Genomic DNA, 115,343 nt, shown 5'->3' with positions numbered 1-115,343 from the left:
GTACAGTTGCAACAGCAGTTGGAGTAGCGACATTTGCTGCGTTCGTTTCAGCGGTTGGAGCACTCGGTGTGTTAATTTGGTACTGGCTAAAACGTAAAAAATATTTGGATCAATATTTAATTGAACAAACTGTACCAGAATCAACAGTAAGCACCGTTCAATTGTTTAAAGAGTTATTTGCATATGCGATTCCTTACGTTGTAATTGGGTTAACAATTCCTTTATATCAACAAATTGATACATTGACATTTAACTCAATTATGCAGGCGATTGGTCAAGGTGATATCGCAGAGCGAGCTCTCGGTATTTTCACAATGTGGACGCATAAGTTAATTATGATTCCTGTATCACTTGCAACAGCGTTTAGTTTAACGCTTGTACCAGCAATTACAAAATCATTTACTGAAAAACAATACCGCTATTTGAAATTACAAATTACACAAACATTCCAGGCAAATATGTTTTTAACATTGCCAGCAGTTGTCGGTATTTCTTCACTTGCATATCCAATTTATACTGCGTTTTACGATTCAGATCCACTAGGTGGACAAGTATTAATGTGGTATGCACCAGTTGCGTTGTTATTCGCTTTATTTACAGTAACAGCGGCAATCCTGCAAGGTATTAACCAGCAGAAGCATGCGATTATTGCGCTTATAATGGGCGTTATTTTGAAATTTGTATGTAACGTAATCTTTATTCGTTATTTCGGTACAGTAGGAGCAATTCTAGCGACAGCAGTTGGTTTCTTAGCTTCTGTTTGGTACACAAATCAACAAATTAAAAAATACGCACACTATTCATTCGGTGTTGTATATAAAAGAACATTCCAAATTGCAGTACTGACACTTATAATGGTCGTTGCTGTAAAACTATCACAATGGATTCTATCCTTCATGATTTCGCCTGATGGCCGTATTGGTGCTCTTATAACAGTTGCGATTTGTGCAGGTATTGGCGGTCTTGTTTACGGATTGTTAGCAATTCGCACAGGAGTACTTGAAAGAGTATTTGGTGGAGAAGCATTAGATAAAATTCAACGTAAACTTGGTAGTAGATTTAAAATAAAGTTGAAATCAAGAGGGGCGTAATTACGTCCCCTTTTCTATGATAAATAAAGAAGGTGAAAAACGTGAGATTAGATAAATTATTAGCAAATATGGGATATGGAAGTAGAAAAGAAGTAAAGAAATTATTGAAAGATGGCGTTGTGAAAATTGATGGAACGCCAGTAAAAGATGCGAAAGTTCATGTAAATGTAGAAGAGCAAGAAGTTATGATTCACGGTGAAGTTGTGGAATACAAAGAATTTGTTTACTTAATGATGCATAAACCACAAGGTGTTATTTCAGCGACGGAAGATGATAATCATGAAACAGTAATAGATTTATTAGAATTAGAAGATGCAATCTTTGATCCGTTCCCAGTTGGACGACTTGATATCGATACGGAAGGCTTCTTATTGATAACAAATGATGGGAAGTTATCACATCAATTATTATCTCCGAAAAAGCATGTGCCGAAAAAATATTATGCACACGTTGCAGGAGTAGTAACAGAAGAGGATGTAAAAGAATTTGCTAAAGGTGTTATTTTAGACGATGGCTATGAAACAAAGCCAGGTGCACTTACAATATTGAAAAGCGATGATATTTCTGAAATTGAGCTTGTGATTACGGAAGGGAAATTCCATCAAGTGAAGCGTATGTTTGAAGCGGTAGGAAAAAAAGTAGTCTACCTAAAGAGAACAGAGATGGGTCCGTTAGTATTAGATGAAGAACTAGAACTTGGACAATACCGAGAGCTAACAGATGAAGAAGTAGAAATGTTAAAAACATATCAAGTAGATACTGAAAAGTAGTACCTTTATAGGCGCAGAAAAGACCCCTTTCTAATTATTAGAAAGGGGTATGTATTTATTTACCATACAATTATTTTTCGTTATGAGGTCATTCTCACTTTCTTTCCTGTTGTTGTCCACTTACCGCGGCAAGGGCTATACACGAGTTCATTAAACTGCAACACATTTAGATCACGTTGTATCGTTCGCGGTGTGATCCCGAACTCATCTACAAGGTCTTTCGTCGTTACCGTTCCGTTTTCATTGATGTACATATAAATTGATTTAATGCGTGTTAGCATACGAGTAGTTGTAGGTTTCAAGAGAAAACCACTCCTCTACTAGTTTTTTTGACCCCATTCAGGAAAGAAGGTCGTTACTACCATTGTACTCTACATGATAAAATTCATGCTTTAATCTACTTAAATTTTACAGAAATTTAACAAATATTCATATAGAAAAATATTGGTAGTTGACATTGTATATATGGTCAGTCAACTAACACATAAAATTCTACGTAAAACGCCAAATTCCTGCAAATTTTTTTGAAAAAACAAAAGAAAAACTAATAAGAAATATCTGAAATATTACAATTGTTCGGTATTTAGTTTTCGTGTATGGCATAAGAGATTTCGGTTTGTTATGATGAAAGAAACAATATAGTGAAGGATGGATGCGTGATGTCAGCAATTAATTGGACAGAAGAAGTTGCGAAACGAAAAGATGATTTAATTCGTGATACACAACAATTTTTACAAATTAAAAGTGTATGGGAAGAAGAATCTGCGAAAGAGGGCGCACCATTCGGTGAAGGTGTAGAAAAAGCTTTATCTTTCATGTTACATAAAGGAGAAACTGAAGGTTTTACTTCTAAAAATTTAGAAGGATATGCAGGTCATCTTGAAATGGGGCAAGGAGAAGAATTAGTAGGTATTCTCTGTCACGTTGACGTTGTACCAGAAGGAGATGGCTGGACGACTCCTGCATATAGTGCAGATATTCGCGACGGAAAGATTTTTGCACGTGGTGCAATTGACGATAAAGGCCCAACGATGGCAGCATATTATGCGATGAAAATTGTGAAAGAATTAGGCTTACCTCTTTCCAAACGTGTTCGTATGATTATAGGAACAGATGAGGAAAGCAATTGGAAATGTGTAGATCACTACTTTAAAAACGAAGAAATGCCAACAATAGGTTTTGCGCCAGACGCGGATTTTCCAATTATTAATGCAGAAAAAGGAATTTCTGATATACAAGTTGTGCAAAATGGTAGTGAAGAGAAAAAAGGTACATATGAACTTGTTTCATTTGATTCAGGGCGCCGTTTAAATATGGTTCCTGATTTTGCAGAAGCGGTTATTACAGGAGAAGATGTAAATGCACTTACAGTAGCATATGAAGAGTATTTACAAACTGCTAAAAAAATAGGGAAATCGACTATAGAAGGAAATACAGTGACGTTGCAAATAGAAGGAATTTCAGCGCATGGATCTACTCCTGAAAAAGGAGAAAATGCAGGTTTATTATTAGCAAACTTCTTAACTACAGTTTCACTTGATGGAAAAGCAACTGCATTTGCGACATTTGCAACAGAAACATTTACTGGTGATATTTTTGGTGAAAAAGCTACTATTGCTTATAAAGATGAAATTAGCGGTCCGTTAACAGTGAATGTCGGTCGCATTTCTTATACGAAAGAAAACGGTGGTAACTTAGGGCTAAACGTACGTTACCCAGTTACAACTAACTTTGAAGAAACAATTGTGAAGTTGAAAGCATATGTTGGTACGCATGGTTTTGAAGTGGCTGACTATTCTAATTCTCGCCCGCATCACGTCGATAAAGATCACGTATTAATCCGTACGTTACAACGTGTGTATGAAGAACAAACAGGTGAAAAAGCAGAACTATTAGCAATCGGCGGCGGTACTTATGCTCGTTCATTAAAAGCTGGTGTGGCATTTGGCCCGCTATTCCCTGGAAAAGAAGAACTTGCGCATCAAAAAGATGAGTATATCGAAATTGAAGACTTATTAAAAGCAACAGCAATTTACGCGCAAGCAATTCATGAATTAGCGAAGTAATGGATATATAAATAATGTCCGCTCTCTATTTTGGAGAGCGGCTTCTTTTTACCTGAATGAGATAAGAAAGAAAAGCAACAATAGAAAGAAGGAGAAGATGTACATGGAACTGCATTATTTTGTCGCAATTACGTTACCGAATCATATAAAAGAAATGCTGTCTAACTATAAAGAGGACATGCAAGAGGAATTACAATTTCGTTCATGGGTACATAAAGAAGACTATCATATTACCCTTTCATTTTTAGGGAGTGCAACGGAGGAACAGCTAGAGGGAATAAAGAATGGATTACAAACAATTGCAGAAACAAAAGAACTATCGTTCACATTACAAGGTTTTTCAACGTTTGGTAGGGAAGATCAGCCTCGTATTTTTTGGGCGAAGGTAAGTGAGAATCACGATTTGTTTCAGTTGCAAAAGCAAATACATGCCATTTGTGAAGAAAATGGATTTTCTCTAGAAACACGCCCATATCACCCGCATATTACCGTTGCTCGTAAATGGATAGGAGAAGAAAAGTTTCGTTTAGAAAGTATAAAAGAAGTGCCTGAAATATCATTTCAAGCAGATACAATTACTTTATACGAATCCCACGTGAAAGAAACCCCGAAGTATAAATCGATTGCTGAAATAAAATTACAAAAATAGAATGTTGAAAACGTTTTTTATGCAGGTGAATATACTATAGAGAAGAATGGAGTTACTGTATAGAGTCTTGTTGATAAGAAAAGCCTTATCATTTGCAGCTCATTTTATCTCGCCTAATTGGTGAAGGCTAATAATAAGTGAGGATGGAGAAATTTTCTCGCTCATTAAAGTTTCACTTTATTTTAACTTTGAGAATGATGGTGATTTTTTTATGTTGAAAGTAAAACGTCCATTTGATGCCTATTTAGATGAAATGAATAAAATTACAATTTTGCTCCCACATGCGTATGGAACAAGTCGGACATTTCGTTTGCAAGAAGGAAGTAATGTGAAAGATTTACCGATTGCTCATACGATTGCGCTTCCAGATGCAACGAAGTATGAGTGCTTTATAGAAGAGCCGCTAGATGTGGGGAAGTATTATACAGTACGAGATGAACGGAATGAAGAAACTGATTTACAAATAGGTGCTGTTATTCGAACAAAAATTTTCGATGAAAAGTATTATTACGAAGGTACAGATTTAGGTGCTGTTTATCAAAAAGAAGAAACGACATTTAAAGTATGGGCCCCAACTGCAAGGCTTGCGAAAGTAAGAATTTATAAGAGCGATAAAGAATATGCCGATCATGAAATGTACAGGGGAGAAAACGGAGTTTGGATTCAAACATTACAAGGTGATTTAGACGGAGCACGCTATACATTTCTTGTTTGTATTAATTTAATATGGAACGAAGCTGTGGATCCTTATGCAAAGTCGGTGACGGTAAATGGAAAACATGGTGTTGTTATCAATTTAGAAAAAACGAATGTAACAAGACGAGAGGGATTACCAACATTACAATCAATGACAGATGCCATATTGTATGAACTGCATATTCGTGATGCGACTATACATCCAAATAGTGGAGTAATTCAAAAGGGAACATATAAAGGATTGATGGAAGAGGGAACAACAGGACGGAATGGGACATTAACAGGGTTGTCTCATATAAAAGATTTAGGTGTTACACATGTTGAACTATTACCTTTATATTGTTTCGGTGGTGTAGATGAGGCGAATCCTTCGTCCGCCTATAATTGGGGATATAATCCATTATATTACAATGCACCAACAGGATATTATGCTACAAACCCCTCTGATCCGTATAACAGGATAGTTGAGTGCAAACAACTAATTGAAACATTTCATAAACAAGGTATTAGGGTGATTATAGATGTTGTATATAATCATGTTTATGAAAGAGAGCTATCATCATTTGAAAAGCTTGTTCCAGGATATTATTTTCGTCATGGTGAAGATGGTATGCCTTCTAATGGGACGGGAGTCGGAAATGATATAGCGTCTGAACGGAAAATGATGAGGAAATTCATTGTAGAGTCTATTTTATATTGGCTTACTGAATACAATGTCGATGGATTCCGATTCGACTTAATGGGAATTTTAGATGTTGATACAATGAATATGATAGAAAAAGAAGTGCGAAACATAAAAAGAGATGCTTTGTTATTAGGAGAAGGATGGGATTTACAAACACCGCTTCCTCGTGAGGAAAAAGCAACGTTAAATAATGCGAAGAAAATGCCACATATCGCGCAGTTTAATGATCAATTTCGTGATGGGATAAAAGGGAGTACATTTCATATAAATAAGCGTGGTTTTGCATTTGGTGGGCATGTAGACTGTAATCATTTGCAGTATATTGCAGCAGGAAGTCTTTTAAGTATGAAAGAAACAGGGCTGTTTCTAGAGCCAGCGCAAAGCATTAACTATGTAGAATGTCATGATAATATGACGATGTGGGATAAACTAGTGCGCAGTAATGAAGAATCAGAAACGATTTTGAAAAAACGTCACCTGTTAGCGAGCGCAATGGTTATTCTTTCACAAGGCATTCCTTTCTTACACGCAGGGCAAGAGTTTTATCGTACGAAGAAAGGAAATGAAAATAGTTATAATGCAAATGATGAGATCAATCAATTAGATTGGGATCAAAAAGAGAAAGAGATAGAGACCGTTAACTATATAAAAGGTTTAATTGCGATTCGTAAAGAGCATGGGGCATTCCGATTACAAAGCGCAGACCTTATAAAAAAACATATGACTTTTTTACAAACATCTACAGAAGTACTTGCATATCACCTAGAGCATGTAGAAACGTTTGGGCCGTGGAAAGAGATTATCGTCTTATTTAATAGCGGTTTAGAAGCTAAAACTGTGCAACTTCCGAAAGAAGCAACGTGGCATGTGTTAGTAAACGAAAACGAAGCGAAAATAGAGCCAATTTCTTCATTTAGAGGAAAGGAACTTAAGCTCGCTCCAATTAGCACGTATATATTGACGATAATGTGACAAATCGCTACTTGACGATGAGAATGTAATAAATGTAGAATTGACAAAGGTGACGATTTTGATAAGTTGTCATTCTATGGCAGGTTTTGTAAAATAAAATAGAGGATTTTTGGCTTAGGCTAATTTTTCTTTTCATTTACAGTAAAATATATGAATCCACAACATGTGTAGAAATGTTGCGGTTTTTCTTTTCATAACTATAAAAGATAAGGATTTGTTAACGGGTAATGAATATGGAATGGTTGGAACAATTATTAGGAAAAGAGTGGAGTCTTGTACCGGCTGGTGGAGTAACGGGCGATGCATATATTGCGCAAAACGGACAACAGAAGTTATTTTTAAAGCGGAATACATCGCCCTTTTTAGCGGTATTGTCAGCAGAAGGAATTGTTCCAAAATTACTTTGGACAAGAAGGGTAACGAATGGTGATGTAATTTCTGCTCAAAAATGGCTTCCGGGACAGAAGCTAGAGCCAGAGGATATGAAACTAGAACGTGTTGCGAAACTTTTGAAGAAAATACACTCCTCTAAAGCGCTTGTACAGATGATTCAAAGACTTGGGAAGCAGCCGCTTCACGCACAAGAGTTATTACAACAACTGCAACTCGTTTTAAGAGGAGATATAAGGGATGATGAAACAATTCAGCAAGGCCTTCAATATTTAATGGATTCATTAAAAGCTATTGAATACAATGAATTCGTTGTATGCCATTGTGATGTAAACCATAACAACTGGCTATTGTCGGATGAAGATGAATTGTTTTTAATTGATTGGGATGGAGCTGTAATTGCTGACCCAGCTCTAGACCTCGGTATGTTATTATATTGGTACATTCCGCGCCAGGAATGGAGTGAGTGGCTCGGTTACTATGATATTGAAATGGATGAATCGCTGCTTAGGCGTATGAGATGGTATGTGATAGCACAAACGATTTTGTCTATTCAATGGCATACAACAAAAAAACAGCAAGCAGAAGCTGAATATTGGCATCAATATTTACAGCAACTACTTGCTTCAGAATGATACTTAAGAAAAATTGTCCATTCCAGCAATCCACTGAGTAAGTTGTTCTTGATTATTGGAAATATGGTTGTCCAAATTAGAGGAAGATTTACCCGATTGACTATAAGAATATACATCGTTTAGCATTGTTTTAGCGTCACTACTTATATTATCGTTTGCGAGTAACGATTGAATGAGGCGCTCTAATTGCTCGCATTCTGAAACTGTCCCGCAGCAATCACTTTGGTGGTTGACTAAAATATCTTTCAGCACTTCTAATTGATGTTGTTGATTAATTGGCATGAACGGATCATCCTTTCGATTGTTTTTCTCTTCAAATGTAAGAGAAAAAGCTGTTTCGTCATGGAATGTTTAATGCTGTATGTAGTTTTTATCAAAATGGTACATCTTATACTTGAAAGAAACGGACCGAGTGCTCGTACGTACTTGGTTTTTTGTTTGGTAGATTGATTAAAAAAGAAAGAAGGAATTATTCCTTTAAAATAGCTATGTAAAGAGAGGGAAACATCTATGCGTTTAAGACATAAACCGTATGCAATGGATCGAATTAATGAATATTCACATATCGTAATCGGAAACCCAGAGGAGCGCGCTGGTAGCTGGAAAGAAGTATTTGGAAACGAACAACCAATTCACATTGAAGTAGGTACAGGTCGTGGCCGCTTCATGTATGATATGGCGAAAGCGAATCCACATATTAATTATATTGGAATTGAAAAATTCACAAGTGTTGTTGTAGATGCACTTGATAAATTAATTGAAGAAGAATTACCAAACTTAAAGTTAATTAATAAAGATGCTGAAGATTTAACAGTTTTCTTTGCGAAAGGTGAAATTGATCGCGTTTATTTAAACTTCTCAGATCCATGGCCAAAGAAACGTCATACGAAGCGTCGTTTAACGTATAAAACATTTTTACGTAATTACGAAGAAGTGTTAGTAGAAGGCGGAGAAATTCATTTCAAAACAGATAACCAAGGTTTATTTGAATATTCTCTTATGAGTATGGCTGAGTACGGTATGTTACTAACGTACTTAAGCTTAGATCTTCATAACAGCGACTTTGAAGGTAACATCATGACTGAATACGAAGAGAAATTCTCTAGTAAAGGTCATCGTATTTACCGAGTTGAAGCAAAATATCGTACAGAGCCTATGCAGTAATGCGTAGGTTTTTTTACATCTAAAATAATCAGAATTTTATGTTAAGATTAATTGAAAAGGGGGATGTGTAATGGAACAGTTACAAATTGGAGATATAAAAGTAACGTGGTTAAAAGGCGGGAATACACATTTAGATGGAGGAGCAATGTTTGGAGTCGTGCCGAAAGTACTTTGGTCACGTAAATATAAACATAATGATACAAATCATATTTATTTACGAACAGATCCGTTACTTTTGCAAACAAAAGATGGAAATATGCTCATTGATTCCGGGATAGGAAACGGTAAGTTGAATGAGAAGATGAAACGAAATCAAGGTGTAACAGAAGAATCATCGGTTTATGAATCATTAGAAAAATTAGGATTAAAGCCTGAAGATATCGACTACGTCTTGATGACACATCTTCATTTTGATCATGCATCTGGTCTAACAAAATGGGAAGATGATCACCTTGTACCGTCATTTCCAAATGCGAAAGTTTACGTAAGTGAAACAGAATGGAATGAAATGAGGAATCCAAACATTAGATCACGTAATACATATTGGAAGGAAAATTGGGAGCCAATTGTAGATCAAGTTGTTACGTTCCAGCAAGAAATAGAAATTACAGATGAAATCAAGATGGCGCGTACGGGTGGTCATAGTGATGGACATGCAGTTATCGCTTTGGAGAGTCAAGGGGAAACGATGCTACACTTAGCGGATCTCTTACCGACGCATGCGCATCAAAATGTATTATGGGTAATGGCATACGATGATTATCCGATGACCTCGATTGAAAATAAGCAAAAGTGGATGAAGTATGGTGCTGAAAACGAGGCATGGTTTACGTTTTACCATGATGCATATTATCGCGCTGTGAAGTGGAATGAGGAAGGGCATATCGTAGAAAAAATAGAACGGAAAACGAGTATAGAAGCATAAAAATAGGAGGTTGTTCCATCATATTTATTGGAGCAGCCTCTTTTTTATTGTCGGGTTTTGTTGATAAATCGATATAATTGGGAAATCGCTGATATAATTTTAATCAATACCCACAATTAAAAAATAAGAGGTTCACCTAATGGGAACCCTCCTTTTTATGCTGCTATAACCTCTAAAACAGTACCTGTTTTAGCATCAACTAAAAATTCAAATCGTTCTTGTATATCATTTAACATTGTTGTAAGACCGCCGCGATAAACTTCATATGCGACATCATATTTTTCAAATGTCTCTGGAACCATATGTACCCAAGAGCCAGTAATTTCACCTTTATGACTTAATGCTTGTTTCACCATTTTCAATGCTTTTTCTGAAGAAATATGGGATTGTTCTTGTACTTTGTTTGCAACGAGATAACCAGCTGCGAACCCAACGCCAAGACCTGCTACTAAACCTTTCCAGCTCATATATTCACCTCAATTCTATAAAATAAAAATAGTGTACCGATAATAATTATAAAGCAAATACAGCCAAAAAAGAAGAAACTAGAAACATTTCGAAAATTTCGTTACAATAAAAGAGGTATTCTACTAAGGTTTGAAAGAAGGGGACTTCGTGAATAAAGAGACATTACAATTATTTCGTACGTTAACAGAATTACAAGGTGCATCAGGTTTTGAACATGATGTACGCCGTTTTATGAAACAAGAATTAAGCAAATATGCGGATGAAATTGTACAAGACGGTTTAGGTAGCGTATTTGGTCTGAAAAAAGGGGACGAAACTGGCCCACGTGTTCTTGTAGCAGGTCATATGGATGAAGTAGGTTTCATGGTTACGCAAATTACGAAAAACGGAATGCTTCGTTTTCAAACGTTAGGCGGCTGGTGGAGCCAAGTTTTATTAGCACAGCGTGTACAAGTTATGACGAAGAATGGTCCTGTTATTGGGGTTGTTGGTTCTATTCCTCCTCATTTATTAAGTGACGCGCAACGTGCAAAACCGATGGATATAAAAAATATGTTAATTGATATAGGTGCAGATAGCTATGAAGATGCGATTGAGATTGGTGTAAAACCAGGACAACAAATCGTGCCAATCTGCCCGTTTACACCGATGGCAAATGAGAAGAAAATTATGGCGAAAGCTTGGGACAACCGTTACGGATGTGGTCTTGCAATCGAATTATTAAAAGAATTAAAAGATGAAACATTACCAAATACATTATATTCTGGTGCTACTGTACAAGAAGAAGTAGGGCTCCGCGGAGCGCAAACAGCTGCAAATATGATTCAACCAGATATTTTCTATGCGCTTGATGCAAGTCCAGCAAACGATGCATCTGGTGACAAAACACAGTTCGGTCAATTAGGAAAAGGTGCTCTTCTTCGTATTTACGATCGCACGATGGTAACACATAGAGGAATACGCGAATTCATTTTAGATACAGCAGAAACAAACAACATTCCGTACCAATACTTTATTTCACAAGGTGGTACAGATGCGGGCCGTGTACATACAAGTAACTCTGGTATCCCATCAGCAGTAATTGGTGTTTGTGCGCGCTACGTTCATACACATGCTTCAATTTTACATGTTGATGATTATGCAGCGGCGAAAGAATTAATTACGAAGCTTGTAAGAACAACAGATAAAACGACGTTAGAGACAATTAAGAATAACGCGTAGAGAGGAAGAAGGGCTGAAGAGCCTTTCTTTTTTTAGCTTGAATAGATGACCCATCCATGAGTGGGAATGGTCAGTGCCTAATTGGTGCTCGAATGGTGTATTAAGACCCTGGATAGGAAAAGAGAGGAAGGCTGTTTTTGTTTTTGAAGACGGTAATGTTGTTAGAAAAAACCTTCTTTTTTAGATTGAATAGATGACCCAGCGATGAGTGGGAGCGGTCAGTGCTTAATTGGTGTTCGAATGATGTATGAAGACTCCAAGTAGGAAGTGAGAGGAAGGCTGTTTTTGTTTTTGAAGACGGTAATGTTGTTAGAAAAAACCTTCTTTTTTTAGATTGAATAGATGACCCATCCATGAGTGGGAGTGGTCAGTGCTTAATTGGTGTTCGAATGATGTATGAAGACCCCAAGTAGGAAGTGAGAGGAAGGCTGTTTTTGTTTTTGAAGACGGTAATGTTGCTAGAAAAAACCTTCTTTTTTAGGCTGAATAGATGACTTGGTGATATGTGGTAGTGGTTGATGCTTAATTCGTATCTGATAGGGATATTAGAATAGAACGATGAATTTTTATAGAGGTGAACGAAATGAAAGTAGTAGTAGGATCAAAGAATAAAACGAAGGTTGGCGCTGTGGAGAAGGTTTGGAAAGATGCTGAAATTACATCTCTTTCTGTTCCGTCAGGAGTATCAGCTCAGCCTTTCTCAGATGAAGAGACGATGCAAGGAGCGATTAATAGAGCGAAGCGAGCGCTAGAGGAAGGAGAAGCTCCAATTGGTATTGGGCTAGAAGGCGGCGTAATGAAAACGGAGCACGGTTTATTTATGTGTAACTGGGGCGCGCTAGCAACAATGGATGGGAAAGTATTTGTGGCCGGAGGAGCGCGTATTACGTTACCAGACGATTTTTTAGCACCTCTTGAAGATGGTAAGGAATTAAGCGAAGTGATGGAAGAGTTTGTGCAGCGAAAAGATATTCGTAGTCACGAAGGTGCTATCGGTATTTTTACAGATGATTATGTCGACCGCACGGAATTATTTGTACACGTTGTTAAGTTGTTAGTTGGGCAATATAAGTATGACAAAAAGCAAGCATAAACCTTGCACCGTGCGCGATGTATGGTAGTATAAAAGAAAGATTATAACATGAAAAATGCACCCGTTAGAGGAGGAAATATAGATGAAGTCATTAGAAAGCATGGAGCAATTCCAACAGTTAAAAAATGAAGAGAATGTAGTCTTTATGTTCTCAGCAGAATGGTGCCCAGACTGCCGCTTTGTAGACCCATTTATGCCAGAAGTAGAAGAGAAATATAGTGATTTCTCATTTTACTATGTAGATCGCGATGAGTTTATTGATCTATGCGTAAAATTAGACGTATTTGGCATTCCGAGCTTTGTAGCGTACAATAAAGGTGAAGAAACTGGTCGCTATGTAAACAAAGATCGTAAAACACAAGAACAAATCGAAGAGTTCATTGAAGGTTTAAAATAAGGCAATTTGCCAATTGAATTGTAAAACAACCTCTACCTTCGCGGGGGAGGTTATTTTTTTGGAAGGGAGGAAAAAGAGATGAAGATGACAAGTAAAAAGATGAAAGATGAGTTAATAAAGAAATTATCTCGCCCAGAATGGGACTTTCAGTATGATAGTGAGAAAGAAGTTTTACGTATTGAACAAAAAGACTCCAAAAAAGGTATTAACGTATCGCTTCCAGGAGTTGTGGCAAAATGGGAAGTGAACAAAGAAAAGGCAATTGAAGAAGTTGCTTATTACGTACAAGAAGCGCTAATTGCGATGCATAAAGAAGAAAATAGCGGAGCGAAAATTTTACCTGTTATTCGCTCTACTTCTTTCCCGAAACAAGCAGAAGAAGGAAATCCGTTTATTATGACGGATCATACGGCGGAAACACGTATTTACTATGCGTTAGATTCGAATAAAACGTATCGACTAATTGACGAGCGTCTATTACAAAAATTAGAACTTACAGAACAGCAAGTGCGTGAAATGGCATTATTCAACGCACGCTCATTAGGTTATGAATTTAAACAAGACACAGTAGCGGGTAATACATTCTACTTTTTAAACACAAATGATGGGTATGACGCGACTCGTATTTTAAACGAATCGTTACTACAATCGATGCGTGAAAAGATTTCTGGTGACATGGTTGTTGCTGTTCCTCACCAAGATGTATTAATTATTGCTGATATCGTCAACGAAATCGGTTATGATATTATTGCACAAATGACAATGAAATTTTTTGCCGAAGGGCATGTTCCGATTACATCACTTTCATTCGTATATGAAGATGGAGAATTTGAACCAATCTTTATTTTAGCGAAAAATCGGAAGAAGACAGATGGAAAAGAGAAAGGATGAACGAAGTGAACGTTTTTTACAACCTTGAAGGAATTGGTGACACTTTAATTGTTGCCTTACAAGATATTACTTTAGAGAACCGTACTTTTGATCGCAAAGGAGATGTTGCACGCGTATACGATCGTGAAAGCAACGAGACAGCAGGATTCAACATCTTTAATGCATCTTCTTACTTAGAAGTAAAAGAAACAGGCAACCTTACATTAACGAAAGAGCTTGTAGAGAAAATCAACGAAATTTTAGCGAAGAACGGCTTTGAAGAAACAGTAGAAGCAGATCTTTCTCCGAAATTTGTTGTAGGCTATGTAGCTGAAAAAGAAAAACATCCAAATGCTGATAAGCTAAACATTTGTAAAGTAGAAATCGGTACAGAAACATTACAAATCGTATGTGGTGCACCAAACGTTGATGCAGGACAAAAAGTTGTCGTTGCAAAAATCGGCGCTGTAATGCCAAGCGGTATGTTAATCAAGCCAGCTGAGCTTCGCGGTGTTCCTTCTTCTGGAATGATCTGCTCTGCACGTGAATTAGAGCTTCCAGATGCTCCACAAGAAAAAGGTATTCTTGTATTAGAAGATAGCTTTGAAGTTGGACAAGAGTTTAAATTTTAATTGATATAAGAAAAGAGAGGTTGTCCTTTTGGACAGCCTCTCTTTTTTTTGCATTCATTGTTGGTAATTCGATATTCCGTGTCGAATCGTTGATATATGTAGAGTTACGATAGATATATTTGAAAAATCGTTGATATATGTAGAGTTACGATAGATATATTTGAAAAATCGTTGATATATGTAGAGTTACGATAGATATATTTGAAAAATCGTTGATATATGTAGAGTTACGATAGATATATTTGAAAAATCGTTGATATATGTAGAGTTGTGATAGATATATTTAAAAAATCGTTAATATGATAAGGATGTCACCTTTTTTCTTAAAATCTATATTGTATTTTATAAACAAACTAGTTAAAATTTAGAAAAATAGAAGGGGATAGACGTATGAAAAAACAAATAAAAATCGCAGAACTTCTAAAACGAATTGAAACTTCAAAACAGCAAGATATTGAGCTAGGTACTTATGAAATATATGTGTTTAGTGAAAGTGAATTAGAAAAAGGACAAATCGGTTACCGATACGATAAACATAAAAATTCATTAATAAGTGAAGAAAACGGAAAGTGGCAAGAAGGATGGATTACAATTGGATATGAAACGGATATGGGCGATCCAGTTTTCGTAAATATAGATGATGACGCTTATCCGGTTTATACTGCAGAACGTGGTACAGAAAAATGGCAGCCAGTTTATATTGGAAATATGGATGAGATTATAGGGCAATTATAAGAAAAACTTTGAATCTGGTGCAAAGTGATGGGAGAGAAGTATGAAGTATATAAAAATAATGAGCATGATTGCATTCATTGGAATATATATGGCCGGTTGTTCACAAGAGCAGCCGAAAAAAGAAACTACATCTTCTATACAAGAGAAAAACAAAGATACCAAAGAAGACGCACCGGTAGAAAAACAGCAAGAACAAGAAAAAAACGAAGAATTGCAAGCAATTCAAACGAATGAGCAAGTAGAACATAAGCAAGAGGAAGTATCATCTGAGGAAAAGAAAGAAGAAACTACGCCAGTGCAGCCAATTGAGCAACCAGTGCAAAATAATGAACAAAAAGTAGAGAGTAATGAAAAACAAGAGAAGTTTCTCGTCGTTATTGATCCAGGGCATCAACAAAAAGCGAATTTAAATTTAGAGCCAATTGGACCAGGGGCAACAACGCAAAAATATAAAGTGACAGACGGTACAACAGGTGTTGTGACGAAAAAGAGAGAGGCTGTACTTGTATTAGAAATGGCTTTTTTATTAAAAGAAAAGCTTGAAGCAAAAGGGATACAAGTATTAATGACGAGAACATCACAAGACGTTGATATAAGTAATAAAGAACGGGCGACATTCGCAAATAATCATAAGGCGAATTTATTTTTACGTCTTCATGCAGATGGTTCTGAAAATCCAAACGAAAGTGGATTTGCTGTATTGACGCCGGCAGAAGGAAGTCCGTATACGAAAGAGATTTATGCGGAAAGTCTTCAAATCTCTCAAATGATTGTAAATAAAATGAGGGAGAATCAACAAGTAAAAGTAAATGGAATTAAATTTCGGGATGATCTTTCTGGATTTAATTGGGCAAAGGTTCCTGGTGTGTTATTAGAACTTGGGTTTATGTCAAACCATGAAGAAGATAAAAAATTATCTGACCCGCAATATGTAAATTCTTTATTGCAAAGTGTAACGGATAGTATAGATGCATATCAGAAGAGTAAAGCTTAAGCGCAGTCTTATATAAAAGGCTGCGTTTTTTCATATGAAACACTCGTAAATTAGAATATTGTGGATAAATATGACATGCTTAATTTTACCTGCACTTTTTGCCGAATGCTGATACAATAAAGGATGTTACTATTTAGTAGAAAGAGTGGTAAGCATGTTAGATTGGATGAAAAAGCTGTTTAACAAAGAGGAAGAACAAACAGCGATGAATAAAGAAGTACCAAAGCAAATTGAAAGTCAGCCGAAAATTCCTCGTGTAAACCACTACACTGAAGCAAGAGAAGCACAAATGGCAAGTAGGAATGCAGGTAAATGCCGTTTTCCTTTAGTACCGGATAATGGGTTCGATGAAGAGGATGAAAGCGAAGTAAATCGCTTCGAAGAACAACCTGTTCAAGGAGTAACATATGAAGAACCTACTGCCCAAAGAGGAATAAAGGTGGAAAGAAGCAGACGATCGTATGTGGAAAAGGTAGTTTCTACATATGAAGAGCCGGAAGTGCAATATGAACCGGTGCGGGAGTCTGTCGTTAAAAAGGCATCTGCACCTTCGCAAGAGAGTAACCGTAGACCATTTCGTCCAACAGAAATGATTTCGCCAATTTATGGATATAATCGTCCTTCAGTAGAGAAAAAGGAAGAAAAGCAGGAGGAAGTAAAGGAAAGAGAAGACCTTGAAATATCTGTAGAGGGTAAATCAGTCGTTGATGCATGGTTAGAGAAAAAAGGATATAAATTATCTGATTTCTCAGAAGGACAAGCACCAACTTCTTCTAGTCATAGAGCTGCTAACCAGCAAGGAGAGCAACAATATGAAGAGAATAAAAAGGAAGAAAAGTCAGTAGTTGATCAATGGCTAGAGAAAAACGGTTATGAAATCGAACGCCAAGTGCCTTTAGTAGAAGAAAAAGAAGTGATTCAAGAAATGAGTACACCGCAGGAAGTTTCAGCGGATGAATTACTTCATAAAACAGTAGCTGAGCAGATGGAAAGTGCTAAGCTAGAAAAAGATGTAGTGGTGTTAAACGAAAACAATCTACAAGAAGAATTAGTAGCTTCTAAAGTAGAGCACGAGGATACAATATTATCAGAAGAAATTAAACGTAACACAGAAATAAAACAACCTACTATTGAAGTAGAAAAGCAAGCTCCAGAAGAATCAGTGATTGTCAAAGCAGAAGAAAAACTTGAAGAAACAATCATTGTGGAAATACCAGAAGAAGTGTCAAAAGTAGAAGTAATTGCAGAAACGGAAGAGCTTGAAGAAGTAGTTATGGAAACAGAGGCACCTGAAGAAGTGGAAGCAGAAGGGTCAGAAGAAGTGGAAGTAATTGCGGAAACGGAAGAAGTAGAAGTAATTGCAGAAACGGAAGAGCTTGAAGAAGTAGTTATGGAAACAGAGGCACCTGAAGAAGTGGAAGCAGAAGGGTCAGAAGAAGTGGAAGTAATTGCGGAAGCAGAAGAGTTAGAAGAAGTGGAAGTAATTGCGGAAGCAGAAGAGTCAGAAGAAGTGGAAGTAATTGCGGAAGCAAAAGAGCTAGAAGAAGTGGAAGTAATTGCAGAAACGGAAGAGTCAGAAGAAGTGGAAGTAATTGCAGAAACGGAAGAGTCAGAAGAAGTGGAAGTAATTGCGGAAGCAGAAGAAGTAGAAGTGATTGTAGAAACAGAAGAGTCAGAAGAAGTGGAAGTAATTGCGGAAGCGAAAGAGTCAGAAGAAGTGGAAGTAATTGCAGAAACAGAAGTGATTGCAGAAACAGAAGTGATTGCAGAAACAAAAGCGCCTGTAGTAGAGACATTTGTAGCACTTGAGGAAATTCAGCAAGAAGATGAAGCAATTGAACAAAAGAGTGAATTCATACATGTTGCTGAGGCTGATGAACAAACGAAGAAAGATGTTCAAAGCTTTGCGAATGTTTTAATTGCAGAAACAGAGGAAAATAGACGAGTTGTAGAAGAAGCACAGGTCGCAGAAGAGCAACGAGTTGTAGAAGAAACACCAGTCGTAGAAGAGCAACGAGTTATAGAAGAAACACCAATCGCAGAAGAGCAACCAGTTGTACAAAAAGAAGAACCAAAACGTGAGAAAAAGCGCCATGTACCATTTAATGTTGTTATGTTGAAACAAGATAGAACACGATTAATGGAAAGACATGCAGCTAGAGCAAATGCAATGCAGCCTTCTGCTAATGTACGAGTAGAGAATAAGCCAGTACAACAAGAGGTAGCAGAACCACAAGTGGAAGAACGCCCAGTGCAGCAAGTAGTAGCAGAACCACAAGTGGAAGAACGCCCAGTGCAGCAAGTAGTAGCAGAACCACAAGTGGAAGAAAACCCAATGCAGCAGGTGGTAGTAGAACCACAAGTGGAAGAACGCCCAGTGCAGCAGGTGGTAGTAGAACCACAAGTGGAAGAGCGCCCAGTGCAGCAAGTACAAAAGCCAATTTCAAGTACGGAAGTACAAGAGAAAGCATATGTTGTAAATCAAAGAGAGAACGATATGCGAAATGTATTGCATACACCACCGACATATACTGTTCCACCATTAGCGCTGTTGTCGATTCCACAGCAATCAGCGTTAGATAATACAGAATGGTTAGAGGAGCAGAAAGAATTATTAGATACAACGTTTAATAATTTTCATGTTGGCGCACATGTTATTAATGTATCACAAGGTCCAGCAGTAACTCGTTTTGAAGTACAGCCAGACCCAGGTGTGAAAGTAAATAAAATTACAAATTTAAGTGATGATATTAAGTTAAGTTTAGCTGCGAAAGATATTCGTATTGAAGCGCCGATTCCAGGGAAGAGTGCAATTGGAATTGAAGTTCCAAATAAAGAAAGTAAGCCAGTATTTCTTCGCGAAATTTTGAGAAGTCCTGTATTCACAAAGAGTGAATCACCGCTTACTGTTGCGCTTGGACTTGATATTTCAGGGGATCCAATTGTAACGGATATTCGAAAAATGCCGCACGGACTTATTGCGGGTGCAACAGGTTCAGGTAAAAGTGTGTGTATTAACGCGATTTTAACGAGTATTTTATATAAAGCGAAACCACATGAAGTGAAGTTAATGTTAATCGATCCGAAGATGGTTGAGCTTGCACCATACAATTCTGTTCCACATCTTGTAGCACCTGTTATTACGGATGTAAAAGCAGCAACAGCTGCATTAAAATGGGCAGTTGAGGAAATGGAACGCCGTTATGAATTGTTTGCGCATGCTGGTGCTCGTGATTTAACTCGCTACAATACGATTGTAAGTGAGCGAGAAATTCCAGGAGAGACATTACCTTATATCGTTATTGTCATTGACGAGTTAGCCGATTTAATGATGGTAGCACCTGGTGATGTTGAGGAAGCGATTTGTCGTATTGCGCAAAAAGCACGTGCTTGTGGTATTCATTTATTAGTAGCGACGCAGCGTCCATCTGTAGATGTTATTACAGGTTTAATTAAGTCAAACATTCCAACGCGTATTGCGTTTACTGTATCATCTCAAGTTGATTCGCGTACGATTATTGATATTGGGGGCGCGGAGAAATTACTTGGCCGTGGTGATATGTTATTCTTAGGGAACGGTACATCTAAACCAGTTCGTGTACAAGGTGTATATGTATCGGATGATGAGATTGAAAAAACAGTTGATCATGTGAAAAAGCAAATGAAGCCGAATTACTTATTTAAGCAAGAGGATTTATTAGCGAAAACAGAACAAGCTGAGTCGGAAGACGAATTGTTCCTTGATGCATGTCAATTTGTTGTAGAACAAGGGGGAGCGTCCACATCTTCTGTACAGCGAAAATTCCGCATCGGTTATAATCGCGCGGCACGTCTCATTGAAGAGATGGAATCGCAAGGAATTATTTCTGAAGGTAGAGGAACGAAACCGAGAGATGTCCTTATTTCTGAGGATGAATTTGCCGCTATGCAGGAAACAAATGTATAGTAAACGGTTTTGCTGTATACTAAGAGAAAATGTTGGATAGTAAAGTAGGGAGTAAAGCGACATGAAAGAAATTGAATTAAAATTAAAAGGTGAAATAAATAGACTAACAAATAAAACATTTAAATTTGACGAACGTGTTGGAGAAGGTTGGTTCTCTGCCGTTTACTTTTTAAAGACTAGAGAAATCATCGAAGAATTTCGCCCGAAAAGTGTTGTAACGATGCAATTTTTCCAAAAGGAAAATGCAGTTCTTTGCGGAACGGATGAAGTAATTGCATTGCTACAAACATTCGCTAAAAATCCTGAGGAACTTGAGATTAACTCTTTAAAAGATGGCGATAAAATTAGTCCATTTGAAACAGTGTTAACAATTCATGGTCCTTATGAAAATTTCGGATTTTTAGAAGGTGTCATTGATGGGATTTTAGCTCGTCGTACATCGGTTGCGACAAACGTATATAACGTTGTCCAAGCTGCGCGTAGCGTAGATAAAGAAAAACCAGTTATTTTCATGGGAGACCGTGATGATCATTATACACAACAAGCTGGTGACGGTTATGCAGCATACATCGGAGGTATGAGCGCACAAGCGACGCATGCGATGAATGAATGGTGGGGCAAAAGTGGTATGGGGACGATGCCTCACGCATTAATTCAAATGTTTAATGGTGATGTTGTGGAAGCGGCAAAAGCATATCATAAGAAATTCCCAGAAGATGAATTAGTTGTATTAATTGATTACAACAATGATGTCATTACAGATGCACTTCGCGTAGCGCGTGAATTTGGATCAACATTAAAGGGTGTACGTGTAGATACGTCCCGCACGATGATTGATCAATACTTTATTCGCCACCCAGAAGTACTTGGAACATTCGATCCACGTGGTGTAAACCCATCGCTTGTATTCGCACTTCGTAAAGCACTTGATGAAGAAGGATTCCAGCATGTAGACATCGTTGTAACTGGTGGATTTGATGAGAAGCGTATTCGTGAATTTGAAGCTCAAAACGTACCTGTTGACATATACGGGGTAGGAAGTAGCTTATTAAAAATGAATATTGGCTTTACTGGTGATAATGTAGAACTAAATGGGAAACCAGAAGCAAAAGCTGGTCGTAAATATCGTCCAAACCCACGTTTAGAGCGTGTTCAATTAGAAAAAAGAGAAGAGATGTAAAAGAGAGAAAAACTGATAGGTGATTGACCCTATCAGTTTTTCTGTTATCATAGTATAGCGGCTTCTTTTTTGCTATAATGGACTTATTATGGACATATAAAGAAGTACGTACGAGTTTATCCTGATAAGTGAAGGGAAAGAATAACTTCACTACATCAAAAATGTATGATGATTACCAAAATAAGAAAAGATTCATATACTGTCTTATAGATAGGCCGTTGTATTAGTTCGAAATGTTGGAGGTTCTTTAAGATGACAGTTTACCATTTTGTAGGAATTAAAGGAACAGGAATGAGTTCATTAGCGCAAATTCTTCATGATATGAAGCATACTGTTCAAGGGTCTGATTATGAAAAGCGTTTCTTTACACAAACAGCGTTGGAAAAGCGTAGTATCTCGATCCTTCCTTTTGATAAGAATAATGTAGAAGAAGGACAAGTGATTATTGCAGGAAATGCATTTCCTGATACGCATGAAGAAATCGTAGCAGCAAAAGAATTAAACATCCCAGTCCATCGTTACCATCATTTCTTAGGTGACCTGATGAGCCAATACACAAGTGTTGCTGTAACTGGTGCACACGGAAAAACATCAACAACAGGTTTGTTAGCCCATGTAATGCAAGGTGCACACCCAACATCTTACCTTATTGGAGATGGAACAGGGCATGGGGTAGAAAATAGTAAGTATTTTGTATTTGAAGCTTGTGAGTATCGTCGTCATTTCTTGTCTTATAATCCAGACTATGCAATTATGACGAATATTGATTTTGATCATCCAGATTATTTTGCAGACATCAATGATGTATTCAGTGCATTCCAAGAGATGGCATTGCAAGTGAAAAAAGGCATTATTGCATGTGGAGATGATGAAGAACTTCAAAAAATTCAAGCGAAAGTACCTGTTATTTTCTATGGATTTGGAGAAGATAATGATTTCCAAGCACGCAACATTCAAAAGAGAACAGATGGTACAATATTTGATGTATTCGTTCGTAACACGTACTATGATACGTTCAAAATTACAGGATACGGCAATCACAGCGTATTAAATGCGTTAGCAGTAATCGCGCTTTGCCATTATGAAAATGTTGATGTAGAAGCAGTAAAACATCAATTAACAACTTTTGAAGGCGTAAAACGTCGCTTTAATGAAAAGCCGATGGGAGAGCAAGTAATCATCGATGACTACGCACACCATCCGACAGAGATTAATGCAACGATTGAAGCTGCTCGTCAAAAACATCCAGAGCGTGAAATTGTCGCTGTATTCCAGCCACATACATTCTCACGTACAGAAAAGTTCTTAGATGAGTTCGCAGAAAGCCTAAGCAAGGCTGACCAAGTATACTTATGTGATATTTTCGGATCAGCACGTGAAAACAAAGGTGAATTAACAATCGAAGATCTGCAAAAGCGTATTGACGGTGCAGAATTAATTACAGATACAACAACGGATGTATTAAAGAAACATAAAAACGGCGTTCTAATTTTCATGGGCGCAGGTGACATCCAAAAATTCGAAGCGGCTTACGTAAAAGAAGTTCAAGTTGCAGAGAAATAATAGAAAAGACGCATAGCTTGGCTGTGCGTCTTTTTTATGTTGTCGTGGTTGTGCATTAATGTTGAAACGTCGATATATATGGAGTTGTGTTCGATATATTTCAAAAATCGTTGATATATTGGTACGCGTTTTGAAATATAAATGTTAGAATAATAAGAAAACTAAAAAGGGGACTAAAAAACATGTTCACACTCCGAGTAGATGACGAAATCGAACTACAATTACTAGAAAAACATCATAAAGAGGAATTATATCAATTATTAGATCAAAACCGTAATCATTTACGAAAATGGCTCCCTTGGGTAGATGGGACAAAATCTGCTGATGCTTATGATGAAATTTTTCCGATGTGGTTAAAGAAGTTTGCAGAGGGAGACGGTTTTGAAAGTGGTATACGTTACAAAGGAAAGCTCGTTGGGATGGTAGGCATTCATCCAGTGAGTTGGGGGAAGAAAGCGACGAGTCTTGGGTATTATCTTGCAGAAGATGCTGGCGGGAAAGGTATTATGACGCGTAGCGTAAAGGCTGTACTTCACTATGCATTTGAAAACTTAAAGCTGAATAAAATTGAAATTCGGTGCGGTGTTGGAAATGCGAAAAGCCGAGCAATTCCAGAACGTTTAGGATTTAAGTTAGATGGTATTTTACGAGATGAAGAATGGCTATATGATCATTTTCATGATATCGCTGTATATAGTTTACTAGCTTCAGAATGGAAAGAGATTCGATGAACGAGAAGATTCGTATTGTTCCATATGAAGGTACGTTTCAAGAGGAAGTAGTAGATCTTATCGTTCATATTCAGCAAAAAGAGTATAATGTTTCAATTACGAAAGAAGAGCAACCTGATTTACTTGAAATAGAAACATTCTATCAAAAGGGTCACGGAAACTTTTGGGTAGCAATTTATGATGGTAAAGTAGTTGGAACAGTAGCTTTATTAGATATTGAGAATCATCAAGTAGCGCTAAGAAAAATGTTCGTACAAAAAGAGTTTCGCGGAAAAGAATGGGGCGCATCACATATGTTGCTTCAAACAGCAATTTCATGGGCTGAGGATAAAAAATTGAAAGATATTTACTTAGGAACAACAGTAAAATTTTTAGCGGCACATCGTTTTTATGAAAAGAATGGTTTTCAAAGTGTGAGTATAGACGAGTTGCCGAAAAACTTTCCGGTGCTACAGGTAGATAAAAAATTTTATAGGTACATTGTGTAAAAGGTCATTTAGAAATGGCCTTTTTCTATGAACCAAAATAGAAATAGTGGTATAATTTGGATTAGGGGTGTAGGTATGAACTTTCCAATTCAAAGAAGTAAGTCAGTAGTCATTTTCGTTTGCCTTACGTTAGTTTTTATGTTTATATATCCAATTGTCATGCTTTTCACTAATAAAGCGCATTGGATGTCAGCGTTGATTGGGATGGGTTTATGCTTCATTGTAAATGTACCAATCGTTTGGGAAGTATTTATTAAAAAACATAAAGTAGAAAATGGCGTATTAAAGTACGGTATTTTAAATGATGATATTGTATTAAAAGATGTGAGAATTATACGTCAGGTCGGAAAGTCTCTTGAAATTACGACGAATGCATATAAAGTACATATGGTTGCGATGCCGCAAAATATGGATGAATTCTTGGCGCTTATAGAGAAAGAAAATCCACATGCGAAAATAGAAATGGCAGGTAAGAAATGAAATATATAAAACCTTTTTTGCTTGGAAATTATGCTGGTGTTTGCTATCTGCACTAGGGTAAATATGAAATGGAACCTGCCTTTATATGTACCCATATTAATAGGTACTATCGCAGTGGCACTTTTATATTATTTTCATTTTCAGCAAACAAAAAGTAAGAACAGTAGCTCGATATAGAGTGAGGATAATAAAAAAACGCTCGGCGAAAATTCCGAGCGTTTTTCATTATTTTAAGTTCTCTGGGTTTAAAGCTTCTAATTCAGGTACAACGAAGCGCCCGTCTTTACGGATTAGTACGTCGTCAAAGTAAATTTCGCCGCCGCCGTATTCAGGGCGTTGGATACATACTAAATCCCAGTGGATGTTCGAGTTGTTACCGTTCCATGCATCGTCGTAAGCTTGTCCAGGAGTGAAGTGGAAGCTGCCATCGATTTTTTCATCGAATAGGATGTCTCCCATTGGATGTAAGATGTATGGGTTTACGCCGATTGCGAACTCACCAACGTAGCGTGCGCCTTCGTCTGTATCGAAGATTTTGTTAATGCGTTCTGAATCGTTTGCAGTTGCTTCAACGATTTGGCCGTTCTCGAACTTAAGTTGTACATTTTCAAATGTATAACCGTTGTAAGGAGATGGTGTGTTGTAAGAAACTGTACCGTTAACAGAATCACGAACTGGTGCAGAGTATACTTCACCGTCTGGAATGTTTAAATGACCTGAGCATTTAATTGCTGGAATGTCTTTAATAGAGAATGTTAAGTCAGTTCCAGGACCAGTTAAACGAACTTTATCTGTTTTATTCATTAATGTAACAAGGCTGTCCATCGCCTTATCCATTTTACCGTAGTCTAAGTTACATACTTCAAAGTAGAAGTCTTCGAAAGCTTCTGTACTCATTTTAGCAAGCTGTGCCATAGAAGCATTTGGGTAGCGAAGAACAACCCAGCGTGTTTTTGGAACGCGAATGTCTCTATGAACTTTTTTACCAACTGTTTGGCCATGAACTTTCATACGCTCACTTGGAACGTCAGCTTGTTCATTAATATTATCGCCAGAGCGAAGGCCGATATAAGCGTCCATGTCTTTCATTACGCTTGCTTCATATGCAGCGATTTGTTCGAAATGTTCTTCAGTAGCACCCATTAATAAAGAGCGATCTACTTGATGATCTTTTAAAGAGACGAATGGGAAACCACCAGCTGCATATGCTTCTTTTACAAGTGCAGTTACAAGTTCTTTTTGTAAGCCAAAGTTTTCAATTAATACTTTTTCACCTTTTTGTAAGCGGATAGAGTAGTTAATTAAATTGTATGCTAACTTTTCAATACGTGGATCTTTCATATGTAAAGCCTCCCTACTAATTATGTATCCTCTCCTATTGTAACCTACTTAGTGGAATTTGTTGAATGATTTATGTTACAGTTAACGAATAAGTATGAAAATTCTAATGATGAGATAGGGATTAGAATGAAACGGAAAATGATTGTATAATAGGGGAAAGTATGAAAAAGATAAAGGAAGTGATGAAATGCAAGTTCTTTTATATGTAAGTGCGGCTATTATCGCGGTTGCTTTCGCAGTATTAGTAGTGTATGTATGCAGAACGTTGTTATCGGTTCAGAAGACGTTAGAAAACGTTGCAAGCACGTTAGAAGGTTTAGAAAAACAAATGCAAGGAATTAGCGTAGAGACAGAGCAATTATTACATAAAACGAATGCGTTAGCTGATGATATTCAACAGAAGTCACAGTCATTAAATAAAGTGGTAGCGGGTGTAGATGGGATTGGAACGACAATCCAATCTTTAAATACGAAGCTTCGTAATGTATCAGACTCTGTAACGGACGAAATTGAAAATAACGCTGATAAAGTAGCGCAAGTTGTACAGTGGAGCAGTGCGGCGATTGAAGTATACAATCATTACCGTGCGTCGAGACAAGAGAAGAAGGTTGAAAAAGAAGAGCGTAAATTAGAAAGAATTGAGAAAAAAGCTGAAAAGAAAGAGAAACGCTCTAGATTTCGTATGAGAGGTGAATCGTGATGAATATGACAAAACTTGAAACAATTGAAGAGCTTGAAGTCTTAGTAGAAAAGAACGAGCCGTATGTTCTTTTTAAACACAGTACGACATGCCCAATTAGTCACGGTGCATACACAGAATTTCAAGCGTATTGCAGCGAAGAAAGAGAAGTACCAGCGTATTACTTATACGTACAAGATGCGAGAGATGTGTCAAATCGTGTTGCAGAACAATACAGTATTAGACATGAATCACCGCAAGTGTTATACATAAAAGATGGGATGGTAGTATGGAATACATCTCATTGGAATATTAAAAAAGATGCTTTAGAAGAGAATATAAAGTAAAAAGAAGCAAGCTAAAGGTGCTTGCTTCTTTTTTTTTGTTTTTGTTGAAATATATTTAGTGGTACACTATTAATAGTTCAAACTAAATAACTAGATTGTTGAAAGTAGGTTTTAAGTAATGAAGAAAATGGCATTATCCTTCGCAGTCGTAAGTTTATTACTGGGAGCTTGTAGTAACAATAGTAATACGATTAGTAAGAAGGATGAAGTTATACAAAAAGATACAAAAGAAAAAAGTATGATTCCGAGAACTGCTGTTTCTAAAGATTATTATAGAACTGTTATTCCTTTAAAAGAACAAAAGGTTATTAATACAGCTAATATAAAAACAAATTCTAAATTAGATTTAGCAGAGTATGAAAATGGTTTAATAAATATTGCAACGCAGCAATTTGATACAGAGAGTCACGTACTGCAATTAAACCAGTATATTCCAGAGAAACTAATTGATGAACTAGTTGCGAAAGTAGAAGCGCCAGTTTTGACGAATATTATAGAACAAGACTATTTCGGAAAACAGAATTCAAATGAATTAAGTTTATCTGGTGTTATGATTGGCTTAGCTATGTCTTCAAGTGTATCGAATGAAGAGGCTATGTCTAAAGGGACTGAAGTTGCTAAACAACTTATTGAAGCTATTAACAAAAATGATAAATATAACAAATCTCCAATTACGTTTGCTATCTTTAAGCAAGAAAGTACAAGTTCTTTAAAAAATGGTACGTATATTGCTAGTGCTACTGTTCAAAAGAATGATACGAACCTTGGAAATTGGAGTACGATCGATGAAAAGTCGTATTCATATCCTTCTGATGAATTTACACAAGCACATGGAGAAGATAATACAAAAATAAATAACTTTGCTAAGGAAATAAAAGGTTTTTCTAATGGGGATTTTATTCCAGTCAACGCTAAAGTTTCTTATAAGAAAGATCAAATGGATACATTAAATATGAATATTGTTATTAAATATAACGGTAAAACAGAATTAATGGCTCTTACCCAATTGGCTGCTCAAGGCATGTTAGACAAATTGCCTAAAGATGCGAAAGTACAATTACAGATCAAGTCCGAGAGTAAAATTGAGGCCGTTATTATAAAAGAGAAAAACAGTGATAAACCGTTTGTTTCCTTCTTGTAAAAAAAGACAGTATATAAACTGTCTTTTTTTTATTTTAAATGAAAATATATAATGTTTTTTGATAGTAATTCCTTGCTGTATATCGTGTGACAATCGTATATGTATCAGCTATAATAAATTATCTTAAAAAAGTAACATATAGGAATTTGAAAGAGGTGGCTTTCTTATGGCATCACAACAATTAGGTCGTTTACGTTCTGAAATTGATCAACTTAATTTACAAATATTAGAGTTACTAAACAAAAGAGGTCGTCTCGTACAAGAAGTTGGTAATTTAAAAGAAGTACAAGGTGTGAAACGTTTTGATCCTGTACGTGAAAGAAATATGCTGGATTTAATTGCAGAGAATAATAATGGTCCATTTGAAACTTCGACTTTACAACATATTTTCAAACAAATTTTTCAAGCTGGTTTAGAATTACAAGAAGACGATCATCGTAAAGCATTACTTGTTTCTCGTAAGAAAAAAACAGAAGATACGATTGTTGAAATTAATGGTGAAAAAATTGGTGACGGAAATCAGCATTTTATTATGGGACCGTGTGCAGTGGAAAGTTATGAACAAGTACGTCAAGTTGCTGAAGCAATGAAAGGGCAAGGTCTGAAATTAATGCGTGGTGGTGCGTTCAAACCACGTACTTCACCGTATGATTTTCAAGGTCTTGGATTAGAGGGATTACAAATTTTGCGCCAGGTAGCAGATGAATATGATTTGGCTGTTATTAGTGAAATTTTAAATCCGAATGATATTGAGATGTCATTAGATTACGTTGATGTTATTCAAATTGGCGCTCGCAATATGCAAAACTTTGATTTGCTAAGGGCAGCTGGTGCTGTAAATAAACCAGTATTATTAAAACGTGGTCTATCAGCAACGATTGAAGAATTCATTAATGCGGCAGAATATATTATGGCAAAGGGAAATGGGAACATTATTTTATGTGAACGAGGTATTCGCACGTATGAAAGAGCGACGCGTAATACGCTTGATATTTCCGCTGTGCCGATTTTAAAGAAAGAAACACATTTACCTGTCGTTGTCGATGTAACGCATTCTACAGGGCGACGTGACCTTCTCTTACCAACTGCAAAAGCAGCGATGGCAATTGGTGCAGACGCAATTATGGCTGAAGTACATCCAGATCCAGCTGTAGCTTTATCTGATGCAGCGCAACAAATGAATATACCGCAGTTCAATGATTTTATGAATGAATTAAAATCATTTGGAAGTAAATTATAAAAACTTTTAATGAGCTGTTCCAAAAAGGCATTTTGGAACAGCTTTCTCCTATTGTATAGCGACTGTCATTGTCGATTTTTGTTGGTAAGTTGATATATTTAAAAAATCGCTGATATAATTAGAGTTGCGGTCGATATATTTGGAAAATCGCTGATATATTTCGAGTTACAGTCGATATATTCGAAAAATCGCCGATATAAATTTCATTTACTATCGTACTGCTTAAAATAAGATTTCTACTAAGGAAACATCTATTTTTTTACAAAAAATGCCCTTTTTTCATAAAAAATACGAAAATACGAGAAAAGAAGCGAATTTTTTCGAAACTTTTGCGGGAAAATATTGTATGAGCCTGCGTTTTTATCGTATCATTAGTAAAAGGAAGAACTCGGGACGATTGGTGGCATCTGCAAATAGAGTTGATGTCTTTTTTTCATTCAAGTAACCGATACATAAAAATAGATAACAAAAATAGAAGGAGTGTGCGATGAGATGAACGTAACAATATATGATGTAGCGCGTGAAGCGAACGTTTCAATGGCTACCGTATCACGCGTTGTGAACGGTAACCCAAATGTAAAGCCTACAACAAGAAAGAAAGTATTAGAAGCAATTGATCGTTTAGGATACCGCCCAAATGCGGTAGCACGTGGACTAGCAAGTAAGAAGACAACTACAGTAGGTGTTATTATTCCTGATATCTCAAATACGTTTTATGCAGAACTAGCTCGTGGAATTGAAGATATCGCAACAATGTACAAATATAACATCATTTTAAGTAACTCTGACCAAAATAAAGAGAAAGAGTTCCATTTATTAAATACGATGCTTGGAAAACAAGTGGACGGAATTGTTTTCATGGGTGAAGATATTACAGACATTCACATTGAAGAATTTAAAAAATCTCCAGTACCAATTGTATTAGCAGCATCATTTGATGAGCAAAATGAAACGCCATCAGTAAATATTGATTATACACAAGCAGCTTATGATGCAATGAAGCACTTTATCGAGCAAGGACATAAACGTATCGGTTTCGTCTCTGGTCCTTTCATTGATAAAGCGGGAAGCGCGAAGAAGTTACAAGGTTACAAAAAAGCTTTAGAAGAAGCAGGTATTTCATATGATGAAAATCTTGTAATCGATGGAGATTACACATATGACTCAGGTATCGAAGCATTCGAAAAGCTTTGGAGCAATGATGAAAAGCCAACAGCAATCTTCGTATCTTCTGATGAAATGGCACTAGGTGTAATCCATGCAGCACAAGACGCTGGATTAAACGTACCAACTGACGTAGAAGTACTTGGTTTCGATAATACACGCCTTGCATTAATGGTTCGTCCGCAGCTTTCAACAGTTGTTCAACCGATGTATGATATCGGTGCAGTAGCAATGCGTCTATTAACAAAGTATATGAACAAAGAAAAAGTGGAAGATCACACTGTTATCTTACCTCACCGTATCCAATTTAGAGATTCAACGAAGTAAGTATAAAAAAGCTCACAGCGATTGCTGTGAGCTTTTATTCGTATTCAGGATAGTATTTTTGTACGACTGCATTTACCATTTCGTCTTCCTTAACGTGTAAAAATCTTGCATACAATTCTTTTCCGGTTTCAAATGGGGTATCGTCTAATTCAAACACATGCAATAGTTTTCGAAACGTCCATGTTATTTGCTGGCCGTACATATTATCGTACGTATGCTCAGACTGTATAGCGATTTGTTCACCTAGTGCATGAGCTTCTTCCAAACTGTTTGCTTTAACAAGAATAATACTTTCTTCAAAAAGTGTATCGTGATTCTCTTCATAATGCTCATCAATTTTCGTAGAATCAGGCTCATCAGAATGAACGGACTCAAATAATAATTTTACAGCGTACATATTATGCAGCATGTTTCACTTTATAAATAATACTTGCGACAAGCGAAGCAGGTATTGTAAATACGTTACTTTGATAATGGTAATGTACTTGGGATTCTTCATAAGACATGTTGTCATATAGTTCGTTTTGTGAGACACTCATTTTTTTCTGTTTTTCTTTGAGCATTTTAATGTAGTTGTACTGTATTGGGACGAGAATGATGAAATAAGCTAATACAATTAGTGAAATCCAAATCATTATGAACACTCCCTTACAAAGAATATTTCTATATAGAAATTATATCAATAAAAAGAAAAAATAACCATTTTTTTATTGGAGCTAATTTTCTTCTAGAAATGCGAACAGTTCCTTTTGGTTTTTTAAATTATGATCAATACATGTTCGAGCAACATATTTCAATCCTTGTAATAATGCATCTACGTGAAAAGTATCATAATGAATTGTATTTCCCTCTACCATCGTTTCGTCTTTTTGCAAGTTAATTGATATTTTTAATACAGTTATATTACTTTGTAAATTTACAACTTCGATGTAAAAAAACAGTTTGTCTAAGTCAATCGTAACATAATCGAATCGTTCGGATAGCTCTAATTTACATGTAGTAGTATATTCCAAATGAAAGCCTCCTTATTGTATAAGTGTATGTTATAATGCCTTCGCTATAGATGGGACTATTCCTTGTTATATGTCACATAAGTGCAAATTTAACTATTATAGGGCAATGTCATGTATAATAGAAAGAAAAGGCTTGTGAGGGGGGAAAAGAGATGATCGTTCTTTGGATAATTACGCTTTGTATGACTGCTATTTTTGCATATATGACGTTAAAACAAAATGGTTTAAAGCGATTTGTTCCAGGAAGTATTCTTGCAGGAATTGCCCTTATCACGTATGTAATTTCTATTTTTATTGAAAGTGTATCAGTAGATATGAGCACAAGTTTAATGTTTATTGGTATTACACTATTTGCAGGTAGCATTATGGTACTTATGGTTGCTGGTATTATTTTATTTATTCATATGAATTCGGAAACGTTATAGCATATAGAAAAGGCATGTCCCAAGGGGACATGCCTTTTTATCCGTTCAATTATGCTCTATCTTTAGAAGAGTTTTGCTGTTTTAGTAAATCACGAATTTCGCCAAGAAGTTCTTCTTCTTTTGTTGGCTCTGGAATTTCTTCCTCTTTTTCTTCTTCTTTTTTAGATGTTAGTTTGTTGAAAACTTTAACAAACATAAAGATAGAAGCTGCGATAATTAAGAAGTCAAAAATTGTTTGGATGAAGTTACCATACATAACAGCAGATTTACCGTATCCAAAGTGTAAACTTGTAAAGTCAACGCCACCTAATACCATACCAAGTAATGGTGTGATGATATCTTTTACTAAAGAACTAACGATTTTACCGAATGCAGCACCGATTACAACCCCGACAGCTAAATCAACGACATTCCCTTTGAAAGCGAATTTTTTAAACTCGTTCCACATGTGTTAATCCCATCCTTTCCACGATTCATTATGAAATTTATAATTCCTATCAACATATTCTATAGAAATTTACGAGAGAAATAAAGAGGGAATGGGAATGAAAGTAAATTCTGAAAAATGTATCCGTTTTAATTTTTGTTTACATTATCTAGTAAAGATTGTAGCATTTGCTGCGTTTTTAATCCTTCTAATCCATCTACAACAGGCTTTGTATCGCCTTGTACACACTCAATAAAATGATGAACAGCATCTTCAAAACCACGCTGTTTTAACGTCGTATCCCATGAGGGGGAACCACTTTGTGAAACTGAGTTTTCCTGTTCAATTTCAAATGTATTCATATTTCTTACGCGAATGATTTTCCCTGGCGTTACAAGTTCAATTTGTTCTAAATTTGTACCGGCATGGCGATGCATTGCAGTAGAAAGTAACAGTCCACTTGGAGTTGTATATGTATGATGTCCGTAAAGAAGTTCATTCTTTTCATTGATTTGCATCATATTGTGAACGACGTTAAGGTCATCATTAGCTAACCAGCGAGCAGTATCTACAATGTGTAAATAATCATCTAACATAGTAAAGTCGTACGTATATGGCCCGACTTTATTTGTGCGATGCTTTTCAATTCGAATCCATGAAATATCATTAGCCTGTTCTTTGGCAGCAACATACATAGGAACGAATCTGCGATTAAATCCGACCATTAATTTTCGGTTATACTTCTCGCTTAACTCGACTAGTTGCTCAGCTTGTTCCACTGTAGCTGCTAGCGGTTTATCAACATAAACGTCGATCCCTTTTTTTAGAAGTTCAGAAACGATTTCATAATGCGATGCAGTTGAACTATGAACGAAGATTGCATCGCATTCCGAAGCTAACATTTCAATAGAATGAAAGTCTTGAATTCGGTATTGCTGGCAAACTTGTTTTCTTTTCTCTGCGTTAGGTGTAAACGCCCCTACAAAATTCCAATCAGTTTCTTTTGTAAGTGTTGGAAGATAGGCCTTTTGCGCAATACTTCCAAGTCCAATCATCCCAATTTTAGGTTTGTTCATTTTATTCCCACCCTATTAATATTAATGTAACGGCTTAAATGTAGCATAGGGTGGGGGAGGAAGGCAAAAATTAGCTTTTTACTTACGGCCTTCTAACAAAATCTTCTCTATCTCTTCAAAGTGATGAGCGCGAGCATGCTCTAACGGGGTAACACCATCATTGTCTGGAATATTTACATCTGCACCGTGCTCAATAAGAAGGCGAATGACTTGTTGCTGTGTTTCGTTTCCGTTACTTAGTACGATGGCTTCCATTAAAGCTGTCCATCCCAGGTTATTTACATGATTTACATCAATATTTGTTCGAGTGAGGAGTTCTTTTATAACGTCAATATAGCCATGTTCTGAGGCTGGGATAAGAGCTGTTCCGCCGTAACGATTTGTAATCGTAGGATCTGCACCAGCATCAATTGTTAGCTTTAAAATGTCTAAGTAACCTTCCGCACCGGCGTATAGAAAGGGATTGTTTTTCATGTCATCTTGGATATTTACGTCAGCACCAGCTTCGATAAGCGCTTTTGCGGTTTTTACATCATTTTTGTATGTAGCAATCATAAGCGGAGTGCGTCCTTGACTATCCGTCGCATTTATATTTGCGCCTTTTTTTAGTAAAGATATAACAGTATTCGTTTCATTTTTTTCAGTAGCTGCTAGTAGTGCAGTCTCCATGTTTGTCATCTCCTTTTTTACTTCTTGTTCTTGCGAGCATCCTTGTAAAAAAATTACGCAACATATCATACTGAATGTTTTTTTGAACATGGAATTTCAACCTCCTAATTTCAACTGTAAAATAGGAACATTAAATTTTTATAAACTGGCGCTAAAATTACTATAAAATCGCTTGAGTAATTGAACATATATTTTTATGCTTATAAATAATAAGGTTTGATAAAGTGAGGATTTAAGATATGTCTATTAAAACAAGGTTTTTATTTTCTTATATTGCTGTTATCCTCGTTTCTATTACGCTTATATTAGTCGCGGGATTTTTAATCGTTTTTTCGATAACAGGTGACTTGGAAGCAGTGAAAAATTTCTATAAAAGTTCTTACATTCAAAAGCCGCTTACACCAGAAGAAGAGAATGCCTATCTTGAGTTGAAGTCAGCAGCTAAACAGCATCAATCTCAATTGTTAGATGAGTCGTTTGTCTCAGCAATAGAAAAAGAGGGTGTGAAAATAGTAGTAAGAAAAGGAGAAACACTTTCATATGCTTCAAACGTATTTGAAAGTGTATCTTTAAAAGAAGCCCTTCCGAAATTTGAATCAGCAAATATTAATAGTCGTGGTACAACGGAACTAGGCGATACATTTTATCGATATGTAAAGTTTGATTTTTATTTTCCTCAGGAAGAAGAGGGAAGTATATTTGTATTAAAAAAGCAAAGTTCATTTGTAGATCTTACACAAAAATTATTTCCAATCTTATTTGTATCTCTCTTACTACTAGCCATTTTACTCATTGGATTATTAAGTTACCTCGTTTCAAGAAGTGTAATAAAACCAATTTTTGTATTGAAAGGCGCAACGGAGAAAATTAAAGAAGGAAATTTAGATTTTCAAATACCAGTTACATCACACGATGAAATAGGGCAATTAAATCAAGGATTTGAGGAGATGAGGAAGAGATTAAAAGAATCGATAGAGATGCAAACACAGTATGAAGAAAATAGAAAAGAGCTTATTTCAAACATCTCTCATGACTTAAAAACACCGATTACATCAATTATCGGATATGTAGAAGGAATAAAGGACGGGGTAGCAAATACGCCAGAAAAAATGGATAAGTATTTAACAACTATCCATACGAAAGCAAGACATATGGATACACTTATTGATGAATTATTTTTATTCTCAAAGCTCGATTTGAATCGAGTTCCCTTTCAGTTTGAAACGGTTGAATTGAATACGTTTATGCAAGAGTTAATCGAAGAGATGCAAATGGATTTAAGTAAAGAAGGTATAGAAGTTAACTTACAATTACATGCATCACCATTATATGTAACGGCTGATTGCGAAAAGATCAATAGAGTTATATCAAATTTAATTCATAATAGTGTGAAATACATGGATAAAGAAGAGAAGAAAATTACTGTAACAGTATCGAGTGATAATAATAAAGTTATTGTGAAAGTGATGGACAATGGATCAGGTATAGAATCTGATACGCTACCTTATATCTTTGAACGTTTTTATCGTGCAGAACAATCGCGGAATTCTAGCACAGGTGGAAGTGGACTTGGTTTAGCAATAGCGAAGCAAATTGTTGAAGAACATGGCGGGAAAATTTGGGCGGAAAGCGAGCTTGGTAAAGGCACAAGCATTTTCTTCTCATTGGAAAAAGTAGAGGAATGTGGTGAGTAAATTGAAAAGAATTTTACTAATAGAAGATGAAGTAAGTATTGCAGAATTACAGCGAGATTATTTAGAAATTAATGATTTCCAAGTTGATGTAGAGCATTCAGGAGAAATAGGTTTACAAACAGCTCTGCAAGAAGACTATGATTTAATTATTTTAGATATTATGCTTCCGAAAATGAACGGATTCGAAATTTGTAAACAAATACGTGCTGTAAAAGATATTCCGATTCTACTTGTTTCAGCAAAAAAAGAAGATATAGATAAAATTCGCGGACTCGGATTAGGAGCGGATGATTATATAACGAAACCGTTTAGCCCGAGTGAATTAGTCGCAAGAGTAAAAGCGCATATTGCCCGTTATGAAAGATTATTAGGAAATGTAAGTAAGCAACGTGATACGTTATATATTCACGGAATTTCTATCGATCAACGAGCGAGAAAAGTTTTTATAAACAATGAAGAAGTGGCATTTACAACGAAGGAATTTGATTTATTAACATTCTTTGTAACACATCCAAACCAAGTATTAAATAAAGAACAGTTATTTGAACGCATTTGGGGATTAGATTCCGCTGGTGATTTAGCCACTGTTGTCGTCCACATTAGAAAGCTACGTGAAAAAATTGAAAGAGATCCTGCTCATCCGCAATATATTGAAACAGTATGGGGAGCTGGCTATCGTTTTAATGTGTAGGGAACCTGCCGAGTAATTGGCAGGTTTTTTGTATGTTATTCGAATAAAAAGGAAGAAATAGGTAATTTGTATTAAAATGTAAAGAGAAACAAAACAGAGGAGAGCATAGGGAGCGAGCTATATGTTGGGGGATATATTAAAAGATAATAAATCAAATAAGAATTTAAAGATTGGAACTAATATCGTACTTATCTTATTGATTATTGGTGCAATACAAATGTTTTATGATGAAGATTCTACGAATGATCATTTCGGTTGGTTCTTTTTTGCGATCTTTTGGGTAATTAAAAGCATTTCTAGCTCTAAGGTAAGTTTAAAAGATAGAGATAAAAAGTCGGTATTACTTGATGTGGGTTTAGTGGTTATTTCTTTTGTTTTTTTAGTTGTTTTTAGTGTGAAATATTTCTTTTGAAAAAAGCTCATAGTCGTATAGAGGCTATGAGCTTTTTGTCAGTGTTTAGGTTTTCTTAATAATAATGGTACTAACGATTTATAAAATGTTTGAGTAGTAGAAGTAAACTGAGCAGCTTCTTCTAAAAAAGGATAATGGTTGCTATTTTCGAATGGAATGAAGATAGAATTACGTATTCCATCATGTATCTCGATAGAATACTGAATTGGGCACTGTACATCATGTCTTCCACATGTAATGAGGGGCTTTGTTTGGATGGAAGGTAAATTCTCTCTTAAATCAAATGAAGGATATTCATTGGCGAAAGCATTCATCCGGTTAACGGACATTGTTTTATTGATTGGTTTACAAAAATAAGAGTTGTAGTTTTCTGGTTTATACAATGATAATTTTGTTCTCTTAGTAGATAGTTCTTTCCGTTCTTCATCTGTAAGGTGAGGGTTTTTTAAGTTTTCGATGAGTTTTTGCATATAATGAAACTGTGGATGTGCTGGGTGATAAATGCAAAAGGGTGTTTCGGTGTAGTTACTTGCTGCAGCTCCTGCTACGACTAATGATTGTAAGGAATGTGGATATGTAATTGCATATAAAAGTCCAAGCATACCACCTGTTGAATGGCCAGCGAAATGCCATGTTGGAAGTTGTAAAGCTTCTCGTATAGCTTCTAAATCGTGAATCGTTTCAATCATACTTAATTCTTTGTCTGAATTGGCTTTTACCGAGTTACCAGCGTCTCGTAAATTAATGAGCAATACACGATGCGTAGCAGTAAAAACATCCGCAAAGTAATCACCAGTTTCATTAAATTGTGAATAGTGATGTGTAATACAAAGAGATTCGCCACTGCCTTTAGTAAAAAGCTCAAATGTGCCACGTTTCGTGTGGATCATTTGTTGTATCCACATAATATCACGACCTTTCCTCATAAAATCCATTAGTACATAAAAATATATCAGCGATTATTAGAATATATCGGCGCATCTCGAAATATATCAGCGATTATTAGAATATATCGGCGCATCTCGAAATATATCAGCGATTTTCCAAATATATCGGCGCAACTTGAAATATATCAGCGATTATTAAAATATATCGACTTGCCGACAGGAATCGACAATAATAGCGAGCTTTAAATAAAAGGAGGCTATTCAAAAACGAGCCTCCTTTTCGTTTAGTACAAAGATTTTGTCATATTATTCCGAATAATTTCAAGGGATTTCGCTACAGTTAATGCGTTTTTTTCTTCAATTTCTGGTTTACGGGGGATAGGTTTATACATGTTGTCTGGATCTTCCCATGTGAGGGGAAGTTCTGTTTCTGCTTGTCCTTTCCAAGCTTCAATCCATTCTGGAGGGAGATAACCTGAGATGTTTTGGATGTTGTTCATTTCGAGCCAAATGAGTGCCCAAGCTCTTGGAACGACGCGCCAGTGATCATAGCCACCGCCACCGACAGCGATCCAGCGACCGTCGCAATATTCATTAGCAATTTCACGAGCGAGCTTCGGTATTTCGCGGTAAATATTCATTGTCGCACAAAGATGTGTAAGTGGGTCATAATAATGTGCGTCAGCACCATTTTGCGTTAAAATAATATCCGGTTTAAAGTACGCTGCAACTTCTTTTACAACAGTTCGATATGATTCTAAGAACGATTCATCTTCTGTAAAAGCATCGAGTGGAACGTTAAAAGAATAACTATAGCCATTCCCTTGTCCGCGTTCATTTACAGCGCCAGTTCCAGGAAATAAATAGCGACCAGTTTCATGTAATGAAATTGTGCATACGTTAGGGTCATCATAAAACGACCATTGTACGCCATCACCGTGATGAGCATCTGTATCAATATATAAGACGCGTAAACCGTATTTCTTTTGAATATATTTCATTGCGATAGAACTGTCGTTATAAATACAAAAGCCAGATGCTTTGCCGCGAAAGCCGTGATGTAAGCCGCCGCCCAAATTAAGTGCGTGTTTTACTTTTCCGGAAAGAACAGCATCGACAGCTGTTAACGTACCACCAACGAGCAATGCGCTTGCTTCGTGCATATTTGGGAACATCGGTGTATCTTCTGTTCCGAGTCCATATGTCATCGCAATTGATTTTTCTAACTTTCCTTCTCCAGCACGTTTTACCGCATTTATGTACTCCTCTGTATGAACGTAGGCGATCTCTTCATCTGTAGCCATCCGTGGTGAGATGATTTGAGAGGGAGAGATGAAACCGCCCTTTTGTAATAAATCATACGTAAGTGTGACGCGCAGTTGGTTAAAAGGATGATCAGGGCTAAATGAATAGCCCCGAAAGTCATCCGAATAAATAAACGCGCTACTCATGCTTGCATCCCCATGATGTTTGGCCATAATACGCGGTAGCCTTCTGCTTCAAGTGCATCAATCACTTTTAGAGGATTCATCGTTTGAATGCGGAAAACGAGTACTTTATCATTCTCGTCTTTTGCTGGGTAGACGAGAACACTCACGATATTTATTTGTAAATCACTAAAAATAGCAACGACTTTTCCAAGAATACCAGGTTCGTTTTTTACTTGAATTTCAATTTGCGAACTTGGTTGATGTGCTCCTGTTAATTTTACTAACGTGTGTAATACTGTAGATTCAGAAATGATTCCAACTAACTTCCCGGCCTTTGTAACAGGAAGACAGCCAATTTTATTTTCAAAAAATAAAGTAGCAATTTCCTCAACGAAATCGAGAGGATGGCAAGTCATAACAGGATGTTTCATAATAAGTTCGAGAGGTTGCTGTAGCATATCGAGTGAAACTTGTTCATCTAGAATAGACGGACTTGCATCTCTTACATCCCGATCAGAAATAATGCCTACGACGTGATTATTTTGATCGACAATTGGAATGTGCCGAATGCCTTTCGTGCGTATCGTTCGGATTGCTGTTTCGATTGTATCGTTTGGATGTAATGTAACTACATTTTGATTCATAATTTCTTCTACAATCATTCCAGTTGCCCCCTTTATTAATACATAAAACGATTGTGAAAACGTAGACGATCAAAAGCTTGAATAGAATCCGTATCAACGCGTTTACCGATGCGGACCATTAAACAGTTGGCAGGATGTGAACAAATTTCAGGATCGTCTGTAGCCATCCATTGTAACCCGCCAGCATTCATCATCTTCTCCATTACTTTTCGGTATTCCCACACATTCAATCCTGTTTGTTTCAAATCCCAGTGCCAATAATATTCAGTCGTCAATATAATGTAATCTTCCATATAATCGTCCATCATAGAAACCTCTAGTAAGTTCTTTCCGACAGAACTCCCGCGGAAGGCTGGGACTACTTCAATTGCCCCAAGCTCAATTAAGTTTTCCATTTTTCCTTCTGACCATCGTTCAAGTGGATCAGGATACAAGTATGTAACATATCCAACAATTGTTTGGTCATGTCTAGCAATAATGAGACGAGCTTCTGGTAATTTAGAAATTTCGACAATTGCTTTATATTGTTGCTCGGCAGGACGAAACGCAATTAAGTCTGGATGAAACTCATACATTTCTAAGTTATGTGTAGAGACAGGACCTTCAATAATTAAAGTGCCTTTCGCTGTTTTTAAGTTTCTAGCATTATATATTTTTTTATGAATCAATGTATTGCTCACCACCTTGAGGGTTTGTGAATCTATTAATATCGTACTTTATAATATATGCGATGTGAATCGAAATTTGTCATTAAAAATTTGTCTAAAAATCAACAAATATACTGAAAATTTTAAATAATGTCATTATAATAGATAATAGAATACATAGGAGGGGGATGTAAAGTATGAAAGTAGAAACGCTTCCTGTCATTAAAGGAGAAAATAATTTGCCGAATTATGATGAGGCATACGCGAATTTTAACTGGGAAGAGGTTAATAAAAACTTTACTTGGAATGAAACAGGCCGAGTAAATATGGCGTATGAGGCAATTGATAAGCATGCGAAATCCGATCGAAAGAATAAAGTAGCTCTTTATTATCAAGATGGATCGCGAAAAGAGAAATATACATTTAAGGAAATGAAGGATTTTTCTAATAAGGCAGGAAACGTCCTTAAGAATTATGGCGATGTAGAAAAAGGCGATCGCGTTTTTATTTTTATGCCACGTTCTCCAGAGTTATATTTCGCACTTTTAGGTGCAGTGAAATTAGGAGCAATTGTTGGACCGCTATTTGAAGCATTTATGGAAGGCGCAGTTCGCGATCGCTTAGAAGATAGCGAAGCAAAGGTGTTAATTACAACGCCTGAATTGTTAGAGCGCGTACCATTAAATGATTTACCGGCTTTAAAAACAGTTTTCCTTGTTGGAGATAATGTAGAAGAAGGCGGTAAAACGGTAGCGTTCAATCCGTTATTTGAACAAGCTTCAAAAGAATTACATATTGAATGGTTAGGCCGTGAAGACGGTTTGATTCTACATTACACGTCTGGCTCTACTGGTAAGCCAAAAGGTGTGCTTCATGCGCAAAACGCAATGGTTCAGCACTATCAAACGGCGAAGTGGGTATTAGATTTAAAAGAAGACGATGTATATTGGTGTACTGCTGACCCGGGCTGGGTAACTGGAACAGCTTACGGTATTTTCGCACCGTGGTTAGTTGGAGCGTCAAATGTTATTTTAGGTGGACGCTTTAGTCCAGAAGCTTGGTATGAAGCACTGCAAGATTACGGTGTGACGGTTTGGTACAGCGCACCAACAGCATTCCGTATGTTAATGGGAGCTGGACAAGACGCAATTAAAAAATATGACTTATCACAAGTTCGTCACGTATTAAGCGTTGGTGAGCCGTTAAATCCAGAAGTAATTCGCTGGGGTATGAATGCATTTGGACTTCGTATTCATGATACGTGGTGGATGACAGAAACAGGTGGACAAGTAATTTGTAACTACCCTTGTATGGAAATCCGTCCAGGTTCAATGGGTAAACCAATTCCAGGTGTGAAAGCAGCGATTGTTGATAATGAAGGAAATGAAGTGCCTCCTTACACAATGGGTAACTTAGCAATTGCGAAAGGTTGGCCATCTATGATGCGCGGGATCTGGAATAACCAGCAAAAATATGAATCTTATTTCATGCCGGGAGATTGGTACGTATCAGGTGACTCTGCCTATATGGATGAAGATGGATACTTCTGGTTCCAAGGACGTATCGACGATGTAATTATGACGTCAGGTGAGCGCGTTGGTCCGTTTGAAGTAGAAAGTAAATTAATCGAGCATGCTGCTGTTGCAGAAGCTGGTGTAATTGGTATTCCTGATCCGGTGCGCGGCGAAATTATTAAAGCATTTATCGCACTTCGAGCAGGATACGAACCATCTGATGAATTAAAAGAAGAAATTCGTCAATTTGTAAAGAAAGGCCTAGCAGCTCATGCAGCGCCACGACAAATTGAATTTAGAGATAAATTACCGAAAACGAGAAGTGGTAAAATTATGCGCCGCGTATTAAAAGCGTGGGAGCTGAATTTACCAACAGGTGACTTATCAACGATGGAAGATTAAGAGAGAAAGGTCTGAACGAAAAATGTTCAGGCCTTTCTTTTTTATGATATCATTAACTTGTATATATAAGTTAAAGGGGATAGTATGATGAAAACAGAAAAGGAAAAGATGATACTAGGAGAAATGTACATACCGGCTGATCCAGTTTTAGTACAAGAAAGAGAGCAAGCACGTATATTAACGAGAAAATTAAATGATACGCCAGAAGAGCAATTAAAAGAGCGTAGCGAAATCGTAAAAGAATTATTCGGAACGACAGGAGATAATATTCATCTTGAATCTTCTTTTAGGTGTGATTACGGCTATAACATTCATGTCGGTGAAAATTTTTACGCGAACTTTGACTGTACCATTTTAGACGTATGCCCGGTAACAATCGGAGTGAACTGTATGTTAGCTCCAGGTGTTCACATTTATACAGCAACGCACCCACTTGATCCGGTAGAGCGTATAAGCGGATCAGAATACGGAAAACCAGTTACAATTGGCGATAACGTATGGATTGGCGGAAGAGCAATTATTAATCCCGGTGTATCAATTGGAGACAATGCGGTAATCGCATCTGGTGCTGTCGTAACGAAAGATGTGCCTAATAATGTAGTAGTTGGCGGGAATCCTGCAAAGATTATAAAAAAACTAAAATAATATTTGAACGAAGTGCCTTCCTCGTCTGTATACAGTTATAAAAGAATAGATGAGGGAGGCTTTTATATGTCTAATAAATTACTTCTTGCGACGTTGTAAAGGATTGACAAGAAGGGAAACCTGACCTCTATTTGACATGCCTATATAAATGATGGTATAAAGAAAAGTATATGAATAATTGAGCGTGGAAAGGGAGAAGTAGTGATCATTTCCCTGTTTTAGAGAGCTGATGGCCGGTGAAAATCAGCACATAGATGATCGCGAATTACGCCCCTAGAGCATCTTTTTTCGATTGAATTTTATTCAAAAGGGAAAAGACGGTGCTAAGCCGTTATGTAAATAAGGTGGTAGGCTTTTTTGCCTGCAACTAGGGTGGTAACGCGATAATCAAAATCGTCCCTTATTTGAAGGGGCGATTTTTTTATGTTTTCAACCTTCACGCCAGTAATGAACTTAAAGGAGAGTATGTAGGATATGGGTATTTTACAAGATCTTGAATTTCGCGGTCTAATTAATCAGCAAACAGATGCTGAGGGCCTTGAGCAATTATTAGAAAAAGAAAGCGTTAAATTATACTGTGGTTTCGACCCGACAGCGGATAGCTTACACATTGGTCATATGTTACCAGTATTAATGTTACGTCGTTTCCAATTAGCTGGTCACCAACCAATCGCACTTGTTGGCGGTGGTACTGGTATGATCGGTGATCCAAGTGGTAAAAAAGCAGAGCGTACATTAAATACGAAAGATACAGTTGCTTACTACACAGAAAGCATTAAAAACCAACTTTCAAACTTCTTAGAGTTTGAAAACGTGGACAACCCAGCAACGATGGCTAACAACTACGACTGGCTTGGTAGCTTAGATGTAATTTCATTCTTACGCGATATTGGTAAAAACTTCGGTTTAAACTATATGTTAGCAAAAGATACGGTAGCATCTCGTTTAGAAACTGGTATTTCATTCACTGAGTTCAGTTACATGATTTTACAATCATACGACTTCTTAAACTTATACCAACAACATAATTGCCGTCTGCAAATCGGTGGTAGTGACCAATGGGGTAACATTACAGCTGGTCTTGAATTAATCCGTAAATCAGAAGAAGATGCGAAAGCATTCGGTTTAACAATTCCACTTGTTACTAAATCTGACGGTACGAAGTTTGGTAAAACAGAAGGCGGCGCAATTTGGTTAGACCCAGAGAAAACAACTCCTTACGAGTTCTACCAATTCTGGATTAACACAGATGACCGCGACGTTGTTAAATACTTAAAATACTTCACATTCTTATCTCATGAAGAAATTCTTGAGCTTGAGAAGCAAGTAGCTGAAGCGCCAGAAAAACGTGCAGCACAAAAAGCATTAGGTGCAGAAATGACAAAACTTGTTCATGGTGAAGAAGCATTAGAGCAAGCGATTAAAATTTCAGCTGCATTATTCAGCGGTTCTGTAGCAGAACTAACTGCAAGCGAAATCGAACAAGGATTCAAAGACGTACCATCTGTAGAACGTACTGCAGAAGATACAGTATTAATCGACTTACTTGTAGAAAGCAAAATCTCTCCATCAAAACGTCAAGCACGTGAAGATGTAACGAACGGCGCAATCTACGTAAACGGTGAGCGTACACAAGCATTAGACTACGTTGTAACAGAAAACGATCGCATCGAAGGTAAATTCACAATCATTCGCCGCGGTAAAAAGAAATATTTCTTAATTCGTTACTAATAAATAAAAAGCTTTGAGGAAATTCCTCAAAGCTTTTTTGTTTTAATCTCCTTTTCGAGTTCATACGGAAATCACATGTAAGCGGTATGATAAACGTATAACAATTAGAAAGGAGTGGTAAAACAAAATGTCACTAGAAGCGCTCATTATTTTTTCTTTGCTAAACGCGGGTCAACTTGCAGAGAATTCGAAGGTTGATATACATAAAGAGCAGAAAGATGCTTATGTATATGTTCAAAAAGAGGAAAATAAATAACTTTATTTTATATATACGAAAAAAGAGGGTATCCCAGAAGGTCTTTAAAATGACCATTTGGAGATATCTTTTTTGTTATTCATGTATTACTTTTAATGAAATTTGTCCTTTGGGGAGGATAGGTAGCGTAGGGGCATTTCTATCGTTAGACAACATTTTTAAAAATAAAGGGGGTGAAATGTCTACGAAAATCTATAAATTATTACATAATAAAAGCCACAAATCATATGAGTGTGACTTAAATGTTTTTATTCAGCCTCGAAGCGTAAAGTGATGAAAACTCAAATGAAACCATAAGATATCTAGCAGGATTTATTTTCCTAGATTTGAAATTGTTATATCAATTTTGTTTCTTTTTGCAGTGTTTAAAGCGTTGCTTAGTAAATCTAAAAAAGTTGTACCTGTTGGAGTAGCGTGATAATTGGCTAAACTAGTTGTTTTATTAGGAATTTTATTTCCCCAAGGTGGCTGTTTTTCCATGTGCTCAATATCCCAGATAACTTCTGTAGGAGGTAATTCACTTAAAATTTTTCTTATCTCTTCTACATTTTGAAGTGCTTCTTCTGTGTCCTCCCAACGTAACTTGTCGAAATATAAATTCTTCATTAATAGTGGGTACTTAGTGCCCCAACCTTCAGACTCTGTATGATAAGACATGGTTGAAAAAAAGCTATGTAAAAAATCAGGGTGTCCTGTTTCATAGAAAAATATATCTACTTTAAATCCTACTGCCATTAATATCAATCCTCGCGCTTAAATATTACGTTTTTGATGAATAATTACATAAATCAATAAAAAGAAGAACGTTTATTCTCACTACAAGGCGTTCTTCTTTTTTTGTTTTATTCGTCGTCTTCAAAATCGCGTAAGCTATCTAGCAATTCTGTAAAAGATGAACAAACAGGGTAAATTGCTTCTTCCATCTCTTCTTCCTCATGATCCCAAAATACAACGGTTGGGGCTTCGGGGTTATTTCGGTAATCAAAGCATAGAAGGTTACCAAACGGGTCTCTAGCAAAAGGGTATACTTTATCAACTAATCTATCTTTTATACCTTCATAGTTTTGGACAATCGAATATTTATCTTCTATATGAAGAGTTAAGAGGTCACTGAATACATTTTCATCTTGTCCTGGTACATCAAATACTTTTGGGTTAGGGTATCCCCCGTCATATTTCTTCACGCACGCAACAAAATCGTTGGGTAATTTAATATTAAAATATTGTTCTGCCTTTTGGATTTCTTCGTCTGTAACTGGTGTTTTACTCATAAAGGACCATGTAATATTGTTCATTTTTGCCACTCCTTATTTATCGCTATCTTTTCCCCAAATTCTATAGCCACCTGTATGGCCAGTATCGTGATGTATCTGATAATCTACAAGTTGCATTCTACCAGTATCTTGATGGTGATGCCATGTGTAATGCTTTGGTGTTTCACCTTGTTTAAACATTTGAATTTCTTCTTTCGTAAATCTTGAAGCTAAATCAGGGTCTTTTATTATTTGTTCGTATAATGCTTTACTACATTTTCTAAAATGTGTTGTTCTAGATTTTTTTAAGTCTGCCTCTTTTAGGATTACCTCACCCTTAGATTTAAAAATAGGGAACCCATCTGCATCATACGGAATACCTGTAACAGGGTGTTTGTCTCCTGCCAACTCACCTTTTCTTAATCTTATTGTCTTAGGGCCATTTGGACCTTCATAAGTATATGGAGCTGCTTTCTGCAAATACTGTTGGATACTTCCAACTCCTGCATATGAGAAAGAATTTCCAGGTTTTAATTCATAGTTGTTTAATATATGCAATGCATTTCTGTATGCAGGGGAATTAGTTATAAGGGATTTCCCTTTAATAAGACTTGTCATAGCAGATGCTTTACCTACTTGTCCAATTTTATCTAGACCTTTGCTACCAATAAACCCTGTGAGTAGCGAGGTGACTACATAAGCTGCATAATGTTCCCTACTTTCCATATCCCCATTCCATAATTCGTTCATGAATGAATCGGACAGGGCATTCCATGCCGCAGGTAGGGTTTCTTTATAATTTACGATTGCATCTTTCATGTTTAACCAGGTCTCTTTATCTCCCAAAGCGACAAATCCGTCCCATGCGTCTACAACGCCATCTACTACACCAGTGGAAATACCAGTCCAGGCATCGCTCAAATCCTTTTTATTTCTATCCCAAAAGGATTGTTCTGATTGTGGTGGGATTTTGCCACACATTGCACCTTCTTCGATTGAATTATCAGCCTGACGATTCCTATCTTCTGCAATCGCTTGAATTGAAGTCGCCCACTCCATATTTAATCCTTGTGTACTAAATGTACCACTTGCTGGACTAAAACCTTTCCCACTTTGAACTTCAGCAAGCCCCGTCGCAATGCTAGCGGCTAATTGAATTGCTGTATTATAGTTATTACTAGATGTTTGGTTGAACTGATACAAATGATCTAACTTTTCTTAAAGTTTGCGCCTCATGGCAATGAAAAGATTTACCATAGCGTCCATGCCCGAAATTGGCATAGTTTGATGGAGGGCTTCTGTACTTGCTATCATTCGGTCAATTTCTCGAATTTGTTCTAATATTTCTTGTTCAATAACATCTGTTGAAGCTACCTGTGATTGAAATTGACTTGGAAAGGCATCGTTCTGACGAATTAATTCCTCACATAAGTAAATGATTCCTTGTGCCAAAGGACGAAAGGTTTGTAAGAAATATGCTTTTGCACTGCTATATGTTTGTCCTTGTAGAACAGTATCCAATGCAAAAGCATCAATAGAATGAATAATTTGTTCCATACCTTGAATAGTAGTGGTACAGAAAGAGTTCATACTTTCTGTTTGAGTTTGTACGTCACCGAGATACATATTTAAAGACATGAACTTTCCCTCCCCCTTACAAAAAATACCAATTTAAGGAAGAGGTTGTAAATATAATGTTCTAATTATTCCGAAAACAAAAACTTGTTCATTAAGTTTTTTAATCTCATTCGGATGCTCGGGTGATGAAGAGGTTTTTAAGGTTGAATGTAAATAGAAAAAGGGAAGATATAGATTATGTACACATAAATACGTTGTAAAAATCATGTTAAAAAAAAGAAAGTATAGCAAAGAAAAATGAGTTATGGGGTAGAATGTAGTGTTTTTAAGTGTTAGAAGAAGGTAAGCTGGCTAAATTCAGAAATGATAATTCTAATGTTGTATTAGCATTGAAAAGAAATACTAACATTAGAACAAATAGGACAGTATAAAATGAATTAGATAATGAAGAAAGCCGCTCGTTTTTTCGGGGCGGCTTATTCTTTACATGTTTTAGTTTTCTTCTTCTTTGTAATTTAATGCAATCTCTACTATTTCTTCCGGTGTTAAATCCCTAAAATCCCAAAAGATTATATCACTTGGAGCGGGATGAGGTACACCGCTATTATTAAATTGGTTTACGTATTCATTAAGTTCTTCTTCAGGTAATTTAGGATTACAAATCTTTGTTACAAGTTCAATAAGTTCTTCTTTTGTCATTTTGAGTGTCATACTAACCATCCTTTCATAATCATTAACCTTTTTTACCGAAATGATATGAACGATCTAAAACATTTTGATGCATTTTAGGAGAAACAATTATTAAGTTATCGAGATTGTACACATCTCCACCCTGGTGAATTGGTTGTTTATGGTGCAAAATATATTGATTGTGCTGACCATACTTCTCAGATAATGGAGCGAATGGAGCTTTACCCTCTTTCATAAGGTTTATATTTCTTTGGTTAAATTCTGTCGCATAGTCTGAATCAGCAACTGTTTTCCAAAACTCTTTTCTAAAATCATCAAAGGAGTTGAAATTTTTTCCAATTAGCTTATTTCGAATTTCTTGTGGAATAACACCAATTGAACCTTTATTATACATTAGTTTCTTTTGAGTCCCTAAACTTCGTTCAAGATTAAAACTTGAAGTTACTGTTCCTGGAGAATTTCTTTTTTGTGCACTTGAAATCGTAGTCTTTGCAAAATTATAGTAGGCTTGATTCAATTCGCTTTGAGGTATCTTGGTTATGATAGTTCCACCAGAGAAGGCATAAGAAACATCTTTCTTAAAAGATTGTAAAATCTCAGATGCGTGCTTCATTTCTTTTATTAGTGTTACTCCTTTTGTTAATGTACTTGCTCCACTTGATGCTTTTACTCCTTTTATAACAAGTCCTGCTCTACCTAATCCCTTGTCGGCGATTAGACCAATACCTATTTGGGTTAATGCATAAGTAATCCATTGCGTACGGCTCTCTGCATCTCCATTTATCATATCTCGTTTCACGGTACTTGAAAATGTATGCCACATATTTTTCGCCGTTTCATCCAAATGTAAAATCGCATATGTAACATTAATAAAAGTTTCTATATCCATATTCCTTATATTCATATTACTTAAAGTTTCCATGGACTTGATTGCATCTTCAACAGATTTCCCTGTTCCGATTACAGTACCATTCCATATCTTTTTTACTGTTTCGAACATTTTAACTACACTGTTTACCTTATCGCCCCAAGCTTTTTTAATCGCAGATGTTTCTTCTAGCCTACCGCACATTTCTCCATCTTTAATTAAATGATCAGCTTTTCGTTTTTTTTCTTCTGTAATTGCTTGAATAGGACCCGTCCACTCCATATTCAACCCTTGCGTACTAAATGTACCACTTGCAGGACTAAAACCTTTTCCACTTTGGACTTCGGCGAGACCCGTCGCAATGCTAGCAGCTAATTGAATCGCTGTATTATAGTTATCACTAGATGTTTGATTAAATTCATATAGGTGCTCTAGCTTTTCTTGAAGTTTACGCCTCATGTCAGCAAATAGATTTACTATAGCATCCATGCCCGAGATAGGCATAGCTTGATTGATTGCTTCCGTACTTGCTATCATTCGGTCAATTTCTCGAATTTGTTCTAATATCTCCTGTTCGATAACATCTGTAGAAGCGACCTGTGATTGAAAGTCTCTTGGAAAAGCATCATTTTGACGGATTAATTCTTCGCATAAGTAAATGATTCCTTGTGCTAACGGACGAAAGGTTTGTAAGAAATATGCTTTTGCACTGCTATATGTTTGTCCTTGTAGAACAGTATCCAATGCAAAAGCATCAATAGAATGAATAATTTGTTCCATACCTTGAATAGTAGTGGTACAGAAAGAGTTCATACTTTCTGTTTGAGCTTGTACTTCACCGAGATACATATTTAAAGACATGAACTTTCCCTCCTCTTACAAGAAAATAATACCAATTTAAGGAAGGTTTTGTAAATGTAATATTCTGATAATTCGGCGGTTAAAGAGATACTTGTTCATTAAGTTTTTTTAATCTTATTCAGATGCTCGGGTGATGAAGAGGTTTTTAAGTTGAATGTAAATAGAAAAAGGGAAGGTATAGATTATGTACAAATAAATACGTTGTAAAAATCATGTTAACAAAAGGAGAGTACAGCAAAGAAAAATGAGTTGTGGGGTAGAATGTAGTGTTTTTTTAGTGTTAGAAGAAGGGGGGAGGTTTTTATTAATGTGGATAAAAAATGGATGAAATTCTAGAGAGAGGGTTAAGTTTTATTTTGTTACATTGTTTTGTTTTTATACATATAATCGGCTATATTCAATAAAAAAAGCCCAGGCCCCTTTGATAAACAAGGTTCCTAAGGCTTTTAATACGACTCTTTTCAGAGTACCGAGATTAACGAGAGTAGAACTCTACGATTAATGCTTCGTTGATTTCAGCTGGTAACTCAGAACGCTCAGCGTGACGAGTGTAAGTAGCTTCTAATTTGTCAGCATCGAAAGTTAAGTATTCTGGTACGAAGTTGTTAACTTCGATCGCTTCTTTAACAACAACAAGGCTGTTAGATTTTTCGCGAACGCTGATAGTTTGACCAGGTTTTACACGGTAAGATGGGATATCTACGCGAGCGCCATCAACCATGATGTGACCGTGGTTTACTAATTGGCGAGCTGCACGACGAGTGCGAGCTAAGCCCATACGGTAAACTAAGTTGTCAAGACGAGCTTCAAGAAGGATCATGAAGTTTTCGCCGTGCTTACCAGGCATTTTACCTGCTTGGTCAAATGTGCGACGGAATTGACGCTCAGTCATGCCGTACATGTGACGAAGTTTTTGTTTCTCTTGTAATTGTAAACCGTATTCTGAAAGTTTCTTACGTTGGTTAGGACCGTGAGGACCTGGTGCGTAAGGGCGTTTTTCTAATTCTTTTCCTGTGCCGCTTAGAGAGATTCCAAGACGACGAGACAGTTTCCAAGCTGGACCTGTATAACGAGCCATAGTTGACTCCTCCTTTAAAAATGTTTTTATTTACGTAAAATAAAAACAGACGTAATCGATATTTACGGGCATTTTGTTTTCATGTACCTTCGCTCCAGCAGCAGGGAGTTACGAGATACACCTCCGTAGAGGAACAAAATACAAACGATAAACTCACATTACAAGGCTGCCTTTTTATTTTACACAAACGCTATTATATCTTTTACCCAGAGTTTCGTCAAGCGAGTACGTTTTTGTTTTATGCATATAAATTTTGGAAGTTAATATAAGAAGGAATTTAAAACAATATAGAAGAAGAGATAGAAACACAAATAAAACGCTTACATAAAATGAAGGAAAACGTTCATCAAATTTTTATGGATGAATATGCGGCAATAAAAACATAAGGGGGATGTTTTTATGAAAAAGAAGCATATGGAGACAGCGTTAATTCATCACGGTTATACACCTGAGGAACATAAAGGAAGTTTAACACCACCTTTATTTCAAACTTCTACATTTACATTTGAGACTGCGCAGCAAGGAGAGGCGAGTTTTGCGGGAGTGGATCCATCTTATATTTACTCACGGCTTGGAAATCCAACTGTGAAATTATTTGAAGAACGTATGGCGGTGTTAGAAGGAGGAGAAGAGGCACTTGCCTTCGGATCTGGTATGGCAGCTATTTCAGCGACTTTAATCGGTTTTTTAAAGGCTGGAGATCATATTATTTGTTCAAATGGATTATACGGATGCACGTACGGTTTTTTAGAAGTGTTAGAAGAAAAATTTATGATTACGCATTCGTTTTGTGATATGGAGACAGAGGTTGATATTGAAAATAAAATTCGCCCAAATACAAAGCTTATTTTCGTTGAAACACCAATTAATCCGACAATGAAATTAATTGATTTAAAACAAGTGATTCGGGTTGCGAAGCGAAAAGGTTTACTTGTTATTGTTGATAATACATTTTGTTCACCTTATTTACAAAGACCGCTTGAGCTTGGCTGTGATGCTGTTGTGCATAGTGCGACAAAATATATTGGTGGTCATGGCGACGTTGTGGCGGGTGTAACGATTTGTAAAACGAAAGCATTAGCTGAAAAGATTCGCCCGATGCGAAAGGATATCGGCGGTATTATGGCACCGTTTGATGCATGGTTATTATTACGCGGGTTAAAGACGTTAGCAGTAAGAATGGATCGTCATTGTGATAATGCAGAAAAAATTGTATCGTTCTTAAGAAAACATGATGCGGTAGAAGATGTTTGGTATCCAGAAGGAGAGTTAGCATCTCGTCAAATGAAACGCGGGGGCGGTGTTATTTCTTTTTCAGTAAAAGGCGGAAAAGAAGAGACGCAAGCGTTTATTAATGATCTTCACTTTATTACAATTGCGGTGAGTTTAGGAGATACAGAAACGTTAATTCAGCATCCAGCAACGATGACGCACGCTGCGATTCCAGCTGAACTAAGAAAAGAAATGGGCATTTTCGATAATTTAATACGCTTATCAGTCGGTTTAGAATCGTGGGAGGATATCGTTTCTGATTTAGAGCAGGCATTAAAGAAAATATCTACTGTTAATCAATAAAAAAAGAGTGAGCTATCGGTTTTGTACAGGACGTACTAAATCGATAACTCGCTCTTTTCTTTTTACATATGTTTTAGGAGTGTTTCCACAAACTTTTCTAAATAGCGCTGATCTACTTCATCGAAACGATTCTTTTCGGGACTATCAATGTCAAGTACACCAATGACAGCTCCTTCTTTCACAATTGGTACAACGATTTCTGAATTAGAAGCACTATCGCAAGCGATGTGACCTGGGAATTGGTGAACGTCTGCTACAAGCTGTGTTGTTTTCGTTTCAGCTGCTACGCCGCAAACGCCTCGTCCAAATGGAATGCGTACGCAAGCAGGCATTCCTTGGAACGGTCCAAGGACAAGCTGATTTCCTTCTGTTACGTAAAAGCCAACCCAATTAACGCGATCTAAAAATTGGTTTAATAATGCGGAAGCATTTGATAAGTTTGCGACTACGTTTGATTCGCCAGTTAATAACGCATCCAGTTGTTTAATTACTGTCTCATATTGCTGCACACGAGATCCTGCATAACTTTCTTTAGTAAACATGGAAACAGCTCCTTTTTTATCGAGATGTGTAAAATATTAGCAAAATACGATGTATTTCACATGACTTTGTCGATAGAAAATTAAAGGAATTTGTCTTAAAAGTCAAGAAATTTAAACTATAGCTGTTCAGTGAGGGGAAGTGAGCGCATGAAGCAGACGAAACAAAAAGTAATTGATGCGGCAATATCGTTGTTTAATACGAAAGGTTATGATGGAACGTCGGTGCGAGACATTGCAAAGCGAGCGGATGTGAATGTAGCGAATATTTCATATTATTTTGCTGGGAAGCAAGGTTTATTAGAACAGCTTATTACTGATTTTTTAGAAGGATATATTCATGTGATTGAAATGTCGTTTGAACAGAGAGAGTATTTGTCGGCTAAAGATGTAATGGTGCAAATGGTGCGCGGGATTTTACGATATCAATTTGAAAATAGAGAACTAACACGTTTCTTCTACCGAGAGCTTTCGCTTGATACGACATTAATTCGTGAAGTGATGACCGTTTATTTTTCTAAAGAAAGATATTATATAGAACAAATGATTAGACAAGGACAAATGAAACAAGAATTTCAGAAAGTATCATTTACAATGTTTATGACGCAATTAAAAGGTATGATAAGTATGCCGTTTTTATATCCACAATATATATCAGAAGTACTCCATTCTTTCCCGTCTGAGACATTTTTCATAGAAATGTATACGAAAGAGATTGAGCAATGGATGGAACAAGCATTATGTAAAGCGAATATGTACCATGAATGGCCAAGAGCTGTTCATATGTGAAGAATCCCCACCTAACGAACTGAGGTGGGGATTTTTATGTTTACTTTTCTTTGCCATAAATTGTTACATAATAGCGCGATAATTGTTAATGCAGCTCCAGCGATTTCAATTTTATCGACTGTATAACCTCGAAAGATAGAACCAATGAGTGCAAGGATAGGAACTAAATTCATAAATAATATGCCGTTAATAGATGAAATATAGCGATTTCCCATATTCCAGCAAAATACAGCGATAACGCCTGCGATAATCGACATATAAAAGAGCTCAAAACGAACGCTCACAACTGTACGCAGTGACGGCATAGTAACTATATTTGTGTACGTTAAGAAAGTAACAATAACGATGAGTGAAATGGAGCCAAATAAACAAGTTAATGTCGTGTACCTAAGTGGTGACCAAGATTGAAAACGAGCAGCCCCGTTTGTATAAATGACCCAGCAAGTAACGCCGCATAGCATCAATATATTTGTTGATAAGTGGCTTGCAGCTCCAAATAGTAATTCAATATTTCCTTTTGAAATGACAAGCATAACACCAAGTAATGCAACGAACATACAAAGGAATGTATAGTTTTGTGGGCGGCGATTTTGGGTTATCCATTGCAGTGATAAGGCAATCAGTGGCATAAGGGATTGAATCATAGCTGCATGGATTGCTCCGGAAGGTCCGGCAAGTTGCTGTCCGTAGAAAACGAGAAAACCATACCCCGCGAAACCGACTGTCCCGTAAAAGAATAGAGAAAGTGTTCTTTTTTCTAAGCGGAGTGAAGTCTTTCCTTCAGTAATTAATAGCAAAATAAGAAAAATAATAGCTGCTGATCCATAGCGAAGCGTTGTGAAGAAGAATGGATCGATAAATTGCAGAGCACTTGCCATTACAGGAAACATAAATCCCCAGGCAGTGACGGCGAGTAAGCATAGAAAGGATCCGAGTAGCATTTGTTTTTTGTTCAAGAGTATCTTTCCCCTTTACATTTCGTTATAGTAAGTTGATGAAATAAGTATAAAGAGTAATTGTTTATAGGAGGAAATATCGATTTCTTATAACGGTTATAACTTTTTGTTAGAGGTGTGTACGATGGATTTGGAGGCAGTACGATCGTTTATTGAAGTGAAGCATACGCGAAGTTTATCAAAGGCAAGTAAGATTTTACATATATCACAACCAGCGCTTAGTAAACAAATTCAAAAGTTAGAAGGGGATTTAGAGGTTACTTTACTTAAACGTTCTGCGCAAGGAGTAGAGTTAACGGAGGCAGGAGAGTTATTTATAAAAAGAATGTTACCGATTTTGGAGCAAATAAATGAAGTGAAAACAGAAATGAGGGGGTATCAAGAGAACCGGAAGTTTTCAATTGGTATACTACCGAGTTTAGCGGAGCATTACATATCAGAATGTAAAGATATATTAGGTGATGAGTTCGAAGTGGAATGGCAAATCGGGCATACGGAAGTATTAAGAGATTTATTTAAAGCGCGGGAGATTGACGCGATGTTCATCGATTCAGTAGTAGAAGGTGCTACGTATATAAAAGAAGTGCAACAAGAGAAAATTGTTTGTGCCGTTTCAAATAATCATCCGTACAAAGAGAAGATAGTCATTCAAATAGAAGAGCTGCACAATGAAAAATTAATTGTATATCCAGAAATATGTGATGTAAGGAAAATGATTATGAACATGTTTCATGAAATAGGTGTAAAACCAACTATAGCTGTGGAAACATCTTACGCAGAACCGATGCTTGCAATGGTAAAAGCTGGCCTTGGTATCACGTTACTTCCAGAAAGGGCAGTAGAGCAGTCTGTAAGGCAAGGAAATGTACATGTAATTTCTGTTGAACCACCACTCATGCGGAAAATTTATTTCGTATCCCATACGAAAGATTGTTTGTTATTACAATCATTTGAGGATAGGGAGTGAGGTAGGCGGAATATTGAGAAAGATTACAATCACATTGAAAGAAACATGAAATTTTAAAAAAAACTAGGTCAAAAACAAACCATTACATGGTATGATTAGTACATTGTTAGTTGTTAAATATAGGGGAATTCCCTTTTTATACATAATGCCTTCCATTTCATAAACGGAACGGACAAAAAAAGAGATATAACTAGGAGGCTTTTTTGCATGGATTCTATCCTGACGATCGTTATCATTGTAGTAAGCTCTATTCTAGTGCTGCTCATGATAGAGCTTGTGATAAGAAATCGTTCATATAAAGATATTGAAGCACTGGAGCAGTGGAAACAAGAGATAAAAGATAAACCTGTGGCAGATGAACTAAAACGGGTAAAAGATTTAAACATGACGGGTCAAACAGAAGAACTGTTTGGTAAATGGCGTGAAGAATGGGATGAAATTGTATCAACAACCCTTCCGAAAGCTGACAAAGATTTAGCGCAAGCGCGAAAATTCGCCTCGCAATTCTCCTTCCGAAAAGCAAAGCATGCGATGAACGAATCCATAAGTGGTTTAGATGACGCTGATAATCGTATTACTGACATTTTAAATGAATTACAGCAATTGTTAGAAAGCCATGAGAAAAATAGCTCGGAAATTGAAGGGTTACGTGATACATATCGTAGTATGAAAAAGAGTGTTCTTGCTCATAGACATATGTATGGAGCAGCAGAGCAGAAAATCGAAGAGATGCTAGACGCTGAATCTGAGAAATTTAAAACCTTTGAAGAAGCAACAAACAATGGCGACTATTTAAAAGCGAGAGAAATTGTTATTAGTTTGGAAGAAGGTTTAGCAGATTTAGAAATCATTATTCACCAAATTCCAGATTTATTGGTAGAGTGTCAAGCGACGTTACCAGTTCAGCTGGAAGATTTATTACACGGACATAATGATATGGTAAGACAAGGTTATGTATTAGATTATTTGGAAGTCCCTAAAGAAGTTCGCGATATGACGAAACAACTACAAACATGTTTAATGGATATACAGGAGCTTCATATAACAGAAGCGGCTGAAAAAGTAGAAAACTTAAAAACACGTTTAGATGGCTTCTACGATCAATTGGAACAAGAAGTACATGCGAGACATTATGTGGAGCAAAAAACACTTTCTGTTTACGATGACTTAGAAGAAATGCGTATCGAAACGATTGAAACGAAAACAGAAACACAACTTGTGAAACAAAGCTATCAGTTACAAGATAAAGACATTGAGTCTCAAAAAGTAATTGAAAAGCAAATGCACATTTTAACGAAACGTTTTGAAATGCTACAATTACGCGTTGCAGAACAAGATATTGCCTTCTCTATTATTCGTGAGGAACTAGAAGAGGTTTATGAGCAATGTGAAACGTTAAAAGTACTTCATGCAGAATATAAAGAAATGCTGCAAGCGATGCGCAAAGAAGAATTTGAAGCACGTGAGAAGTTACAAGAAATGCGAAATACTATTTTCGAAACGAAACGCTTTATGCAAAAGTCGAATTTGCCAGGTCTTCCAGAGAGTATTATGGAAGATTTAAAAAGAGGGCAAATGGCAATGCAAGCTGTATATGAACAATTAGAAGTGAAGCCGTTAAATATGAACGCTGTAAATAGCAGTTTAGAAGAAGCATACACAACTGTGAACGGTGTGGCTGAAATGACAGAAGAGTTAATTGGACAAGCATATTTAGTGGAAAAATTAATTCAGTACGGTAACCGTTACCGTAGTCATGATGAAAACCTAGCAGAAAGTTTAAATTATGCTGAGAAATTATTCCGTGAATACCAATACGATGCAGCTTTAGAACAAGCGGCTTCAGTATTAGAGCAACTTGAACCTGGCGTTGTTCAAAAAATAGCTGAATATGTAGACAATGAACAAACCCTTTCATAAAAGGGTTTGTTTTTTTGTGTAATTTTGCAGACGATGTTGCTATAATGAATAGCGGAATACAGCAAGGTTATTCGTTTCAAAATAAAGTGAAACTGTAATCAGTAGGAGGATTCATCCCCATTGATTACTAGCCTTCACCAATCGGGCATTTACGGACAGCCCGACTCCTACCTAACTTCTTTGCTCTAACTGGATTTTGAGGTGAGAGTCTTATTGCCCGTTCATGCGGGATAAAGTGAAACTGTAATAGGAGGGCCTCCTCGACAATTATTAGCCTTCACCAATCGAGATAAAATGGAACCTTTGCGTAGTCTTAGCGTAATGACACGTATTTATGATATGATTATACGATGTGATAGCGCTGAAAGGGGAAGAACGATGATCTATTTTGATAATAGTGCGACGACGAAGCCATATCCAGAAGCTCTTCAATCGTACGTGACGGTTGCTGGGAAATATTTTGGTAATCCTTCTTCTATTCATTCGCTTGGAGGAGAGGCAGAGCGTCTATTAACACAATCAAGAACGATTGCAGCGCAGCTTCTTCGTGTTAAACCTTCTGAAATTATTTTTACATCAGGTGGAACGGAAGGGAATAACCTTGCGATTAAAGGGATAGCGATGAGGAATCGTTCGCGTGGCAAACATATCATTACAACAAATATTGAACACGCGTCTGTGTTTGAGGCATATAAGCAATTAGAAGAACTCGGGTTTGATGTAACATATTTACCGGTTAACGAGCATGGTGTTGTGTCGGTAGAAGATGTGAAACGAGCACTTCGTGAAGATACGATTCTTGTGTCAATTATTCATGTGAACAACGAAACTGGAGCAATTCAGCCCGTTGCTGAAATTGGAACGTTATTATCGAATCATCCGAAAATAAGATTCCATGTAGATCATGTACAAGGGATAGGGAAAGTACCGCTTGATTTATATGCGTCTCATATTGATCTTTGCTCAATATCTGGACATAAATTCCACAGTGTAAAAGGAACGGGTCTTCTTTATGTACGCGATGGCGTAAGATTAGATCCGATTTTATCAGGTGGTCAACAAGAGCTTAAGTATCGTTCTGGTACAGAAAATTTACCTGGCATTGTAGCGATGGTGAAAGCACTTCGTATGACAATGGAACAAGTGAAAGAAAAGGTAGCTCATTTGCAAAGTTTACAAGCAGAGCTTGTTCGTTTCTTTAAAGAGATGGAAGATGTAACGATTAACACGTCGCTTGCATATGCAGCACCGCACATTTTAAATGTATCATTTGTTGGTTTAAAACCAGAAGTAGTCGTTCATGCTTTAGAAGAACACGGTGTATATGTGTCAACGAAATCTGCTTGTTCTTCAAAAGCAAATGAAGTGAGCAGAGTGTTAGTGTCAATGGGAGTGCCGCATGCAGCAGCTGCAAGCGCTATTCGTATTAGTTTGGCACCAGAAAACACAATGGAAGAAGTAAAACAATTTGAAGGTATTGTAAAAGAGACGATGCCAAAATTATATGAAGTGATGAGGTAAAGAAATTATGTTGAAATATGAATATATTTTAGTGCGTTACGGAGAAATGACGACAAAAGGTAAGAACCGTTCTAAGTTTGTAAGCACATTAAAAGATAACGTGAAGTTCAAACTGAAAAAATTCCCAAATATTAAAATCGATGCAACACATGATCGTATGTACATCCAGTTAAATGGTGAAGATCATGAAGCAGTCTCTGAAAGATTGAAGGATGTATTTGGTATTCATAAGTTTAACTTAGCGATGAAAGTACCATCAGAATTAGAAGACATTAAAGAAGGTGCATTAGCAGCTTTCTTACAAGTAAAAGGTGATGTGAAAACATTTAAAATTACTGTACACCGTTCTTATAAGCATTTCCCAATGAGAACGATGGAATTATTACCTGAGATTGGCGGACACATTCTAGAAAATACAGAAGATATTACAGTAGATGTTCATAATCCAGATGTAAATGTACGCGTAGAGATCCGCAGTGGCTATAGCTATATCATGTGCGATGAGCGTATGGGAGCTGGCGGTTTACCAGTTGGCGTTGGCGGAAAAGTAATGGTACTTCTTTCTGGTGGTATTGATAGCCCAGTAGCAGCTTACTTAACGATGAAACGCGGCGTATCTGTGGAAGCAGTTCACTTCCATAGTCCACCTTTCACAAGTGAGCGTGCAAAACAAAAAGTAATCGATTTAGCACAAGAGTTAACGAAGTATTGTAAACGAGTAACGCTTCACCTTGTTCCGTTTACAGAAGTGCAAAAAACGATTAATAAAGAAATCCCATCTAGCTATTCAATGACGGTTATGCGCCGTATGATGATGCGTATTACAGAACGCATTGCTGAGGAGCGTAACGCACTTGCAATTACGACTGGTGAAAGTCTTGGACAAGTAGCAAGCCAAACGTTAGATAGTATGCATACGATTAACGAAGTAACAAACTACCCAGTTATTCGTCCGCTTATTACGATGGATAAATTAGAGATTATTAAAATCGCTGAAGAAATCGGCACGTATGATATTTCAATTCGTCCATATGAAGATTGCTGTACTGTATTCACACCAGCAAGCCCAGCGACGAAGCCGAAACGTGAAAAAGCAAATCGTTTTGAAGCGAAATACGATTTCACACCATTAATCGATGAAGCTGTAGCGAACAAAGAAACAATGGTATTACAAACGGTAGAAGTAGTGGCGGAAGAAGAAAAATTTGAAGAACTTTTCTAAAACCATAAATTACCATATCTAAAACGTGTATGAAGTCATGTTATTTATCACACTCTATACTCACAAGGAGGTGATATAACATGTCACGTAGCACAAATAAATTAGCGGTTCCTGGTGCTGAATCAGCATTAGACCAAATGAAATACGAAATCGCTCAAGAGTTTGGTGTTCAACTTGGAGCTGATGCAACAGCTCGCGCTAACGGTTCTGTTGGTGGTGAAATCACTAAACGTCTAGTTTCACTAGCTGAGCAACAATTAGGCGGTTACCAAAAATAATCCCATATGATGGCTTAGAAAGAGCGGGTTCTCCCGCTCTTTCTTTTTTTGTGTTGTGTCGCTATTTGTCGGTAAGTCGATGTAATTTCGTTTACTAATTCGACAGAACTGAAAAATTTGTCAAAAGAAGAGGGTTCAAAATTAACTGAAAATTCTTTATTATATAAAGGAGGCATAAAGAAAAGGGAGGATATTTTATGAAGCGAGAAGAATTGTTGGCGCCACCGTCTTATAATTTAGTTTCTGAAATAGAGAAATATACAGGTGATAAAGGGAAGTTAGCTTTAATTTGGCAAGATGATAAAGGGAATCGAAGGGAAGTTACATACGCTGAATTAATGCAAGGTGCGAATAAAATTGGAAACGCTTTTATAAAAAGTGGTTTGCAAAAAGGGGACAAGCTTCTCATTATGATGCCGCGTTTAATTGAAGCGTACATGACGTATATTGCTGCTATTAAAGCAGGATTTGTCGTAATTCCAAGCTCGGAAATGTTACGTAAAAAAGATATAGAATATCGAATTGGACATGGAGAAGTAAAAGCGATAGTAAGCTATGAGCCGTATATTAGGCAGTTTGATGATATAGAAGCGATGGAATCTCTTCGAAAATTTGTCCTGAGCGAACAGTCAGTAGATGGATGGATTAATTTAAAAACAGCGTTAGAAACAGAGAGTGACATGTTAGAAATGGCGAAGACAGATAAAGAAGATATGGTCTTTTTATCTTACACGTCAGGAACGACAGGAAATCCAAAAGGTGTCGTTCATACACATGCGTGGGCATACGCTCATTTACGTACGAGCGCTCCAAATTGGCTCGGAATTGAAGAGAATGATATTGTATGGGCAACAGCTAGTCCAGGCTGGCAAAAGTGGATTTGGAGCCCGTTTTTAGCAACTTTAGGATCAGGGGCAACAGGGTTTGTATATCACGGTAAGTTTGAACCTAAAACGTACCTAAACTTATTAGACGATAATAAGGTGAATGTACTTTGTTGTACACCGACTGAGTATAGATTAATGGCAAAGGTAGAAGATTTAAGCCAGTACAATTTAGAGGCACTACATAGCGCTGTATCGGCAGGTGAGCCGTTAAATAGAGAAGTCATTGAAACGTTCAAAAAGCACTTTCATATTACAGTGAGAGACGGCTATGGGCAAACGGAAAACACATTACTTGTTGGTGTAATGAAAGGGATGGATATTAGACCAGGATCAATGGGGAAACCAACGCCAGGTAACCATGTCGATATCGTAAATGAGGAAGGTACTCCAGTTAAAGTAGGCGAAGTTGGTGATATTGCAGTTCACATTGAAACGCCGGCCCTCTTTAAACAATATTACAAAGACGATGAGCGTACAGCGATGCAATTTCGCGGTGATTATTATATTACAGGTGATAAAGCGAAGAAAGATGAAGACGGCTACTTCTGGTTTGAAGGGCGCGGCGATGATATCATTATTAGCTCTGGTTATACAATCGGGCCGTTTGAAGTAGAGGATGCACTTGTAAAACATCCTTACGTAAGAGAATGTGCAGTTGTCGCAAGTCCTGATGAAATTCGTGGAAGTGTCGTGAAGGCATTTATCGTATTAAGAGAGAATATAGAAAAGAACGAAGAAATATTAATTCCAACACTCCAACAACACGTCAAAGAACTCACTGCACCATATAAATACCCTCGCAAAATTGAATTTGTAGATGAACTACCAAAAACGATTTCTGGAAAAATTCGCCGTATTGAACTTAGAAAACAAGAGATGGAGATTCCGTCAAAATAATTTTGAAAACAGTGAAGTAAATAGTTGAATGAAATGTAAATCAATGATAAAATAAAAACGAACACAAGTTCTATTTTATAAATTTAAAAAAGAGGTGTCCGTATGATTTTAGGTATTAATCCGTACTTAGTTTTAGATGGTAGTGGGCAAGAAGCTGTACAGTTTTATAAAGAGGCTTTAGATGCAAAAGTAGAAGTTATGCAAACTTTTGGTGACATGCCTGAAAATCCAGAATACCCGATTCCAGCTGAAGCGAAAGAGCGCGTTTTACACGCTACTTTAAAAGTTGGTAATACGGATCTTATGATTTCTGATACATTCCCAGGTCAAGGGCATGCAATCGGATCTCAAGTAACAATCGCAATTCAAATTAGTAATGCAGAAAAAGCAAAAGAAGTATTCGATAAGTTACAAGAAGGTGGAGAAGTTATCATGCCACTTCAAGAAACATTCTGGAGCCCAGCATACGGACAAGTAAAAGATAAATTTAATATTGAATGGCAAGTTACAACATCTACTACCGAACAAAAGTAATTTTTAGAAAAGCACCATGTTTTGAAATGGTGCTTTTTTTTATACAATAAAAAATAAAGGAGATGGGATATATGGGAGAAATTTGGTATGGCGGCACCATTTACACAGTGAGAGAAGAAAATGAAAAAGTGGACGCTGTTTACGTTGAAAACGGTACGATCGTTGATGTTGGAAGTAAAGAAGAGTTAGAAAACCAATATGCCGCGGTTACATTGTACGATTTAAAAGGCAAAACAATGATCCCAGGTCTCGTTGATAGTCATATGCATCTTATTGGGCATGGAGAGAGATTACTCCGTCTAGATTTATCAAATTGTACATCTTATGGCGAAGTGCTTACTCTTGTTCAGAAGCGAGTGGAAGAAGCTCCAAAGGGCTCTTGGATTATTGGAGAAGGATGGAATGAAAATAACTTTACAGATACGAAAGATGTTCATGCGCGTGATTTAGATGAAATTTCGAAAGAACATCCCATTTTATTAAAGCGAGTTTGTCGTCACGTTACATGGGTGAATTCATACATACTGCAAGAAGCGAATATAACAGAAAAGGCAGAAGATCCAAAAGGCGGGAAAATTGGTAGAGATTCATCAAATAAGTTAACAGGGCTTTTATATGAACAAGGGCAAGAATTAATTAAACATGTTCAGCCAGAAATTGATGAAGCTTATTTACAAAGAGCTCTGCAAACAGCGATTAAAGATTGCTGGAAATACGGACTTGTTGGCGGGCATACGGAAGATTTAAATTATTATGGTGGTTTTAGAAAAACATATAATGCGTTTTCTCACGTTATAAAAGAAATGCCATTTAAAGCCCATTTGCTCGTTCACCATGAAGTAGCACATGAACGAAGAGAATATGAAAATGAACATTGTATTGAATTTGGAGCAATGAAAATTTTCTCTGACGGTTCTTTTGGCGGAAGAACAGCATTATTAAGTGAACCGTATGAAGATGCGAAGGAAACAAATGGAGTTGCGATTTTCTCACGTGAAGAACTTGCGGAATTAGTAAAGAAAGCACGAGATTTACATATGCCAGTTGCGATTCATACTATCGGTGACTTATCGCTTGAATATGTCATTGATGCACTCGAATTATATCCACCAGCAGAAGGGTTACGTGACCGTATTATTCATTGTCAGCTTGCTCGTGAAGAGTTGATAGAAAGAATGAAAAACTTGCAAGCCATTATCGATATACAGCCAGTCTTTCTTTCATCAGATTTTCCGTCAGTCATTGAAAAACTAGGCGAGCACCGTCTTCGTTATGCGTACGCTTGGAAGACGTTACTGGAAGCAGGATTACACTGCAACGGTGGCTCAGATGCTCCCATTGAACAAGTGAATCCGTTTTTAGGCATATATAGCGCTGTTACACGTAGAAGTTTTATTGACGGTATATGCTATATGCCTGAGGAAAGATTAACGGTTTATGAGGCTGTTTCTTTATTTACAACAGGAAGTGCCTATGCAATCGGAAAAGAAGCGAAGCGAGGGCAAATTGCAAAAGGATATGAAGCAGATTTTACAATATTAGACCGCAATATTTTTGAAATTGAGGCAGAAGAAATAAAAGAAGTACAAGCAGAAATGACCGTAATAGATGGCCAAGTTGTCTATAGAAAAGATGCGTAAAAATATATGAGCGGTTTTCGGAATATATCGACTTACCGACAAAAACTGACAAGAATAACGGCCGGATAGTAAGAGATTATTGTTCGCGCCAATCGGGGGAAATAAATAACCGCAGAATTATGGAATTCCATAATTCTGCGGTTATTTTAATCTTATAAAAACGTTCTCTGTACTTTTTCCCAGAAAGAGTTGTTTTTTAATTTAACTGTTTTAATTTGTTTATCGCTTAAGCGTACAACAGCTTTTTCCACTTGTTTAATGCTAAGCGCTTCGTTATCCATGCCGATAACAGGATAATCGTTACCGTCTGGTCTTAGTTTTAAAGTTAATGTACGTTCGTGATTTAAAATGAAAGGTGAACCGAGCGTACGGTAAGTGTTGTTGTTTAAAGATGCTAGTTCGCTTACTTGGAAACATGGGATAAGCGGGTCAACAACTGCACCATGCAATGATTTATTGTAAGCAGTACTTCCTGTTGGGGTAGAAACTACTAAACCGTCCCCTCTAAATGTTTCGAAATATAAATCATCAACATGAACATCTACAACGAATGTTTTAATAATGCTAGAACGTAATGAGAACTCATTTAAACAATGGAAAGATGTACTGCCATCTACATCTACCTGAATTGTTGGATATTTTCGCACTTCAATTTCATTTTTTGTAATTTCTTGAAGGGCTGTATCAACGTGATCAATATGGAAATCGCAGTAGAAAGAAATTTCATCTTTCGTAGAAATCCCTGCGTATAAGCAATCTTCTCTAAAACCAGTTTTACGAACGGCTTGTAAGAAGGTTGCATCATCTCCAACACTGACGATAGCGTTTGCATTTTTTGGATGATCTAATATGGTAAATCCATTCTCTTCTAAAATACGATAGATTGGTTTCATTTTTTCAACGAGCGTTGCTTTGTCATCACCATAAAAGAAAAATAAATTGCGACGATCTGCCATTATGTATCCCTCCACTGCAGTTAAATTTTCTGTTTTTCGTGCTACATATCATTAGAGTCCGTTCCCTGATGATATGTTCAAATAATATATTTCGATATAAATTGTCAAAATACCTTTTTATTTTTAGAAAAATTTTTATATTCAATCTTATAAAACTCTGTTTAACGATGAATAAACTTGTCGATAATGGGTACGGAGTGAAAGGATGATACGTATGAAGTGGCTCGTAATTGGAATAATAATTCTTCTTCTTTTTATTTTGTTTATACTATTGTCGAAAATAAAGCTTAAGGTGACATTTTTATATTCAGAAATGGAAAAGCAATGTTTGCTTCAAGTGAAAATATGGATGATTCGATATACATTTGATGTGTTGGAAAGAATTGAAAAACAGCAGAAAAAGACAGGACAGAAAATCGAAAAAGCTGAAGAGGACGGCGGACTCGATAATAAAATTATGGCGCAACTTGACAGCATTGGTGAACTGATAAAAAAGCTTCAAGAAGTTCATACTATTGTTAAAGATTTTCTCAAACGAGTGAAAATCAATGGTTGGAAATGGCATACACAAATTGGAGCAGGCGATGCAGCTAGTACTGGAATTGTCACTGGATATGCATGGGGGACAAAAGGTATGGCTGCTGGAGTTGTCGGACAATATATGCATATTGTCGACGTACCAGAATTTGAAATTACCCCAGTTTTTCAAGGGAAAGGATTTGCATCAAGATGCGAGTTAACAGCATCTTTTCGTATATTCCGCGCTATAAAAACTGGCGTCAAATTACTCGTATTTATGAGAAGACAAAGATCTGGTATGACAGAAAAATCTGTTCAAGCATAGGGGGGATATAGAATGGACCATCCAATTCAAGGTTTAATGACAACAGCAATGCAGCATTTAAAACAAATGACTGATGTAAATACAATTGTTGGTGACCCAATTAAAGCGGCAGATGGAAGCGTAATTCTTACAGTTTCGAAAGTAAGTTTCGGATTTGCTGCTGGTGGAAGTGAATTTGGTAAAGTAGAACATTCAGGCCGTCATCCATTTGGCGGGGGAAGTGGTGGAGGAGTTTCTATTAATCCTGTTGCCTTTCTTGTTATAAATGGAGATGGTGTGAAAGTATTGCACTTAGATAAACAAACACACGTCATCGATAAGATAATTGAATTAGCGCCACAAGCTGTTGATAAAGTGAAAGAAATGATGGATAAACGAAAAGAAGATGATCCTGAATTTCAAATTTAACGAATAAAGAAGCTAATCAATAGGTTAGCTTCTTTAATTTTTTTGTAAATAAAGCGATTTTATTTGCATTATCGATAGGGACAAACTATCATTTACATTGTACATATTTTGTTTAAATAAGGGAGGATTTTCAAGTGGCAAACGTAACTTTTAAAGGTAATCCAATGACTTTAGTTGGAACAGAAGTTAAAGTTGGCGATCAAGCGCCAAACTTCCAAGTATTAGCAAACGACTTATCTCCAGTAAGTTTAGAAACATACAAAGGCGAAGTGAAATTAATTAGTGTTGTACCTTCAATCGACACAGGTGTGTGTGATGCACAAACACGTCGTTTTAACCAAGATGCAGCAGGTATTGAAAACGCGAAAGTATTAACAATTAGCGCTGATTTACCATTCGCTCAAAAACGCTGGTGTGCAGCAAACGGTTTAGAAAATGTTGTAACACTTTCTGACCACCGCGACCTTTCATTCGGTGAAGCTTACGGCTTAGTAATGAAAGAGCTTCGTTTACTTGCTCGTGCAGTATTCGTAGTAGATAGCAATGACAAAGTAGTTTACGCAGAATACGTAAGCGAAGGTACAAGCCATCCAAACTATGAAGCAGCATTAGAAGCAGCTAAATCTGCGAAGTAATGTGAAGAGAATGACCTCTTATAAAGAGGTCGTTTTTTCTCATATATTGCTCTGTAACAGCATCGATATATGAGAAAAAACGTTATATCATATATAACTAAAGGGGAGCTCTTTACAGGAGGTCGCTTTTTCTTTTTGGAAAAAATCACTTTGTGGTATGATATAAGTTATGTGTAAAAGAGAGAAGGAGGAATGTACGTGAGTCAGACAGTAGAAACATTATTTTCTATTTTTGATTCTTCTGCGGTAGTTTTACGTAAAGAATTAGATGTAACATATTTAGAGGCGCTTGTAGAAACAGGTGATAACTTGTTTGAGGGAGCGATTTTACAAGAGGAATTATCCGAATCAGCAATTGAAAGGCTGAATCGTGAATATAGTACGTTTAATGAAGAAACATATAAAGGTGAAGAAATTCGTAAAGCATTTCAGTTAGCCATCTTAAAAGGAATGAAAGAAGGCGTACAAGCGAATCATGAAATGACGCCTGATGCAGTTGGAATGTTCATGAGTTACTTATTCCATAAATTTATGCAAGGTCAAAACGAGATCATAGTTTTAGATCCTGCAATTGGAACAGGTAATTTAATGACTACAGTGTTTAATAGCGCCAAAGAAGGACTAACAATGAGTGGATTTGGTGTAGAAGTGGATGAAGTGCTAATTAAACTTGCTTTAGTAAATGCAAATTTACAAAAGCATGCAATCGAATTCTTCCATCAAGATGGACTAGCACCACTTTATATCGATCCAGTTGATGCAGTCGTTTCAGACTTACCGGTTGGTTATTATCCAAACGAAATCGGTGCAAGTGAATATAAATTAAAAGCAGATGAAGGAATGTCGTATGCCCATCACTTATTTATTGAACAAAGTGTGAAACATACGAAAGAGGGCGGTTACTTATTCTTCTTAGTACCAAACTTCATTTTTGAAAGTGACCAGGCACCAAAATTACATGCATTTATTAAAGAAACATGCTTTATTCAAGGGTTATTACAGCTTCCTGTTTCCATGTTTAAAAACGAGAAAAATGCAAAAAGTATATTTGTTCTCCAAAAGAAAGGCGCTAATGTAACAATGCCAAAACAGGCATTATTAGTGGAGTTGCCTAAATTCTCTAACATGAAGGCGATGGAAGACATTATGGATCAATTAAATACTTGGTTTGCAACACATAAATAAAGCTGGGTATATGTAACAGTATTAGTGATTCATGTAGTACAGTTTTATATAATATGTCATATTTTTAAATATATACAAGATTTAACTGAATTTTTTTGAAATCTGTAATATATATTTTTTCTTGGTGTTACAATTTTTTCACTTGAAATATATGTCGTACGATGTTTAAATTAAAATCGTGAGTATAAAATTTGCTAATGATGAAACGTTTTCATATTTGGTGAATTTGATCAGATAAAATCGAGCGGTTTGTGGAAACATCCACACAACTACCAAGAGAAAAAGGGGCGAAAGACTAGATGTCAAAAATCATCGCGATTAACGCAGGAAGCTCTTCCTTAAAATTCCAATTATTTGAAATGCCAAGTGAAACAGTATTAACAAAAGGTTTAGTAGAACGTATCGGTTTAGAAGATAGTATCTTCACTATTACTGTAGATGGCGAAAAACAAAAAGAAATTACAAACATTCCAGATCACGCAGTAGCAGTTAATATGCTTCTTAAAAAGTTAACTGAAAACGGAATCGTTAAATCTCTAGATGAGATTGGCGGTATCGGTCACCGTGTTGTTCACGGCGGCGAAAAATTTGCTGACTCTGTTTTAATTACTGATGAAGTATTAGCTGATATCGAAGAATTAAGCGATTTAGCACCACTTCATAACCCAGCAAACGTTGTTGGTATTAAAGCATTCCAAGAAGTATTACCAAACGTACCAGCAGTAGCAGTATTCGATACAGCATTCCACCAAACAATGCCGGAATCTGCATTCCTATACAGCTTACCATATGAGTACTATGAAAAATTCGGCATCCGTAAATACGGTTTCCACGGAACTTCTCATAAATATGTAACTGAGCGTGCGGCTGAATTATTAGGTCGTCCAATTGAAAGCTTAAGCTTACTTTCTTGTCACTTAGGTAACGGTGCAAGTATCGCAGCAGTAGAAGGCGGTAAATCTATCGATACTTCTATGGGCTTCACACCACTTGCTGGTGTAACAATGGGTACACGTTCTGGTAACCTTGACCCTGCGTTAATTCCATACATCATGGAAAAAACAGGCCAAACAGTAGAAGAAGTAGTTAACGTATTAAACAAGAAGAGTGGTATGTTAGGTCTTACTGGTTACTCTAGTGACCTACGTGACATCATTGCGAAAGAAGAAGAAGGCGACCACCGTGCGAAAGTAGCACTTGATGTATTCGTAAGCCGTATCCACAAATACATCGGTTCTTACACTGCTCGTATGAAAGGTGTAGACGCAATCATCTTCACAGCTGGTGTAGGTGAAAACAGTGCGATTATTCGTGAGCGCGTATTAGAAGGCCTTGAGTACATGGGCGTATACTTCGATGCAAAACGTAATAACGTATTCGGTGAAGAAGCATTCATCAGCTTCCCACACTCTCCAGTAAAAATTATCGTAATTCCAACTGACGAAGAAGTTATGATTGCTCGTGACGTACTACGTCTTGGAGATATTGGTTAATATATGAAAAGAAAGACGAGATCCTATAGGATTTCGTCTTTTTTCTTTTGGATGTATTTTAAAACTCCATCTGGATATAATATTTTTTCTTTCTGAATGAATGCCGTAATAGGAATCCATTTCGCATATGCTACTGTTTCCTCATCTTGTATATTTAATATTTTCATTTCATATAGTGACGTGTCTAATAAACGCAAAGAATATAGTTGAATGATTTCATGACCAATGTCTCCATCGAGATGAAAGACATTTTCTAAACACCCTAAATAATTGGTGATTTCTATCTCCGTATGAAGCTCTTCTTTAAACTCCCGAATAACAGTATGTGCTGATTTTTCACCAAGTTCAATTGAACCGCCAAGAGGACGATAATATATTTCGCCTTCTGTATAATATTCTTGTACGAGAAGGCGATCTTGATGTACAGCAAGACCGAAAGCTTTTGCACGTGGATACATATAGAATCACTCCTTATTTGTTTTGTATAAGGACGATTATAATGTATGGTGTGATAAAAGTATCGTGTATTTAAGTGTGCGGTCTAATTGTAATTCCATCAAATAAGTCTTTCCAAAATGCTTCATTGTATTGGTATACATCCATAATAGGACATTTCATAACGCAAATACGTTGTAATCCCCAATCTTCTTGGGTGATAGTTGGTATATCGGCAGGAATTAGTAACAGGACAGAGAATGTATGTGTAACGATTTGAGATAAACTTTGTTCTAGGGAACATGCTTCTTCATATGTTCCTCCAGTTCGAATAAATAATATGGATTCTGCCGTTTCAATTGTAGCTAGAAAACGATTAATACGATGTTCATAGTTTAACTTAATTTCTGTATAAGAAGGCCAAGAAGTTGGTGTATTTACATCTGTTTTAAAGTCATGACAGGAGTCAATTTCATAAAGGTTGTCCCTTAATCTTAATTTTGCATCATCATCCCAAAATGAGATGAAGGATAAATTTTCGAAATTTAAAAAGCGGTCAAATCGATTTTGTAATAATACATTCACTTTTTCTAATGAGGGACTTAGCATAAAATCAATAACGCCAAAAAATGGTGATAATTCTAATTGATATAATGCCCAAGCGGGCCAGCAGTTTTGTCCTAAGCTGAATACCGCATTATATTCTTTTTTTATATCGGATAGATTCATGTGATTTATCTCATCCTTTTTGTTAATATTTTATGCCATTCAAAAATGGTATGTGAATAAAGATAGACAAGCATATTTGCAAAGAATAAGCAGAAATATGTTACAATAGAAAAAAATCGAACGAGGTGGTTGTTACGATGCGATCGAAGCGAGAACAAGCCATTTTAGACAATATAAAAGAATGGGAAGCGCAATTAGTTGAGCAAGAAGCGACCGATTTTCAAAAAGTGTTTGATAAATGGTTACATGCTACAGTTGCGAAATTACCTGAGAAAAAGCGAAAAGAATTCTTCACGAAAGCAGATGGATGGCTCTTTCATTTGCATGCATTTATTCAAAGTTCACAAGCACAGTTAGATGCACGTAATCGGATTTTAGGAACATCAAGGTTATTTGATGAATCGATTGAACAGCTTGAAGATTTGAAAGCATTATCTATTGATCAATTAACATACATAGCAGAGCAGCAAACAGCACGTCATCGTCTATATTCATTTGTACAAGGTGGGGCAACAGGTGCTGGAGGTTTATTATTATTAACGGCGGATTTTCCGGTTATGATCGCGTTAAATGTGAAGGCAGTCCAACTTATTGCAACATCATTTGGACATGATGTGAACAAGCCGTATGAAATGATGCTTGCGTTAAAGGTGTTTCATGCGTCATTACTACCAGGAAGACTTCAGCAATATGCATGGTACAATTTATTGCAAGAGCTGGAGCAAGAAGATTCGTTCTTTTACGAAGGAGACGAAGCAGTGCTACAAACAGCTTCTACTGAGGTTGTGTTAAAACAAATTTTGAAGACATTTTCGATTTATGCTCTTCGTCGTAAATTATTCCAAGGTATACCGGTAATTGGAATGGCAATTGGATCTACAGTGAATTATCGTTTAACAAGAAACGTTACTGAATTTGCAAATAGATTTTATCAAGTGCGCCATATAGTCGAGAAAGAAAAAAGAGCATAAAAAAGCGAGAGGCCGAAGCCTTTCGCTTTTTTAATTTGTTGCATGTTTTTTGGACATTGGAACAGATACTGGCTGCTTTTCTGCTGTTTTTTCTGTTTTTGGATAATAAATTAAATCCAATGTTTTTGCCTGTACGGCAATCGAAAGAATAGTAAAAGCAATTTCTGTCCAATTTAAATAATATAATGAAAGCGCAAGAACAATCGCGTCAAAGACGAAGAAAATTTGCCCAATTGTAAAACGAGTTCGTTTACTTAATACAATTGTTAAAATATCGTCTCCACCGGTTGCACCGCCAAATCGTAATATAAAACCGAGTCCAATACCAGCTAACGCACCGCCAACTACTGCAGCTATAAATAAGTTATTTGATAAATCTACCGTAAATGGAGAATAATTTTCCATAAAGGAATAAAATACTCCGAATGAAATTGAACCTAGGAATGAATAACCAACCATTTTTCTACCTAAAAATGAAGCGCACAGTAAAATAATTGGGATATCCATTAATACAGTTGAAATAGATGGTGAAATATCATAAAAGTTTTGAATGAATAGTGCAATTCCTACAAATCCACCTTCTGTTAAGTGGTTTTGGAAGTGAATGTGATATAGCGCTGCTGCTAAAATAAATGAACCGATTAAAACCATAAAAATTTCTTTAATAATTTGCCGACTTTGGATGTTCCTCATCGTTATTCCTTCTTTCCGTAGTTAGTAGTCCTTTTTGTGTTGTAAACTAACTACGAGCTCACATGTAGCTTTCAGTTAGTTTACGAAAAAACTAACTACGCTATATGTCGCTGAAGAAATAACGAATAATCCTCTCGTCCATCAATTCTCCCTACCTTCGTTTTAGTTTAAGTCTTAAAACGACTAAACAAAACGTGGAGTAGGATTCGTCATTTAGCAATCCTGCTCTTCTTTGTTTTGTTTAGTTAGTAACAATTAAGTCCTAAACAAAACGCTATGTGTAAGAAGAGTCTTTTTTTTGCCAAATTATCCTTCGGGCAATCATAATTTCCCCACTCTCGTATTTTTTTCGCTAGACTAAAGTATCTGAGCTGAAAAATACGCTACGTGTATGATTCGTCAATACGATGCCACATGCTCCTTCGAGCGATCATGATATCAAAATCCCTTCCTTCAAGATTTATACTATTATATCATACTTTTAAAAAATGTATGCGGATGGAAACCGACAATAAACGGAGGGAATCTACAAAAAATGTTATGTTTAAATATTTTTGTAGAAAAGCCTAAGTTATTTCGGAGGATTGGACAGTTTATAACGGTTTGTCCAATAAGTAAGAAAAAAGGGTTTTATTCCGTTGTGTTCTTTTCATCACTTTTATCTTTAAAAAACGCATCCCAACTAATTACACTTAAAAAAGTTAAAGTGATAATAACGAAAGCACGCATAATTTTTAAACCTCCTTTTGTACATAGTATATGAATCATTCGATTCGGAATGTGTCATTTTTTTACAAGTCTTAACTATTATGAGAGTATATTAATATAGATAGATGAAGGGGAGAGTGAAGGTATGCTAAAAGAAATGTTCAAAAGAAAAGAATTAATATGTATTTCATGTCAGAAAAAAATTCAATATGAAGAAGAGCTTGTTGCTTTTGTAAAGTTGCCGAAAGAAAGAAGTATATTAGTTGGTCCATTCGATGTATGTTTGGCGAAAACAGCACAAGAAATATATTGTAAATCATGTTAGGACAAAAAAAGCATGACCCAAAGTTATTGAGGGGCATGCTTTTTTCATTGGTGTGCTTTCCCCTCAGATACATTTTGAGTGAGTCGATACCAAAGCCAAAGGTCATTAATGATGGAAGCAAGATCGGCAATTTCTGAATTTAGTTTACAAGAAACTTCGAAGTCTTCTTCGTTATTTAAATAATGTTGTTTTGTATTAATATAGTGCTCAAGTTCTTTTATACGATCAGGAATTTTCCCGCGAACTTGTTCCCATTTTAGTAAAATAGCATGTTGCATTTTTTCGGGGATTTCTTCCCAGTCTTCTTGTAAATGTGGAATTTCAATTCCTAGATGTTCATCGTATAAGAAATACTTTTCCATAAGTTCACCCCCGTTTTCCTGCTTATATTGTACATAAAAACAGAAAGAAGTTCGACGAAATTGTTTGAAAAAATTTGAAAATGACTCTTGATACATTTTGTGAAAGGTGATAAAGTGTGAATTATTATAAAAGAAAATGAATATTTATTCTTTAGGGGGATGCAAAATGGAGAAGAAAAAAGTTGTATTAGCATATTCCGGAGGTCTTGATACTTCCGTTGCAATTAAATGGTTACAAGAGAAGAATTATGATATTATCGCGCTTTGTTTAGACTTAGGGGAAGGTAAAGACTTAGCATTTGTAAAAGAAAAGGCACTTTCAGTAGGTGCAATTAAATCATATATGATTGATGTTCAAGAAGAATTTGCAAACGAATATGCATTGATGGCGATGCAAGCACACACATTATACGAAGGGAAATACCCTCTTGTCTCTGCATTATCTCGTCCGCTTATTGCGAAGAAATTAGTAGAAATCGCAGAACAAGAAGGCGCAACTGCAGTTGCACACGGATGTACAGGGAAAGGAAATGATCAAGTTCGTTTTGAAGTTTCTATTCAAGCATTAAATCCTTACTTAGAAGTGATTGCACCTGTACGTGAATGGAAGTGGTCACGTGAAGAAGAAATTGCCTATGCAAAAGAAAACGATGTACCAATTCCGATTAATTTAGATAGCCCGTTTTCAATCGATCAAAACTTATGGGGACGCAGCAACGAATGTGGAATTTTAGAAGATCCATGGGCAGCGCCGCCAGAAGATGCATATGAGATGACATTGGCATTAGAAGATACACCGAATAAACCAGAGTTTGTAGAAATCGGATTTGAAGCAGGCGTACCGACTACTTTAAATGGCACTGCATATTCACTTGCAGAATTAATTAAAACGTTAAATGCGCTTGCTGGAAAACACGGCGTTGGACGTATTGATCACGTAGAAAATCGTCTTGTCGGTATTAAATCTCGTGAAGTATACGAATGCCCAGCAGCAATGACGTTAATCACTGCGCATAAAGAGTTGGAAGATTTAACACACGTAAAAGAAGTAGCACATTTTAAACCAGTGATTGAACAGAAAATAACAGAACTTATTTATAATGGTTTATGGTTCTCGCCTTTAAAACAAGCGCTTCATGCATTTTTACAAGAAACGCAAAAGAATGTAACAGGTACAGTGCGTGTGAAATTATTTAAAGGTCATGCGATTGTAGAAGGACGTAAATCTGAATACTCTTTATACGATGAAAAATTAGCAACATATACTGCTCAAGATGAATTTAATCATGATGCAGCAGTTGGATTCATTTCATTATTCGGTTTACCGACGAAAGTATACAGCCAAGTGAATCAAAAGAAGGTGGAAGCGTGAGCAAACTTTGGGGCGGACGTTTTACAGAAGAAGCGGAAGCATGGGTTGAAGAGTTCGGAGCATCCATCTCCTTCGATCAACAATTAGTAAATCAAGATATAAATGGGAGTATGGCACACGTAACGATGCTAGCAAAGCAAGGCATCGTTACGCAAGAAGAAGCAGAGAAAATAAAGATAGGTCTTCAATATTTATTGAAAGAAGCAAAAGAGAATAAGCTACAATTTTCAGTAGAAGCAGAAGATATTCATTTAAACATCGAAAAAATGTTAATTGAACAAATTGGCGAAGTAGGAGGAAAACTTCACACTGGCCGAAGTCGTAATGATCAAGTAGCGACAGATATGCATTTGTATTTAAAAGAAAAGGTAGAACATATTATAAAAGCTACAAAGCAATTGCAAACTGTTCTTGTTCATCAAGCAGAAAATAATATTGAAACCATTATGCCTGGCTATACGCATTTGCAACGTGCTCAGCCGATTTCATTTGCTCATCATATTCTCGCTTACTTTTGGATGTTAGAGCGTGATGTGAATCGTTATGAAGATTCGTTAAAACGTATTAACATTTCGCCATTAGGAGCAGGAGCGTTAGCTGGAACGACATTCCCGATCGACCGAGAGTATAGTGCGGAGCTTCTTGGATTTAATGGAATCTATGAAAATAGTTTAGATGCAGTAAGTGATCGTGATTTCATACTGGAGTTCCTAAGTAACTCCTCTATGCTTATGATGCACTTATCACGCTTTTGCGAAGAACTTATTTTATGGAGTAGCCAAGAGTTTCAATTTATTGAAATGAGCGATCAATATGCAACGGGAAGCAGCATTATGCCGCAAAAGAAAAATCCGGATATGGCGGAACTAATCCGTGGTAAAACAGGCAGAGTATACGGTAATTTATTCAGTTTACTCACAGTAATGAAAGGATTACCGCTCGCTTACAATAAAGACTTACAAGAAGATAAAGAAGGAATGTTTGATACAGTTAAAACAGTAGAAGGATGCCTTCATATTATGGCGGGCATGCTTGAAACGATGACTGTAAACAAAGAAAAAATGGGGCAAGCTGTGACGCAAGATTTCTCCAACGCAACAGAAATTGCTGACTATTTAGCGAACAAAGGACTACCATTCCGTCAAGCTCATGAAATTGTTGGAAAGTTAGTGCTATATTGCACACAAAAAGGAATTTATTTATTAGATGTCTCTCTTGAAACATATAAAGAAATGAGCTCCTTATTTGAAGAAGATTTGTATGAAGTGCTGTCACCATATGCAGCTGTAAAGCGTCGTAACAGTGCTGGCGGGACTGGGTTTGAACAAATCAAAAACGCTTTGGAGAAGGCGAAGGGGTTAACGAAAGAAGTTATTAAGAGTTGAGTTGGGAAGTACGCTAGTCTATTAAAGTCTGGCGTACTTTATTTTTTACTAGCATTTAAGTTACAATGTAGTAAAAAATAACAATTTAGGGGAAGTCTATGAAAAAAATAGTGTTGATCATTGTACTGTTAATTAGCTTAATTGCAAATGCTAAAGTGTTTCTTTTGGACAAATATATGTATGTTGGTGAAAAAGAAAAGCGAGAAGAAGCGGTTATCGCAACGATGTGGCATTTACAAGATAAAGGATATAAAGAAAGTGATATTTTATATATAAAACCGGCCTTTTATAGCAAAATGGATTCGTATGGTATGAATGTACAGTTTAAAGATGAACCAAATGAATCATATACATATAGAGTTTTAAAAGATGCGAAAACAAATAAACTAACTGTACACCAAGATAGCAATGAGTCTGGTGGTATGGGCGGGAAACATCAAGAGCTTAAATAAAGAAAGAAAACGACTGATGGCATTCGCCTGCAGTCGTTTTCTTTTAATCATACTTATGTCGATCTTCCGTAATTCGAATATACTCAATATCCATCAAATCACGAAGTAATGCACCATTACTTAGTTCAACGCCGTGCTTCTCTTTAAAATGAGTGCGAATCGTATCTAGCATTTCAATTTCTTTTCCGTTTACGTCTAAAATAATGCGTTCAGAATCATCCATATAGCATCCTCCTTTTTTACACATATATATTTTGTCCGTCTATTTCTAAAAAATGTATGTTAACGTAATGTTAGGAAATAAGAAAGGGATGAAAAATGAGACGTATTTATTTTATAGGGCTAATTTTGTACACGCTAATTGTATTGCATGTTGCATTCCCAAATATCTTTTCATTTGAGGATTTAGAAACAGTACACGTTGCGATATTTATTTTTGCTCTATTTGTAGTAGATTGCTTTATTTCTATATGGCTTTCGAAAAGAAAAGATATACAAGGCAAAAAAGAAATGGAACGGAAAAAGAGAAAACGTTCATTTTGGATGATGACATACTGTTTGTCTGTAGTGCTTACTGCTGCTTTTTTTAGTGAACATATTCCATTAGAAAGAGTAAATATTGGATTTGGAGCATTCGTATTCGCATACTATTTTTTTATGCACTTTCTTCCTTATATGAAAGAAAAGCGAGGCGAAGGGGAAAATCCGCTTGTAGAAGAAGCGAAAGAACAAGAGCATAAGAGAATAGAAGGGGATATAAAGAAACTTGGAGAACAAAAGTGGTATTTAAAATCAAAAATCATATACGTTCTTTGCTTTATTACGCCGCCAATTGGTTATTTGTATGTTTTCTTATTTCGTAAAAAAATGATAGAAGGTGCAAAGCAAACGTACTTAACGATCGCGACGATTATGATGGCATTATGGTCTTTGAAGTTTCTGCCGCCTTATGTATTGGCAATTACCGTTGTTGTCGTAGCATGTCTTGTGTTTATAGTGAAGTTGATAAAATGAAAAACACCAAGCCTATGTGGACTTGGTGTTTTATCTATAAATTAAAGCTCACCTTGCTCCTCATCACCACGAACAACAAGGACATCGCATTTCGCATAGCGAATAATATGTTCAGAGACGCTACCAATTAGGAAACGTTCAACAGCATTTAAACCAGTTGCACCACACATAATTAAATCTACTTTATGGTTTGGAGCGATTTCTTTTGAAATTTTAGATTTAGGATTACCAAATTCTAATACAGTTTCAATTTTTTCAAGACCAGCTTCAAGCGCAGTTTTTTTGTAGTCTTCTAATAAGTCTTCTGCAAATAGATTTGCACGTTCCGCAATTGCACGGCTATAAGCCTCTACTGCTGAGTACGCTTTTACATCAACGATATGAGCGATTGTTAATGTTGCATTGTTGCGCTTTGCGACTTGAATTGCTTTTTTAAAGGCTTTTTCTGCTTCTTTAGAACCATCCACCGCGATTAAAATATTTGTATATGTATTATTCATAGTAAATTCCTCCCAATCTGTTTTATAACTGTTTACAACTTAATTATAAAACAAATTTTGGTAACGTGCTTGCCAGAAACGTTACAGAATTTTGAAAACTCTGTTTCAATTCATTTTAGTTGTAATTGGAGCGAGAACTTGTTACATATGAAGTATAGCAATTTAAAAGGGGGCAGTTTTGTGAGACATGCGCTCATTACAGCCGGTACGAAAGGTTTAGGAAAGCAAGTAACAGAAAAGTTATTGGCTAAAGGCTATTCAGTAACAGTAACGTACCATAGCGATATCACGGCTATGGAAACGATGAAAGAAACATATAAAGATGTGGAAGAGCGTCTACAATTCGTGCAAGCTGATGTCACGAAAAAGGAAGATTTACATAAAATAGTAGAAGAAGCGATGAGCCGTTTTGGCAAAATTGACTTTTTAATTAATAATGCTGGTCCATATGTATTTGAACGAAAAAAGTTAGTTGATTATGAAGAAGATGAATGGAATGAAATGATTCAGGGAAATTTAACAGCGGTATTTCATTTATTAAAACTTGTCGTTCCGGTCATGAGAAAACAGAACTTTGGCCGTATTATTAATTACGGATTTCAAGGGGCGGATAGTGCACCGGGATGGATTTATCGTTCAGCTTTTGCCGCAGCGAAAGTAGGACTTGTTTCATTAACGAAAACAGTTGCTTATGAAGAAGCGGAGTATGGTATTACTGCGAACATGGTATGTCCTGGTGATATTATAGGCGATATGAAAGAGGCAACTATTCAAGAAGCACGTCAGCTGAAAGAGCATAACACACCGATTGGTAGATCTGGAACAGGTGAAGATATTGCAAGAACCATTTCGTTTTTATGTGAGGACGATTCCGATATGATTACCGGTACAATTATTGAAGTGACTGGTGCAGTGGATGTTATTCATAGACATCGATAGAATAAAATAAGATGAAGTTTCGAATAATTGGACAGTTTATCCATTGTGCTGAGAGGTGCGGATAATACTGTCCTTTAATATAAAATTAAATCTATCGGAAAACTCGTGTTATTTTTTGTCAAATATTGAGATATTATGTTAAAATATAAGAGCGTAGAAAGCGCTTTAAAAAATGATTCAGGGGTCATTTCATAACTCAAGGGGGAACTAATCATGCGTATCGGTATTCCAACAGAAATTAAGAACAATGAAAACCGTGTGGCAATGACGCCAGCGGGAGCAGTACATTTAGTACAAAATGGTCACGAAGTTTTTGTTCAAAAAGGAGCAGGTTTAGGATCTGGCTTTACAGATGAAGAATACGTACAAGCGGGTGCGAAACTTGTAGAAACTGCTGAAGAAGCATGGAATCAAGATATGGTTATGAAGGTAAAAGAGCCAGTAGCAAGTGAATACGGCTATTTCCGTGAAGGCTTAATCTTATTCACATACTTACACTTAGCTCCAGAACCAGAATTAACGAAAGCATTAATCGATAACAAAGTTGCATCAATCGCATACGAAACAGTACAATTAGACAATCGTTCTTTACCATTACTTGCACCTATGAGTGAAGTGGCTGGTCGTATGTCTGCACAAATCGGTGCACAATTCCTTGAGAAAAACAAAGGCGGTAAAGGTATTTTACTTGCAGGCGTTCCAGGGGTAAAACGCGGCAAAGTAACAATCATCGGCGGTGGTCAAGCTGGTACAAACGCAGCTAAGATTGCAGTAGGTTTAGGTGCAGATGTAACAATCATTGACTTAAGTGCAGAACGTCTTCGTCAATTAGATGATATTTTCGGTAACCAAGTAAAAACATTAATGTCTAATCCATACAACATTGCAGAAGCTGTTAAAGAATCTGACCTTGTTATTGGAGCGGTATTAATTCCGGGTGCAAAAGCGCCAAAACTTGTAACTGAAGAAATGATTCAATCAATGGAACCAGGTTCTGTCGTTGTAGATATCGCGATTGACCAAGGTGGTATTTTCGAAACAACTGATCGTATTACAACTCATGACAACCCAACTTACGAAAAACATGGCGTTGTTCATTATGCAGTTGCTAATATGCCAGGTGCAGTTCCACGTACGTCAACTCTTGCATTAACAAACGTAACAGTACCATATGCAGTACAAATTGCTAACAAGGGCTACAAAGAAGCTTGCTTAGGCAACACTGCATTATTAAAAGGTATTAACACATTAGATGGTTATGTAACATTCGAAGCAGTTGCGGAAGCTCACGGCTTACAATACGCTGATGCAAAAGAGCTTCTTGAAAAAGCTCCTGCTTTATCATAATAGAAATACATTTGAGACCTTCCTTTTCGTGAGGAGGGTCTTTTTTATATGGAGAAATAACATGTGAATAATTGTTATTTATTGGTGTAAAAAAATTTTTATTATGATAATTTAGAATTATATAATAAAAAGAGGGGATTCGATGGGGAGCAAAAAGAGGAAGAAAAAACAGGCAAAGAGACAAAGGTATATAAAGAAAAAACAGGAACAGAACATACCTTTTTCACAAAAAGTAGTCATTACGATAGAGAAAACATTTCGGTATATTTGTATGTTCTTGTATGTGATTTTTTGCTTGTATTTATGTGGGATATTTAAAAGTTTGGGGATAACCCCCAATGTTATTGAAAGTACCTTAGGCGTTCTACTTGTTATGGTAGAAGGAATCTTATTCTTTATATTATTTGATAAAGTATGGCCTAGTCATGAAAGTAAAAAAGATAGAAAAAGAAGCAAAAAATCTTCATACGCTTCAAGCTCATCAGGTGGATTCGGTGACTACAGTAGCAATGACTGTAGTAGCTCAAGTGATGGTGGAGGAGATTGCGGAGGTGGTGGAGATTAAGTTAGTTTTTTAGAAGAACGACTAATGAAAGGATGGGACGAAAGATGGAGACTGTGAACTTAATAGAATTAACAAAGGATATTAAAGATCAACATAAAAACTTCGTCGTTTCAAATATAAACAGTCATTGCTTACGAATCGCTGTATTTACTGGTGAATATGATTGGCACTATCATTCTAATTCGGATGAATTATTTATTGTGCTAGAGGGAGAGTTACTTATTGATTTTGAAGATGGAGAAACGGCGGTTTTAAAGCCAAATGATTCTATTTTAATTCCAGCATGTACGATTCATAGAACGAGAGCATTAAAGAGAACGGTAAATCTTTGTTTTGAACATATAGAGGCTGATACGATTATAGTGGAACAATTATGAAAAAATTATCTGTAGCCGAGTATAGAAAAGTTCTTCCGGTTTTAGAAGGTAATACAAGAACGATGACATTTGCTTATGCGGTATGTGATCAAGTGGTAGATGGTGAGGTTTTTGTAAACGGGCAATTAACAGCAGGATTAATTATTACAGCTAACGGTATCTATTATTTATTTGGTGATACTGATGATCAAAATTATAACGAAGAGTTATTTTCATATTTAAAAACGGCTATTGAAAAAACAGAGAAGAGATTTACACTCTTTACTTCAAGTGAAGAGTGGGAAATGATGTTAGAAGAGCGTTTTAGTAATACACTTCGGAACATCCCGCGAATGAAATTTCAAAGGGTAACCTTTGAGGAGAGAAAACGAGATTTTAACAAAAATACATATGAAGTGAAGCGTATTGATAGAAGAGATATAGAGCGAAGCAGTGAATTTAAAGAGGAGTACTATAAAGAATATTGGGGATCAAAAGAAACGTTTTTGAATAGTGGTTTTGGATTTTGTATAGAACAAGATGGGATAATTGTAGCTGAATGTGTCTCAATATTTAGCGGGAATGGTTATGCTGAAATAGATATTGCAACACATGAAGCGTATCAAGGGAAAGGATTAGCTCAAGCTGTTGCAACACGGTTCATTGAACATTGCATGCAAAATGATATTATACCGAGCTGGGATTGTTATGTAGACAATATTCCTTCGCGAAAATTAGCTAGTAAATTAAGTTTTTATCATCCAATAGAATATAGTTTGTTTGTACGTAAGAAAACGGGGGAAGAAAAATGAATGTAGAATTAACGAGATTTAAAGTTAAGCCTGGTAAGAGTCATCGAGTAGATGAATGGATGCAACTTCTTAATGACAATATGAAAGAAGTACTTTTGACATTAAACGACGAAAAGATGTATGTTGAGACAATTTTCCGGGAAATAAGAGATGGAGAAGAGTACTTATATTGGTATTCTGTGCAAGGAGAAGGCGGGGCTCTTGTCGAAAATTCTCATTATGAAATCGATAAAAAGCACTTAGCGTTTTGGTATGAATGTATCGATGAAGAAGCACCGTCTATTGATATGAAAACAGAAGTTGTTATGATTCAAGATGTTGTGAAGGAAGCGATGAAATAATAGAATAGTATTTCAGAGAAAAGCGCACCAAAATGGATGTGCTTTTTATTATGAAAAAATTGATAAAAGCTATATTTGGATATCTTTAAGTGAAAATAAGGAGGGATATCGAGAATATTTTAGGATAAACTATAAAGTGAAACTTTAATCAGTGGGGGGCATCCCCCACTGATTATCAGCCCTCACCAATCGGGCTTTTACGGGCAGTTCGACCCCAACCTAACTTCTTTGCTTCCGCTGAGTTTTGATGTGGTGTCTTACTGCCCGTTAATGCGGGATAAAGAAATAAAAAACACAAAACCAAAAAACTTACCAATATAAGGTGTATTCGTAACAGGAAAAACAGAGGATTTACAAAGTTTACAAGGGTCACCGTATATTAAGGCTGCTGTAAGAGGTGTAACAGTTGAGAAATATTGATTACAAGTAATTAATGTGAATAATCAGAAAATTTATGTTATAATATGGGAAAAGGAGGTTTATATGAGGCAAATACATGGAGCAATTTATATTTACATAACAATGTTTTTCGTGGCGGTATCCTATGGATTGGGGCACGTGTATTCGCATCCTATACTAACTTTTTTAAGCGGAGCATGTATGGCGTTTGCGCTTCTTGTCCACCTTTTCTCGGTTTGGATCGTGAAATTTCAATTAAATATTAGTGAAATAGAAGAAGGCACTTTTTGAGTGGCCTTCTTTTTTAGTAATATTGGCGAAGCCCTGGTAGCAATTTTTCAATTTCACATTCGGTTTCTTTACATATGGAAAGTGTACGTAGTCTGAAAAATAAGCTACGTAAGAAAGATTTTATATTTCCGTATAAAAATTCGTATGATTCAATATGTAGCGTGGATTTTTTTACTTGTAATTGAGCTACTAAATCATGAAGGGCTAATATGAGTACTTCTTCCTTTAGGTCATTTTGCAGCATTGCGACAATCGGATAAACGATACGTTCATCTTCTTCATATTTGTAGTAAATAGAATGAACACAAACTTTGTTTAATAAAGTTTGTAATATTTCTTCGTAATATAAAGTTTCCAGTTTAGGACTATTCACAAGCGCCTCAAATGTATCGGAAGCATGAGCGATACTATGTGCCCAGCCGTGGTCTTGGACATATCCACGGAAATCATGCTCGTTGTTCATATATAGAATTAATTGATCTTTTACAGTTAAAATATCATTCTGTGATAAGAAATTATGATTTGTATCTGCATCTATAATGAGGGCAATTAATAATGTTGTAAATGCTCGGGTAAATACGGCATCTTCGTCATCCGAATGAATCTTATACAATAAATATTTTTCACTAATGCTTTCTAATAATAATTTCTGTAAGTGTGTATGTGAAATGTAGTCTTTTTTGATGAGATGATAAAAAGTAGAGTAAATAAGTTTGTCTCTTAAATAGCTATCGGTAACACCGATGTGCTCAAGCATATTGGAACTTAAAGAATCAATGTTAATTGTGTTGTCCAGTATGTAATTATTATTACGAATTTCTTCTAACTGTTGTTGTAACATATAAACCTCCTGTTTTAGAAAATTCTGTATTTTTATAATATAATAAGAGGAAGAAATAGACAATAAATAAGTGCATTTGAATGGAGGGGGCATTATGAAGAGAGCATTATTCTTTTTCATTAGTATTTTCTTTTTAGGAAGCTGTTCCATTTCGTATGTTACTTTTTCTAGCGAGAGCAAAAGTTGGACTGGACAATATAAAGGGCATATTAAGGATGACAGTGAAGATGGGATGTTTACGTTTCAATATAAGGGCGGGGATGGAAAGACAGAATTTAAAAACTTAGAGATTGCTATTAATGGAGCCTTTAGTACAATGACACAAACGTCAGAAGTTCATAGAGGAGCAAAGGTTGAAATGAAGTCTTCTTGTGTAAGTTGCGCGCCTATCTCTAAAGATGAACCAATAGAGATTGTGATTAAATGGGATGATAAGTATGAGGAGAAGATGGTGCTAAATTTGAAATAGCCTAGAGTAAGGAGTTAAAAATGAATAGGCATATGAAAATTGTTATGTTTTTAAGTGTATTTCTAGTCGTATTATCAGCGTGTGATACAAAACAAGTAGAGCAAGTAACGGTAAAAGAAGTACCTAAAGAAGGGTATATCATATTAAGAAATGACACGGTGTTTTTTGCCGATGATAAAACGTTTGAAACAAAAGTAGAGTTGCAACATTATATAGAACAACAAATGAATAAAGAGCATCCAGCACATATAGTCTTGAGCTTTAAGGACAAAGACACATATAAACAGTTAAAAACAGGGGATAAAATAAAAGTATGGTTTTCTCAAATACTTGAAAGTTATCCAGCAAAAATGATTGTAGAGAAATTTGAAATAGTAGGGAAATAGAAAAAGGCAGCACTCCCGCTGCCTTTTTTATTATTTTACAAATTGTAACTCTTTCGGGAATTTCGTTAAAATTTCTGATCCGTCTTTTGTGATGTAAATATCATCTTCAATACGAACGCCACCTACGTTTGGTACGTAAATACCAGGTTCGATTGTGAAGACCATACCTTCTTTTAATGGAGACTCGTTACCAGCTTTTACATCTGGATATTCGTGTACGCTAATTCCAAGTCCATGACCAAGTCGGTGCGGGAAGAAGTCTCCGTAACCTGCATCTGTGATAACAGAACGAGCAGCATTATCGATTGCGCCAAGTGTAACACCTGGTTTACATGCTTCAACTGCTTGTAGTTGTCCAGCAAGTACAGTGTTGTAAATGCGAGTTTGCTCTTCAGAAATCTCACCGAATGCTACTGTACGTGTAATATCAGAGCAATAACCATCAATGATTACGCCTAAATCAAATAGTACGAAATCGCCGCGTTTCATTTTGTTTGCGCCAGGAATACCGTGTGGAAGAGCTGAGTTCGCACCTGCTAATACCATCGTATCAAATGACATTTTATGTATGCCTTTTGTTTTTAATTCGTGTTCAATAATTGCTAATACTTCTAGCTCGCTGCGGTTTTCTTTAATTGCATTTACACCAACTTCAACAGCATAGTCCGCCATTTTAGCTGCTTCGCGTAAAATAGAAAGTTCTTTTTCATCTTTAATTAAACGAAGTTCGCGAACTTTCTCCTCAGCTGATTTGAAAGCTGCATTTGGGAATAATTTCGTTAATTCTTCGTAGCGCTCTACGTTTAAATGTTCTTTTTCAATTGCAACTGCATTTGCATTGATGCCGCGGTCTTTAATTGCTTTTGCAATCATATCCCATGGTCTGTCAGTATCAGTAAATCCGATAATTTCATGTGCCCAGCCAGCGTTACGTGCTTGACCTTCTTCCATTTTAGGGCAAATTAAAATAGGTTCTTTTTCTTGGAATACAAACATACCAAGTAATCTTTCGTGTGGTTCACAGTGGAAGTTTGTCATGTAGAAGACGTTTGGTGTAGAAGTTAAGAACGCAGCTTCTACGTTTTTTTCTTTTAGCCATTGCATTAAATTTTCTAATCTAGCATTCATCGATTGGCACCCCCGAGATATTTAATTACAAATATAACTTTAACTCGGAAGAAAGCGTTATGACAAGTAAATAGATGTTAGAAAAGACAGGGAATTGAAAAATCATGTAGAATACAAAGTGAGAATGTGAACAGGGGAGGAATGTAATAATGAAAGTATCTTATCATGGACATTCAGTTGTGAAAATTGAGGCGAATGGAAAAGTTATTTTAATTGACCCGTTTTTAACAGGTAATCCGAAAACAGATTTAAAAGCTGAAGATGTAAAAGTGGATGCAATTCTTTTATCGCATGGACACGGTGATCATGTTGGAGATACAGTAGAACTTGCGAAGAAAAATAATGCAGTTGTTGTAGCGCCATTTGAACTAGCAACATTTTTAAGTTGGCAAGGTGTAAATACACACCCGATGCATATTGGTGGTTCACATGAATTTGACTTCGGAAAAGTGAAGCTTACACAAGCATTCCACGGCTCTAGTTATATTGATGAAGAAAATAAGACGATTACATATACAGGTATGCCAGCAGGTATTTTATTTACAGCAGAAGAGAAAACTGTATACCACGCAGGAGATACTGCACTATTCTCTGATATGAAGTTAATTGGGGAATTAAATAAAGTTGATCTAGCATTTTTACCAATTGGTGATAATTTCACAATGGGACCAGAAGATGCTGTACTAGCGGCAAAATGGATTAATGCGAAAACTGTTGTACCGATGCATTACAATACGTTCCCAGTTATTGAACAAGATCCATATCAATTTGTAGAAAAGCTACAAAATTGTACAGGGAAAGTATTAGAAGCTGGAGAAAGTATTACACTATAGAAAAGAAACCCTTCATTTGAAAAGAAAAGTGAAGGGTTTTTTACGTGTGTAGGACAGCTTTTAATGCTTGTATTTGTTTTGGTGATTCTTTTCTTTTGGTACGTGGTTGTTCAGGTGTTTCATTCAATTCCATTGCAACTTTTTTCCCATCTACGAAAGCTAAAAATACAGCACCTACAACCTCTAAAAATTTTTTCATCATGTGTTCGCTCCTTTGTTTTATTTCTTGTCTTAATTGTATAGGCAATTAAGTGGACGAACTATCGAATGAGATGACAATAGCATTACATTGTTGTAATAGAATGACTGGTGGAATGTAAGAGTCATTTTGTTATAAAAAAAATAGTACAGGTATGCAAAGAGAGAGTGTAACAGTTTTGAAAATATAGTATACTGAAAGTACAACACATGAAGAATTTAGGGAAAAGAAAGTATGGTGAAACCATTTGGCTACCAAGCATAACCAAATTTTAGAACATATTAATAGCCTGCCAGTAGGCCATAAAATTTCTGTAAGACAAATTGCGAAAGATTTGAGTGTAAGTGAAGGGACCGCTTACCGTGCAATTAAAGATGCAGAAAATAAAGGATATGTTAGTACAATTGAACGTGTCGGAACAATTCGAATTGAACAAAAGAAGAAAGAGAATATCGAAAAACTGACATATGCAGAAGTCGTTAACATTGTCGACGGTCAAGTACTTGGGGGCAGAGAAGGACTACATAAAACATTAAATAAATTCGTAATCGGAGCTATGAAGTTAGAAGCGATGATGCGCTATACAGAAGCTGGGAATTTACTCATTATTGGTAACCGTACCAATGCACATGAATTAGCGCTAGAAACTGGAGCCGCTGTATTAATTACGGGCGGCTTTGATACGGAAGATCATGTGAAGAAATTAGCAGACGAATTAAAGCTGCCGATCATTTCAAGTAGCTACGATACATTTACGGTCGCAACGTTAATTAATCGTGCAATTTATGACCAACTTATTAAGAAAGAAATTGTACTCGTTGAAGATATTTTAACGCCAATTGAAGAAACGTTATATTTAAAGCCGAGTGATACAGTACAGCAATGGCATGCATATAACGAAGAGACAATGCACGGAAGATATCCAATTGTCGATGAAAGTAACAAAGTACTAGGAATCGTAACTTCAAAAGATATGATCGGAGTAGCGAAAGAAACACCAATTGATAAAGTAATGACAAAACACCCAATTACAGTGAACGGTAAAATGTCTGTCGCAGCTGCGGCACGTATGATGGTGTGGGAAGGAATTGAATTACTTCCTGTCGTTGAGGAAGGAAACAAACTGCAAGGTATTATTAGCCGTCAAGATGTACTTCAGGCACTGCAAATGATTCAACGTCAGCCACAAGTTGGAGAAACCATTGATGATATTGTAACGAATCAATTTATGACACCAAAAGAAGCGAAGAATGAGCATCTATATCAATTTTCGGTGACGCCGCAAATGACGAACTCAATCGGGACGTTATCGTACGGTGTATTTGCAACAATTGTGACAGAAGCGACAAATCGCGTCATTCGTGCGCAAAAGAAAAGCGATTTAATTGTTGAAAACTTAACGATTTATTTCGTAAAGCCGGTTCAAATTGATAATGTTGTATCTGTTCATCCGAAAGTATTAGAAATTGGACGTAAATTTGGTAAGGTCGATGTAGAGGTGCATCATGAAGGTAATGTTGTTGGAAAAGCATTACTTATGGTTCAGTTAATCGATAAATAAAAAGATGGAACAAATCGTTTTGATTTGTTCCATCTTTTTTTGTTGTTTTAAATTTGAAAGGCATGATTTTAGATGGGAGTTTTAGTGAAATATGTATGGGATGGAGTGGAAAAGTAATGTGAGAAAAGACGGAATAATAATTCAATTCAGTTGTATATTGTGTTATGATTATATTGTAAGAAAATGGAATCGTGAGAGGTGGTATGCATTATGTCGTCAGCCGTACTCTTTTTTGGTAGTATCGCACTATTTTACTTTCTTGTAATGATACCGATTCAATATTTATATTTACAAGGTTTACATGAAAAAAAGGAAAAGACAGGATTATCTCAGCGAGAGCTATATGAAAAAATGTCTTTTGGAGAAGAACAATTACATTTTCACGTACAAGGGAACCCATTTAATATACCATCTGCGTTTGTTGCGTATATGATTTTGAAAGTTAAGGGACGTAAAAAAGCATCACAATATTGATGCTTTTTTACGTTGCTTCATAGACTTCAGCTTCTTTAACTGCTAATGGCAAGAAATGTTTGTATTGGCGAAACCCGTTAAATACACTTGCACTACCAAATAGAACGAATAAAACACCAACGATAATACGAGCGGTTGAAAGTTCTAAAAAGAATTGGTTTATCCCGAAAAATAAAACGAATGAACCGAGTGCCATTGCGGATTTTCCTGAGAGCCAACCTTTCTCCATTGGGCGGTTTGTACGAAAGTATTTTGTTTTGTAAAAGAGGTACAACATAAATGAGACGATAATACAGAAGACTAATACTGGCATAATGAACACTCCCATCGCTTTGTGAAAAATAATAGAAAAGAAAAAGAAATATCTAAACTTTCTAACTTTTATTATAAAGCAATTGTTCGCATGTATGAAATACTTTCCGTTATAATGGAGGATAAAGTGAAGAAGTTGATTAAAAAGGAGATTATACATATGCATGAGCAAATTTTAGGAGCAATTAAAGAGTTTGATACAATTATTATTCATCGCCACGTGCGTCCGGATCCAGATGCGTTAGGTTCACAGGGTGGTCTTGGTACAATTCTACAAGAATCGTTTCCAGAGAAAAATATTTATACGGTTGGGTACAATGAACCGTCACTAGCATACTTACGAGTAATGGATGATATTGAAGATAGTGTATACGAAAATGCGCTTGTTATTGTTTGTGATACTGCGAATCAAGAACGTGTTGACGATCAACGCTATACAAAAGGGAAGATGTTAATTAAAATTGATCATCATCCAAATGAAGATCCATATGGAGATATTACGTGGGTAGATACGACAGCGAGTTCTACAAGTGAAATGATTTATGAGTTTTATAACTATGGAAAAGATAAAGGATTAAAAATAACAAAAGAAGCAGCCCGCCTTATTTTAGCAGGAATTGTTGGAGATACAGGTCGTTTCTTATTCCCGAATACGACAGCAAAAACACTTCGTTACGTAAGTGAGCTTGTTGACATGGGTGTGAAATTCACAGATTTATACAATGAGATGTATAAGACAAAAGAAAAAATTGCTCGTTTAAACGGTTATATTTTACAAAACTTTACGATGGTAGAAGAAGGAGCAGCTTACATTAAATTAACGAAAGAAGTATTAGAAGAGTTTGATGTACTTCCTTCTGAAGCATCTGGTGTTGTTGGAGCGCTTGGCAATATTGATGGATTAAAGGCGTGGGTTCTATTTTTAGAGGAAGACGACGTAATTCGTGTTCGTCTTCGTTCAAAAGGACCAGTTATAAACAAATTAGCAATGCAATATAACGGCGGGGGGCATCCGATGGCTTCTGGTGCGAAGGCATCTTCTTGGGAAGAAGCGGATTGTCTTTTTGCTGATTTACGTGAGATTTGTAAATAAGAGACTATATGTTAGAACGAAAAGAAGGAGCGGCGCTAAAGCCCTCCTTCTTTATTTTTCTTTCTCTATAGTAATGCTAATTTCAAGCACTGTATCAAAAGATATTGTATCGACTTTAAAACGGTATAGCCGATCGTAATGTTTGTACGTTTTATTTTCGATTACCTTTTTAAGTAGGTCTTTATTTTTTGCGATACTTTGAATGTTTTTCGTTAAAAGATGTTGGAGGTCATTATGGATAGATGTAGTCATATTTTCGAGTGTGAGATTGTCTAAATCGTATTTTTCTCGATTGATAAGTTTTATTTTAATCTCTTGAATGGTTAAGAGCCGTTTATTTTCAGTGTTCAATTTTTCTTGATCTTCGAGAAGGACGTGGAGCTTTGCTTCTTGTTTTTCTATAATTTCTCTTTGTTCTGCTATTTTACTAGCTTGTTCTTCTTGAAAAACACCGTATATGTACAAAAAAATAAACCAGCTCAACACGCCTCCAACAGCAGCCCCAGCTAATACTAAGTACCATCTTTTTGCTGTATTGGCACTTGGTACTCTCATACATGTTCCTGCGTTAGCCATTTAATAATAATGAGACCTGTTTGCATACCACCAGTTGCGAAAAAAATAAGGAGAATTTGCTTTACGATATCTTTCATATCTCCGCCAAAGAAACTTCTTTCAAAGCTATAAAAGGTATCGAATGTTCCGCCGATTGCTGCAACGAGTGCCCAAATTCTTAAATTTTGGGCGAATTGATTAATGTAAGTTAGAGCTGGTTTTCCGATAAGAAACGCACCAAATCCACCAATTAATGAACCGCCAAGTATAACCCCAAAGGCAATAAAATAACTAATAATAAGCAGAGAGAAAAAAGTATGTTCTCTTACATCCATCGTCATTCCCCTTTCTTCTTCATATATATGGACAAAGTATAAGAAGTATGTTTTGATTTCCGCTTTCCTCATCACCTATAATAAAAGTAGTCAAATAGGTAAAGAGAGGGTACAACAGTGAAGTTTGTGCATTTACAATGTCAAACCGTTTTTAGTTTATTAAAAAGTGCTTGTAAAATTGATGAGCTTGTAGTCAGGGCGAAAGAACTCGGTTTTTCATCGCTGGCTATTACGGATGAAAATGTTATGTATGGCGTTATTCCGTTTTATAAAGCATGTAAGAAACATGGTATACAGCCCGTTATTGGATTAACCGCTTCTATTTTTAGTGAAGAAGAAGAAAGGTCTTATCCGCTTGTATTACTTGCTGAGAATGAAATAGGCTACCAAAATTTATTAAAGATTTCTAGCAGTATTATGACAAAGTCCAAAGAAGGTATTCCTAAGAAGTGGCTTGCGCATTATGCGAAAGGATTAATTGCAATTTCACCAGGTAAAGATGGCGAAATTGAGCAATTATTACTAGAAGACAATGAGAGTCAGGCTGAAGAAGTAGCTCGCACGTATCAAAATATGTTTGGCCATTTTTATATGAGTTTGCAGCATCATGCGATTCAAGATGAGTTGCTTTTACAAGAGAAACTACCTGAATTTATTAGTAGGGTTAATATTCCGGTCGTTGCAACAAACGATGTGCGCTATATCAATCAAAGTGACGCGCTTGTTCACGAATGTTTACTATCTGTTGAAAGTGGAACGAAAATGACTGATCCAGATAGGCCGAGGCTGAAAACAGATCAGTATTATTTAAAGTCATCGGATGAAATGGAAGCACTATTTTCCCACGCGCCGGAAGCAATCCAAAATACAATAAAAATTGCAGAGCGTTGCCAAGTAGAAATACCGTTCCATGTAAATCAACTTCCGAAATTTCCTGTTCCGTCTAATGAAACGAGTGATATATATTTGCGTCGTGTTTGTGAAGAAGGTTTGCGGAAACGATATGGTGAACCGAAAGAAGTGCATATAAAGCGTTTGGATCATGAATTAAATGTTATTTCTCGTATGGGATTTAGTGATTATTTCCTCATCGTATGGGATTTTATGAAGTATGCACATGAAAATCATATTCTAACAGGACCAGGTCGTGGATCGGCAGCTGGTTCACTCGTTTCATACGTATTAGAAATTACAGATATTGATCCAATTGAATACGATCTATTATTTGAAAGGTTTTTAAATCCTGAACGTGTGACGCTTCCCGATATTGATATTGATTTTCCAGACGTAAGACGTGATGAGATGATTCGCTATGTGAAAGATAAATACGGTCAGCTCCGTGTTGCGCAAATTGTAACGTTTGGTACGCTTGCAGCAAAAGCGGCAATTAGAGACATTGCCCGCGTAATGGGGCTTCCGCCGCGAGATATTGATATATTTTCAAAACTTATCCCATCAAAGCTTGGTATAACGTTAAAAGATGCATATGAAGAATCACAATCACTTCGTGAGTTTATACAAGGGAATCTTCTGCATGAGCGTGTATTTGAAATCGCAAAACGTGTAGAAGGTTTACCACGTCATACGTCTATTCATGCGGCTGGTGTTATTATGAGTCAAGAACCGCTAACAGGAAGTGTAGCAATTCAAGAAGGACATAACGATGTTTATGTTACGCAATATCCAGCCGATGCGCTAGAAGAACTTGGTTTGCTTAAGATGGACTTTTTAGGATTACGTAATTTAACGTTACTTGAAAATATTATAAAATTTATCGCGAACAAAACAGGGAAAGAAATCGATATAAGAAACTTACCTCTTCAAGATGAAAAGACGTTCCAATTATTAGGGAGAGGGGATACAACAGGTGTATTCCAGCTTGAGTCGGGTGGTATGCGAAATGTACTTCGCGGGTTAAAACCGAATGAGTTTGAAGATATCGTAGCTGTTAACTCGTTATACAGACCAGGACCGATGGAACAGATACCGACTTTTATTGAATCGAAACATGGAAAAAGAAAAATTGAATATTTACATCCGGATTTAAAGCCAATTTTAGAAAGAACATACGGCGTCATTGTATACCAAGAACAAATTATGCAAATTGCATCGAAGTTAGCTGGTTTTTCGCTCGGAGAAGCAGATTTACTGCGCCGTGCGGTGAGTAAAAAAAATCGTGATATTTTAGATCAGGAACGTAAGCATTTCGTCCAAGGATGTTTGCGAAATGGTTATGATGAGACATCCGCAGAGAAAATTTATGATTTAATTGTAAGATTTGCGAATTACGGTTTTAACCGAAGTCACGCTGTAGCTTACAGTATGATCGGATATCAGCTTGCCTATTTGAAAGCGAATTATACGCTGGAATTTATGACGGCATTATTATCAAGCGCAATTGGAAATGAAGATAAGATTGTACAGTATGTACGAGAAACGAAGCGGAAAGGTTTTCACGTTTTGCCACCGTCTCTTCAGAGGAGTGGCTACAACTTCCAAATAGAAGGGAATGCGATACGTTACAGTTTACTTTCGATCCGAAATATTGGAATGGCTACAGTGACGGCATTATTAGAAGAACGAGAGAAAAAAATGTTCGAAGATTTATTTGAATTTTGTCTTCGTATGCCGTCAAAGTTCGTAACGGAGCGTAATTTAGAAGCTTTCGTCTGGTCGGGATGTTTTGACGATTTTGGTGTTTCGAGAACGAATTTATGGAAAAGTATTAAAGGGGCGTTAGAGTACGCGAATCTCGCACGTGATTTAGGAGATGCTGTTCCAAAATCAAAATATGTACAAGGAGAAGAGTTATCTTTTATTGAACAACTAAATAAAGAGAAGGAAGCGCTTGGCTTTTATTTATCAAGTTATCCGACAGCGCAATATGTGAAGTTAGCAAAAGAATTAGAAATTCCATCTCTCGCTCAGGCGATGCGACACAAGAAAAAAGTACAAAGAGCTATTGTGTATATAACAAGTGTGAGAGTGATTCGTACGAAAAAGTTTCAAAAGATGGCATTTATTACATTCTGTGATCAAAATGATGAAATGGAAGCAGTCCTCTTCCCGGAAACGTATATACATTTCTCGGATAAGTTGCAAGAAGGAGCAATTGTTTTAGTTGACGGTACGATTGAGCTAAGAAATCATAAGCTGCAATGGATTGTAAATGGACTATATCCGCTAGAGGAAATGGATGTTTATGAAGAAAAGAAAGACGCATCTGTTTACGTGAAATTGCCGTCTCAGTATGAGAAAAAGCTTTTAAATCAGGTTACGAAAATATTGTTCGACTATTCAGGTTTTGCGAAAGTACTAATTTATTATGAAAAGGAACATAAAATGGTACAATTATCTCGGAGTTTATCGATTCATCCAAGTGAAGAATGTTTAGGAGCACTTCGTGAAATTGTCGGGGAAGAAAATGTAGTTGTGAAAATATAATGGACAATTTCCCTACACTTCGATTATTATAGTAGTAGTGTTCGTGGTCAGACCACTTGGAGAAATTGATATCAGCAAGAATAATTTGAGGAGAGTGGATAGTTTGTCAACACTTCGTGAAGAAGCACTTCACATGCATAAAGTGCATCAAGGAAAATTAGAAACTGTATCAAAAGTAAAAGTAGAAAATGCAAAAGATTTAAGTCTTGCATATTCTCCAGGGGTTGCAGAACCTTGTAAAGAAATTTATGACGATAAAAGTAAGGTATATGAATATACGATGAAGGGAAATATGGTAGCAGTTGTGACAGATGGAACAGCTGTACTTGGTCTTGGTAACATTGGACCTGAAGCATCTCTTCCAGTAATGGAAGGTAAAGCTGTATTATTCAAGAGCTTTGCTGGTGTAGATGCATTCCCAATTGCCTTAAATACAAACGATGTAGATAAAATTGTTGAAACTGTAAAATTAATGGAGCCAACTTTTGGCGGCGTTAACTTAGAAGATATCGCAGCACCAAACTGCTTCATTATTGAAGAGCGTTTGAAAAAAGAAACAAATATTCCTATCTTCCATGATGATCAACACGGAACAGCTATTGTAACAGTAGCAGGTCTTGTAAATGCACTGAAATTAGTTGGAAAGAAAATGTCTGACATTAAAGTTGTCGCAAATGGCGCAGGTGCAGCAGGTATTGCAATTATTAAACTTTTATATCGCTATGGTGTACGCGACATTATTATGTGTGACCGTAAAGGCGCAATCTATGATGGTCGTCCTACAGGTATGAATCCGGTGAAGGATGAAGTTGCAAAATATACAAATAAGAATCGTATAGAAGGTTCTTTAGCTGATGTTGTACAAGGTGCGGACGTATTCATTGGTGTATCTGCAGAAGGTGCATTAACAGAAGAGATGGTTCGTACAATGAATGACGATGCGATTATTTTTGCAATGGCGAATCCAGTTCCAGAAATTATGCCAGAATTGGCAAAAGCAGCGGGCGCAGCTGTTGTTGGAACAGGTCGTTCTGACTTCCCGAACCAAGTAAATAATGTACTGGCGTTCCCTGGTATTTTCCGCGGTGCACTTGACGTACATGCGACACAAATTAACGAAGAAATGAAGATGGCAGCTGTACAGGCTATTGCTGAGCTTGTAGCAGAAGATGAGTTAAATGCAGACTATATCATTCCGGCACCATTTGACGCGCGTGTAGCGCCTCAAGTAGCGGCTTACGTTGCAAAAGCAGCAATGGAGACAGGAGTAGCTCGCCGTCAAGTAGATCCAAATGAGATCGCTGAAAAAACAAAACAATTAGCGCTGATTGGTAAAGAATAAGCGAGGAATTTCCATTGACATCATCAAATACAAAAGTATATCTCGAAATTGTAAAAAAAATCCGTTCCATTATGGAAGAGGATGGTTTGGTGGCGGGGGATCGTTTGCCGTCTGAGCGTGAGTTAAGTTCACGCTTAAACGTAGGACGTTCCTCTGTAAGAGAAGCATTGCGTGCTTTAGAACTGGTAGGATTGATTGAAACGAGACGTGGTGAAGGGACGTTTATTCGAAACTTTTATGATAACGGTCTTGTACAATTAATTGCTCCGTTCTTATTGCAAGATGAGAAAACAATTCGTGATTTATTACAAACGAAACGATTACTTGAGAAAGATATGATTCGAATTGTATGTAATTTACCGAAAGAAACGTTTTCTAAAGTACTAAGTAGATTACACCAAGTACTTGAAGGAAATGAAAGCTCAGTCCCAACGCTTCATCAAACGTTCTTTAAAACACTTATTGAACAAGTCGATAATTATTTACTATATCGCATTTGGATGATCGTAAATGATTACGTAGCAACTCTTTCTTGTAAAGTTTCAAGAGATTCTATCGATATGTATAGAAAGCTTTATGCTACTTTGGAAGAAAAACAAGAAAATGATGCACTAAAAATTTACGATGAATTAGTAGAGAATATACAGTTTCACTCGTAATGTATAAAATTTGTCGAAATGACCATGACACGTTATGACAAACATTCTACCGCGTAGCGGTTAAAGTTAAACGTAAAGAGTGAGGTTATTAGACAGATTGAGAAGATAAGGCTAACATCAAACTTTGGTGTTAGCCCCATTTTCTTCTTACGCTAACCTTAGCTCTCAACGAAGGGGGTCAAATTGTGCTAAGAGATTTATTCGTGAAAAAGAAAAAGTACGCTGCAATACCTTCAGAACAAGTACGAAAAGATGTACCAGATGGCGTTATGACAAAATGTCCGGAATGTAAAAAAATCATGTATACGAAAGAACTTCTAAAAAATTTAAAAGTATGTGTGAATTGTGGATATCATCATCCTATGAATGCATGGGAACGTCTTGATAGTATATTGGACGAAGGGTCATTCCGTGAGTATGACAAAGAAATGGTTTCGTTAAATCCACTCGAGTTTCCAGGTTATGAAGAGAAACTAGAGAGCGATCGTAAGAAGACTGAATTGAACGAAGCGGTTGTAACTGGTGAAGGAACAATTGATGACATGCTTGTTGTTGTTGCAGTAATGGATTCTCGTTTTCGAATGGGGAGCATGGGCTCTGTAGTAGGAGAAAAAATCGCCCGTGCGGTTGAAAAGGCGTACGACTTACAAGTTCCATTTATTATCTTTACTGCTTCGGGTGGTGCCCGTATGCAAGAAGGTATATTAAGTTTAATGCAAATGGCAAAAACAAGCGTAGCTTTGAAAAAGCATAGTAATGCAGGAGGATTATTTATTTCTGTTATGACTCACCCAACGACGGGCGGGGTTTCAGCGAGTTTCGCTTCACTTGGTGATTATAATCTTGCAGAACCAGGTGCACTTATCGGATTTGCTGGTAGACGTGTAATTGAACAAACGGTGCGTGAGAAACTACCAGAAGATTTCCAAACGGCAGAATTCTTACTAGATCATGGTCAATTAGATGCGGTGGTGCATCGTGATGATATGAGAGAATCACTTCGCAAGATTTTAGAAGTTCATCAAGGAGGGGAAATGGCTGTATGGCAGAGCTAGAATTTGAAAAACCAGTTGTTGAGCTAAGAAATAAGATTCGTGAACTGAAAGACTATACGAAAAACAGCCAGATGGACTTCAGTGAGGAGATTCGTATTTTGGAAGAAAAGCTAGAAAATTTAGAGGAAGATATATACGGCAATCTGAAAGTATGGGACCGTGTTCAAATTGCTCGTCATGCTGAACGACCGACAACGCTCGATTATATTGAGCACTTATTTACTGATTTTTTCGAATGTCATGGAGATCGTCTATTTGGCGATGATGCAGCGATTGTCGGCGGCATTGCGAAATATAAAGGGATGCCTGTAACTGTAATTGGGCATCAGCGCGGAAAAGATACGAAAGAAAATATTCGCCGTAACTTTGGAATGCCTCATCCAGAAGGATATCGAAAAGCATTACGTTTAATGAAGCAGGCGGAAAAGTTCAATCGTCCTATTATTTGTTTTATTGATACGAAAGGAGCTTATCCTGGTAAAGCTGCTGAAGAACGTGGTCAAAGTGAAGCTATCGCCCGCAATTTATTTGAAATGGCAGGTTTAACGGTACCTGTTATTTGTATCGTTATCGGCGAAGGTGGTAGTGGTGGTGCGCTAGGCCTTGGAGTTGGAGATTACATTCATATGCTAGAAAATTCCACTTATTCTGTTATTACACCAGAGGGTGCAGCGGCAATTCTTTGGAAAGATGCAGGAAAAGCAAAGGAAGCTGCAGAGGCAATGAAAATTACAGCAGCAGATTTGAAAGAATTAGGTGTAATTGACGAAATTATTCCAGAAGCAAGAGGCGGAGCTCACCGTAATGTTTTGAAACAGTCAGAAAATATAGACTTAATGATTCGGAAAACTTTTGAACAATTAAACGGAATTTCGAAAGATGAATTAATCGAAAAACGTTATGAAAAATATATGAAAATTGGGCAAGTTTCGTTTTCAAACGCTTCCATTTGGATAAAATAAGAAAAGCGTGCGTTCCACTTCGCGAATGCACGTTTTTATTATGAAAAGACACATCTTCTCCATTGTATTTTTATATTTTTTCGTGTTATTTTATTATAAGGCAAATAATCTTTATGAGGTGAGTACAAATGAAACGTATTGGTGTATTAACAAGTGGTGGAGATTCACCTGGTATGAATGCTGCCATTCGTGCAGTTGTTCGTAAAGCGATTTTCCATGATATTGAAGTATATGGTATTTACCATGGATACGCTGGATTAATTTCTGGTCACATTGAAAAATTAGAACTTGGTTCTGTTGGCGATATTATCCACCGCGGTGGTACAAAATTATATACAGCAAGATGTCCTGAGTTTAAAGATCCAGAAGTACGACTAAAAGGTATCGAGCAATTAAAGAAACACGGTATCGAAGGACTTGTTGTTATTGGTGGAGATGGTTCTTACCAAGGCGCTAAAAAATTAACTGAACAAGGATTCCCATGTGTTGGTGTACCAGGTACAATCGACAATGATATCCCTGGAACAGACTTCACAATTGGTTTCGATACAGCTTTAAACACTGTTATTGATGCAATTGATAAAATTCGTGACACAGCTACATCTCATGAACGTACATATGTTATCGAAGTAATGGGACGTCACGCTGGTGATATCGCATTATGGGCTGGTTTAGCTGATGGTGCGGAAACAATCTTAATTCCAGAAGAAGAGTATGACATGGATGATGTTATCGCTCGTCTGAAGCGTGGTAGTGAACGTGGTAAAAAACACAGTATTATCGTTGTAGCTGAAGGTGTTGGAAGTGCAATTGACATCGGTAAGCACATTGAAGAAGCAACAAACTTTGATACTCGTGTAACTGTATTAGGTCACGTACAACGTGGTGGATCACCAAGTGCACAAGACCGTGTATTAGCAAGTCGTCTTGGCGCAAGAGCAGTTGAATTGTTAATTGCTGGTAAAGGCGGACGTTGTGTAGGTATTCAAGATAACAAACTTGTTGATCATGATATTATCGAAGCGTTAGCTCAAAAGCATACAATCGATAAAGATATGTATCAATTATCTAAAGAATTATCCATCTAATCGGCGTAATGTCAGATATTTGGGAACGGTTTCATAATTTTCGGAGGTGCAATATGCGTAAAACTAAAATTGTATGTACTATAGGTCCTGCTAGTGAAAGTATTGAAAAATTAGAGCAATTAATCGAAGCAGGTATGAACGTTGCTCGTTTAAACTTCTCTCATGGTAGCCATGAAGAGCACGGAGCTCGTATTAAAAACATTCGTGAAGCTTCAAAGAAGACTGGTAAAACAGTTGGTATCTTACTTGATACAAAAGGTCCAGAAATCCGTACTCACGACTTTGTAGACGGACAAGCTGAGCTTGTAACAGGTGCAGAAGTAGTTCTTTCTACTGAGCAAGTATTAGGTACTGCAGAGAAGTTCTCTGTATCTTATGCTGGTCTTTATGACGATGTAGACCCAGGTTCTCGTATTCTAATCGATGACGGTCTTATCGAACTAGAAGTAATCGAAAAAGCTGATGGAAACATCCGTACAAAAGTTCTTAACAGCGGAACTGTAAAAAATAAAAAAGGTGTTAACGTACCAAACGTAAGCATTAAGCTTCCTGGTATCACTGAAAAAGACGTAAAAGATATCATCTTCGGTATCGAGCAAAAAGTTGATTTCATTGCAGCTTCATTCGTACGTAAAGCGTCTGACGTATTAGAAATCCGTGAATTATTAGAAGAGCATAACGCTCAATACATCCAAATCGTACCAAAAATCGAAAACCAAGAAGGTATCGACAATATCGATTCAATCTTAGAAGTTTCTGACGGTTTAATGGTAGCTCGTGGTGACATGGGTGTAGAAATTCCACCGGAAGAAGTACCGTTAGTACAAAAACGTCTAATTAAAAAATGTAACGTGTTAGGTAAACCAGTTATTACTGCAACACAAATGTTAGATTCTATGCAACGTAACCCACGTCCAACTCGTGCGGAAGCAAGTGACGTAGCTAACGCAATCTTCGATGGTACAGATGCAATCATGCTTTCAGGTGAAACAGCTGCTGGACAATACCCAGTAGAAGCAGTAACAATGATGGCTAACATTGCGGTACGCGTTGAAAAATCATTGCAATATGAAGATATGTTCAAAAAACGTATTAAAGAGTTCACTCCAACAATTACAGATGCAATTAGCCAATCTGTTGCACATACAGCACTTGCTCTTGATGTAGCTGCAATCGTAGCTCCAACAGAAAGTGGATATACTGCGAAAATGATCTCTAAATACCGTCCAAAATCTCCAATCGTAGCTGTAACATCTGACGAGCAAGTAGGACGTCGTCTTGCACTTGTTTGGGGTGTACAAGCATTTATGGCTGAGAAGCGCGCAGCTTCAACTGACGAAATGTTAGATACAGCAATTCAAACAGGTATGGATGCAGGTCTAATCGGACTTGGAGATACTGTAGTGATTACTGCTGGTGTACCAGTTGCTGAAACTGGTACAACAAACTTAATGAAAATCCACGTTGTTGGTGAAGAAATTGCTAAAGGACAAGGAATCGGTCGTAAAGCTGCAAAAGGTAAAGTAGTTGTAGCGAAAACAGCTGCTGAAGCTGTAGCGAACGTAAACGAAGGTGATATCCTTGTTACAACAAGCACTGATAAAGATATGATTCCTGCAATCGAAAAAGCTGCAGCTTTAGTTGTAGAAGAAGGTGGCTTAACAAGCCATGCAGCTGTTGTAGGTGTATCAATCGGTATTCCTGTTATCGTTGGTGTAAACGGCGTAACAGCAACTTTAAAAAATGGCCAAGAAGTAACAGTTGATGCAGCACGCGGAATTGTTTATAATGGACATGCGGAAGTGCTATAAGTAATACGGAGAGAAGGATCGGAGTCCTTCTCTTTTTTTTACACAAAAACGAGATAGAATTAGCTTAAAGCGCCTAGAATTGCTTTTAAAAGCTGTTTGTTATGGGTTTTAATATGAAAGGGTATCTATATTTCATATGATGTATATAGGCATTGTGAGGGCGTTAAAAGTGAGATGTGAGAGAGGTGTAGAACTATGAAGTGGTTACTATTCTTGTTTATTTTAATACCGGCGATTGAGATTACGGTCTTAATTGGATCAAGTCATGTAATAGGTTTATGGTCTACGTTCGCTATGATTGTATTTACAGGTGTTGTAGGTGTGTATTTGGCGAAAAGACAAGGGTTTAAAGTGCTTGGAGAGATTCAATCTAAGTTGAATAGAGGGGAAATGCCAGGTGAGGCGGTACTAGATGGTATTTTTGTATTTGTAGGAGGTATTCTCTTAGTGCTTCCTGGGTATGTGACAGATATGCTAGGGTTTATCTGCGTGATCCCTATTACGAGAGCTTTATTGAAGCCGCTTGTTATGAAGTGGATGGAATGGAAATTTAGAAAGAATTCTACTATTATTATTCAGAAATAGCACTTAGATTGTAGAAATCTAAGTGCTATTTTTTGTCTTGTAAGAGGAGAGGGATTTTCTGATTGAAGCTTTGCTTTACCGCGCTATTTGTGGGGTGGAATTTCTATCTCGAAGCTGGGCTGCTCGTAAGTGTCTGATGTGGGGCGAATGATGAGTGGGGATGAACAAAACGTTCGCTTATTATATTTGCTATATAATTTTCGTTTGAACTCTTGTGTGTACTTCGATTAAACTTGTGATTTTTTAGTGCTATTAATTTGGATGAATAAGATGGAGGGAAACACTGCTAAATTAAAGTTTTGCTTTCTTATATAGAGGAACGATTGGTGTAAAAAATTCATATAAAAAGGCGGAGATTGTTAGTTGAAGTCTTATTTCATGCTATTTTGTATATTTATTCATTTACATAAAAAGTAATAAATGTAAATGATAATTATAAAATAAATAGAATAAATATGTAAAAACACCACGGAATATGCGTTTTTCATGCAAAAAAACAAGAGAATTATCTTTTTTGAGTGCAATTCTCTTGTTTTATGTAATAAGTATGAAAAATAAGTACAAGGAATAATCAGTGGGAATTTCCCACTGATTACAGGTAAGTTTTTTGTTGTGTATGAATTAGAAACTATTATTTTGAAGGTGAACCTTTAATATATTTCCACAAGTCATGGAAGACATTAGCTTTGTGTAATGTATTAAGTAGTACTAAGGTGACTGGGCCGATGATTAATCCTAAAAAGCCAAAAAGTTTAAAGCCGACAAATAGAGCGACGAGTGTTGCTAATGGATCGAGACCGATGTTAGATGAAAGTACTTTCGGCTCCATAATTTGTCTTTGGACAATCACGACGATGTATAAAATGAGAAGACCAATGGCGAATGCGGTATCGCCAGTGAAAAATACGTATATAACCCATGGAACAAAGACTGCGCCTGTTCCTAAATATGGTAGTAAATCTACAACTCCTGTAATAATCGCGATAGTAATGGCGTATGGTACGCGTAATATTAAAAGCCCAATTAGTACAATGACAGTTGTCATAGATACGAGTGTAAGTTGTGCTTTCACAAAACCAAACAAAGCTTTTCTTAAGTCGACAAAAATAGTTTTTCCATAGCCATGTACACGATTCGGTAGCAATTTTCTTGCTTTCTGAGCAAGACGGTGCCAATCGTAACTAATGAAGAAAGTGGCTAATAAAATGAATACAAGGACAGTTAAAGTTGTTGGCAGTGCACTAATGAAATTCGTTAACCCGCTTATAATAGCGGTTAAAAGTTCTTTCATTTGTGTTGTTGCCTCTGTTCCTAAGTTTTGAATGTTTTGTGTAATTGTATAGCGCTGTGGTTCTCCAAGATGATTAAATTTAGAGATTAAATCATCGTAGAGAGGCATAATATGATTAAGTGCAAATTGCTGAGCGAATGTAACGATATCTGGAAACTTTACTGTAACAAGTTGTAGTAAGTATGTTGTGGCAGATATTGCTTCAGTCACAAGATATGTAACAAGTCCAACGATAGCTCCAAATACGAGAATTAAGCTAACGAGTACTGCTAGTGCGCGAGGAAATTGTAGTTTTTGATTAAGGAAATTGACGACAGGATTAATCAAATAAGCAAATGCAAAAGCGATAATAAAAGGATAGATAAGCCCTGACATGTATAGTAATACATAGAACCCAGCTACCGTTGCTACAATGACAAATATGAGTCGCAATATCATATATAGTAAGTTTCGGTTCAAAGATGTATACCTCCCATTCCAATTTGGATTATCCTAATTCGTTCAACTTATAACGAGTGTGCCCCACTGATTAAAGTTTCACTTTACCCCGCATTAACGGGCAGTAAATCTCCTACCCGAAGTGCGGCTGGATCAAAGGAGTTAGATGGAGATAAACTGCCCGTAAAAGCCCGATTGGTTCAACTAATAATCAGTGGAAAATGCCCCACTGATTAAAGTTTCACTTTATGTTATAGTGGAATGATGGATTTTTCTTGCTTTTTCAGTATGTGAGTGACTGTGAAAGCTTGGTGTTGATGCTTCTACTATATGGTAAAAACTTCATTTTCTCTTCTTTTTATTTTACCTGTTTCTAATTAGAAAAGAAAGAAGAGACGCCTGTTTTTTAAAATGTATACACGCTTAAATTTTGATGGTGAAAGTCTCAGTTTGTCATTTTAAAATACATAAAAAATGAAGTGATTCATGTTGAATAGGCATCGATATAGCATGTATAACGATAGGTTTAAAGGTATTTTTGTTTGGAAATGAGTTCATTATTTTCAGAAAGGAAGTGCAAACATGATTAGTCAGTCAACGTTATTTTTATTCATACTACTTATTATAGGACTTATTGCGAAAAACCAATCGCTTACTGTGGCTATTGGTGTGTTATTTTTATTGAAGTTTACGTTTTTAGGAGATAAGGTCTTTCCTTATTTACAAACGAAAGGAATTAACCTAGGTGTAACGGTCATTACAATAGCGGTGCTCGTACCGATTGCGACGGGGGAAATAGGTTTTAAACAACTTGGAGAAGCGGCAAAATCTTATTATGCGTGGATTGCTTTAGCTTCAGGTGTAGCGGTCGCTTTGTTAGCGAAAGGCGGCGTACAATTGTTGACAACGGATCCTCACATTACAACTGCGCTTGTTTTTGGGACAATTATAGCGGTTGCGCTATTTAATGGGGTTGCTGTTGGTCCGTTAATTGGGGCTGGAATTGCCTATGCGGTTATGAGTATTATACAAATGTTTAAATAAGGAATTTTATAGTAATATAAAATTTTTGAATTCTTTCTGTTCACAAAAGTCAGATAATTGTTTATAATAGGATTAGAAACTTTGAAAAGTTACATAACAGCAGAGACTTTACACCAGATAAAATAAAAACAACATAAAACAATTTTATAATGATATTGTTTTATGTTGTTTTTATCATAAAACTCTTCGGAATGTATTTTCCTCACTAACTTGTTGTTTTGAGCGTGAGGATTCGGGGAGACATTCACGCTCATGCTTTCCATGTAAACAATGGACAATAAGAGGGGAACATCGCAACAAATTTGCATGATCGTGCATTTTGCTTGCCTAAAGAGTGAACGGGCGTTCATAATTCATAAGGGGAGCAAATAGATATAAGGAGCAAGGTTGGGAGAATTTTCAGGAAAAGGAGAGAATGTCATGACTGTTATTCGAGGTTTAGAAGGGGTAGTAGCAACAACATCATCTGTGAGCTCTATTATTGATGATACATTAACTTATGTTGGGTATAATATTGATGATTTAGCTGAGAATGCTACGTTTGAAGAAGTAGTGTACTTATTATGGCACCGCAAGCTTCCTAATGAAAAAGAACTAGCAGAATTTAATGAAATTGTATCAGAATACTATAAAGTTCCAGGTGAGATTTTAACATATTTGAAACAAGTAGATTTAAAAATTGCACATCCGATGTCTGTTTTACGAACTGCAATTTCCATGCTATCATTATACGATGAGAGCGCTGAAATTATGGACGAAAAGTCCAATTATTTGAAAGCGGTTAAATTACAGGCGCAAGTAGGAACTTTAGTTGCTGCTTACGCGAGAATCCGTAAAGGTTTAGATATTGTTGAGCCAAGAAAGGATTTATCATTAGCTGCAAACTTCTTGTACATGTTAAATGATCGCGAGCCAAATGAAGTTGAAATTGAAGCTTTTGATAAGGCGCTTGTACTTCATGCAGATCATGAGTTAAACGCTTCTACATTTACTGCACGTGTTTGCGTAGCTACACTTTCAGATGTATATTCTGGTATTACAGCAGCAATCGGTGCATTAAAAGGTCCTCTTCACGGTGGGGCAAATGAAAATGTAATGAAGATGTTAACTGAGATTGGTGAAGAAGAAAATGTAGAGTCATATATTCATAATGCTCTTCAAAATAAAGTGAAAATCATGGGCTTTGGCCACCGTGTGTATGAGCAGGGTGATCCACGTGCAAAACACTTACGTGAAATGTCTAAGAGATTATGCGTGCTTTTAGGAGAAGAGAAATGGTATAATATGTCTATCAAAATTGAAGACATTGTAACAAAAGAAAAAGGTCTTCCACCAAATGTTGATTTCTATTCAGCTTCTGTATACCATTGTTTAGGAATTGACCATGACTTATTTACACCTATTTTTGCAATTAGCCGTATGTCAGGCTGGTTAGCTCATATTCTAGAACAATATGAAAACAACCGTTTAATTCGTCCGCGTGCTGATTATAATGGACCAACGCATCAAGTGTATGTTCCAATTGCACAACGATAAGCGAATAACACTATTTTGATAGTGAAAATACGCTTTCAAAAGTCTGATTTTTTCGGAAAGATGTAATGATTAGAATATTTTAATTTGACTAACGGTTTGAACTGAGGGGTTATTCCCTCAGTTTCATACATATGAAATTTCAAACATGGGGGTTATCACATTGACGACAGGTGAAAAAATTACTGTAACTAATGGTGTTATGAATGTACCAAACAATCCGATTATTCCATTTATCGAGGGAGATGGAATTGGTCCTGATATTTGGGCAGCTGCATCTCGCGTACTAGAAGCAGCAGTTGAAAAAGCTTATGATGGTGAGAAGAAAATCGTTTGGAAAGAAGTGCTTGCAGGGGAAAAAGCATTCAACCAAACAGGCGAGTGGTTACCAGAAGAAACTTTAAACTTAATTCGTGAATATTTAATCGCGATTAAAGGTCCACTTACAACTCCAGTTGGCGGTGGTATTCGTTCTCTAAACGTAGCACTTCGTCAAGAATTAGATTTATATGTATGTCTACGTCCAGTTCGTTATTTTGAAGGTGTTCCTTCACCTGTAAAACGTCCGGAAGATACTGATATGGTTATTTTCCGTGAAAATACAGAAGACATTTATGCTGGAATTGAATATGCGCAAGGATCTCCAGAAGCAGAAAAAGTTCTTGCTTTCTTAAAAGAAGCAATGGGTGTTAATAAAATCCGCTTCCCAGAAACATCTGGTATTGGTATTAAGCCAATTTCAGAAGAAGGGACAAAGCGTCTTGTTCGTGCTGCAATTCAATATGCAATTAACGAAAAACGCTCTTCTGTTACATTAGTTCATAAAGGAAACATTATGAAATTTACAGAAGGTGCTTTCAAAAACTGGGGTTACGAAGTAGCGGAACAAGAATTCGGCGACAAAGTATTTACTTGGGCTGAATACGATCGTATCGTTGAAAAAGATGGTAAAGATGCAGCGAATAAAGCGATGGCAGACGCTGAAGTGGCTGGAAAAATCATCGTAAAAGATTCTATTGCAGACATCTTCTTACAACAAATTTTAACTCGTCCACGTGAGTTCGATGTTGTTGCAACAATGAACTTAAATGGTGACTATATCTCTGATGCACTTGCTGCACAAGTAGGTGGAATTGGTATTGCACCTGGTGCAAACATTAACTATGTGACTGGACATGCTATCTTTGAAGCTACACACGGTACAGCTCCAAAATATGCAGGTTTAGATAAAGTAAACCCATCTTCTGTTCTTCTTTCAGGTGTATTATTATTAGAACACTTAGGATGGAACGAAGCTGCGAAATTAGTAACTGCTTCTGTTGAGAAAACAATTGCTTCAAAAGTAGTAACTTATGATTTCGCACGCTTAATGGAAGGTGCAACAGAAGTGAAATGTTCTGAGTTCGCTAATGAACTTATTAAAAACATGGATGTAGCGATAATCAAAAACGCATAATTAAAGCGGGGGGTAAATTATGACAATCAAACGCAAGAAGGTTTCAGTCATCGGTGCAGGATTTACAGGAGCAACAACGGCATTCTTATTAGCACAAAAAGAACTTGCAGATGTTGTATTAGTGGACATTCCACAACTGGAAAATCCAACAAAAGGGAAAGCGTTAGATATGTTAGAAGCGAGCCCAGTACAAGGTTTTGATGCTAACATTATTGGAACATCGGATTACGCAGATACTGCTGATTCTGACGTTGTCGTTATTACAGCAGGTATTGCACGTAAGCCTGGTATGAGCCGTGATGACTTAGTAGCAACAAACTCTAAAATTATGAAAAGTATTACGCGCGACATTGCAAAACATTCACCAAATGCAATTATTGTTGTGTTAACAAATCCAGTTGATGCAATGACATATTCTGTATTTAAAGAAGCGGGATTCCCGAAAGAGCGTGTAATCGGCCAATCGGGTGTATTAGATACAGCTCGTTTCCGTACATTCATCGCACAAGAATTAAATCTTTCTGTAAAAGACATTACAGGATTTGTTCTTGGCGGACACGGTGACGACATGGTACCTCTTGTGCGTTATTCTTATGCAGGCGGTATTCCGTTAGAAACGTTAATTCCGAAAGAGCGTTTAGAAGCAATCGTAGAACGTACACGTAAAGGTGGCGGTGAGATTGTAGGCTTATTAGGAAACGGTAGTGCATATTACGCACCAGCAGCTTCTTTAGTTGAAATGACAGAAGCAATCTTAAAAGATCAACGCCGTGTATTACCAGCTATTGCGTACCTTGAAGGTGAGTATGGTTATAGTGACCTTTACTTAGGGGTACCAGTAATTCTAGGTGGTAACGGAATTGAAAAAATTATTGAATTAGAACTTCTTGCAGATGAAAAAGAAGCGTTAGATCGCTCTGTAGAATCTGTACGTAATGTAATGAAAGTTCTTGTTTAATAATTGAATAGTAGTGAAAAAGATTCGGGATTCCGAATCTTTTTCTACTATTTACCGAATTGTTTTTTTGAAATAATATGAAAACGCTATCATTTGTAATATCCTATAATGAAACTGTAGATTTATACTATACATTGCCCTCATCATAGTAAATTTCGGATAAGGTATCGCTTTTAGTAGGATAATAAGGTGAAAAAATCGGAGGGGGTTGTAACATGTTAAAGAAAAAAGTTCAAATTGGTCGTAAAATGGATGAAATTACAGTAGGAGAGAAATTATCTATCACTGAAAAAATTGAGGATAAAGATTTGTTATTGTACTTAGGGTTAACGAATGATGCCAATCCATTATATATTCAGCATGATTACGCATCCCAAACTCCGTATGAAAAGCCGATTGTACCAAGCATTATGCTAACGGGAATGATTACAACGGCGGTTACGAAATATTTACCGGGTCCAGGAAGTCATATTACGAGAAAGGACCTTACATTCGTGAAACATGTTCACCATTATGAAACGTTGCAAATCCACTTTGAAGTTGTGGCTGTTTCTGAGGAGGAACATACAATTGATATGCTTGTATCTGCTCATGATGAAAAAGGAGAAACTGTTGTGAAAGGTTCATTAACAGTAACGCCACCTTTTAAATCTGTTTCTATTATGGAAAAAGCATTAGATAATTTTTAAAAGATGAAAATATGAATAGCGCTAGCATACCTTTCATAAGGATGCTAGCGCTATTTTTAGTTGAAGAACCCTTCTTTGAACCCTTCAGCAAATTCTGAGCACCCCGTTTTAATCGTATCCCAGCTCGGAGCGTTAAAAGCAAGGATACATGTGACTGCTAAAGATAGAATGGATAGTATTAGTCGCATAATAGACCTCCGTATATTATTAATTTATATATTAAGATTAATGATATAATCATCGGTAATTGAAGTCAATTAAAGGAGTGGTTTTTTAGGTAAGGTGGAAAAGAGAAGACGTGATCTTTGAAACGGTAAGAGAAGCTGAAGTGTGGGCAGACCGGGTTGCGAATGGAATGTACGGGAGAGTATTTGATGGATATGAAATACCAGATTATAAAATAGCGTATGCTCTTTCGTTTTTCCTAGCATAAAATTAAGATTTTATAGTTCATACGGAAGTGAGCTTTAAAGAAGAGAGAGCAATCTATAAAGTTTGGCAAAATCCTGTGTAGTTGCAGGTGAATTGTAATTACTTCTATTTTCTCAATTCTACACAAACGATCTCCATGAATAGACAATTATATTGAGAGGGACCTTGTTTTCTAGTATGATGAGAATAACGGGGAAAATACTAGGATGAAGAAGGTTTCAAGTCTATAACTTGGAGGAAAAGAATGAACAATCGTATTTTAGTAGTTGATGATGAGGAATTTATCTTAACTTTAATCGAATTTAATTTACAACAAGCTGGGTTTGAAGTTATAACAGCGATGGATGGAGAAATGGCGCTTCAAAAAGCGACAACAGAACGCCCAGATTTAATTATATTAGATTTAATGCTTCCGAAAATGGATGGTATGGAAGTGTGTAAAGAATTACGATTGCAGCGCGTTATGACGCCGATTTTAATGTTAACGGCAAAAGATGATGAGTTTGATAAGGTGCTAGGCCTTGAACTTGGAGCGGATGATTATATGACGAAGCCATTTAGTCCAAGAGAAGTTGTTGCTCGTGTGAAGGCGATTTTGCGCCGTACGAAATTACAACAAGAAGAACAAGTTGCAGAAGCGCCAGATGAAGATAGCATCACAATTGCAGAACTTAAAATTTTACCGGAGTTTTATGAGGCTTATTTCCAAGGAAGAAAGCTTGAATTAACACCAAAAGAATTTGAACTACTTGTGTATCTTGCGAAAAATAAAAGTCGCGTGTTGACACGTGATCAATTACTAAGTGCTGTATGGAATTACGATTTTGCTGGTGATACACGAATTGTTGATGTTCATATTAGCCATTTGCGCGATAAAATTGAACAAAATACGAAAAAACCGACGTACATTAAAACGATACGTGGTTTAGGATATAAATTAGAGGAGCCAAAAGGGAATGAATAAATTTCGTTCCAGGCTTCTTTTTACATTTGTTTCTCTTATTGTATTTATTTTAGTTGGACTAGGTTTATTACTAGAAACTGTGTTTGAAAACTACTATATAGATCATGCTAAAGAGAGAATGGTAAAAGAGACAGAGTATGTTGCGACGTTAGCAGAAGAGCAAGGTTTTGATAATGTCTTAAAAAATCCATACGTATTTGAAAAGTTAGAAGAAAAAATACCAGCTTCTATCGTATTTTTGGATGAAAAAAAGAAAGTTCAATATAGAAATGGACAAGAATTGGCATTTAGTCCAGAGACGATTAAAGAACTTTCTTCGGAAGTGGCAAAACAACGAAGTAAAGTAATTACGAAAGAAACGGATCGAAAGAATGAATTTTATCATGCGGTGTTCGTTCAAGATGTAGAAGGAAAACAAGGATACATTTTGGTGAAAAGTATAATTGATCCTTTAAGAGACGTACATCAAAAAACGTGGGGATTATTAATTATCGGATTTGTCATTGCTTGTCTCGTAGTTGTATTTTTAGGTATGAAAATTACAGGGCAATATATTAGGCCAATTGAATCGGTTACGAAAGTTGCAATTGAATTGGCAAAGGGTAATTATAAAGCACGTGCATACGAAAGTCATTCGGATGAAACAGGAATGCTGAGTAAAGCGATTAATATTTTAGCACGAAATTTACAAGAGATGACACTTGAACAAGAAATGCAGCAAGATCGTCTGCACACGTTAATTGAAAATATGGGAAGTGGAATGATTTTAATTGATAGCCGAGGATATATAAACCTTGTAAACCGCTCTTATAAGGAAACTTTCCACGTAACAGATGAAGAATATTTAGATCGCTTATATTATGAATCGTTTCATCATACAGAAATTATTGAGCTTGTAGAAGAAATCTTTATGACAGAAGTGAAAGTGCGTAAACAAATGTTATTGCCACTTGGAATTGAACGGAAGCATTTCGAAGTATATGGAGCGCCGATTATCGGGACAAACCATGAATGGAAAGGGATTGTTCTCGTATTCCATGACATAACAGAGTTAAAGAAATTAGAACAAATGAGAAAAGACTTTTTAGCGAATGTTTCTCATGAATTAAAGACACCGATTACTTCTATTAAAGGTTTTTCAGAAACACTCTTAGACGGAGCGATGGATAATAAAAAATTCTGCGAACATTTCTTGCACATTATTTTAAAAGAAAGTGAGCGCATGCAAGGATTAATTGAAGATTTATTAGATTTGTCGAAGATCGAACAACAAGGATTTAAATTAAATATGGGAACCGTTGATATGAAGGGGCTGCTTGAAGATATTCATATGGTACTTGATAATAAAGCAGGAGAAAAAGAAATCTCTTTACAAGTGAATGTATTAAAACGTGCCTCTGTTATTGGAGATCCAAGTCGTTTGAAACAAATCTTTATTAATTTAATTAATAACGCAATCGTATATACACCGGCTGGAGGCGTTGTTTCAGTAGAGTTAGCGGAAGATAAATATAATGCTTATATAAAAGTATCGGATACTGGAATTGGTATTAGTAAAGAGGAAATTCCGCGTATTTTTGAACGTTTCTACCGGGTGGATAAAGCAAGAAGTAGAAATACTGGTGGTACCGGCCTTGGATTGTCGATTGTAAAGCATTTAGTTGAGGCGCATCAAGGTACGATTACAGTAGATAGTGAAGTTGGAGAAGGGACAACGTTTACAGTTGTTTTACCGAAATCAGCAACTGAAAAATAGGATGAAGGATGTTTACAATATATTAACAATGGCTTAATTAAATATTAATAAAGCTCTGTTAATATAATACATGAAAACCCCTTCATCCAAGGAGTAATTTTGGACGAGAATAGTTAAGCTGTTCTCGTCACTTCCCTTTATGCCAATATAAGTCTGTTTTATATATGAAAGAAAATAGCCGTTATTTTTCTTCTCTCTATTAGTCATGTTAATATAGAGAGAGGAAAGGAACGGTTTTTTTCTGTGAAAAAAATCATTTCAAATTTGTATGGGGAGGTTTCAATTTTGGAAAAAAAGGTCGTATTAGTAGATGGTAATAATATCGCGTATCGTGCTTTCTTTGCACTACCGCTTTTAAATAACGACAAAGGTATACATACGAACGCAATTTACGGTTTTACAATGATGTTAATGAGAATATTAGAGGAAGAAAAGCC

Annotated in this window: 120 protein-coding genes, 3 pseudogenes and 1 other annotated feature (2 of these 124 cut by a window edge); of the genes and pseudogenes, 86 read left to right on the top strand and 37 right to left on the bottom strand. The window is 36.5% G+C overall.

The genetic code is table 11. The features are described 5' to 3' along the window. Nucleotides 1–1,091: the 3' portion of a polysaccharide biosynthesis protein gene (locus tag NST90_RS22295; protein WP_001284028.1), read on the top strand. It extends 562 nt beyond the left edge of the window; only the last 1,091 of its 1,653 coding nucleotides appear in the window; the start codon falls outside the window, past its left edge; the stop codon is at nt 1,089–1,091. 41 nt (nt 1,092–1,132) lie between these two features. Beyond that, nucleotides 1,133–1,861 carry a pseudouridine synthase gene (locus tag NST90_RS22290; RefSeq protein WP_001234947.1) on the top strand — a complete coding sequence of 243 codons (729 nt, stop codon included), beginning with the start codon at nt 1,133–1,135 and terminating at the stop codon, nt 1,859–1,861. 80 nt (nt 1,862–1,941) lie between these two features. Here the strand turns inward: NST90_RS22290 and NST90_RS22285 are convergent, their stop codons facing one another. After that, nucleotides 1,942–2,163: a DeoR family transcriptional regulator gene (locus NST90_RS22285; protein ID WP_000805512.1), complete on the bottom strand. Its 222-nt coding sequence runs from the start codon at nt 2,161–2,163 to the stop codon at nt 1,942–1,944. Nucleotides 2,164–2,520: 357 nt separating this feature from the next. Here NST90_RS22285 and pepV point away from each other — a divergent pair, with 357 nt between their 5' ends. From pepV to NST90_RS22265, 4 genes are all read left to right on the top strand, one after another. Beyond that, nucleotides 2,521–3,927 (top strand): dipeptidase PepV, encoded by a 1,407-nt coding sequence (pepV, locus tag NST90_RS22280; RefSeq protein WP_001274259.1) that lies wholly within the window; start codon nt 2,521–2,523, stop codon nt 3,925–3,927. 103 nt (nt 3,928–4,030) lie between these two features. Beyond that, the gene (thpR, locus tag NST90_RS22275; protein ID WP_000418984.1) at nt 4,031–4,576 is read left to right on the top strand and encodes an RNA 2',3'-cyclic phosphodiesterase; all 546 of its coding nucleotides are present in this window, start codon (nt 4,031–4,033) and stop codon (nt 4,574–4,576) included. Nucleotides 4,577–4,787: 211 nt separating this feature from the next. After that, complete coding sequence (gene pulA / locus NST90_RS22270; protein ID WP_000921740.1) at nt 4,788–6,929, top strand: type I pullulanase; 2,142 nt, start codon at nt 4,788–4,790, stop codon at nt 6,927–6,929. Between the two features lie 227 nt (nt 6,930–7,156). Then, nucleotides 7,157–7,954, top strand: a complete 798-nt coding sequence (locus NST90_RS22265) for a phosphotransferase family protein (RefSeq protein ID WP_001986674.1) — start codon at nt 7,157–7,159, stop codon at nt 7,952–7,954. 3 nt (nt 7,955–7,957) lie between these two features. Here NST90_RS22265 and NST90_RS22260 read toward each other — a convergent pair whose 3' ends face one another. Beyond that, nucleotides 7,958–8,236 (bottom strand): YtzH-like family protein, encoded by a 279-nt coding sequence (locus NST90_RS22260; protein WP_001122235.1) that lies wholly within the window; start codon nt 8,234–8,236, stop codon nt 7,958–7,960. Between the two features lie 228 nt (nt 8,237–8,464). Between NST90_RS22260 and trmB the strand changes: the two genes are divergently transcribed. Together trmB and NST90_RS22250 are read left to right on the top strand one after the other, a co-directional pair. Continuing rightward, nucleotides 8,465–9,118, top strand: coding sequence for a tRNA (guanosine(46)-N7)-methyltransferase TrmB (trmB, locus tag NST90_RS22255; RefSeq protein WP_001239385.1), 654 nt, complete (start codon nt 8,465–8,467; stop codon nt 9,116–9,118). A gap of 70 nt (nt 9,119–9,188) precedes the next feature. Continuing rightward, a complete protein-coding gene (locus tag NST90_RS22250) occupies nt 9,189–10,043 on the top strand; it encodes an MBL fold metallo-hydrolase (RefSeq protein ID WP_000436856.1) in 855 nt (284 codons plus the stop codon). A 155-nt stretch (nt 10,044–10,198) separates the two neighbouring features. Here NST90_RS22250 and NST90_RS22245 read toward each other — a convergent pair whose 3' ends face one another. Beyond that, complete coding sequence (locus tag NST90_RS22245) at nt 10,199–10,510, bottom strand: PepSY domain-containing protein (RefSeq protein WP_000118543.1); 312 nt, start codon at nt 10,508–10,510, stop codon at nt 10,199–10,201. A gap of 148 nt (nt 10,511–10,658) precedes the next feature. On the opposite strand from NST90_RS22245, the gene NST90_RS22240 reads away from it, so the two are divergent. From NST90_RS22240 to NST90_RS22175, 14 genes and pseudogenes are all read left to right on the top strand, one after another. Continuing rightward, the gene (locus NST90_RS22240; RefSeq protein ID WP_001031514.1) at nt 10,659–11,732 is read left to right on the top strand and encodes a M42 family metallopeptidase; all 1,074 of its coding nucleotides are present in this window, start codon (nt 10,659–10,661) and stop codon (nt 11,730–11,732) included. 583 nt (nt 11,733–12,315) lie between these two features. Further along, complete coding sequence (locus NST90_RS22235; RefSeq protein WP_000869940.1) at nt 12,316–12,825, top strand: DUF84 family protein; 510 nt, start codon at nt 12,316–12,318, stop codon at nt 12,823–12,825. Between the two features lie 82 nt (nt 12,826–12,907). After that, a complete protein-coding gene (locus tag NST90_RS22230; protein ID WP_000838193.1) occupies nt 12,908–13,222 on the top strand; it encodes a thioredoxin family protein in 315 nt (104 codons plus the stop codon). 78 nt (nt 13,223–13,300) lie between these two features. After that, nucleotides 13,301–14,113, top strand: a complete 813-nt coding sequence (locus tag NST90_RS22225) for a DUF1444 domain-containing protein (protein WP_000784588.1) — start codon at nt 13,301–13,303, stop codon at nt 14,111–14,113. Next, a complete protein-coding gene (gene ytpR, locus NST90_RS22220) occupies nt 14,110–14,724 on the top strand; it encodes a YtpR family tRNA-binding protein (protein WP_001006761.1) in 615 nt (204 codons plus the stop codon). The genes NST90_RS22225 and ytpR overlap by 4 nt, the downstream gene beginning before the upstream one ends. 390 nt (nt 14,725–15,114) lie before the next feature. Further along, nucleotides 15,115–15,459 (top strand): hypothetical protein, encoded by a 345-nt coding sequence (locus NST90_RS22215; RefSeq protein ID WP_061113802.1) that lies wholly within the window; start codon nt 15,115–15,117, stop codon nt 15,457–15,459. Nucleotides 15,460–15,499: 40 nt separating this feature from the next. Further along, the gene (locus NST90_RS22210; protein ID WP_016123463.1) at nt 15,500–16,453 is read left to right on the top strand and encodes an N-acetylmuramoyl-L-alanine amidase; all 954 of its coding nucleotides are present in this window, start codon (nt 15,500–15,502) and stop codon (nt 16,451–16,453) included. A gap of 154 nt (nt 16,454–16,607) precedes the next feature. Continuing rightward, nucleotides 16,608–20,399: a DNA translocase FtsK gene (locus NST90_RS22205; RefSeq protein ID WP_283748102.1), complete on the top strand. Its 3,792-nt coding sequence runs from the start codon at nt 16,608–16,610 to the stop codon at nt 20,397–20,399. 61 nt (nt 20,400–20,460) lie between these two features. Further along, complete coding sequence (locus NST90_RS22200) at nt 20,461–21,579, top strand: nicotinate phosphoribosyltransferase (RefSeq protein ID WP_000658370.1); 1,119 nt, start codon at nt 20,461–20,463, stop codon at nt 21,577–21,579. A 252-nt stretch (nt 21,580–21,831) separates the two neighbouring features. Continuing rightward, nucleotides 21,832–23,142, top strand: coding sequence for a UDP-N-acetylmuramate--L-alanine ligase (gene murC / locus NST90_RS22195; RefSeq protein ID WP_000219468.1), 1,311 nt, complete (start codon nt 21,832–21,834; stop codon nt 23,140–23,142). Between the two features lie 182 nt (nt 23,143–23,324). Next, entirely contained in the window at nt 23,325–23,873 is a 549-nt protein-coding gene (locus tag NST90_RS22190) for a GNAT family protein (RefSeq protein WP_000494681.1), read from the top strand. Continuing rightward, nucleotides 23,870–24,361, top strand: coding sequence for a GNAT family N-acetyltransferase (locus NST90_RS22185; RefSeq protein ID WP_001003158.1), 492 nt, complete (start codon nt 23,870–23,872; stop codon nt 24,359–24,361). Before NST90_RS22190 ends, NST90_RS22185 begins: the two co-directional genes overlap by 4 nt. 75 nt (nt 24,362–24,436) lie before the next feature. Continuing rightward, the gene (locus tag NST90_RS22180) at nt 24,437–24,841 is read left to right on the top strand and encodes a PH domain-containing protein (RefSeq protein WP_001010640.1); all 405 of its coding nucleotides are present in this window, start codon (nt 24,437–24,439) and stop codon (nt 24,839–24,841) included. Then, a pseudogene (locus NST90_RS22175) lies at nt 24,838–25,018 on the top strand (hypothetical protein). The gene NST90_RS22180 and the pseudogene NST90_RS22175 overlap by 4 nt, the downstream one beginning before the upstream one ends. 48 nt (nt 25,019–25,066) lie before the next feature. On the opposite strand, the gene NST90_RS22170 reads toward NST90_RS22175, so the two are convergent. After that, entirely contained in the window at nt 25,067–26,182 is a 1,116-nt protein-coding gene (locus NST90_RS22170; protein WP_000654729.1) for an aminopeptidase, read from the bottom strand. 187 nt (nt 26,183–26,369) lie between these two features. Here NST90_RS22170 and NST90_RS22165 point away from each other — a divergent pair, with 187 nt between their 5' ends. The 5 genes from NST90_RS22165 (at nt 26,370) to ccpA (ending at nt 31,080) form a co-directional block, all read left to right on the top strand. Further along, nucleotides 26,370–26,882 (top strand): DUF948 domain-containing protein, encoded by a 513-nt coding sequence (locus tag NST90_RS22165; RefSeq protein ID WP_001197720.1) that lies wholly within the window; start codon nt 26,370–26,372, stop codon nt 26,880–26,882. Next, nucleotides 26,882–27,208, top strand: coding sequence for a bacillithiol system redox-active protein YtxJ (ytxJ, locus tag NST90_RS22160; protein WP_001057469.1), 327 nt, complete (start codon nt 26,882–26,884; stop codon nt 27,206–27,208). Before NST90_RS22165 ends, ytxJ begins: the two co-directional genes overlap by 1 nt. Nucleotides 27,209–27,326: 118 nt before the next feature. Next, a complete protein-coding gene (locus NST90_RS22155; protein ID WP_000738025.1) occupies nt 27,327–28,349 on the top strand; it encodes a CamS family sex pheromone protein in 1,023 nt (340 codons plus the stop codon). A 166-nt stretch (nt 28,350–28,515) separates the two neighbouring features. Beyond that, nucleotides 28,516–29,589, top strand: coding sequence for a bifunctional 3-deoxy-7-phosphoheptulonate synthase/chorismate mutase (locus NST90_RS22150; RefSeq protein ID WP_000168214.1), 1,074 nt, complete (start codon nt 28,516–28,518; stop codon nt 29,587–29,589). 492 nt (nt 29,590–30,081) lie between these two features. Beyond that, entirely contained in the window at nt 30,082–31,080 is a 999-nt protein-coding gene (gene ccpA / locus NST90_RS22145) for a catabolite control protein A (protein WP_001103297.1), read from the top strand. Between the two features lie 34 nt (nt 31,081–31,114). On the opposite strand, the gene NST90_RS22140 is transcribed toward ccpA, so the two are convergent. The 3 genes from NST90_RS22140 to NST90_RS22130 all read right to left on the bottom strand — a co-directional run bounded on the left by NST90_RS22140 (nt 31,115) and on the right by NST90_RS22130 (nt 32,093). After that, the gene (locus NST90_RS22140) at nt 31,115–31,477 is read right to left on the bottom strand and encodes a DUF4288 domain-containing protein (RefSeq protein WP_046393029.1); all 363 of its coding nucleotides are present in this window, start codon (nt 31,475–31,477) and stop codon (nt 31,115–31,117) included. A 1-nt stretch (nt 31,478) separates the two neighbouring features. Then, nucleotides 31,479–31,715: a DUF3949 domain-containing protein gene (locus NST90_RS22135; protein ID WP_000637902.1), complete on the bottom strand. Its 237-nt coding sequence runs from the start codon at nt 31,713–31,715 to the stop codon at nt 31,479–31,481. 81 nt (nt 31,716–31,796) lie between these two features. Next, complete coding sequence (locus NST90_RS22130; RefSeq protein ID WP_046393028.1) at nt 31,797–32,093, bottom strand: hypothetical protein; 297 nt, start codon at nt 32,091–32,093, stop codon at nt 31,797–31,799. Between the two features lie 152 nt (nt 32,094–32,245). On the opposite strand from NST90_RS22130, the gene NST90_RS22125 reads away from it, so the two are divergent. After that, nucleotides 32,246–32,518, top strand: a complete 273-nt coding sequence (locus tag NST90_RS22125; protein WP_000636589.1) for a DUF3917 domain-containing protein — start codon at nt 32,246–32,248, stop codon at nt 32,516–32,518. 49 nt (nt 32,519–32,567) lie between these two features. On the opposite strand, the gene mscL is transcribed toward NST90_RS22125, so the two are convergent. From mscL to NST90_RS22110, 3 genes are all read right to left on the bottom strand, one after another. Further along, nucleotides 32,568–32,966: a large conductance mechanosensitive channel protein MscL gene (mscL, locus tag NST90_RS22120; RefSeq protein WP_000267011.1), complete on the bottom strand. Its 399-nt coding sequence runs from the start codon at nt 32,964–32,966 to the stop codon at nt 32,568–32,570. A gap of 128 nt (nt 32,967–33,094) precedes the next feature. After that, nucleotides 33,095–34,021, bottom strand: coding sequence for a Gfo/Idh/MocA family oxidoreductase (locus tag NST90_RS22115; protein WP_046393027.1), 927 nt, complete (start codon nt 34,019–34,021; stop codon nt 33,095–33,097). 78 nt (nt 34,022–34,099) lie between these two features. Beyond that, nucleotides 34,100–34,780 carry an ankyrin repeat domain-containing protein gene (locus tag NST90_RS22110; RefSeq protein WP_000475114.1) on the bottom strand — a complete coding sequence of 227 codons (681 nt, stop codon included), beginning with the start codon at nt 34,778–34,780 and terminating at the stop codon, nt 34,100–34,102. Between the two features lie 149 nt (nt 34,781–34,929). Here NST90_RS22110 and NST90_RS22105 point away from each other — a divergent pair, with 149 nt between their 5' ends. The 3 genes from NST90_RS22105 to NST90_RS22095 all read left to right on the top strand — a co-directional run bounded on the left by NST90_RS22105 (nt 34,930) and on the right by NST90_RS22095 (nt 37,487). Further along, nucleotides 34,930–36,384, top strand: coding sequence for a HAMP domain-containing sensor histidine kinase (locus tag NST90_RS22105; RefSeq protein ID WP_044307643.1), 1,455 nt, complete (start codon nt 34,930–34,932; stop codon nt 36,382–36,384). A gap of 1 nt (nt 36,385) precedes the next feature. Then, a complete protein-coding gene (locus NST90_RS22100) occupies nt 36,386–37,075 on the top strand; it encodes a response regulator transcription factor (RefSeq protein WP_001986686.1) in 690 nt (229 codons plus the stop codon). A gap of 121 nt (nt 37,076–37,196) precedes the next feature. After that, nucleotides 37,197–37,487 carry a hypothetical protein gene (locus NST90_RS22095; RefSeq protein ID WP_076875960.1) on the top strand — a complete coding sequence of 97 codons (291 nt, stop codon included), beginning with the start codon at nt 37,197–37,199 and terminating at the stop codon, nt 37,485–37,487. 38 nt (nt 37,488–37,525) lie between these two features. Here NST90_RS22095 and NST90_RS22090 read toward each other — a convergent pair whose 3' ends face one another. The 4 genes from NST90_RS22090 to acuA form a co-directional block, all read right to left on the bottom strand. Continuing rightward, nucleotides 37,526–38,413: an alpha/beta hydrolase gene (locus tag NST90_RS22090; RefSeq protein ID WP_153601154.1), complete on the bottom strand. Its 888-nt coding sequence runs from the start codon at nt 38,411–38,413 to the stop codon at nt 37,526–37,528. A 245-nt stretch (nt 38,414–38,658) separates the two neighbouring features. Further along, the gene (gene acuC, locus NST90_RS22085) at nt 38,659–39,825 is read right to left on the bottom strand and encodes an acetoin utilization protein AcuC (RefSeq protein WP_000092823.1); all 1,167 of its coding nucleotides are present in this window, start codon (nt 39,823–39,825) and stop codon (nt 38,659–38,661) included. Beyond that, nucleotides 39,822–40,466, bottom strand: a complete 645-nt coding sequence (locus NST90_RS22080; RefSeq protein ID WP_000634583.1) for an acetoin utilization AcuB family protein — start codon at nt 40,464–40,466, stop codon at nt 39,822–39,824. The genes acuC and NST90_RS22080 overlap by 4 nt, the downstream gene beginning before the upstream one ends. A 17-nt stretch (nt 40,467–40,483) precedes the next feature. Continuing rightward, on the bottom strand, nt 40,484–41,116 hold the full coding sequence (gene acuA, locus NST90_RS22075; protein ID WP_000581388.1) for an acetoin utilization protein acetyltransferase AcuA: 633 nt from the start codon (nt 41,114–41,116) through the stop codon (nt 40,484–40,486). A 176-nt stretch (nt 41,117–41,292) separates the two neighbouring features. Here acuA and acsA point away from each other — a divergent pair, with 176 nt between their 5' ends. From acsA to NST90_RS22055, 4 genes are all read left to right on the top strand, one after another. Next, nucleotides 41,293–43,011: an acetate--CoA ligase gene (acsA, locus tag NST90_RS22070; RefSeq protein ID WP_000862049.1), complete on the top strand. Its 1,719-nt coding sequence runs from the start codon at nt 41,293–41,295 to the stop codon at nt 43,009–43,011. 84 nt (nt 43,012–43,095) lie between these two features. After that, entirely contained in the window at nt 43,096–43,656 is a 561-nt protein-coding gene (locus tag NST90_RS22065) for a maltose acetyltransferase domain-containing protein (protein ID WP_002024890.1), read from the top strand. A 176-nt stretch (nt 43,657–43,832) separates the two neighbouring features. Continuing rightward, nucleotides 43,833–44,060: a binding site (T-box leader), on the top strand. Between the two features lie 70 nt (nt 44,061–44,130). Continuing rightward, nucleotides 44,131–45,387: a tyrosine--tRNA ligase gene (tyrS, locus tag NST90_RS22060; RefSeq protein WP_000512086.1), complete on the top strand. Its 1,257-nt coding sequence runs from the start codon at nt 44,131–44,133 to the stop codon at nt 45,385–45,387. Between the two features lie 127 nt (nt 45,388–45,514). Then, nucleotides 45,515–45,643, top strand: a complete 129-nt coding sequence (locus tag NST90_RS22055) for a hypothetical protein (RefSeq protein WP_000050940.1) — start codon at nt 45,515–45,517, stop codon at nt 45,641–45,643. A 312-nt stretch (nt 45,644–45,955) separates the two neighbouring features. Here NST90_RS22055 and NST90_RS22050 read toward each other — a convergent pair whose 3' ends face one another. The 6 genes and pseudogenes from NST90_RS22050 to rpsD form a co-directional block, all read right to left on the bottom strand. Beyond that, entirely contained in the window at nt 45,956–46,378 is a 423-nt protein-coding gene (locus tag NST90_RS22050; protein WP_000268163.1) for an immunity 70 family protein, read from the bottom strand. A 107-nt stretch (nt 46,379–46,485) separates the two neighbouring features. Next, on the bottom strand, nt 46,486–46,938 hold the full coding sequence (locus NST90_RS22045) for an SMI1/KNR4 family protein (protein WP_001060036.1): 453 nt from the start codon (nt 46,936–46,938) through the stop codon (nt 46,486–46,488). A gap of 12 nt (nt 46,939–46,950) precedes the next feature. Next, nucleotides 46,951–48,534, bottom strand: a pseudogene (locus NST90_RS22040) (HNH endonuclease). 432 nt (nt 48,535–48,966) lie between these two features. Continuing rightward, a complete protein-coding gene (locus NST90_RS22035) occupies nt 48,967–49,185 on the bottom strand; it encodes a bacteriocin immunity protein (RefSeq protein WP_000172895.1) in 219 nt (72 codons plus the stop codon). Between the two features lie 22 nt (nt 49,186–49,207). Continuing rightward, nucleotides 49,208–50,893, bottom strand: coding sequence for a T7SS effector LXG polymorphic toxin (locus NST90_RS22030; protein ID WP_046393024.1), 1,686 nt, complete (start codon nt 50,891–50,893; stop codon nt 49,208–49,210). A gap of 475 nt (nt 50,894–51,368) precedes the next feature. After that, complete coding sequence (gene rpsD / locus NST90_RS22025) at nt 51,369–51,971, bottom strand: 30S ribosomal protein S4 (RefSeq protein ID WP_000135317.1); 603 nt, start codon at nt 51,969–51,971, stop codon at nt 51,369–51,371. A 399-nt stretch (nt 51,972–52,370) separates the two neighbouring features. On the opposite strand from rpsD, the gene megL reads away from it, so the two are divergent. Then, nucleotides 52,371–53,546, top strand: coding sequence for a methionine gamma-lyase (gene megL, locus NST90_RS22020; RefSeq protein WP_000726570.1), 1,176 nt, complete (start codon nt 52,371–52,373; stop codon nt 53,544–53,546). A 62-nt stretch (nt 53,547–53,608) separates the two neighbouring features. Here the strand turns inward: megL and NST90_RS22015 are convergent, their stop codons facing one another. Then, nucleotides 53,609–54,088, bottom strand: a complete 480-nt coding sequence (locus NST90_RS22015; RefSeq protein ID WP_000494340.1) for a GAF domain-containing protein — start codon at nt 54,086–54,088, stop codon at nt 53,609–53,611. A gap of 147 nt (nt 54,089–54,235) precedes the next feature. Here NST90_RS22015 and refZ point away from each other — a divergent pair, with 147 nt between their 5' ends. After that, nucleotides 54,236–54,874 (top strand): forespore capture DNA-binding protein RefZ, encoded by a 639-nt coding sequence (gene refZ, locus NST90_RS22010; RefSeq protein ID WP_000814923.1) that lies wholly within the window; start codon nt 54,236–54,238, stop codon nt 54,872–54,874. Between the two features lie 11 nt (nt 54,875–54,885). On the opposite strand, the gene NST90_RS22005 is transcribed toward refZ, so the two are convergent. Beyond that, complete coding sequence (locus NST90_RS22005; protein WP_016123448.1) at nt 54,886–55,830, bottom strand: DMT family transporter; 945 nt, start codon at nt 55,828–55,830, stop codon at nt 54,886–54,888. 124 nt (nt 55,831–55,954) lie between these two features. Here NST90_RS22005 and NST90_RS22000 point away from each other — a divergent pair, with 124 nt between their 5' ends. From NST90_RS22000 to NST90_RS21965, 8 genes are all read left to right on the top strand, one after another. Next, on the top strand, nt 55,955–56,797 hold the full coding sequence (locus NST90_RS22000) for a LysR family transcriptional regulator (RefSeq protein ID WP_283748101.1): 843 nt from the start codon (nt 55,955–55,957) through the stop codon (nt 56,795–56,797). A gap of 207 nt (nt 56,798–57,004) precedes the next feature. Then, entirely contained in the window at nt 57,005–58,717 is a 1,713-nt protein-coding gene (ezrA, locus tag NST90_RS21995) for a septation ring formation regulator EzrA (RefSeq protein WP_000377303.1), read from the top strand. Nucleotides 58,718–59,095: 378 nt separating this feature from the next. After that, a complete protein-coding gene (locus NST90_RS21990) occupies nt 59,096–60,238 on the top strand; it encodes a cysteine desulfurase family protein (RefSeq protein ID WP_000638992.1) in 1,143 nt (380 codons plus the stop codon). Nucleotides 60,239–60,245: 7 nt separating this feature from the next. Then, entirely contained in the window at nt 60,246–61,460 is a 1,215-nt protein-coding gene (gene thiI / locus NST90_RS21985) for a tRNA uracil 4-sulfurtransferase ThiI (RefSeq protein WP_000922337.1), read from the top strand. An 80-nt stretch (nt 61,461–61,540) separates the two neighbouring features. Continuing rightward, a complete protein-coding gene (locus NST90_RS21980; protein ID WP_000091640.1) occupies nt 61,541–61,738 on the top strand; it encodes an alpha/beta-type small acid-soluble spore protein in 198 nt (65 codons plus the stop codon). Nucleotides 61,739–61,935: 197 nt separating this feature from the next. After that, nucleotides 61,936–63,522, top strand: coding sequence for an acyl--CoA ligase (locus NST90_RS21975; protein ID WP_000817766.1), 1,587 nt, complete (start codon nt 61,936–61,938; stop codon nt 63,520–63,522). A 102-nt stretch (nt 63,523–63,624) separates the two neighbouring features. After that, the gene (locus NST90_RS21970) at nt 63,625–64,056 is read left to right on the top strand and encodes a VOC family protein (RefSeq protein WP_000600350.1); all 432 of its coding nucleotides are present in this window, start codon (nt 63,625–63,627) and stop codon (nt 64,054–64,056) included. Between the two features lie 71 nt (nt 64,057–64,127). Continuing rightward, nucleotides 64,128–65,696: an amidohydrolase gene (locus tag NST90_RS21965; RefSeq protein ID WP_006926457.1), complete on the top strand. Its 1,569-nt coding sequence runs from the start codon at nt 64,128–64,130 to the stop codon at nt 65,694–65,696. Nucleotides 65,697–65,848: 152 nt separating this feature from the next. Here the strand turns inward: NST90_RS21965 and NST90_RS21960 are convergent, their stop codons facing one another. Then, the gene (locus NST90_RS21960) at nt 65,849–66,652 is read right to left on the bottom strand and encodes an NAD kinase (RefSeq protein WP_000785177.1); all 804 of its coding nucleotides are present in this window, start codon (nt 66,650–66,652) and stop codon (nt 65,849–65,851) included. A 205-nt stretch (nt 66,653–66,857) separates the two neighbouring features. Here NST90_RS21960 and NST90_RS21955 point away from each other — a divergent pair, with 205 nt between their 5' ends. From NST90_RS21955 to ackA, 5 genes are all read left to right on the top strand, one after another. Next, nucleotides 66,858–67,496 (top strand): DUF2953 domain-containing protein, encoded by a 639-nt coding sequence (locus NST90_RS21955; RefSeq protein ID WP_002164419.1) that lies wholly within the window; start codon nt 66,858–66,860, stop codon nt 67,494–67,496. 12 nt (nt 67,497–67,508) lie between these two features. Beyond that, nucleotides 67,509–67,904: a GerW family sporulation protein gene (ytfJ, locus tag NST90_RS21950; RefSeq protein ID WP_000350003.1), complete on the top strand. Its 396-nt coding sequence runs from the start codon at nt 67,509–67,511 to the stop codon at nt 67,902–67,904. Between the two features lie 134 nt (nt 67,905–68,038). Beyond that, nucleotides 68,039–68,539 carry a thiol peroxidase gene (gene tpx, locus NST90_RS21945; protein ID WP_000024525.1) on the top strand — a complete coding sequence of 167 codons (501 nt, stop codon included), beginning with the start codon at nt 68,039–68,041 and terminating at the stop codon, nt 68,537–68,539. Nucleotides 68,540–68,737: 198 nt separating this feature from the next. After that, nucleotides 68,738–69,724, top strand: coding sequence for a class I SAM-dependent methyltransferase (locus tag NST90_RS21940; RefSeq protein ID WP_283748100.1), 987 nt, complete (start codon nt 68,738–68,740; stop codon nt 69,722–69,724). A gap of 299 nt (nt 69,725–70,023) precedes the next feature. Continuing rightward, nucleotides 70,024–71,217, top strand: coding sequence for an acetate kinase (ackA, locus tag NST90_RS21935; RefSeq protein ID WP_000034575.1), 1,194 nt, complete (start codon nt 70,024–70,026; stop codon nt 71,215–71,217). Between the two features lie 23 nt (nt 71,218–71,240). Here the strand turns inward: ackA and NST90_RS21930 are convergent, their stop codons facing one another. Next, nucleotides 71,241–71,675, bottom strand: a complete 435-nt coding sequence (locus tag NST90_RS21930) for an NUDIX hydrolase (protein ID WP_000283500.1) — start codon at nt 71,673–71,675, stop codon at nt 71,241–71,243. Between the two features lie 70 nt (nt 71,676–71,745). Further along, a complete protein-coding gene (locus tag NST90_RS21925) occupies nt 71,746–72,381 on the bottom strand; it encodes a DUF1796 family putative cysteine peptidase (protein ID WP_001053734.1) in 636 nt (211 codons plus the stop codon). A 137-nt stretch (nt 72,382–72,518) separates the two neighbouring features. On the opposite strand from NST90_RS21925, the gene NST90_RS21920 reads away from it, so the two are divergent. Then, nucleotides 72,519–73,352, top strand: a complete 834-nt coding sequence (locus NST90_RS21920; protein WP_001256850.1) for an EcsC family protein — start codon at nt 72,519–72,521, stop codon at nt 73,350–73,352. 30 nt (nt 73,353–73,382) lie between these two features. Here NST90_RS21920 and NST90_RS21915 read toward each other — a convergent pair whose 3' ends face one another. Continuing rightward, nucleotides 73,383–74,045: a YitT family protein gene (locus NST90_RS21915; RefSeq protein ID WP_001244515.1), complete on the bottom strand. Its 663-nt coding sequence runs from the start codon at nt 74,043–74,045 to the stop codon at nt 73,383–73,385. A gap of 853 nt (nt 74,046–74,898) precedes the next feature. Between NST90_RS21915 and NST90_RS21910 the strand changes: the two genes are divergently transcribed. Then, on the top strand, nt 74,899–75,078 hold the full coding sequence (locus NST90_RS21910; protein WP_283748099.1) for a hypothetical protein: 180 nt from the start codon (nt 74,899–74,901) through the stop codon (nt 75,076–75,078). 44 nt (nt 75,079–75,122) lie between these two features. Here NST90_RS21910 and NST90_RS21905 read toward each other — a convergent pair whose 3' ends face one another. Next, nucleotides 75,123–75,440: a hypothetical protein gene (locus tag NST90_RS21905; protein WP_000417218.1), complete on the bottom strand. Its 318-nt coding sequence runs from the start codon at nt 75,438–75,440 to the stop codon at nt 75,123–75,125. Between the two features lie 166 nt (nt 75,441–75,606). Here NST90_RS21905 and NST90_RS21900 point away from each other — a divergent pair, with 166 nt between their 5' ends. From NST90_RS21900 to NST90_RS21890, 3 genes are all read left to right on the top strand, one after another. After that, nucleotides 75,607–76,812 (top strand): argininosuccinate synthase, encoded by a 1,206-nt coding sequence (locus tag NST90_RS21900; protein ID WP_000412315.1) that lies wholly within the window; start codon nt 75,607–75,609, stop codon nt 76,810–76,812. Beyond that, nucleotides 76,809–78,197 carry an argininosuccinate lyase gene (argH, locus tag NST90_RS21895; protein ID WP_000041295.1) on the top strand — a complete coding sequence of 463 codons (1,389 nt, stop codon included), beginning with the start codon at nt 76,809–76,811 and terminating at the stop codon, nt 78,195–78,197. Before NST90_RS21900 ends, argH begins: the two co-directional genes overlap by 4 nt. A 98-nt stretch (nt 78,198–78,295) precedes the next feature. Beyond that, nucleotides 78,296–78,649: a DUF3139 domain-containing protein gene (locus NST90_RS21890; protein WP_000725032.1), complete on the top strand. Its 354-nt coding sequence runs from the start codon at nt 78,296–78,298 to the stop codon at nt 78,647–78,649. Between the two features lie 43 nt (nt 78,650–78,692). Here the strand turns inward: NST90_RS21890 and NST90_RS21885 are convergent, their stop codons facing one another. Beyond that, the gene (locus NST90_RS21885) at nt 78,693–78,872 is read right to left on the bottom strand and encodes a hypothetical protein (protein WP_000342760.1); all 180 of its coding nucleotides are present in this window, start codon (nt 78,870–78,872) and stop codon (nt 78,693–78,695) included. Between the two features lie 95 nt (nt 78,873–78,967). On the opposite strand from NST90_RS21885, the gene NST90_RS21880 reads away from it, so the two are divergent. Then, nucleotides 78,968–79,663 carry a hypothetical protein gene (locus NST90_RS21880; protein ID WP_076875949.1) on the top strand — a complete coding sequence of 232 codons (696 nt, stop codon included), beginning with the start codon at nt 78,968–78,970 and terminating at the stop codon, nt 79,661–79,663. 41 nt (nt 79,664–79,704) lie between these two features. Here the strand turns inward: NST90_RS21880 and NST90_RS21875 are convergent, their stop codons facing one another. After that, complete coding sequence (locus NST90_RS21875; RefSeq protein WP_001066673.1) at nt 79,705–80,163, bottom strand: universal stress protein; 459 nt, start codon at nt 80,161–80,163, stop codon at nt 79,705–79,707. 147 nt (nt 80,164–80,310) lie between these two features. Here NST90_RS21875 and NST90_RS21870 point away from each other — a divergent pair, with 147 nt between their 5' ends. From NST90_RS21870 to NST90_RS21840, 7 genes are all read left to right on the top strand, one after another. Further along, nucleotides 80,311–81,102: an SDR family oxidoreductase gene (locus NST90_RS21870; protein ID WP_002024902.1), complete on the top strand. Its 792-nt coding sequence runs from the start codon at nt 80,311–80,313 to the stop codon at nt 81,100–81,102. A gap of 213 nt (nt 81,103–81,315) precedes the next feature. Then, on the top strand, nt 81,316–82,449 hold the full coding sequence (ald, locus tag NST90_RS21865) for an alanine dehydrogenase (RefSeq protein ID WP_001219403.1): 1,134 nt from the start codon (nt 81,316–81,318) through the stop codon (nt 82,447–82,449). A gap of 142 nt (nt 82,450–82,591) precedes the next feature. Next, nucleotides 82,592–83,014: a hypothetical protein gene (locus tag NST90_RS21860; RefSeq protein WP_000534941.1), complete on the top strand. Its 423-nt coding sequence runs from the start codon at nt 82,592–82,594 to the stop codon at nt 83,012–83,014. Between the two features lie 44 nt (nt 83,015–83,058). Next, nucleotides 83,059–83,391 (top strand): cupin domain-containing protein, encoded by a 333-nt coding sequence (locus NST90_RS21855; RefSeq protein ID WP_000450926.1) that lies wholly within the window; start codon nt 83,059–83,061, stop codon nt 83,389–83,391. Then, nucleotides 83,388–84,182 carry a GNAT family N-acetyltransferase gene (locus NST90_RS21850; RefSeq protein ID WP_000736763.1) on the top strand — a complete coding sequence of 265 codons (795 nt, stop codon included), beginning with the start codon at nt 83,388–83,390 and terminating at the stop codon, nt 84,180–84,182. Before NST90_RS21855 ends, NST90_RS21850 begins: the two co-directional genes overlap by 4 nt. After that, nucleotides 84,179–84,523, top strand: coding sequence for a DUF6176 family protein (locus tag NST90_RS21845; RefSeq protein ID WP_001100209.1), 345 nt, complete (start codon nt 84,179–84,181; stop codon nt 84,521–84,523). The genes NST90_RS21850 and NST90_RS21845 overlap by 4 nt, the downstream gene beginning before the upstream one ends. 483 nt (nt 84,524–85,006) lie before the next feature. Next, nucleotides 85,007–85,213, top strand: a complete 207-nt coding sequence (locus NST90_RS21840; RefSeq protein ID WP_001248908.1) for a hypothetical protein — start codon at nt 85,007–85,009, stop codon at nt 85,211–85,213. A 13-nt stretch (nt 85,214–85,226) separates the two neighbouring features. On the opposite strand, the gene NST90_RS21835 is transcribed toward NST90_RS21840, so the two are convergent. Then, nucleotides 85,227–86,054 carry a DUF2785 domain-containing protein gene (locus tag NST90_RS21835; RefSeq protein ID WP_000941469.1) on the bottom strand — a complete coding sequence of 276 codons (828 nt, stop codon included), beginning with the start codon at nt 86,052–86,054 and terminating at the stop codon, nt 85,227–85,229. Nucleotides 86,055–86,148: 94 nt separating this feature from the next. Here NST90_RS21835 and NST90_RS21830 point away from each other — a divergent pair, with 94 nt between their 5' ends. Both NST90_RS21830 and NST90_RS21825 read left to right on the top strand, forming a co-directional pair. Beyond that, nucleotides 86,149–86,523 carry a hypothetical protein gene (locus NST90_RS21830; RefSeq protein ID WP_000816709.1) on the top strand — a complete coding sequence of 125 codons (375 nt, stop codon included), beginning with the start codon at nt 86,149–86,151 and terminating at the stop codon, nt 86,521–86,523. A gap of 20 nt (nt 86,524–86,543) precedes the next feature. Next, nucleotides 86,544–86,909, top strand: a complete 366-nt coding sequence (locus tag NST90_RS21825; RefSeq protein ID WP_001079378.1) for a DUF3221 domain-containing protein — start codon at nt 86,544–86,546, stop codon at nt 86,907–86,909. A 30-nt stretch (nt 86,910–86,939) separates the two neighbouring features. On the opposite strand, the gene pepQ is transcribed toward NST90_RS21825, so the two are convergent. Further along, nucleotides 86,940–88,037, bottom strand: coding sequence for a Xaa-Pro dipeptidase (gene pepQ, locus NST90_RS21820; RefSeq protein ID WP_000994033.1), 1,098 nt, complete (start codon nt 88,035–88,037; stop codon nt 86,940–86,942). A 149-nt stretch (nt 88,038–88,186) separates the two neighbouring features. Here pepQ and NST90_RS21815 point away from each other — a divergent pair, with 149 nt between their 5' ends. Further along, nucleotides 88,187–88,870: a metal-dependent hydrolase gene (locus NST90_RS21815; RefSeq protein ID WP_000868926.1), complete on the top strand. Its 684-nt coding sequence runs from the start codon at nt 88,187–88,189 to the stop codon at nt 88,868–88,870. A gap of 40 nt (nt 88,871–88,910) precedes the next feature. Here the strand turns inward: NST90_RS21815 and NST90_RS21810 are convergent, their stop codons facing one another. Next, complete coding sequence (locus tag NST90_RS21810; protein WP_000976017.1) at nt 88,911–89,072, bottom strand: hypothetical protein; 162 nt, start codon at nt 89,070–89,072, stop codon at nt 88,911–88,913. Between the two features lie 244 nt (nt 89,073–89,316). Here NST90_RS21810 and NST90_RS21805 point away from each other — a divergent pair, with 244 nt between their 5' ends. Together NST90_RS21805 and NST90_RS21800 are read left to right on the top strand one after the other, a co-directional pair. Further along, the gene (locus NST90_RS21805; RefSeq protein ID WP_000201572.1) at nt 89,317–90,630 is read left to right on the top strand and encodes a CBS domain-containing protein; all 1,314 of its coding nucleotides are present in this window, start codon (nt 89,317–89,319) and stop codon (nt 90,628–90,630) included. Nucleotides 90,631–90,840: 210 nt separating this feature from the next. Next, the gene (locus NST90_RS21800; RefSeq protein WP_000093045.1) at nt 90,841–91,104 is read left to right on the top strand and encodes a DUF3949 domain-containing protein; all 264 of its coding nucleotides are present in this window, start codon (nt 90,841–90,843) and stop codon (nt 91,102–91,104) included. A gap of 7 nt (nt 91,105–91,111) precedes the next feature. On the opposite strand, the gene NST90_RS21795 is transcribed toward NST90_RS21800, so the two are convergent. Further along, complete coding sequence (locus NST90_RS21795) at nt 91,112–91,417, bottom strand: YtpI family protein (RefSeq protein ID WP_001144776.1); 306 nt, start codon at nt 91,415–91,417, stop codon at nt 91,112–91,114. A 159-nt stretch (nt 91,418–91,576) separates the two neighbouring features. Between NST90_RS21795 and NST90_RS21790 the strand changes: the two genes are divergently transcribed. After that, nucleotides 91,577–92,509 (top strand): bifunctional oligoribonuclease/PAP phosphatase NrnA, encoded by a 933-nt coding sequence (locus NST90_RS21790; RefSeq protein ID WP_283748098.1) that lies wholly within the window; start codon nt 91,577–91,579, stop codon nt 92,507–92,509. 51 nt (nt 92,510–92,560) lie between these two features. Here NST90_RS21790 and ytrI read toward each other — a convergent pair whose 3' ends face one another. Next, a complete protein-coding gene (gene ytrI / locus NST90_RS21785) occupies nt 92,561–93,064 on the bottom strand; it encodes a sporulation membrane protein YtrI (RefSeq protein WP_001265736.1) in 504 nt (167 codons plus the stop codon). After that, entirely contained in the window at nt 93,061–93,474 is a 414-nt protein-coding gene (locus NST90_RS21780) for a YtrH family sporulation protein (RefSeq protein ID WP_002005839.1), read from the bottom strand. Before NST90_RS21780 ends, ytrI begins: the two co-directional genes overlap by 4 nt. A 42-nt stretch (nt 93,475–93,516) precedes the next feature. Here NST90_RS21780 and dnaE point away from each other — a divergent pair, with 42 nt between their 5' ends. From dnaE to NST90_RS21740, 8 genes are all read left to right on the top strand, one after another. Further along, nucleotides 93,517–96,843 carry a DNA polymerase III subunit alpha gene (gene dnaE / locus NST90_RS21775; protein WP_016123441.1) on the top strand — a complete coding sequence of 1,109 codons (3,327 nt, stop codon included), beginning with the start codon at nt 93,517–93,519 and terminating at the stop codon, nt 96,841–96,843. A 133-nt stretch (nt 96,844–96,976) separates the two neighbouring features. Further along, nucleotides 96,977–98,185 (top strand): malic enzyme-like NAD(P)-binding protein, encoded by a 1,209-nt coding sequence (locus NST90_RS21770; RefSeq protein WP_161508111.1) that lies wholly within the window; start codon nt 96,977–96,979, stop codon nt 98,183–98,185. Nucleotides 98,186–98,199: 14 nt separating this feature from the next. Continuing rightward, the gene (locus NST90_RS21765; protein ID WP_000204448.1) at nt 98,200–98,844 is read left to right on the top strand and encodes a GntR family transcriptional regulator; all 645 of its coding nucleotides are present in this window, start codon (nt 98,200–98,202) and stop codon (nt 98,842–98,844) included. A 185-nt stretch (nt 98,845–99,029) separates the two neighbouring features. Beyond that, nucleotides 99,030–99,899, top strand: coding sequence for an acetyl-CoA carboxylase, carboxyltransferase subunit beta (gene accD, locus NST90_RS21760; RefSeq protein WP_000942856.1), 870 nt, complete (start codon nt 99,030–99,032; stop codon nt 99,897–99,899). Beyond that, the gene (gene accA, locus NST90_RS21755) at nt 99,887–100,861 is read left to right on the top strand and encodes an acetyl-CoA carboxylase carboxyl transferase subunit alpha (RefSeq protein ID WP_000818805.1); all 975 of its coding nucleotides are present in this window, start codon (nt 99,887–99,889) and stop codon (nt 100,859–100,861) included. The genes accD and accA overlap by 13 nt, the downstream gene beginning before the upstream one ends. A gap of 128 nt (nt 100,862–100,989) precedes the next feature. Further along, nucleotides 100,990–101,949, top strand: a complete 960-nt coding sequence (gene pfkA, locus NST90_RS21750; RefSeq protein ID WP_000821157.1) for a 6-phosphofructokinase — start codon at nt 100,990–100,992, stop codon at nt 101,947–101,949. A 53-nt stretch (nt 101,950–102,002) separates the two neighbouring features. Then, on the top strand, nt 102,003–103,760 hold the full coding sequence (gene pyk / locus NST90_RS21745; RefSeq protein WP_001232673.1) for a pyruvate kinase: 1,758 nt from the start codon (nt 102,003–102,005) through the stop codon (nt 103,758–103,760). Nucleotides 103,761–103,955: 195 nt separating this feature from the next. Next, nucleotides 103,956–104,345 (top strand): FxsA family protein, encoded by a 390-nt coding sequence (locus tag NST90_RS21740; protein ID WP_000871628.1) that lies wholly within the window; start codon nt 103,956–103,958, stop codon nt 104,343–104,345. Nucleotides 104,346–104,976: 631 nt separating this feature from the next. Here the strand turns inward: NST90_RS21740 and ytvI are convergent. Then, on the bottom strand, nt 104,977–106,095 hold the full coding sequence (ytvI, locus tag NST90_RS21735; RefSeq protein WP_001081388.1) for a sporulation integral membrane protein YtvI: 1,119 nt from the start codon (nt 106,093–106,095) through the stop codon (nt 104,977–104,979). A 561-nt stretch (nt 106,096–106,656) separates the two neighbouring features. Here ytvI and NST90_RS21730 point away from each other — a divergent pair. From NST90_RS21730 to NST90_RS21710, 5 genes are all read left to right on the top strand, one after another. Further along, nucleotides 106,657–107,118, top strand: coding sequence for a DUF441 domain-containing protein (locus NST90_RS21730; RefSeq protein WP_000625507.1), 462 nt, complete (start codon nt 106,657–106,659; stop codon nt 107,116–107,118). A 387-nt stretch (nt 107,119–107,505) separates the two neighbouring features. After that, a complete protein-coding gene (citZ, locus tag NST90_RS21725; protein ID WP_000503652.1) occupies nt 107,506–108,654 on the top strand; it encodes a citrate synthase in 1,149 nt (382 codons plus the stop codon). Nucleotides 108,655–108,814: 160 nt separating this feature from the next. Further along, nucleotides 108,815–110,107 (top strand): NADP-dependent isocitrate dehydrogenase, encoded by a 1,293-nt coding sequence (gene icd / locus NST90_RS21720; protein ID WP_000206898.1) that lies wholly within the window; start codon nt 108,815–108,817, stop codon nt 110,105–110,107. A 19-nt stretch (nt 110,108–110,126) separates the two neighbouring features. Further along, the gene (mdh, locus tag NST90_RS21715) at nt 110,127–111,065 is read left to right on the top strand and encodes a malate dehydrogenase (protein ID WP_000153232.1); all 939 of its coding nucleotides are present in this window, start codon (nt 110,127–110,129) and stop codon (nt 111,063–111,065) included. Nucleotides 111,066–111,280: 215 nt separating this feature from the next. Continuing rightward, nucleotides 111,281–111,754, top strand: a complete 474-nt coding sequence (locus NST90_RS21710; RefSeq protein WP_000914180.1) for a MaoC/PaaZ C-terminal domain-containing protein — start codon at nt 111,281–111,283, stop codon at nt 111,752–111,754. Between the two features lie 56 nt (nt 111,755–111,810). Here NST90_RS21710 and NST90_RS21705 read toward each other — a convergent pair whose 3' ends face one another. Then, the gene (locus tag NST90_RS21705; protein ID WP_001237022.1) at nt 111,811–111,942 is read right to left on the bottom strand and encodes a hypothetical protein; all 132 of its coding nucleotides are present in this window, start codon (nt 111,940–111,942) and stop codon (nt 111,811–111,813) included. A 110-nt stretch (nt 111,943–112,052) separates the two neighbouring features. Here NST90_RS21705 and NST90_RS21700 point away from each other — a divergent pair. From NST90_RS21700 to polA, 4 genes and pseudogenes are all read left to right on the top strand, one after another. Beyond that, nucleotides 112,053–112,268: pseudogene (locus NST90_RS21700) on the top strand (hypothetical protein). A 162-nt stretch (nt 112,269–112,430) separates the two neighbouring features. Beyond that, nucleotides 112,431–113,150 (top strand): two-component system response regulator PhoP, encoded by a 720-nt coding sequence (gene phoP, locus NST90_RS21695; protein WP_001065220.1) that lies wholly within the window; start codon nt 112,431–112,433, stop codon nt 113,148–113,150. Next, nucleotides 113,143–114,906 (top strand): sensory box histidine kinase PhoR, encoded by a 1,764-nt coding sequence (gene phoR / locus NST90_RS21690; RefSeq protein ID WP_001032107.1) that lies wholly within the window; start codon nt 113,143–113,145, stop codon nt 114,904–114,906. Before phoP ends, phoR begins: the two co-directional genes overlap by 8 nt. A gap of 285 nt (nt 114,907–115,191) precedes the next feature. Continuing rightward, nucleotides 115,192–115,343, top strand: the 5' portion of a protein-coding gene (gene polA / locus NST90_RS21685; RefSeq protein WP_000412806.1) for a DNA polymerase I. It continues 2,482 nt past the right edge of the window; the window shows 152 of its 2,634 coding nt (coding positions 1–152); the start codon lies at nt 115,192–115,194; the stop codon falls past the right edge of the window.

The organism is Bacillus sp. FSL E2-8900, from assembly GCF_037966225.1.
Lineage (GTDB): Bacteria > Bacillota > Bacilli > Bacillales > Bacillaceae_G > Bacillus_A > Bacillus_A cereus.
This window is presented reverse-complemented; position numbering and strand designations above follow the sequence as displayed.

What these genes read in the sequence shown, in the direction of transcription:
- pepV (WP_001274259.1), top strand. Translation starts at nt 2,521, where the DNA reads ATGTCAGCAATTAATTGGACAGAAGAAGTTGCGAAACGAAAAGATGAT.
- thpR (WP_000418984.1), top strand. Translation starts at nt 4,031, where the DNA reads ATGGAACTGCATTATTTTGTCGCAATTACGTTACCGAATCATATAAAA.
- pulA (WP_000921740.1), top strand. Translation starts at nt 4,788, where the DNA reads ATGTTGAAAGTAAAACGTCCATTTGATGCCTATTTAGATGAAATGAAT.
- NST90_RS22265 (WP_001986674.1), top strand. Translation starts at nt 7,157, where the DNA reads ATGAATATGGAATGGTTGGAACAATTATTAGGAAAAGAGTGGAGTCTT.
- NST90_RS22260 (WP_001122235.1), bottom strand. Translation starts at nt 8,236, where the DNA reads ATGCCAATTAATCAACAACATCAATTAGAAGTGCTGAAAGATATTTTA.
- trmB (WP_001239385.1), top strand. Translation starts at nt 8,465, where the DNA reads ATGCGTTTAAGACATAAACCGTATGCAATGGATCGAATTAATGAATAT.
- NST90_RS22250 (WP_000436856.1), top strand. Translation starts at nt 9,189, where the DNA reads ATGGAACAGTTACAAATTGGAGATATAAAAGTAACGTGGTTAAAAGGC.
- NST90_RS22245 (WP_000118543.1), bottom strand. Translation starts at nt 10,510, where the DNA reads ATGAGCTGGAAAGGTTTAGTAGCAGGTCTTGGCGTTGGGTTCGCAGCT.
- NST90_RS22235 (WP_000869940.1), top strand. Translation starts at nt 12,316, where the DNA reads ATGAAAGTAGTAGTAGGATCAAAGAATAAAACGAAGGTTGGCGCTGTG.
- NST90_RS22230 (WP_000838193.1), top strand. Translation starts at nt 12,908, where the DNA reads ATGAAGTCATTAGAAAGCATGGAGCAATTCCAACAGTTAAAAAATGAA.
- NST90_RS22225 (WP_000784588.1), top strand. Translation starts at nt 13,301, where the DNA reads ATGAAGATGACAAGTAAAAAGATGAAAGATGAGTTAATAAAGAAATTA.
- ytpR (WP_001006761.1), top strand. Translation starts at nt 14,110, where the DNA reads ATGAACGAAGTGAACGTTTTTTACAACCTTGAAGGAATTGGTGACACT.
- NST90_RS22215 (WP_061113802.1), top strand. Translation starts at nt 15,115, where the DNA reads ATGAAAAAACAAATAAAAATCGCAGAACTTCTAAAACGAATTGAAACT.
- NST90_RS22210 (WP_016123463.1), top strand. Translation starts at nt 15,500, where the DNA reads ATGAAGTATATAAAAATAATGAGCATGATTGCATTCATTGGAATATAT.
- NST90_RS22205 (WP_283748102.1), top strand. Translation starts at nt 16,608, where the DNA reads ATGTTAGATTGGATGAAAAAGCTGTTTAACAAAGAGGAAGAACAAACA.
- NST90_RS22200 (WP_000658370.1), top strand. Translation starts at nt 20,461, where the DNA reads ATGAAAGAAATTGAATTAAAATTAAAAGGTGAAATAAATAGACTAACA.
- murC (WP_000219468.1), top strand. Translation starts at nt 21,832, where the DNA reads ATGACAGTTTACCATTTTGTAGGAATTAAAGGAACAGGAATGAGTTCA.
- NST90_RS22190 (WP_000494681.1), top strand. Translation starts at nt 23,325, where the DNA reads ATGTTCACACTCCGAGTAGATGACGAAATCGAACTACAATTACTAGAA.
- NST90_RS22185 (WP_001003158.1), top strand. Translation starts at nt 23,870, where the DNA reads ATGAACGAGAAGATTCGTATTGTTCCATATGAAGGTACGTTTCAAGAG.
- NST90_RS22180 (WP_001010640.1), top strand. Translation starts at nt 24,437, where the DNA reads ATGAACTTTCCAATTCAAAGAAGTAAGTCAGTAGTCATTTTCGTTTGC.
- NST90_RS22170 (WP_000654729.1), bottom strand. Translation starts at nt 26,182, where the DNA reads ATGAAAGATCCACGTATTGAAAAGTTAGCATACAATTTAATTAACTAC.
- NST90_RS22165 (WP_001197720.1), top strand. Translation starts at nt 26,370, where the DNA reads ATGCAAGTTCTTTTATATGTAAGTGCGGCTATTATCGCGGTTGCTTTC.
- ytxJ (WP_001057469.1), top strand. Translation starts at nt 26,882, where the DNA reads ATGAATATGACAAAACTTGAAACAATTGAAGAGCTTGAAGTCTTAGTA.
- NST90_RS22155 (WP_000738025.1), top strand. Translation starts at nt 27,327, where the DNA reads ATGAAGAAAATGGCATTATCCTTCGCAGTCGTAAGTTTATTACTGGGA.
- NST90_RS22150 (WP_000168214.1), top strand. Translation starts at nt 28,516, where the DNA reads ATGGCATCACAACAATTAGGTCGTTTACGTTCTGAAATTGATCAACTT.
- ccpA (WP_001103297.1), top strand. Translation starts at nt 30,082, where the DNA reads ATGAACGTAACAATATATGATGTAGCGCGTGAAGCGAACGTTTCAATG.
- NST90_RS22140 (WP_046393029.1), bottom strand. Translation starts at nt 31,477, where the DNA reads ATGTACGCTGTAAAATTATTATTTGAGTCCGTTCATTCTGATGAGCCT.
- NST90_RS22135 (WP_000637902.1), bottom strand. Translation starts at nt 31,715, where the DNA reads ATGATTTGGATTTCACTAATTGTATTAGCTTATTTCATCATTCTCGTC.
- NST90_RS22125 (WP_000636589.1), top strand. Translation starts at nt 32,246, where the DNA reads ATGATCGTTCTTTGGATAATTACGCTTTGTATGACTGCTATTTTTGCA.
- mscL (WP_000267011.1), bottom strand. Translation starts at nt 32,966, where the DNA reads ATGTGGAACGAGTTTAAAAAATTCGCTTTCAAAGGGAATGTCGTTGAT.
- NST90_RS22115 (WP_046393027.1), bottom strand. Translation starts at nt 34,021, where the DNA reads ATGAACAAACCTAAAATTGGGATGATTGGACTTGGAAGTATTGCGCAA.
- NST90_RS22110 (WP_000475114.1), bottom strand. Translation starts at nt 34,780, where the DNA reads ATGTTCAAAAAAACATTCAGTATGATATGTTGCGTAATTTTTTTACAA.
- NST90_RS22105 (WP_044307643.1), top strand. Translation starts at nt 34,930, where the DNA reads ATGTCTATTAAAACAAGGTTTTTATTTTCTTATATTGCTGTTATCCTC.
- NST90_RS22095 (WP_076875960.1), top strand. Translation starts at nt 37,197, where the DNA reads ATGTTGGGGGATATATTAAAAGATAATAAATCAAATAAGAATTTAAAG.
- NST90_RS22090 (WP_153601154.1), bottom strand. Translation starts at nt 38,413, where the DNA reads ATGAGGAAAGGTCGTGATATTATGTGGATACAACAAATGATCCACACG.
- acuC (WP_000092823.1), bottom strand. Translation starts at nt 39,825, where the DNA reads ATGAGTAGCGCGTTTATTTATTCGGATGACTTTCGGGGCTATTCATTT.
- NST90_RS22080 (WP_000634583.1), bottom strand. Translation starts at nt 40,466, where the DNA reads ATGATTGTAGAAGAAATTATGAATCAAAATGTAGTTACATTACATCCA.
- acsA (WP_000862049.1), top strand. Translation starts at nt 41,293, where the DNA reads ATGAAAGTAGAAACGCTTCCTGTCATTAAAGGAGAAAATAATTTGCCG.
- NST90_RS22065 (WP_002024890.1), top strand. Translation starts at nt 43,096, where the DNA reads ATGATGAAAACAGAAAAGGAAAAGATGATACTAGGAGAAATGTACATA.
- tyrS (WP_000512086.1), top strand. Translation starts at nt 44,131, where the DNA reads ATGGGTATTTTACAAGATCTTGAATTTCGCGGTCTAATTAATCAGCAA.
- NST90_RS22055 (WP_000050940.1), top strand. Translation starts at nt 45,515, where the DNA reads ATGTCACTAGAAGCGCTCATTATTTTTTCTTTGCTAAACGCGGGTCAA.
- NST90_RS22050 (WP_000268163.1), bottom strand. Translation starts at nt 46,378, where the DNA reads ATGGCAGTAGGATTTAAAGTAGATATATTTTTCTATGAAACAGGACAC.
- NST90_RS22045 (WP_001060036.1), bottom strand. Translation starts at nt 46,938, where the DNA reads ATGAACAATATTACATGGTCCTTTATGAGTAAAACACCAGTTACAGAC.
- NST90_RS22035 (WP_000172895.1), bottom strand. Translation starts at nt 49,185, where the DNA reads ATGACACTCAAAATGACAAAAGAAGAACTTATTGAACTTGTAACAAAG.
- NST90_RS22030 (WP_046393024.1), bottom strand. Translation starts at nt 50,893, where the DNA reads ATGTCTTTAAATATGTATCTCGGTGAAGTACAAGCTCAAACAGAAAGT.
- rpsD (WP_000135317.1), bottom strand. Translation starts at nt 51,971, where the DNA reads ATGGCTCGTTATACAGGTCCAGCTTGGAAACTGTCTCGTCGTCTTGGA.
- megL (WP_000726570.1), top strand. Translation starts at nt 52,371, where the DNA reads ATGAAAAAGAAGCATATGGAGACAGCGTTAATTCATCACGGTTATACA.
- NST90_RS22015 (WP_000494340.1), bottom strand. Translation starts at nt 54,088, where the DNA reads ATGTTTACTAAAGAAAGTTATGCAGGATCTCGTGTGCAGCAATATGAG.
- refZ (WP_000814923.1), top strand. Translation starts at nt 54,236, where the DNA reads ATGAAGCAGACGAAACAAAAAGTAATTGATGCGGCAATATCGTTGTTT.
- NST90_RS22000 (WP_283748101.1), top strand. Translation starts at nt 55,955, where the DNA reads ATGGATTTGGAGGCAGTACGATCGTTTATTGAAGTGAAGCATACGCGA.
- ezrA (WP_000377303.1), top strand. Translation starts at nt 57,005, where the DNA reads ATGGATTCTATCCTGACGATCGTTATCATTGTAGTAAGCTCTATTCTA.
- NST90_RS21990 (WP_000638992.1), top strand. Translation starts at nt 59,096, where the DNA reads ATGATCTATTTTGATAATAGTGCGACGACGAAGCCATATCCAGAAGCT.
- thiI (WP_000922337.1), top strand. Translation starts at nt 60,246, where the DNA reads ATGTTGAAATATGAATATATTTTAGTGCGTTACGGAGAAATGACGACA.
- NST90_RS21980 (WP_000091640.1), top strand. Translation starts at nt 61,541, where the DNA reads ATGTCACGTAGCACAAATAAATTAGCGGTTCCTGGTGCTGAATCAGCA.
- NST90_RS21975 (WP_000817766.1), top strand. Translation starts at nt 61,936, where the DNA reads ATGAAGCGAGAAGAATTGTTGGCGCCACCGTCTTATAATTTAGTTTCT.
- NST90_RS21970 (WP_000600350.1), top strand. Translation starts at nt 63,625, where the DNA reads ATGATTTTAGGTATTAATCCGTACTTAGTTTTAGATGGTAGTGGGCAA.
- NST90_RS21965 (WP_006926457.1), top strand. Translation starts at nt 64,128, where the DNA reads ATGGGAGAAATTTGGTATGGCGGCACCATTTACACAGTGAGAGAAGAA.
- NST90_RS21960 (WP_000785177.1), bottom strand. Translation starts at nt 66,652, where the DNA reads ATGGCAGATCGTCGCAATTTATTTTTCTTTTATGGTGATGACAAAGCA.
- NST90_RS21955 (WP_002164419.1), top strand. Translation starts at nt 66,858, where the DNA reads ATGATACGTATGAAGTGGCTCGTAATTGGAATAATAATTCTTCTTCTT.
- ytfJ (WP_000350003.1), top strand. Translation starts at nt 67,509, where the DNA reads ATGGACCATCCAATTCAAGGTTTAATGACAACAGCAATGCAGCATTTA.
- ackA (WP_000034575.1), top strand. Translation starts at nt 70,024, where the DNA reads ATGTCAAAAATCATCGCGATTAACGCAGGAAGCTCTTCCTTAAAATTC.
- NST90_RS21930 (WP_000283500.1), bottom strand. Translation starts at nt 71,675, where the DNA reads ATGTATCCACGTGCAAAAGCTTTCGGTCTTGCTGTACATCAAGATCGC.
- NST90_RS21925 (WP_001053734.1), bottom strand. Translation starts at nt 72,381, where the DNA reads ATGAATCTATCCGATATAAAAAAAGAATATAATGCGGTATTCAGCTTA.
- NST90_RS21920 (WP_001256850.1), top strand. Translation starts at nt 72,519, where the DNA reads ATGCGATCGAAGCGAGAACAAGCCATTTTAGACAATATAAAAGAATGG.
- NST90_RS21915 (WP_001244515.1), bottom strand. Translation starts at nt 74,045, where the DNA reads ATGAGGAACATCCAAAGTCGGCAAATTATTAAAGAAATTTTTATGGTT.
- NST90_RS21910 (WP_283748099.1), top strand. Translation starts at nt 74,899, where the DNA reads ATGCTAAAAGAAATGTTCAAAAGAAAAGAATTAATATGTATTTCATGT.
- NST90_RS21905 (WP_000417218.1), bottom strand. Translation starts at nt 75,440, where the DNA reads ATGGAAAAGTATTTCTTATACGATGAACATCTAGGAATTGAAATTCCA.
- NST90_RS21900 (WP_000412315.1), top strand. Translation starts at nt 75,607, where the DNA reads ATGGAGAAGAAAAAAGTTGTATTAGCATATTCCGGAGGTCTTGATACT.
- NST90_RS21890 (WP_000725032.1), top strand. Translation starts at nt 78,296, where the DNA reads ATGAAAAAAATAGTGTTGATCATTGTACTGTTAATTAGCTTAATTGCA.
- NST90_RS21885 (WP_000342760.1), bottom strand. Translation starts at nt 78,872, where the DNA reads ATGGATGATTCTGAACGCATTATTTTAGACGTAAACGGAAAAGAAATT.
- NST90_RS21880 (WP_076875949.1), top strand. Translation starts at nt 78,968, where the DNA reads ATGAGACGTATTTATTTTATAGGGCTAATTTTGTACACGCTAATTGTA.
- NST90_RS21875 (WP_001066673.1), bottom strand. Translation starts at nt 80,163, where the DNA reads ATGAATAATACATATACAAATATTTTAATCGCGGTGGATGGTTCTAAA.
- NST90_RS21870 (WP_002024902.1), top strand. Translation starts at nt 80,311, where the DNA reads ATGAAGTATAGCAATTTAAAAGGGGGCAGTTTTGTGAGACATGCGCTC.
- ald (WP_001219403.1), top strand. Translation starts at nt 81,316, where the DNA reads ATGCGTATCGGTATTCCAACAGAAATTAAGAACAATGAAAACCGTGTG.
- NST90_RS21860 (WP_000534941.1), top strand. Translation starts at nt 82,592, where the DNA reads ATGGGGAGCAAAAAGAGGAAGAAAAAACAGGCAAAGAGACAAAGGTAT.
- NST90_RS21855 (WP_000450926.1), top strand. Translation starts at nt 83,059, where the DNA reads ATGGAGACTGTGAACTTAATAGAATTAACAAAGGATATTAAAGATCAA.
- NST90_RS21850 (WP_000736763.1), top strand. Translation starts at nt 83,388, where the DNA reads ATGAAAAAATTATCTGTAGCCGAGTATAGAAAAGTTCTTCCGGTTTTA.
- NST90_RS21845 (WP_001100209.1), top strand. Translation starts at nt 84,179, where the DNA reads ATGAATGTAGAATTAACGAGATTTAAAGTTAAGCCTGGTAAGAGTCAT.
- NST90_RS21840 (WP_001248908.1), top strand. Translation starts at nt 85,007, where the DNA reads ATGAGGCAAATACATGGAGCAATTTATATTTACATAACAATGTTTTTC.
- NST90_RS21835 (WP_000941469.1), bottom strand. Translation starts at nt 86,054, where the DNA reads ATGTTACAACAACAGTTAGAAGAAATTCGTAATAATAATTACATACTG.
- NST90_RS21830 (WP_000816709.1), top strand. Translation starts at nt 86,149, where the DNA reads ATGAAGAGAGCATTATTCTTTTTCATTAGTATTTTCTTTTTAGGAAGC.
- NST90_RS21825 (WP_001079378.1), top strand. Translation starts at nt 86,544, where the DNA reads ATGAATAGGCATATGAAAATTGTTATGTTTTTAAGTGTATTTCTAGTC.
- pepQ (WP_000994033.1), bottom strand. Translation starts at nt 88,037, where the DNA reads ATGAATGCTAGATTAGAAAATTTAATGCAATGGCTAAAAGAAAAAAAC.
- NST90_RS21815 (WP_000868926.1), top strand. Translation starts at nt 88,187, where the DNA reads ATGAAAGTATCTTATCATGGACATTCAGTTGTGAAAATTGAGGCGAAT.
- NST90_RS21810 (WP_000976017.1), bottom strand. Translation starts at nt 89,072, where the DNA reads ATGATGAAAAAATTTTTAGAGGTTGTAGGTGCTGTATTTTTAGCTTTC.
- NST90_RS21800 (WP_000093045.1), top strand. Translation starts at nt 90,841, where the DNA reads ATGTCGTCAGCCGTACTCTTTTTTGGTAGTATCGCACTATTTTACTTT.
- NST90_RS21795 (WP_001144776.1), bottom strand. Translation starts at nt 91,417, where the DNA reads ATGCCAGTATTAGTCTTCTGTATTATCGTCTCATTTATGTTGTACCTC.
- NST90_RS21790 (WP_283748098.1), top strand. Translation starts at nt 91,577, where the DNA reads ATGCATGAGCAAATTTTAGGAGCAATTAAAGAGTTTGATACAATTATT.
- ytrI (WP_001265736.1), bottom strand. Translation starts at nt 93,064, where the DNA reads ATGAGAGTACCAAGTGCCAATACAGCAAAAAGATGGTACTTAGTATTA.
- NST90_RS21770 (WP_161508111.1), top strand. Translation starts at nt 96,977, where the DNA reads ATGCATAAAGTGCATCAAGGAAAATTAGAAACTGTATCAAAAGTAAAA.
- accA (WP_000818805.1), top strand. Translation starts at nt 99,887, where the DNA reads ATGGCAGAGCTAGAATTTGAAAAACCAGTTGTTGAGCTAAGAAATAAG.
- pfkA (WP_000821157.1), top strand. Translation starts at nt 100,990, where the DNA reads ATGAAACGTATTGGTGTATTAACAAGTGGTGGAGATTCACCTGGTATG.
- pyk (WP_001232673.1), top strand. Translation starts at nt 102,003, where the DNA reads ATGCGTAAAACTAAAATTGTATGTACTATAGGTCCTGCTAGTGAAAGT.
- NST90_RS21740 (WP_000871628.1), top strand. Translation starts at nt 103,956, where the DNA reads ATGAAGTGGTTACTATTCTTGTTTATTTTAATACCGGCGATTGAGATT.
- NST90_RS21730 (WP_000625507.1), top strand. Translation starts at nt 106,657, where the DNA reads ATGATTAGTCAGTCAACGTTATTTTTATTCATACTACTTATTATAGGA.
- mdh (WP_000153232.1), top strand. Translation starts at nt 110,127, where the DNA reads ATGACAATCAAACGCAAGAAGGTTTCAGTCATCGGTGCAGGATTTACA.
- NST90_RS21710 (WP_000914180.1), top strand. Translation starts at nt 111,281, where the DNA reads ATGTTAAAGAAAAAAGTTCAAATTGGTCGTAAAATGGATGAAATTACA.
- NST90_RS21705 (WP_001237022.1), bottom strand. Translation starts at nt 111,942, where the DNA reads ATGCGACTAATACTATCCATTCTATCTTTAGCAGTCACATGTATCCTT.
- phoP (WP_001065220.1), top strand. Translation starts at nt 112,431, where the DNA reads ATGAACAATCGTATTTTAGTAGTTGATGATGAGGAATTTATCTTAACT.
- phoR (WP_001032107.1), top strand. Translation starts at nt 113,143, where the DNA reads ATGAATAAATTTCGTTCCAGGCTTCTTTTTACATTTGTTTCTCTTATT.